The sequence below is a fragment of the Aliagarivorans taiwanensis DSM 22990 genome (assembly GCF_000429505.1).
Taxonomy (GTDB): Bacteria; Pseudomonadota; Gammaproteobacteria; order Enterobacterales; family Celerinatantimonadaceae; genus Aliagarivorans; species Aliagarivorans taiwanensis.
This window is the reverse complement of the sequence record NZ_AUBZ01000003.1, coordinates 1-113,275: the sequence shown is the minus strand read 5'-3', so window position 1 is coordinate 113,275 and position 113,275 is coordinate 1. Positions and strand designations below refer to the sequence as shown.

Annotated in this window: 110 protein-coding genes and 1 pseudogene (1 of these 111 cut by a window edge); 69 read left to right on the top strand and 42 right to left on the bottom strand. The window is 54.2% G+C overall.

What is annotated here, in order from left to right:
• Positions 1–488: the 3' portion of a TatD family hydrolase gene (locus G462_RS0103425; RefSeq protein WP_026957744.1), read on the top strand. 325 nt of this gene lie to the left of the window's left edge; 488 of the gene's 813 nt are visible here — the last part of the coding sequence; its start codon lies off the left edge, out of view; it ends in the stop codon at positions 486–488.
• Between the two features lie 162 nt (positions 489–650).
• Entirely contained in the window at positions 651–1,490 is an 840-nt protein-coding gene (locus G462_RS0103420) for a nucleoside-specific channel-forming Tsx family protein (RefSeq protein WP_026957743.1), read from the top strand.
• Between the two features lie 32 nt (positions 1,491–1,522).
• Here the strand turns inward: G462_RS0103420 and G462_RS23755 are convergent, their stop codons facing one another.
• Positions 1,523–2,914, bottom strand: a complete 1,392-nt coding sequence (locus G462_RS23755; protein WP_051326495.1) for a hypothetical protein — start codon at positions 2,912–2,914, stop codon at positions 1,523–1,525.
• Between the two features lie 169 nt (positions 2,915–3,083).
• Between G462_RS23755 and G462_RS21610 the strand changes: the two genes are divergently transcribed.
• The 8 genes from G462_RS21610 to deoD all read left to right on the top strand — a co-directional run bounded on the left by G462_RS21610 (position 3,084) and on the right by deoD (position 10,883).
• A complete protein-coding gene (locus tag G462_RS21610; RefSeq protein WP_035476629.1) occupies positions 3,084–3,242 on the top strand; it encodes a XapX domain-containing protein in 159 nt (52 codons plus the stop codon).
• A 95-nt stretch (positions 3,243–3,337) separates the two neighbouring features.
• Positions 3,338–4,288, top strand: coding sequence for a transaldolase (gene tal, locus G462_RS0103395; protein WP_026957741.1), 951 nt, complete (start codon positions 3,338–3,340; stop codon positions 4,286–4,288).
• A 164-nt stretch (positions 4,289–4,452) separates the two neighbouring features.
• Positions 4,453–5,694 carry a NupC/NupG family nucleoside CNT transporter gene (locus tag G462_RS0103390; protein ID WP_026957740.1) on the top strand — a complete coding sequence of 414 codons (1,242 nt, stop codon included), beginning with the start codon at positions 4,453–4,455 and terminating at the stop codon, positions 5,692–5,694.
• Positions 5,695–5,739: 45 nt separating this feature from the next.
• The gene (add, locus tag G462_RS0103385) at positions 5,740–6,744 is read left to right on the top strand and encodes an adenosine deaminase (protein WP_026957739.1); all 1,005 of its coding nucleotides are present in this window, start codon (positions 5,740–5,742) and stop codon (positions 6,742–6,744) included.
• A 9-nt stretch (positions 6,745–6,753) separates the two neighbouring features.
• Positions 6,754–7,527, top strand: a complete 774-nt coding sequence (deoC, locus tag G462_RS0103380; RefSeq protein WP_026957738.1) for a deoxyribose-phosphate aldolase — start codon at positions 6,754–6,756, stop codon at positions 7,525–7,527.
• A 50-nt stretch (positions 7,528–7,577) separates the two neighbouring features.
• Entirely contained in the window at positions 7,578–8,909 is a 1,332-nt protein-coding gene (deoA, locus tag G462_RS0103375; protein WP_026957737.1) for a thymidine phosphorylase, read from the top strand.
• Between the two features lie 3 nt (positions 8,910–8,912).
• The gene (locus G462_RS0103370; protein WP_026957736.1) at positions 8,913–10,127 is read left to right on the top strand and encodes a phosphopentomutase; all 1,215 of its coding nucleotides are present in this window, start codon (positions 8,913–8,915) and stop codon (positions 10,125–10,127) included.
• 51 nt (positions 10,128–10,178) lie between these two features.
• Positions 10,179–10,883 (top strand): purine-nucleoside phosphorylase, encoded by a 705-nt coding sequence (gene deoD, locus G462_RS0103365; RefSeq protein ID WP_026957735.1) that lies wholly within the window; start codon positions 10,179–10,181, stop codon positions 10,881–10,883.
• A 27-nt stretch (positions 10,884–10,910) separates the two neighbouring features.
• On the opposite strand, the gene G462_RS0103360 is transcribed toward deoD, so the two are convergent.
• Positions 10,911–11,585 carry an AhpA/YtjB family protein gene (locus tag G462_RS0103360; RefSeq protein ID WP_026957734.1) on the bottom strand — a complete coding sequence of 225 codons (675 nt, stop codon included), beginning with the start codon at positions 11,583–11,585 and terminating at the stop codon, positions 10,911–10,913.
• 105 nt (positions 11,586–11,690) lie between these two features.
• On the opposite strand from G462_RS0103360, the gene serB reads away from it, so the two are divergent.
• Entirely contained in the window at positions 11,691–12,695 is a 1,005-nt protein-coding gene (gene serB, locus G462_RS0103355) for a phosphoserine phosphatase SerB (protein WP_026957733.1), read from the top strand.
• A 29-nt stretch (positions 12,696–12,724) separates the two neighbouring features.
• Here serB and G462_RS0103350 read toward each other — a convergent pair whose 3' ends face one another.
• Positions 12,725–15,121: a PilZ domain-containing protein gene (locus tag G462_RS0103350; RefSeq protein WP_026957732.1), complete on the bottom strand. Its 2,397-nt coding sequence runs from the start codon at positions 15,119–15,121 to the stop codon at positions 12,725–12,727.
• Positions 15,122–15,267: 146 nt separating this feature from the next.
• Between G462_RS0103350 and radA the strand changes: the two genes are divergently transcribed.
• A complete protein-coding gene (gene radA, locus G462_RS0103345; RefSeq protein ID WP_026957731.1) occupies positions 15,268–16,632 on the top strand; it encodes a DNA repair protein RadA in 1,365 nt (454 codons plus the stop codon).
• 60 nt (positions 16,633–16,692) lie between these two features.
• Here radA and G462_RS0103340 read toward each other — a convergent pair whose 3' ends face one another.
• Positions 16,693–17,055, bottom strand: coding sequence for a PilZ domain-containing protein (locus G462_RS0103340; RefSeq protein WP_026957730.1), 363 nt, complete (start codon positions 17,053–17,055; stop codon positions 16,693–16,695).
• Positions 17,056–17,232: 177 nt separating this feature from the next.
• Here G462_RS0103340 and G462_RS0103335 point away from each other — a divergent pair, with 177 nt between their 5' ends.
• The 6 genes from G462_RS0103335 (at position 17,233) to G462_RS21605 (ending at position 21,999) form a co-directional block, all read left to right on the top strand.
• Positions 17,233–17,979, top strand: a complete 747-nt coding sequence (locus tag G462_RS0103335) for a type 1 glutamine amidotransferase (protein WP_035476625.1) — start codon at positions 17,233–17,235, stop codon at positions 17,977–17,979.
• Entirely contained in the window at positions 17,963–18,322 is a 360-nt protein-coding gene (locus G462_RS0103330) for a hypothetical protein (RefSeq protein ID WP_157378540.1), read from the top strand. The genes G462_RS0103335 and G462_RS0103330 overlap by 17 nt, the downstream gene beginning before the upstream one ends.
• 220 nt (positions 18,323–18,542) lie before the next feature.
• Positions 18,543–19,898, top strand: a complete 1,356-nt coding sequence (locus G462_RS0103325) for a YjiH family protein (protein WP_035476622.1) — start codon at positions 18,543–18,545, stop codon at positions 19,896–19,898.
• A gap of 7 nt (positions 19,899–19,905) precedes the next feature.
• Positions 19,906–20,559: an HAD family hydrolase gene (locus G462_RS0103320; RefSeq protein ID WP_026957726.1), complete on the top strand. Its 654-nt coding sequence runs from the start codon at positions 19,906–19,908 to the stop codon at positions 20,557–20,559.
• A gap of 120 nt (positions 20,560–20,679) precedes the next feature.
• Positions 20,680–21,234, top strand: a complete 555-nt coding sequence (locus tag G462_RS0103315; RefSeq protein ID WP_026957725.1) for a DUF6933 domain-containing protein — start codon at positions 20,680–20,682, stop codon at positions 21,232–21,234.
• 393 nt (positions 21,235–21,627) lie between these two features.
• On the top strand, positions 21,628–21,999 hold the full coding sequence (locus G462_RS21605; RefSeq protein ID WP_035476618.1) for a hypothetical protein: 372 nt from the start codon (positions 21,628–21,630) through the stop codon (positions 21,997–21,999).
• A gap of 21 nt (positions 22,000–22,020) precedes the next feature.
• Here the strand turns inward: G462_RS21605 and G462_RS23750 are convergent, their stop codons facing one another.
• Positions 22,021–23,037, bottom strand: coding sequence for a GGDEF domain-containing protein (locus G462_RS23750; protein ID WP_051326494.1), 1,017 nt, complete (start codon positions 23,035–23,037; stop codon positions 22,021–22,023).
• 147 nt (positions 23,038–23,184) lie between these two features.
• Between G462_RS23750 and G462_RS0103300 the strand changes: the two genes are divergently transcribed.
• From G462_RS0103300 to def, 4 genes are all read left to right on the top strand, one after another.
• On the top strand, positions 23,185–24,708 hold the full coding sequence (locus tag G462_RS0103300; RefSeq protein ID WP_026957724.1) for an MATE family efflux transporter: 1,524 nt from the start codon (positions 23,185–23,187) through the stop codon (positions 24,706–24,708).
• An 84-nt stretch (positions 24,709–24,792) separates the two neighbouring features.
• Positions 24,793–25,482, top strand: a complete 690-nt coding sequence (locus tag G462_RS0103295) for an HAD family hydrolase (protein ID WP_026957723.1) — start codon at positions 24,793–24,795, stop codon at positions 25,480–25,482.
• A 50-nt stretch (positions 25,483–25,532) separates the two neighbouring features.
• Positions 25,533–26,207, top strand: coding sequence for a hypothetical protein (locus tag G462_RS0103290; RefSeq protein WP_026957722.1), 675 nt, complete (start codon positions 25,533–25,535; stop codon positions 26,205–26,207).
• Entirely contained in the window at positions 26,204–26,746 is a 543-nt protein-coding gene (gene def, locus G462_RS0103285; protein WP_051326493.1) for a peptide deformylase, read from the top strand. Before G462_RS0103290 ends, def begins: the two co-directional genes overlap by 4 nt.
• A gap of 7 nt (positions 26,747–26,753) precedes the next feature.
• On the opposite strand, the gene G462_RS0103280 is transcribed toward def, so the two are convergent.
• The 5 genes from G462_RS0103280 to G462_RS0103260 form a co-directional block, all read right to left on the bottom strand.
• Complete coding sequence (locus G462_RS0103280; RefSeq protein ID WP_026957720.1) at positions 26,754–27,641, bottom strand: AEC family transporter; 888 nt, start codon at positions 27,639–27,641, stop codon at positions 26,754–26,756.
• Between the two features lie 155 nt (positions 27,642–27,796).
• On the bottom strand, positions 27,797–28,069 hold the full coding sequence (locus G462_RS0103275; RefSeq protein ID WP_026957719.1) for an oxidative damage protection protein: 273 nt from the start codon (positions 28,067–28,069) through the stop codon (positions 27,797–27,799).
• Between the two features lie 9 nt (positions 28,070–28,078).
• Positions 28,079–29,137, bottom strand: coding sequence for an A/G-specific adenine glycosylase (gene mutY / locus G462_RS0103270; protein WP_026957718.1), 1,059 nt, complete (start codon positions 29,135–29,137; stop codon positions 28,079–28,081).
• An 89-nt stretch (positions 29,138–29,226) separates the two neighbouring features.
• Complete coding sequence (locus G462_RS0103265; RefSeq protein WP_026957717.1) at positions 29,227–29,688, bottom strand: Lrp/AsnC family transcriptional regulator; 462 nt, start codon at positions 29,686–29,688, stop codon at positions 29,227–29,229.
• Between the two features lie 136 nt (positions 29,689–29,824).
• Positions 29,825–31,078 carry an outer membrane protein transport protein gene (locus tag G462_RS0103260; RefSeq protein ID WP_026957716.1) on the bottom strand — a complete coding sequence of 418 codons (1,254 nt, stop codon included), beginning with the start codon at positions 31,076–31,078 and terminating at the stop codon, positions 29,825–29,827.
• Between the two features lie 341 nt (positions 31,079–31,419).
• Between G462_RS0103260 and trmB the strand changes: the two genes are divergently transcribed.
• Positions 31,420–32,133 carry a tRNA (guanosine(46)-N7)-methyltransferase TrmB gene (trmB, locus tag G462_RS0103255; RefSeq protein WP_026957715.1) on the top strand — a complete coding sequence of 238 codons (714 nt, stop codon included), beginning with the start codon at positions 31,420–31,422 and terminating at the stop codon, positions 32,131–32,133.
• A gap of 59 nt (positions 32,134–32,192) precedes the next feature.
• Here trmB and G462_RS0103250 read toward each other — a convergent pair whose 3' ends face one another.
• The 8 genes from G462_RS0103250 to G462_RS0103215 form a co-directional block, all read right to left on the bottom strand.
• Positions 32,193–32,477 carry a VF530 family protein gene (locus G462_RS0103250; protein WP_026957714.1) on the bottom strand — a complete coding sequence of 95 codons (285 nt, stop codon included), beginning with the start codon at positions 32,475–32,477 and terminating at the stop codon, positions 32,193–32,195.
• Complete coding sequence (hemW, locus tag G462_RS0103245) at positions 32,470–33,615, bottom strand: radical SAM family heme chaperone HemW (protein ID WP_211234182.1); 1,146 nt, start codon at positions 33,613–33,615, stop codon at positions 32,470–32,472. Before hemW ends, G462_RS0103250 begins: the two co-directional genes overlap by 8 nt.
• A gap of 5 nt (positions 33,616–33,620) precedes the next feature.
• Positions 33,621–34,211, bottom strand: coding sequence for an XTP/dITP diphosphatase (locus G462_RS0103240; RefSeq protein WP_026957712.1), 591 nt, complete (start codon positions 34,209–34,211; stop codon positions 33,621–33,623).
• 50 nt (positions 34,212–34,261) lie between these two features.
• A complete protein-coding gene (locus G462_RS0103235) occupies positions 34,262–34,690 on the bottom strand; it encodes a DUF4426 domain-containing protein (RefSeq protein ID WP_026957711.1) in 429 nt (142 codons plus the stop codon).
• A 111-nt stretch (positions 34,691–34,801) separates the two neighbouring features.
• A complete protein-coding gene (yggU, locus tag G462_RS0103230) occupies positions 34,802–35,098 on the bottom strand; it encodes a DUF167 family protein YggU (protein ID WP_026957710.1) in 297 nt (98 codons plus the stop codon).
• A gap of 3 nt (positions 35,099–35,101) precedes the next feature.
• Positions 35,102–35,653: a YggT family protein gene (locus tag G462_RS0103225; protein WP_026957709.1), complete on the bottom strand. Its 552-nt coding sequence runs from the start codon at positions 35,651–35,653 to the stop codon at positions 35,102–35,104.
• A gap of 15 nt (positions 35,654–35,668) precedes the next feature.
• Entirely contained in the window at positions 35,669–36,490 is an 822-nt protein-coding gene (proC, locus tag G462_RS0103220; protein WP_026957708.1) for a pyrroline-5-carboxylate reductase, read from the bottom strand.
• A gap of 10 nt (positions 36,491–36,500) precedes the next feature.
• Complete coding sequence (locus G462_RS0103215; protein ID WP_026957707.1) at positions 36,501–37,196, bottom strand: YggS family pyridoxal phosphate-dependent enzyme; 696 nt, start codon at positions 37,194–37,196, stop codon at positions 36,501–36,503.
• Positions 37,197–37,229: 33 nt separating this feature from the next.
• Here G462_RS0103215 and G462_RS0103210 point away from each other — a divergent pair, with 33 nt between their 5' ends.
• From G462_RS0103210 to G462_RS0103195, 4 genes are all read left to right on the top strand, one after another.
• A complete protein-coding gene (locus G462_RS0103210; protein WP_026957706.1) occupies positions 37,230–38,264 on the top strand; it encodes a type IV pilus twitching motility protein PilT in 1,035 nt (344 codons plus the stop codon).
• Between the two features lie 16 nt (positions 38,265–38,280).
• Entirely contained in the window at positions 38,281–39,396 is a 1,116-nt protein-coding gene (locus G462_RS0103205; protein ID WP_026957705.1) for a PilT/PilU family type 4a pilus ATPase, read from the top strand.
• A gap of 101 nt (positions 39,397–39,497) precedes the next feature.
• Positions 39,498–40,277, top strand: a complete 780-nt coding sequence (gene yaaA, locus G462_RS0103200) for a peroxide stress protein YaaA (RefSeq protein ID WP_026957704.1) — start codon at positions 39,498–39,500, stop codon at positions 40,275–40,277.
• 200 nt (positions 40,278–40,477) lie between these two features.
• Positions 40,478–40,831, top strand: a complete 354-nt coding sequence (locus G462_RS0103195) for a hypothetical protein (protein WP_026957703.1) — start codon at positions 40,478–40,480, stop codon at positions 40,829–40,831.
• Positions 40,832–40,883: 52 nt separating this feature from the next.
• Here G462_RS0103195 and srmB read toward each other — a convergent pair whose 3' ends face one another.
• Complete coding sequence (gene srmB, locus G462_RS0103190; protein ID WP_026957702.1) at positions 40,884–42,146, bottom strand: ATP-dependent RNA helicase SrmB; 1,263 nt, start codon at positions 42,144–42,146, stop codon at positions 40,884–40,886.
• Positions 42,147–42,234: 88 nt separating this feature from the next.
• Between srmB and G462_RS0103185 the strand changes: the two genes are divergently transcribed.
• The 3 genes from G462_RS0103185 (at position 42,235) to brnQ (ending at position 45,251) form a co-directional block, all read left to right on the top strand.
• Entirely contained in the window at positions 42,235–42,957 is a 723-nt protein-coding gene (locus G462_RS0103185; RefSeq protein ID WP_026957701.1) for a tRNA1(Val) (adenine(37)-N6)-methyltransferase, read from the top strand.
• 94 nt (positions 42,958–43,051) lie between these two features.
• A complete protein-coding gene (locus tag G462_RS0103180; protein WP_026957700.1) occupies positions 43,052–43,732 on the top strand; it encodes a DUF3313 domain-containing protein in 681 nt (226 codons plus the stop codon).
• Between the two features lie 211 nt (positions 43,733–43,943).
• A complete protein-coding gene (brnQ, locus tag G462_RS0103175) occupies positions 43,944–45,251 on the top strand; it encodes a branched-chain amino acid transport system II carrier protein (RefSeq protein WP_026957699.1) in 1,308 nt (435 codons plus the stop codon).
• A gap of 77 nt (positions 45,252–45,328) precedes the next feature.
• Here brnQ and fldB read toward each other — a convergent pair whose 3' ends face one another.
• Positions 45,329–45,856, bottom strand: coding sequence for a flavodoxin FldB (gene fldB / locus G462_RS0103170; RefSeq protein ID WP_026957698.1), 528 nt, complete (start codon positions 45,854–45,856; stop codon positions 45,329–45,331).
• Positions 45,857–45,927: 71 nt separating this feature from the next.
• On the opposite strand from fldB, the gene xerD reads away from it, so the two are divergent.
• The 4 genes from xerD to G462_RS0103150 all read left to right on the top strand — a co-directional run bounded on the left by xerD (position 45,928) and on the right by G462_RS0103150 (position 50,656).
• Positions 45,928–46,839 carry a site-specific tyrosine recombinase XerD gene (gene xerD / locus G462_RS0103165; RefSeq protein ID WP_026957697.1) on the top strand — a complete coding sequence of 304 codons (912 nt, stop codon included), beginning with the start codon at positions 45,928–45,930 and terminating at the stop codon, positions 46,837–46,839.
• 187 nt (positions 46,840–47,026) lie between these two features.
• Positions 47,027–47,800, top strand: a complete 774-nt coding sequence (locus tag G462_RS0103160; protein ID WP_026957696.1) for a thioredoxin fold domain-containing protein — start codon at positions 47,027–47,029, stop codon at positions 47,798–47,800.
• 122 nt (positions 47,801–47,922) lie between these two features.
• Positions 47,923–49,647, top strand: coding sequence for a single-stranded-DNA-specific exonuclease RecJ (gene recJ, locus G462_RS0103155; protein ID WP_035476613.1), 1,725 nt, complete (start codon positions 47,923–47,925; stop codon positions 49,645–49,647).
• Positions 49,648–49,762: 115 nt separating this feature from the next.
• Positions 49,763–50,656 (top strand): DMT family transporter, encoded by an 894-nt coding sequence (locus tag G462_RS0103150; protein WP_026957694.1) that lies wholly within the window; start codon positions 49,763–49,765, stop codon positions 50,654–50,656.
• Here the strand turns inward: G462_RS0103150 and G462_RS0103145 are convergent.
• Entirely contained in the window at positions 50,653–51,216 is a 564-nt protein-coding gene (locus tag G462_RS0103145) for a chalcone isomerase family protein (RefSeq protein ID WP_026957693.1), read from the bottom strand. The genes G462_RS0103150 and G462_RS0103145 overlap by 4 nt on opposite strands.
• A 237-nt stretch (positions 51,217–51,453) precedes the next feature.
• Positions 51,454–51,732, bottom strand: coding sequence for a hypothetical protein (locus tag G462_RS0103140; RefSeq protein WP_026957692.1), 279 nt, complete (start codon positions 51,730–51,732; stop codon positions 51,454–51,456).
• A 197-nt stretch (positions 51,733–51,929) separates the two neighbouring features.
• Here G462_RS0103140 and G462_RS0103135 point away from each other — a divergent pair, with 197 nt between their 5' ends.
• The 3 genes from G462_RS0103135 to G462_RS0103125 all read left to right on the top strand — a co-directional run bounded on the left by G462_RS0103135 (position 51,930) and on the right by G462_RS0103125 (position 53,278).
• Positions 51,930–52,160, top strand: coding sequence for a DUF3820 family protein (locus G462_RS0103135; protein WP_026957691.1), 231 nt, complete (start codon positions 51,930–51,932; stop codon positions 52,158–52,160).
• A gap of 299 nt (positions 52,161–52,459) precedes the next feature.
• Positions 52,460–52,675, top strand: coding sequence for a cold-shock protein (locus G462_RS0103130; RefSeq protein WP_026957690.1), 216 nt, complete (start codon positions 52,460–52,462; stop codon positions 52,673–52,675).
• A gap of 126 nt (positions 52,676–52,801) precedes the next feature.
• Complete coding sequence (locus G462_RS0103125) at positions 52,802–53,278, top strand: DUF2390 domain-containing protein (RefSeq protein ID WP_169720130.1); 477 nt, start codon at positions 52,802–52,804, stop codon at positions 53,276–53,278.
• On the opposite strand, the gene G462_RS0103120 is transcribed toward G462_RS0103125, so the two are convergent.
• The 3 genes from G462_RS0103120 to G462_RS0103110 all read right to left on the bottom strand — a co-directional run bounded on the left by G462_RS0103120 (position 53,261) and on the right by G462_RS0103110 (position 57,821).
• Positions 53,261–55,039, bottom strand: a complete 1,779-nt coding sequence (locus G462_RS0103120; RefSeq protein ID WP_026957688.1) for an ABC transporter ATP-binding protein — start codon at positions 55,037–55,039, stop codon at positions 53,261–53,263. The genes G462_RS0103125 and G462_RS0103120 overlap by 18 nt on opposite strands.
• A gap of 105 nt (positions 55,040–55,144) precedes the next feature.
• The gene (locus G462_RS0103115; protein ID WP_026957687.1) at positions 55,145–56,479 is read right to left on the bottom strand and encodes a DEAD/DEAH box helicase; all 1,335 of its coding nucleotides are present in this window, start codon (positions 56,477–56,479) and stop codon (positions 55,145–55,147) included.
• Positions 56,480–56,576: 97 nt separating this feature from the next.
• The gene (locus tag G462_RS0103110) at positions 56,577–57,821 is read right to left on the bottom strand and encodes a diguanylate cyclase (RefSeq protein ID WP_026957686.1); all 1,245 of its coding nucleotides are present in this window, start codon (positions 57,819–57,821) and stop codon (positions 56,577–56,579) included.
• Positions 57,822–58,044: 223 nt separating this feature from the next.
• On the opposite strand from G462_RS0103110, the gene G462_RS0103105 reads away from it, so the two are divergent.
• Positions 58,045–58,671: a LysE family translocator gene (locus G462_RS0103105; protein ID WP_026957685.1), complete on the top strand. Its 627-nt coding sequence runs from the start codon at positions 58,045–58,047 to the stop codon at positions 58,669–58,671.
• A gap of 38 nt (positions 58,672–58,709) precedes the next feature.
• Positions 58,710–61,700, top strand: coding sequence for a DUF748 domain-containing protein (locus tag G462_RS0103100; protein WP_026957684.1), 2,991 nt, complete (start codon positions 58,710–58,712; stop codon positions 61,698–61,700).
• Between the two features lie 74 nt (positions 61,701–61,774).
• Here the strand turns inward: G462_RS0103100 and G462_RS0103095 are convergent, their stop codons facing one another.
• The 5 genes from G462_RS0103095 to G462_RS0103075 all read right to left on the bottom strand — a co-directional run bounded on the left by G462_RS0103095 (position 61,775) and on the right by G462_RS0103075 (position 70,363).
• On the bottom strand, positions 61,775–64,519 hold the full coding sequence (locus tag G462_RS0103095; RefSeq protein WP_026957683.1) for a DUF2339 domain-containing protein: 2,745 nt from the start codon (positions 64,517–64,519) through the stop codon (positions 61,775–61,777).
• 154 nt (positions 64,520–64,673) lie between these two features.
• Positions 64,674–66,143 (bottom strand): carbon starvation CstA family protein, encoded by a 1,470-nt coding sequence (locus G462_RS0103090; protein WP_026957682.1) that lies wholly within the window; start codon positions 66,141–66,143, stop codon positions 64,674–64,676.
• A gap of 305 nt (positions 66,144–66,448) precedes the next feature.
• Positions 66,449–67,711 (bottom strand): dicarboxylate/amino acid:cation symporter, encoded by a 1,263-nt coding sequence (locus G462_RS0103085; RefSeq protein ID WP_026957681.1) that lies wholly within the window; start codon positions 67,709–67,711, stop codon positions 66,449–66,451.
• A 232-nt stretch (positions 67,712–67,943) separates the two neighbouring features.
• Positions 67,944–68,663, bottom strand: a complete 720-nt coding sequence (btsR, locus tag G462_RS0103080; RefSeq protein WP_026957680.1) for a two-component system response regulator BtsR — start codon at positions 68,661–68,663, stop codon at positions 67,944–67,946.
• A complete protein-coding gene (locus G462_RS0103075) occupies positions 68,663–70,363 on the bottom strand; it encodes a sensor histidine kinase (RefSeq protein WP_026957679.1) in 1,701 nt (566 codons plus the stop codon). The genes btsR and G462_RS0103075 overlap by 1 nt, the downstream gene beginning before the upstream one ends.
• A 134-nt stretch (positions 70,364–70,497) precedes the next feature.
• Between G462_RS0103075 and G462_RS0103070 the strand changes: the two genes are divergently transcribed.
• Positions 70,498–71,172 carry a TIGR01621 family pseudouridine synthase gene (locus G462_RS0103070; protein WP_026957678.1) on the top strand — a complete coding sequence of 225 codons (675 nt, stop codon included), beginning with the start codon at positions 70,498–70,500 and terminating at the stop codon, positions 71,170–71,172.
• Here G462_RS0103070 and G462_RS0103065 read toward each other — a convergent pair.
• The 3 genes from G462_RS0103065 to G462_RS0103055 form a co-directional block, all read right to left on the bottom strand.
• Positions 71,169–72,740 (bottom strand): GMC family oxidoreductase, encoded by a 1,572-nt coding sequence (locus tag G462_RS0103065; protein WP_026957677.1) that lies wholly within the window; start codon positions 72,738–72,740, stop codon positions 71,169–71,171. The genes G462_RS0103070 and G462_RS0103065 overlap by 4 nt on opposite strands.
• Positions 72,730–73,278, bottom strand: a complete 549-nt coding sequence (locus G462_RS21595; protein WP_051326492.1) for a hypothetical protein — start codon at positions 73,276–73,278, stop codon at positions 72,730–72,732. Before G462_RS21595 ends, G462_RS0103065 begins: the two co-directional genes overlap by 11 nt.
• 127 nt (positions 73,279–73,405) lie before the next feature.
• Complete coding sequence (locus G462_RS0103055) at positions 73,406–74,644, bottom strand: threonine/serine exporter family protein (RefSeq protein ID WP_026957676.1); 1,239 nt, start codon at positions 74,642–74,644, stop codon at positions 73,406–73,408.
• Between the two features lie 310 nt (positions 74,645–74,954).
• Between G462_RS0103055 and G462_RS0103050 the strand changes: the two genes are divergently transcribed.
• Positions 74,955–76,028, top strand: a complete 1,074-nt coding sequence (locus tag G462_RS0103050; protein WP_026957675.1) for a 3-deoxy-7-phosphoheptulonate synthase — start codon at positions 74,955–74,957, stop codon at positions 76,026–76,028.
• Between the two features lie 9 nt (positions 76,029–76,037).
• Positions 76,038–77,162, top strand: a complete 1,125-nt coding sequence (gene tyrA, locus G462_RS0103045) for a bifunctional chorismate mutase/prephenate dehydrogenase (RefSeq protein ID WP_026957674.1) — start codon at positions 76,038–76,040, stop codon at positions 77,160–77,162.
• Here the strand turns inward: tyrA and G462_RS0103040 are convergent.
• Positions 77,159–79,066: a sensor histidine kinase gene (locus G462_RS0103040; RefSeq protein ID WP_026957673.1), complete on the bottom strand. Its 1,908-nt coding sequence runs from the start codon at positions 79,064–79,066 to the stop codon at positions 77,159–77,161. The genes tyrA and G462_RS0103040 overlap by 4 nt on opposite strands.
• The gene (locus G462_RS0103035) at positions 79,063–80,253 is read right to left on the bottom strand and encodes a sugar ABC transporter substrate-binding protein (protein ID WP_026957672.1); all 1,191 of its coding nucleotides are present in this window, start codon (positions 80,251–80,253) and stop codon (positions 79,063–79,065) included. The genes G462_RS0103040 and G462_RS0103035 overlap by 4 nt, the downstream gene beginning before the upstream one ends.
• Positions 80,254–80,420: 167 nt before the next feature.
• Here G462_RS0103035 and G462_RS0103030 point away from each other — a divergent pair, with 167 nt between their 5' ends.
• The gene (locus G462_RS0103030) at positions 80,421–80,951 is read left to right on the top strand and encodes a retropepsin-like aspartic protease family protein (protein ID WP_026957671.1); all 531 of its coding nucleotides are present in this window, start codon (positions 80,421–80,423) and stop codon (positions 80,949–80,951) included.
• 12 nt (positions 80,952–80,963) lie between these two features.
• On the opposite strand, the gene G462_RS21590 is transcribed toward G462_RS0103030, so the two are convergent.
• Positions 80,964–81,833, bottom strand: a complete 870-nt coding sequence (locus G462_RS21590; protein ID WP_051326491.1) for a family 16 glycosylhydrolase — start codon at positions 81,831–81,833, stop codon at positions 80,964–80,966.
• Positions 81,834–82,181: 348 nt separating this feature from the next.
• Here G462_RS21590 and rpsP point away from each other — a divergent pair, with 348 nt between their 5' ends.
• The 4 genes from rpsP to rplS are packed head-to-tail and all read left to right on the top strand — an operon-like array spanning position 82,182 to position 84,134.
• Positions 82,182–82,421, top strand: coding sequence for a 30S ribosomal protein S16 (gene rpsP, locus G462_RS0103020; RefSeq protein WP_026957670.1), 240 nt, complete (start codon positions 82,182–82,184; stop codon positions 82,419–82,421).
• Positions 82,422–82,445: 24 nt separating this feature from the next.
• The gene (rimM, locus tag G462_RS0103015; RefSeq protein WP_026957669.1) at positions 82,446–82,976 is read left to right on the top strand and encodes a ribosome maturation factor RimM; all 531 of its coding nucleotides are present in this window, start codon (positions 82,446–82,448) and stop codon (positions 82,974–82,976) included.
• A 27-nt stretch (positions 82,977–83,003) separates the two neighbouring features.
• Complete coding sequence (gene trmD, locus G462_RS0103010) at positions 83,004–83,753, top strand: tRNA (guanosine(37)-N1)-methyltransferase TrmD (RefSeq protein ID WP_026957668.1); 750 nt, start codon at positions 83,004–83,006, stop codon at positions 83,751–83,753.
• Positions 83,754–83,783: 30 nt separating this feature from the next.
• The gene (rplS, locus tag G462_RS0103005) at positions 83,784–84,134 is read left to right on the top strand and encodes a 50S ribosomal protein L19 (protein WP_026957667.1); all 351 of its coding nucleotides are present in this window, start codon (positions 83,784–83,786) and stop codon (positions 84,132–84,134) included.
• A 45-nt stretch (positions 84,135–84,179) separates the two neighbouring features.
• Here rplS and G462_RS0103000 read toward each other — a convergent pair whose 3' ends face one another.
• Both G462_RS0103000 and mutH read right to left on the bottom strand, forming a co-directional pair.
• Positions 84,180–84,503 (bottom strand): isoamylase early set domain-containing protein, encoded by a 324-nt coding sequence (locus G462_RS0103000; RefSeq protein WP_026957666.1) that lies wholly within the window; start codon positions 84,501–84,503, stop codon positions 84,180–84,182.
• A gap of 101 nt (positions 84,504–84,604) precedes the next feature.
• Positions 84,605–85,288: a DNA mismatch repair endonuclease MutH gene (mutH, locus tag G462_RS0102995; RefSeq protein WP_026957665.1), complete on the bottom strand. Its 684-nt coding sequence runs from the start codon at positions 85,286–85,288 to the stop codon at positions 84,605–84,607.
• 606 nt (positions 85,289–85,894) lie between these two features.
• Here mutH and rppH point away from each other — a divergent pair.
• From rppH to G462_RS0102970, 5 genes and pseudogenes are all read left to right on the top strand, one after another.
• Positions 85,895–86,428: an RNA pyrophosphohydrolase gene (gene rppH / locus G462_RS0102990; protein ID WP_026957664.1), complete on the top strand. Its 534-nt coding sequence runs from the start codon at positions 85,895–85,897 to the stop codon at positions 86,426–86,428.
• Between the two features lie 19 nt (positions 86,429–86,447).
• Positions 86,448–88,710, top strand: a pseudogene (gene ptsP / locus G462_RS21585) (phosphoenolpyruvate--protein phosphotransferase).
• A 75-nt stretch (positions 88,711–88,785) separates the two neighbouring features.
• Positions 88,786–89,586: a prolipoprotein diacylglyceryl transferase gene (gene lgt, locus G462_RS0102980; RefSeq protein WP_026957663.1), complete on the top strand. Its 801-nt coding sequence runs from the start codon at positions 88,786–88,788 to the stop codon at positions 89,584–89,586.
• Positions 89,583–90,377, top strand: a complete 795-nt coding sequence (thyA, locus tag G462_RS0102975) for a thymidylate synthase (protein ID WP_026957662.1) — start codon at positions 89,583–89,585, stop codon at positions 90,375–90,377. The genes lgt and thyA overlap by 4 nt, the downstream gene beginning before the upstream one ends.
• Positions 90,378–90,419: 42 nt before the next feature.
• On the top strand, positions 90,420–90,713 hold the full coding sequence (locus G462_RS0102970) for an ArsR/SmtB family transcription factor (protein WP_026957661.1): 294 nt from the start codon (positions 90,420–90,422) through the stop codon (positions 90,711–90,713).
• 96 nt (positions 90,714–90,809) lie between these two features.
• Here G462_RS0102970 and rpsT read toward each other — a convergent pair whose 3' ends face one another.
• On the bottom strand, positions 90,810–91,070 hold the full coding sequence (gene rpsT, locus G462_RS0102965; RefSeq protein ID WP_026957660.1) for a 30S ribosomal protein S20: 261 nt from the start codon (positions 91,068–91,070) through the stop codon (positions 90,810–90,812).
• Positions 91,071–91,331: 261 nt separating this feature from the next.
• On the opposite strand from rpsT, the gene murJ reads away from it, so the two are divergent.
• The 12 genes from murJ (at position 91,332) to G462_RS0102905 (ending at position 105,259) form a co-directional block, all read left to right on the top strand.
• The gene (murJ, locus tag G462_RS0102960) at positions 91,332–92,909 is read left to right on the top strand and encodes a murein biosynthesis integral membrane protein MurJ (RefSeq protein ID WP_026957659.1); all 1,578 of its coding nucleotides are present in this window, start codon (positions 91,332–91,334) and stop codon (positions 92,907–92,909) included.
• A 40-nt stretch (positions 92,910–92,949) separates the two neighbouring features.
• Positions 92,950–93,882, top strand: coding sequence for a bifunctional riboflavin kinase/FAD synthetase (gene ribF, locus G462_RS0102955; protein WP_026957658.1), 933 nt, complete (start codon positions 92,950–92,952; stop codon positions 93,880–93,882).
• Between the two features lie 22 nt (positions 93,883–93,904).
• On the top strand, positions 93,905–96,736 hold the full coding sequence (ileS, locus tag G462_RS0102950) for an isoleucine--tRNA ligase (RefSeq protein ID WP_026957657.1): 2,832 nt from the start codon (positions 93,905–93,907) through the stop codon (positions 96,734–96,736).
• Positions 96,729–97,250 carry a signal peptidase II gene (lspA, locus tag G462_RS0102945; RefSeq protein WP_026957656.1) on the top strand — a complete coding sequence of 174 codons (522 nt, stop codon included), beginning with the start codon at positions 96,729–96,731 and terminating at the stop codon, positions 97,248–97,250. The genes ileS and lspA overlap by 8 nt, the downstream gene beginning before the upstream one ends.
• Positions 97,222–97,650, top strand: coding sequence for an FKBP-type peptidyl-prolyl cis-trans isomerase (gene fkpB, locus G462_RS0102940; RefSeq protein ID WP_026957655.1), 429 nt, complete (start codon positions 97,222–97,224; stop codon positions 97,648–97,650). The genes lspA and fkpB overlap by 29 nt, the downstream gene beginning before the upstream one ends.
• Positions 97,651–97,667: 17 nt before the next feature.
• Positions 97,668–98,603, top strand: a complete 936-nt coding sequence (gene ispH / locus G462_RS0102935) for a 4-hydroxy-3-methylbut-2-enyl diphosphate reductase (protein ID WP_026957654.1) — start codon at positions 97,668–97,670, stop codon at positions 98,601–98,603.
• A 135-nt stretch (positions 98,604–98,738) separates the two neighbouring features.
• Positions 98,739–99,302: a type IV pilus modification protein PilV gene (gene pilV, locus G462_RS21580; RefSeq protein ID WP_051326490.1), complete on the top strand. Its 564-nt coding sequence runs from the start codon at positions 98,739–98,741 to the stop codon at positions 99,300–99,302.
• Entirely contained in the window at positions 99,287–100,345 is a 1,059-nt protein-coding gene (locus G462_RS0102925) for a PilW family protein (protein ID WP_051326489.1), read from the top strand. The genes pilV and G462_RS0102925 overlap by 16 nt, the downstream gene beginning before the upstream one ends.
• Positions 100,345–100,776, top strand: coding sequence for a hypothetical protein (locus G462_RS0102920; protein ID WP_026957652.1), 432 nt, complete (start codon positions 100,345–100,347; stop codon positions 100,774–100,776). Before G462_RS0102925 ends, G462_RS0102920 begins: the two co-directional genes overlap by 1 nt.
• Positions 100,777–100,798: 22 nt before the next feature.
• Entirely contained in the window at positions 100,799–104,527 is a 3,729-nt protein-coding gene (locus G462_RS0102915; RefSeq protein ID WP_084404904.1) for a pilus assembly protein, read from the top strand.
• Positions 104,527–104,952 carry a type IV pilin protein gene (locus G462_RS0102910; protein ID WP_026957650.1) on the top strand — a complete coding sequence of 142 codons (426 nt, stop codon included), beginning with the start codon at positions 104,527–104,529 and terminating at the stop codon, positions 104,950–104,952. Before G462_RS0102915 ends, G462_RS0102910 begins: the two co-directional genes overlap by 1 nt.
• Positions 104,939–105,259 carry a hypothetical protein gene (locus G462_RS0102905; RefSeq protein ID WP_026957649.1) on the top strand — a complete coding sequence of 107 codons (321 nt, stop codon included), beginning with the start codon at positions 104,939–104,941 and terminating at the stop codon, positions 105,257–105,259. Before G462_RS0102910 ends, G462_RS0102905 begins: the two co-directional genes overlap by 14 nt.
• 5 nt (positions 105,260–105,264) lie before the next feature.
• Here the strand turns inward: G462_RS0102905 and G462_RS23745 are convergent, their stop codons facing one another.
• Positions 105,265–105,780 (bottom strand): GspH/FimT family pseudopilin, encoded by a 516-nt coding sequence (locus tag G462_RS23745; protein WP_157378538.1) that lies wholly within the window; start codon positions 105,778–105,780, stop codon positions 105,265–105,267.
• Positions 105,781–105,876: 96 nt separating this feature from the next.
• Between G462_RS23745 and G462_RS0102895 the strand changes: the two genes are divergently transcribed.
• On the top strand, positions 105,877–106,215 hold the full coding sequence (locus G462_RS0102895; RefSeq protein WP_026957648.1) for a P-II family nitrogen regulator: 339 nt from the start codon (positions 105,877–105,879) through the stop codon (positions 106,213–106,215).
• A 71-nt stretch (positions 106,216–106,286) separates the two neighbouring features.
• Here G462_RS0102895 and G462_RS0102890 read toward each other — a convergent pair whose 3' ends face one another.
• Positions 106,287–107,021, bottom strand: coding sequence for an outer membrane protein assembly factor BamD (locus G462_RS0102890; RefSeq protein WP_035476603.1), 735 nt, complete (start codon positions 107,019–107,021; stop codon positions 106,287–106,289).
• A gap of 265 nt (positions 107,022–107,286) precedes the next feature.
• On the opposite strand from G462_RS0102890, the gene rluD reads away from it, so the two are divergent.
• The 3 genes from rluD to clpB all read left to right on the top strand — a co-directional run bounded on the left by rluD (position 107,287) and on the right by clpB (position 111,654).
• A complete protein-coding gene (gene rluD, locus G462_RS0102885; RefSeq protein ID WP_026957646.1) occupies positions 107,287–108,252 on the top strand; it encodes a 23S rRNA pseudouridine(1911/1915/1917) synthase RluD in 966 nt (321 codons plus the stop codon).
• Positions 108,253–108,254: 2 nt separating this feature from the next.
• Positions 108,255–108,986, top strand: a complete 732-nt coding sequence (pgeF, locus tag G462_RS0102880; RefSeq protein ID WP_026957645.1) for a peptidoglycan editing factor PgeF — start codon at positions 108,255–108,257, stop codon at positions 108,984–108,986.
• 88 nt (positions 108,987–109,074) lie between these two features.
• Positions 109,075–111,654 (top strand): ATP-dependent chaperone ClpB, encoded by a 2,580-nt coding sequence (gene clpB, locus G462_RS0102875; RefSeq protein WP_026957644.1) that lies wholly within the window; start codon positions 109,075–109,077, stop codon positions 111,652–111,654.
• Here clpB and G462_RS0102870 read toward each other — a convergent pair.
• Complete coding sequence (locus G462_RS0102870; RefSeq protein ID WP_026957643.1) at positions 111,651–111,923, bottom strand: hypothetical protein; 273 nt, start codon at positions 111,921–111,923, stop codon at positions 111,651–111,653. The genes clpB and G462_RS0102870 overlap by 4 nt on opposite strands.
• Before the next feature lie 145 nt (positions 111,924–112,068).
• Here G462_RS0102870 and pssA point away from each other — a divergent pair, with 145 nt between their 5' ends.
• On the top strand, positions 112,069–112,944 hold the full coding sequence (gene pssA, locus G462_RS0102865) for a CDP-diacylglycerol--serine O-phosphatidyltransferase (protein WP_026957642.1): 876 nt from the start codon (positions 112,069–112,071) through the stop codon (positions 112,942–112,944).
• The last annotated feature ends 331 nt before the right edge of the window (positions 112,945–113,275 follow it).

Genomic DNA, 113,275 nt, shown 5'->3' with positions numbered 1-113,275 from the left:
ATGGGCGCTTTAAAGAGAGCCTGGATTTTCAAGAGTTGGCCTTTCGCCGCCAAGTTTCACTGGCCAATACCCATCAGCTTCCGATAATTGTTCACTCGGTGCGCGAACATGACCGCTGCGCAAAGGTGCTTAGGCAGCAGCAAGCGGCCTATGGCGGCATCATCCACGCCTTTAGTGGCAGCTATCAGCAAGCGGCGCGTTTCGTCGACCTAGGTTTTAAGCTGGGGATTGGCGGCACTATCACCTGGCCGCGCTCCGAGAAGACCCGCAAGGCGATCAAGCGTCTGCCATTGGATGCCTTGGTGCTGGAAACCGATGCGCCGGATATGCCGCTGTATCAAATGGAAACCGACCACAATACCCCGCTCAATCTGCCGCAGATCTTCCAGATACTGTGCGAGTTGCGCGATGAGCCTGCCGAGCAGCTAAAAGAGGCGCTATGGTGCAACACGCAAAACGCGCTGCGTCTGGTTGGTGCAAGCGATTAAATTCTCTCCACACATCTGGTTAACTTTTAATTTTTTTTTACAAATATAAAAACTTTCTGTGATCGACCTCATATTCGAGTTCTTGCCTATGCTTAGACTGTGCTGCACGTGACAGCAAATGTTGCGTTGAGTTCCATTAAAATAACCACAGGGAATACACGGATGAATAAGTTAGGTTTAATTGCAGCTGGCGCGCTAACCTTAGGCGCGTTTAGCGTAAACGCGGCAGAAGTGCCCGAAGACGGAATCCACGCGAACGACTACAAGTGGTTCCAGTTCAACATCATGCATACCATCGATCAGAAGCCAACCTTTGATGGTCAGGATTACAAAGACACCTACCTAGAAATGGAGTTTGGCGGCCGCTCCGGCTTGTTCGATCTGTACGGCTACGTCGATGTGTTTGATATCACCGACAGCAGCAGCAGTAGCAAACATGAAACAGGCGGTCTGTTCATGAAGTTTGCTCCGCGTATGTCTCTGGATTACTTGTTTAATAAGGACCTGTCAGTAGGCCCAGTTCAAGAGTGGTACATCTCTAGCCTCAACAACTTTGACTCCAACTTGCAAGAGCACTTTATCGGTGTCGGTGCTGATGTAAACGTACCGTGGCTGGGTAAAACTGGTATGAACCTGTTTGCTCGTTATAGCGCGAAGAACTTCGGCAACCCCGATGAAGGCAAGTTCAATGGTTATCAATTTTCGATGAACTGGTTTAAGCCATTCTACTTCCTAGAGAATGGTAGCTTCGTGTCATTCCAAGGATACTGGGACCACTTGTTTGGTGCGAGTGATTACAGCGATCAAGCTGGTCGTGTATCTTCTGGTGGCGCTGCGTTCTTCGGTCTCTACTGGCACTCAGATCGCTTTGCTTTGGGTTACGGCGCGAAATACTTTTACGATGTATATGGCCAAGAAGATGGAGCTGCTTCTTTCGTTCCCGGACAACAGGTTGATGCAACTGGCCTCGGCCACTACTTCTCAGCGACCTACAAGTTCTAAGCAATTGGCTTAGTAAACTTCAAGGGCGACATTTAGTCGCCCTTTTTTGATCCCGCTTCTTCGCCTGCAAGTGCTGCGGCCACTGTGTTAAGCAGCTGCTCTGGCGTAAGGCACTCACTCACCAAGCCAGCGCGCATCGCTGGGCTCTGCCCAAGGTTATCGCTATGGCAGTAGTTAAACAGGCAGCGCGCCACTTCAAACAGTGACTCCAGCGGTGCCAGACTTTTAAGTTGGGTGGGCACCTGTTGGCGAACATAGGAGAAGAAGTCCTCACAGGCTCTGGCAGCGGCAAGTTTAAACGGATGGGTGTAATGGTGGCGTGAGGTAATCGGGCAGTAGGCGCCAAACTCGTCCGGATACCAGCGATCGTTCCACCAGCCGACATTATGCCCCTCCGGCGGTATCGCCGTTTCCCCCTGCTGATGGCGGATAATGTAGAACACCTCGGCAAGCTTGGTGTGAATGCGCTCAGCGCAGCCCATCAGAGCCGCTCCTCGGATACAGCTCTCTTGCTCGAGGTAGTGATGGATATGCTGGTGGCTATCGCTAAATACTCGCAGTGCCTGAAAGTGGGCGTAGGCGAGCAGGGCCGGCTTGGCCAGATAGCCGCAGCGCAGCGATTGCAACTCGCCGAGGTTGAGTTCTTCGAAATGGCTGCGCTGCATGGTCTGATCATAACGCTGCCGGAGTGCTTGCAAGATAGACAGCTCATCAAACTGAGCCAAGCGCGAGTCTGGCTTGCTCTGATAAACACCTTCAACCGACATTGGCTGATGGCTGGCGTTGTGGCTATGCAGCAAGATATAGCCGCTGTCGGCGTCGGCGCTGGCCAGCGTCCACAGCCCGCGGTTACCGCAGAATTTGAGCACTTGGCTTTCACTGAGTAGCCGCTGCACCGGCCGCTGTTTGAGCTTCAACTCCTGCTCGCGGCTCCAGCTGCGCAGGCCCTGCGCGAGACGGTTGAGCAGTTGATAGTAGATCTTGGGAGCAATCTCCAGCTGCTGCATGGTCTGCAGCGGCGGTGTGGCGGAGGCTAACGCGAGCAAAATCGCTGGCATATGCTCATTCACCGTCCACCGGCCGAGGGTGTAGACCTTGTGGCAGCTTTTGCAGCGCACCCGGGGATTACCCGCACCAGTGCGGCCGTAGTGCTGGAAATCGGGATTTTGGTCTATCAGCAGGCGTGGGGCGCAGTTGGGGCAAGTATTTACGCGCGGCTGAAAGTGCTGATTTAGCAATTGGCTAAGTAGCTGGCTAACGCTGGCATCGTCGACCCATGGCGGGTAGCTACCGCAGCGTTGGCAATGCAAGGCGCGAAAGCCTAGATGGTAGCTGTCGTGGGTGTAATCGGGGCTATTTACCCGTCCGAGGTTGCTGCAGCCGAAGGACTTACAGCAGTTAAAACTGCGTCTAAATTCCAACATCCGTGTTCTGGAAGAATCCCTTTTCAACATATTAGGTAAATTGCCTATATTTGCAGCGCTACTCTACCGAAATGCGTGATCAAGATCACCTGTTGGTGACGCTGGCATTCCTAGAATCCCCTCATCTCGCGCGAAGACGGATTTTAATCTCAATAGAAGGACCATCGTAATGGGTGAAATAGCAACAGCAACAGCAGCAGGTTTAGTGGTAGGCGCGCTGTTTAGCGCATTGAAATTGCCGCTTCCTGCGCCACCAGTATTGTCGGGAATTATGGGCATCGTAGGGGTTTATTTAGGCGGTATCTTGTTTAAAACCCTGGTCTCGTAACACACCGACTATATTCAATAGGCTGGGCCCTACACGGCTTGGCCAACCACCAGCCAAAGACGCAAAGTAATTCGTCTGGTTAGAAGGAATTTGCCATGACAAGCCTGTTAGAGCAGTTAAAACAACACACCGTAGTGGTTGCCGATAGCGGCGATTTCAACGCCATCGCCGACTACCAAGCCGAAGACGCCACCACCAACCCCTCACTGATTCTCAACGCCCTGCAAAGCGAGCAAGGTGCTGCAATGATTGAGCAGGCCGCTAGCTGGGCCAAGCAGCAATCATCTGATCGTCAGCAGCAATTACTCGACGCCGCCGATTATCTGGCGGTAGCGATTGGTCAAAAGCTACTGGCTATCGTTCCGGGTCGGGTATCCAGCGAAGTGGATGCACGCCTCTCTTACGACACCGAGGCCAGCGTGGCGCGAGCCCGTAAGCTGATTGCGATGTATCAACAGCAAGGCATCGATAAGCAGCGCATTCTGATCAAGTTGGCATCGACTTGGCAGGGAATCCGAGCCGCTGAGCAGCTGGAGAAGGAAGGCATCAACTGTAACCTGACCCTGTTGTTCTCGTTCGCTCAGGCGCGCGCTTGTGCAGAGGCCGGCGTATTTCTGATTTCACCGTTCGTGGGCCGGATCCTCGATTGGTACAACAAGAACCAGCCTGCAGACTACTCCGGTGATAACGACCCGGGCGTACAGTCGGTGAAAGGCATCTATGACTTCTACAAAAAGCACGGTTACAGCACTGTGGTGATGGGCGCGAGCTTCCGCAACAGCGGTGAGATCCTCTCCTTAGCTGGCTGTGACCGCCTGACCATCAGCCCGGCACTACTCGATGAGCTAGCGAACACCGAGGGCACCCTTGAGGTCGCTCTTAAGCCTGCCAGCGAGGTGCAAGCAGCGCCTACCGCGCTGTCAGAATCTGAGTTTTTGTGGCAGCACAACCAAGATGCCATGGCGGTGGAGAAGTTGGCCGAAGGTATTCGCAACTTTGCCATCGACCAAGAAAAACTGGAGCAGCAGATCGCTGCTCACCTGTAACCACCAACATAATTGGTAAATAACAAAAAGTGGCAGCTAAAAAGTTGGAAAAAACGTGATGTAGGGCAGTTTGTGCAGCCTTGTGATGACCAACAATTAGCCCACTCCATGGATGGGTCATGGATAGAGATTAACTCTGCCACGTATATTAAGTAAGGAGTGTTATGAGTGTTTTAATGAGTTTGGTTGGTATCGCCAGCCTGTTGGCAATAGCCCTGCTATTGTCGGATAACAAGGGTGCCATCAAGCCTCGCACTGTAGTCGGTGCTTTTTTGATTCAGGCCGGTTTTGGTGCCTTTGTACTGTACCTGCCCTTCGGCCAAGCGGTGCTTGAAGCGGTATCCGGTGCAGTTCAGTCGGTGATCGACAGTGCACAGGCTGGTTTGGCCTTCCTGTTTGGCCCGCTGGTACATGGTCAGATGTTTGAAGTGTTCGGCAACAACGGCTTTGTGTTTGCCCTGCGAGTGTTGCCGATTATCGTATTCTTCTCGTCGCTGATTGCAGTGCTTTACTATCTGGGTATTATGCAGTGGATCATCAAAATCATCGGTGGCGCACTGCAAAAAGCCTTGCAAACTCACCGCCCTGAGTCGATGTCTGCAACAGCCAACATCTTCGTGGGTCAAACTGAAGCGCCGCTGGTGGTTCGCCCCTTTATCCCTAAGATGACTCAATCTGAGCTGTTCGCCATTATGGTGGGTGGTCTGGCATCGGTTGCCGGTTCCGTTCTAGCTGGCTATGCCGGTCTGGGCGTAGAGCTGAAGTACCTGATTGCTGCGTCTTTCATGGCGGCGCCAGGTGGTCTGTTGATGGCGAAAATCATCAAGCCTGAGACCGACTTTAACGAGCAAAACATCGACCACGTACTGGACGACGAAGACAAGCCGGCCAACGTTATCGATGCCGCCGCATCGGGTGCAAGCTCGGGTATGCAGCTAGCGATGAACGTAGGTGCCATGCTGCTGGCCTTTATCGGTCTGATTGCGTTGATGAACAACTTTGTGGGTTGGGCCGGTGGTCTGTTCGGTCAGCCTGATCTCACTATCCAAATCATCTTGGGTTACATCTTTGCACCGCTGGCATGGCTGATTGGTGTGCCATGGGCAGAAGCGGTACAAGCGGGTAGCTTTATTGGTCAGAAACTGATCGTTAACGAGTTCGTGGCCTACATCGATTTCGTACAAGTGAAAGAAACCCTGAGCACCCAGACTCAGGTGATCGTGACTTTCGCACTGTGTGGCTTTGCCAACCTGTCATCTATCGCCATCTTGTTGGGCGGCCTAGGTGGTATGGCACCGAGTCGTCGTAGCGATATCGCGAAAATGGGCCTGAAAGCAGTAGTGGCTGCATCTCTGGCCAACCTGATGAGCGCGGCTCTGGCTGGCTTCTTCATCGGTCTACAGTAAAACGGATAAGGGAGGTTCGCCTCCCTTTGGATAGAGGAATACCACGTGTTTGATAAACAACTGCCGGTGCTGGATTTACACCGACACTTAGATGGAAATGTCCGGGTTGAAACGGTGTGGGAGCTGGCTCAGCAGTTTGCTATGCCGCTGCCTGCTGAGAGCATCGACAAGATGCGCCCACTGGTTCAGATTCAAGGCAAAGAGAATGACCTATTGGGTTTTCTTGCCAAGCTGGACTGGATGGTGAAAGTGCTCGGCGACTTGGATGCTGTTAAACGCGTGGCGATTGAAAATGTTGAAGATGCCGCTCGCTCCGGCCTGGACTACACCGAACTGCGCTTTAGCCCTTACTACATGGCAGAAACCCATAACCTGCCGATGGAAGGTGTGATTGAAGCGGTGGCTGACGGGGTGCGTAGCGCCTGCCAAAGCCAGGATGTTCAGGTCAAGCTGATCGGCATTATGTCGCGCTCCTACGGGGTGGAAAACTGCACCCGCGAGCTCGACGCCATTTTGGCGCAACGCAAGCACTTTACCGCTGTCGACTTGGCCGGTAACGAAGCGGGCTTCCCCGGCGAGTTGTTTGTTGAACACTTCAAGCGGGTGCGTGATGCGTCACTTAATGTAACCATTCACGCCGGTGAGGCCTTAGGCCCACAAAGCATCTGGCAAGCGATTGAGCACCTCGGTGCCCAGCGTATCGGCCATGGGGTGAATGCTATCCAAGACTTGGCTTTGATGGACACTCTGGCCCAGCGCCAGATCGGCATTGAGTCCTGCCCAAGCAGCAACCTGCACACCTCCACGGTGGCAACGATTGAAGAACATCCGCTTCCACGCTTTTTGGATGCGGGTATTTGTGCCGGTTTGAATACCGACGATCCCGGTGTCAGCAATATCGACATCGGCCACGAATACCGGGTCGTCCGCGAGCAAATGGGGCTCGACGACGAGGCGATCCAAACCCTACAACGCAATGGTCTGGCCATGGCGTTTATGTCTGATGATGAGCGTCGCCAGCTGTTGGCCCGCAAGCAATCAACTAACTAAGGACGAAACATGTCTGCACAATTGAAACAAATCGCCCAACAAGCCCTGAGCTTGATGGACCTGACTACCCTGAACGAAGACGACACCCGCGAGCGCGTAGCTGCCTTGTGCGATCAGGCCAAAACCGAGGTCGGTCAGGTTGCTGCAATTTGTATCTATCCGCGCTTTATTCCCTTCGCCCGTCGCTATCTCAAAGAGATCGGCGCCAGTGAAGTGAAGATTGCCACTGTGACCAACTTCCCGCTGGGTGAAGCCGATATCGAATTGGCGGTAGCGGAAACCCGCGCAGCAGTGGCCTACGGCGCAGACGAAGTTGACGTGGTGTTCCCATGGCGTGCCCTGCAAGGTGGCGACGAGCAGGTTGGCTTTGAGCTGGTAAAAGCTTGTAAAGCCGCCTGTGGCGACGTGCTGCTGAAGGTGATCATTGAAAGTGGTGAGCTATCTGAGCCTGCCCTGATTAGCAAAGCCAGCGAACTGTCGATTAAGGCCGGTGCAGACTTTATTAAAACCTCGACCGGTAAGGTGCCGGTTAACGCCACCCCAGAAGCGGCCGAGCTGATGCTACAAGCGATTGCCGATCACAATCCGGCGTGTGGCTTTAAAGCTGCGGGTGGTGTGAAGAGCGCCGAGCAAGCCGATGTCTACCTGAGCAAGGCGCGCACCATTTTGGGTGAAGATTGGGTGAGCGAGCGTCACTTCCGCTTTGGCGCATCAAGCCTGTTGGCGGCGCTGAAAGCGACCATCGAAGGCGACGACAACGCCTCTGCTGGTGAAGGCTACTAAGCCCCCGGCTGATACAAGCAGTAACAGAACGAACAGAGCAGGAACGCACGATGTTGTTACCACAGGAAATTATTCAGACCAAGCGCGACGGCGGCGAGCTCACTGGTGAGCAGATCCGCAGCTTTGTCGCGGGGATTGCCGATGACAGCCTAAGTGATGGCCAAATCGCCGCTTTTGCCATGGCCACCTTCTTTCAAGGCATGAGCGCTGATGAGCGCGCCGAGCTTACCATGGCCATGCGCGACTCGGGCGAGGTGCTCAACTGGCAAGCCGCTGGCGTCACCGGGCCATTGCTCGATAAGCACTCCACCGGTGGTGTAGGCGATCTGACCTCGCTATTGCTGGGGCCAATGCTGGCTGCCTGTGGGGCACATGTGCCGATGATCTCCGGTCGTGGCCTTGGCCATACCGGAGGCACACTGGATAAGCTTGAAGCGATCCCCGGCTATTCGGTCACCCCAAGCCCTGAGGTATTCGAGCAAGCGGTTAAAGCGCCGGGCATTGCCATCGTCGGCCAAAGCGGCCAGCTGGCACCGGCCGATAAGCGTTTTTACGCAGTGCGTGATGTGACCGCCACGGTGGACTCGCTACCGCTGATCACCGCTTCTATTCTCAGCAAAAAGCTGGCCGAAGGGCTGGATGCCTTGGTGATGGATGTAAAAGTCGGTAACGGCGCGTTTATGCCCTCCTATGAGCAGAGCAAAGAGCTGGCCGAAGCGATCGTTCAGGTCTGTGAAGCCGCTGGCGTACGCTGCCGGGCTTGGCTGACCGATATGAATCAGCCACTGGCCTCGGCCGCGGGTAATGCGCTGGAAATTGTTGAGGTGATCAAGTATTTACAAGGCGATACCAGTAACGCACGCCTGCATGAAGTGACCATGGCCTTGGCCGAAGACATGCTGCTGCTGGGCAAGCTTGCCGACAGTCGCGAGCAAGCGCGTGAGCAGCTAATGGCTAGCATTGAAAATGGCGAAGCGCTACGTCGCTTCGGTGCGATGGTTGAGCAGTTAGGTGGCCCCAGCGACTTCTGTGCACGCTACCAAGAGTACCTACCTAAGGCGGCGGTGATTAAACCTGTACTGGCCGAGCAGGCTGGCTTTGTCAGCGAGGTGGACAGCAAAGCCTTAGGCATGGCGGTGGTCGCCATGGGTGGTGGTCGCCAGCATCCTAAAGACCAGCTGGATTACAGCGTTGGCCTATCTCAGATCGTGAGTTTAGGTGATTATGTCGACGTGGATCAGCCTCTGATGGTGATCCACGCCAGCAGCGAGCAACAATGGCAGCACGCTGCCGCATTGGTACGAGAGGCTCTGGTTCAGAGCGAAGCCGCACCTCAGCTACCTGAGTCTGCGCTCTACCAATGCATTGTGAAAGAGGACTAGAAGATGAAACGTGCAATTATTCTGGTGATGGACTCGTTTGGGATTGGCGCAACCGCCGATGCCGACCAGTTCGGAGATGTTGGTTCTAACACCTTGCTGCATATCGCAGAAGCCTGCGCTGAAGGGCGCGCCGATATTGGGCGCAAGGGCCCGCTTAACATCCCCAACCTAAACCGTTTGGGCTTGGGTCAGGCCTGCTTTGAAAGCGGCGGTGTATACCCACCGGGGATGGACCCAGATGTGAAACCCATTGGTTACTATGGCTACGCCAAAGAGCTGAGCAGCGGTAAAGACACGCCATCGGGTCACTGGGAGATCGCCGGTGTACCGGTGTTGTTTGACTGGGGCTACTTCGACAAGCCCACCAACAGCTTCCCACAAGAGCTGCTGGATGCATTGGTAGAGCAGGGCAACCTACCGGGCTATCTGGGTAACTGCCACTCATCCGGTACCACGATTTTGGAGCAGCTGGGCGAAGAGCATATGGCCAGTGGCAAGCCGATCTTCTACACCTCGGCTGACAGTGTATTCCAGATCGCTGCCCATGAAGAAACCTTCGGTTTAGAGCGCTTACTTGAGCTGTGCGAGCTGGCGCGTAAGCTGGTCGATCCCTACAACATTGGCCGGGTGATTGCCCGTCCATTTGTTGGTAGCAATGCCAGCGATTTCCAGCGCACCGGTAATCGCCGTGATTACTCGGTACTGCCGCCAGCGCCAACCCTACTGGACAAGATGGCCGATGCCGGCGGTGAAGTGGTGAGTATCGGTAAGATTGCCGATATCTACGCCCACCAAGGCATTACTCGCAAGGTGAAGGCAACCGGTCTGGAAGGGCTGTTTGATCTGACCCTGAGCGAGATGGCGCGCGGTGTCGATAACAGTATTATCTTCACCAACTTCGTCGATTTCGACTCCTCCTATGGTCACCGTCGTAATGTGGCTGGCTATGCCGCCGCGCTAGAGTACTTCGACAAGCGCTTGCCGGAGCTGCTCGAGCAATTGGGCGACGATGACGTGGTACTGCTTACCGCCGACCATGGCTGTGACCCGACTTGGGAAGGCACAGACCACACCCGCGAGCACGTACCGGTACTGGTTTATGGCAAGAAGTTGGGCGCCAAGAATCTTGGTTTGCGTAATAGCTTTGCCGATATGGGACAGTCTCTGGCCAGTTACTTGGGGCTACCTGCTCTGGGCTACGGCGACGCGTTCCTGTAAATCTTTTTAATTTTTGACCGGGGGCGTTGGCCCCCAAAATAAGGACTGACAATGACAACTCCTCACATTAGTGCAAACCCTGGTGATTTTGCTGAAACCGTACTGTTCCCTGGCGACCCGCTGCGTGCCAAGTACATCGCTGAAACCTTCCTGGAAGATGTGGTTCAGGTAACTGGCGTGCGCAACATGTTTGGTTTTACCGGTACGTACAAAGGCAAAAAGGTATCGGTAATGGGTTCTGGCATGGGTATTCCTAGTGCTTCTATCTACGCCCACGAGCTGTACACCCAATACGGTGTAGAGAAGATCATTCGCGTGGGGTCTGCTGGTGCCATCAGCCAAGACGTTCAGCTGCGTGACGTGGTTATCGGCATGGGGGCATGTACCGACTCGAACGTGAACCGCCAGCGCTTTAAAGGCTTTGATTTTGCCGCTATCGCTAACTACGAGCTGCTACGCAACGCGGTCGACAGCGCCGAGAAAGCCGGCATTAAAGCTAAAGTGGGTAACGTATTCTCTGCCGACCTGTTCTACGGCCCAGACCCAGAGATGTTCGACGTGATGGAAAAACACGGCGTTTTGGCCGTTGAGATGGAAGCGGCTGGCCTTTACGGCGTAGCAGCCGAGTGTGGCAAAGCCGCGCTGTGTGTAGTAACCATTTCTGACCACATCCGCACCGGCGAGCAAACCACCGCTGAAGAGCGTCAACTAACCTTCAACGATATGATCGTTCTGACTCTAGACTCTCTGATCTAAGTTACTCTCTGATCTAAGTTACTTAGGTTACTTGTCGGGGCTATCTGGCGACTCGGTGCGAGTTGCCACATCCTCGATTAACGCACGGGCCCGTCGGGCTCGTGCTGCTCTTGCCCGCAGGGCAATCGCCGCTAGGGTCGCCGAATAACGTTTGCGTGACAGCACCCGAGTGAGCAGAAAGCCAATCGCCATCGATACCAACATAATCAGCATCATCTGACTTTGTCCCTGTTCGATATAGCGCTCCGCTTTAGACAGGATCGACTGGTAGTTAAGTTGGATCTTCAGATAAGCGCGCAGCCCTTGCTCGCTGTCACTGACCTCGGTAATAAATGGTCGTTCCAGCGCATTGAATAGGCGCATGGGGGAATCTTGCTCGCTATGGTCGCTACGGACCAATAACTTGCCTTGGCGATCGAACACCGCCGCCAATGATACGTAGCGTTGCTGCTGCAACTCATCGACCAGGCTTTGCAGCTGTTCGCTGTGCAGCTCTTCGGGTTGGCTTAGGGTGTTGTGGATATTGAGTGTTGCAACGCTGCTCAGCGAGCGCGCCAGTTGCTCACTTTGGTAATGGATCAGGCCTTGCCCGCTGGTTTTTAGCTGCAGCAGGGATTGAAAGATCCAGATACAGCAACCGATAGCAATCAGTAGCTGTAGGAACTGTACAACGCGGTATCGGGTTATGGCTTTCTTATCCATTATTTATGTCTTTAGCCTCCACACAGCTACCATCTTAGGGACTTGCCAAAGCAAAATCCAATAGCTATCTTGAAGCGCCTAGGGTTTCATTAGCAAGGATGTAATTTGCACCATTCCCATCGACTCTCTCAACTTCCCCCGCTGGTGGCAGATTGGCCATCGGTATTGGATGATTTCCCCTATCAGCTCAGTGGCGAAGACTTGGCTCCTCATGTCAGCATTGCCTGCCACTGCCAGCTGTTGATTTGGGCGCCAGCGCTTAGTGCTGAGCAGCTCAACCAACTAAGCCTTACCGTGCAGGCTGATGGCCGCCAGTTAGTGTTACAAGGAGCCCGGGTGATGCTGGGCGCCACCACGGTGCTACTGAGCGCAGAGTGCACCGAGCAAGAGCTCAAGGCCTTGTTGGAGGCACAAGACTGGGAGTTTGACTGGGTGGTGATGAGCCGCTTACCAAACCTTCATCTGCCGGGCCTTATCCTGATGGATATGGATTCGACCACCATTCAGATTGAGTGTATCGATGAGATTGCCACCCTTGCTGGGGTTGGTGAAGAGGTCAGCGCAGTGACCGCCGCGGCAATGCGCGGCGAGCTGGATTTCGAGCAGAGCCTGCGCGCCCGAGTTGGCAAGCTGGCCGATGCACCTGAGGCGATACTTCAGCAAGTGGCCGATAGCATGCCGTTGATGCCGGGCCTAAAAGATCTGTTGTCGTTTGTTAAGCAGATTGACTGGAAGGTAGCGATCGCCTCTGGTGGCTTCACCTACTTTGCCGAGCGCTTACAGCAAGACTTAGGTTTTGATCGGGTAGTAGCCAACCAGCTTGAGATCGTCGATGGCAAGCTGACCGGGCAAGTACTCGGCGGGGTGGTGGATGCGCAGGTTAAGGCCGATACCCTGAAGGCCTTGGCGCAAGAGTTCGGCGCTACCCAAACCATGGCGATTGGCGATGGTGCGAATGATTTGCTGATGCTGGCCGAATCGGACTTTGGTGTGGCCATTCACGCCAAGCCACTGGTACAGGCGAAAGCGCAGATGGCAATCCGCCACAGCGACTTGGATGGGGTAGTGCGCATCCTGTCGGCCTCAGAGCTGCTGAGCGGCTGCGCTTAAGCGAACGTGATAAGGCTACAGAGCGCTGGCTAAGCGCTCTGTAGCTGCATAAACTCCGGCATCTTCAAGCGATGCATCAGCTCGGCTGTGGTATCAGTGACCACCGCCACACCCACCACACTCCACAGCTCATCTTCTAACCGCTTGGCCTTATGAATGGCGTAGTGGCTGATGTAATCCAGCTCGCGCTGAATAAACTCGGTATCTGGTCGTCCGACCCGCGAGATATGCAGGCTAAACGACAGCACTCGGCCTTTGCCACTGGCAAACTTCACGTACTCTGCCAGCCGACCTGACTCTTCCAGCTCGGCCACATCGCGCAGACTGATTAAGCGGCGGGTATTGTTGTTCACCAGGGCCAGTAGCTCGATGACTTCCGGGGCGTGCTCGGCATCGAGGTTACGCACGGTATCTAGCAGCTTGCTGTGCAGCTCACCCTGATTGAACAGATCGCTTAGCTCAGCGACGTGCTCGCCATCACCAACCCCGGTGAAGCTGTCAAAGCTATGTGGATGGCTGCCATAACCCAGACAACTGATATCAAAGCGGCCGGGGCGTTTTTCGATGTACAGCGCGCGGCAGAACAGCGGTTCACAGAATAGCTGACGCAAGGTCTCAGAGAGGCCATTCATCGAGGGGCGCTCTGGCACCTGATTAAGCTTGTCGAGGTTGTTGGCAATCAACTGCTCAAAGAAGCGCATGCCATCGTGTAACTGGTGCTCGATGACTGCGGCCTGCAGGTTAAACACGTTGCCTTGCCGATTGTGATTGACCACTCGGTAGGGCAGCAGCTTGAGGTCGTAGCTTTTCACCAGCTTTTGGAACTGCGGCAGGCTTAGGTAGAGGGTGTCGCCCTTGGCGACAGTAATGTCTCCCTCCACCTCGATTTGCATGCCATGTACCGAGAAATCGCGGCACCAGGCCACCAGTTTCTCGCCATGCTTGGTTTCAACCTCCACCAACGAGCGATACATGTAGCGATCTTCGCGGCGCAGCTGTAGGTACTTGTAGGCCACCACTTCGAAGCTTGGGCTGACCATCTTGCTCTGGTTGAAGATGGCTAATTGATTCGGATTGAGCTTGACCGGGTAGTTATCGTGGTAGAGCTCGCCGGCAAACTGCGCGGTGACGTCGCTGAGCAAGCCCACCGTTCTAAGGTTCCCCACCGCAGAGTTGATTCGCTCCAGATCTACCGCCCCCATCTTGCGCGACAGCGATGAGGCACTAACGTGGGGGGCTTCGTCGATATGCTGCCATTGATACTTCATCACCCGCCAGCTTGGCTTACGCGAGCCGAAGCCGATGAATAGCTCGCGCAACTGCGGATGCTCTTCCAGCTCTTCGCGGGTGGCGGTATAGAAGAACAGACGATCTCTGGCGGTATGGGTGAAGCAGAAGATCAGCGTCTCACCTTCAATCTGACTTTGGTAGCGCAGCATCCGCGGCTTATGGAACAGCTGCGACAGGTGGCTGTGGTTGCTCTCATCGCGCCAGTAAGCCAGCAGTTCTTGGTTGTTCGGGGTGGAGAGGGCAAAGCGCAGCGTGGGCGGCTCTCCCTTGTCGAAGTAAACCGGGATACCGTGCAGACGCGGCATCAAGTATTGCTGATAGCCCTTGGTGACCACCGCCGAGCTGACGCTGTCAACGTCTACCCGATAACGCCCTTTATAAGAGCGCAAATAGGTTTCGAAGAAGGTTTTGAACTCTTCGTCGGGGTTGACCACAATCATGCGCAGCGACTGACCTTTGTCGCTGTGGTTGATGCCCACGATTTGGTACTCGGTACCGGCGCCCAGTACCTTGTTGGCAAACTCTTTCTCTAATCCGGTGAAATAGACGATTAAGCGCTGACCCACTTCAAACTGACGGTCTTTGTCGACTTTCACTTTGATACCCGACACCGACATGTTTGACGACATGGCCTCGAACTCTTCCCCGTCACTACCTGCAAGTTTCAGCGGCGCGGCAAGATGCATGCGTTCCTCATTCCTCGAGATAAACTGGCCGAGTTTGACCGCTCTCGCCTGATATTGCTTAGGGCGTTGCTTAGCGGCTTCCTGCGGGTCGATGTTGCGTTGTTGCATGACCCGAAAGTTGTTTTCGGTCTGCTGTAGCGCTTCATACACTCCCATGGTGTAGGTGCCGGCAAAGCGGGATAACTGGGCCTTGAATTCGTTTACGGCGATCTCGTCGAGAAAGTGGGTGAGTCCGTTATGCTCAAAGGCTTGGCACTCTCCGTCCACTTTACCTCGGAGATCGATAATCCGCTGGCAGGGTTTAGCCAGACGGTTAATTTCCATTTTCAGCAGGAAGCGTTGGTTACTGCTCATATCCTGCGTGGCGCTATTGAAGACATCACTAAAATCACCGCTATTGGCCAGAGGCAATAGCTGCTCGATCAGCGCCTGATTAAAAGCCGCGTTCATGTTCTAAGAATCCGAAACCGTACCACTGTCAAATTATTGGTGAAGTCACTACAATGTGATGTTTTTCCAGCAAAGTTTGTGCCCATTAGTGATTAAGCACAAGTCAATAATTACTGAAACGCGCACTCAAACAAGTTAGGTTTTCCATGGCAAAAACTAAAACCGCTTATGTCTGCAACGACTGTGGCGCAGACTTTCCCCGATGGCAGGGGCAGTGCTCCGAGTGTAAAGCCTGGAACACCATAAGTGAGGTCCGACTAGCTGCCAAGCCCTCCAATCGTAGCGACCGCTTTAGCGGCTATGCGGGCGATACCCAAGCCAAGGTGCAAACCTTGGAAAACATCGATCTCACCGAGCTGCCGCGCTTCTCCAGCGGTTTTAAAGAGTTTGACCGGGTGCTTGGCGGCGGTATTGTGCCCGGCAGTGCCATCTTGATTGGTGGTTCACCGGGGGCCGGTAAGAGTACCTTGCTGCTGCAAACCATGTGTGGGCTGGCCCAGCAGATGCCCACCTTGTATGTTACCGGTGAGGAATCGTTGCAGCAGGTTGCGATGCGCGCCCAGCGCTTGGGGCTGCCAAAAGACAAGCTCAAGCTCCTCTCGGAAACCAGCGTTGAGCAGATCGGCGCGCTGGCCCTGCAAGAGAAGCCCAAGCTGATGGTGATCGACTCGATTCAGGTGATGCACATGGCGGACATTCAGTCGGCGCCGGGTGGGGTGAGCCAGGTACGCGAGAGCGCGGCGTGGCTGACCCGTTTTGCCAAGCAACACAACATTGCCATGCTGATGGTGGGCCATGTGACTAAAGATGGCACCCTGGCTGGCCCGAAGGTATTGGAGCACTGTATTGACTGCTCCATTATGCTGGAAGGCGAATCGGACGGGCGCTTCCGCACCCTACGTGGCCACAAAAACCGCTTTGGCGCGGTCAATGAGCTGGGCGTGTTTGCCATGACTGGGCAGGGGCTTCGCGAGGTGTCGAACCCCTCGGCCATCTTCCTGTCGCGCGCCCAAGAGCCAGCGCCGGGCTCGGTGGTGATGGTGGTATGGGAAGGCACCCGACCATTGCTGGTGGAGATCCAAGCCTTGGTGGATTACAGCGCATTGGCCAATCCGCGCCGAGTTGCAGTGGGGCTGGAGCAGAATCGCATGGCCATGCTGCTGGCGGTGTTGCATCGTCATGCCGGGGTACAGATGTCTGACCAAGACGTGTTCGCCAACGTGGTCGGCGGCGTGCGAGTTGCCGAAACCAGCGCCGATTTGGCCTTGCTGGTGGCGATGGTGTCGAGCTTCCGCAATCAGGTGCTTCCGCAGGAGCTGGTGGTATTTGGCGAGGTGGGTCTATCTGGCGAGATCCGTCCGGTGGGCAATGGCATCGAGCGACTCAATGAAGCGGCTAAACATGGCTTTAAACGCGCCATCGTGCCGATTGGCAACAAGCCCAAACAGGCCATTCCGGGCATTGAAGTGGTTGGGGTAGCTAATTTGTCTGAGGCGATAGAAGCGCTCTAGAGCAGGGCAAGAGCAAGAGAAAGAGAAAGAGAAAGGGGCTGAATCTAGCCCCTTTTCTTTCTAGAAGATTAGCTGTTCCAGCTGGCGGTGCAGGGCTTCGTCGTCACCGAGATTAAGTTCAATCAGCCGCTTGAGGTGGCTGGCGCTATCCAAGTCTAAGTGGGTGATGTGTAAACCGATGTGCTCTTCGGTGGTGTGGCGCACCTCGGCATCCATGGTAATGCCAATGGCGTCTTCCGCCAGCTCTGTGAGGTTAAAACTCAGGGTCAACTGGGTGACCTCACTGTCCCAATCGTTCGGTACCGTCACCAGCGCTCCCTGCAGGGACAGGTCCAGCAACTCACAAGACCAACTCTGATCGGCATGGTTGAGATAGGCTGGGCGGTTAAACAGCACCCTGAGAAATTTTCGTCGTTCATCCATAGCGCATTCCTGCTTGCTGTCGATTCCTTTAGCCTAGCTTAACAGCTAGTTACATGCTCTGAGCAGGCTCTCTTTTTTGAAGCCCATGGCATTCAGTATTGGCTGTGGATTGTGTACATTGAAGGCAGACGAGCCGCGCACTATGCTGCGGTCGATAGAGCTTCAGGGAAGAGATTAATGCCGAGCAAGCAACAACTTAAACTACTACTGATTCAAATCCGCGATGACGAGCAAACCCGCCAGGAAGAGCTCAGCAGCTTCGCCCAGTTCTGTGAGGTGGCCGAGTCGCAGTTCGATATCTGGAACGTGTTCGATCAGCCCCATTATGATCACCAGCGGCTCGCTGACTACCATGCGGTACTGGTGGGCGGCTCCAGCGAGGCGAGTGTTCTTGAACCCGAGCGTTATCCCTTTGTGGAAGATATTCAGGCGCTGCTGCGTGAGTGCCTGCAGCGTAAGTTACCGGTATTTGCCTCTTGCTTTGGTTTTCAGTTGGCCGTACTGGCGCTGGGCGGCGAGATCTTCCACCATGACCAAGATTTTGAGATGGGAACCCTGCCGATCCGTTTAACCGAGGCCGCCCAGACAGACCCCTTGTTTTCCACCATGCCCGACCCGTTTGTTGCGGTATCGGTACATCGCGATAGTGCCTACCAGTTGCCCGCCGACTGTATCAACCTGGCGGAAACCGACCACTGTGTGCACGCTCTAAAAGTTGAAGGCGCGCCGTTTTGGGCGACCCAGTTCCACCCGGAGGTGGACCGGGCAATCTTGGTACAGCGCTTGTCACTATTTGCGGATAAATACACCGAGGGGGCCGACCAGCTTAGAGCGGTATTAGACGGCGCGGTGGAAACCCCTGAGAGCAATGCCCTGCTTGGGCAGTTTGTAGAGAGGATCTTGCTGGATGAACAGTCTACTTAGGTGTGTTGTTGCGAGTTTGCTGCTGGTGAGCACCCCGCTCATCGCTTCACCCTCAGACAATGAAATCTGCCGCTATGCGGTTGCCAGCTTGGTTAGTGCCCAGCCGCAGCAAGTGCGCGATTATCGCCAAGGCGCCGATGGCGTTGAGCTGCGCTGGTCTAACGGTGCCAGCACCGAGCTGTTTATCTGTGCCATTGACGGAGACAGCATCCAGTGGCGACGCGCCCAAGACAGTCAGTGGCAACAATCCCCCAGCCTTGGCTATTCTGAACAAGGCGCAGAGCTGATTATCGAGCATCGCTTGGGTAGCGCGGTGTTGCGTCAAGATCGCTACCGGCGCTAACTGAAAATCCATTAACTTCAGCATATTGCCAGTCACTTGAGTGACGATTCGCATATTCTGCGAGTTTATTCACTATTCGCTGCGAATAAAACGCTATTTATGCATTGATATGCGACTTTGCTTGCTATATTATCTCGCTAAATTATTCAGCCGCAGTGAATATAACAATAGAATACGCTGTGGCGGCTGACTGAATATGCAGAGTTAAGAGGTTGCAAACATGACATCCACCACCACCGAAGGAAACGCCAAGGGCAGTGCGTTTTTGGGGCCATCGCTGTTAGGCATTTTCCTGTTTATGACGCCGGTGCCTTATGACGGCTCGCTTACTATTCCTGTGGCGATCTTGGCCAAGCTGTTTACCGGCGGCTTGGGTGATTTCGCGGTGCCGTTGATCACCACTCTGATTACCGCCAGCGCCCTGATAAGCTGTTATTTCTTCTTTGTCAAGCCCGCTTGGCTTAAGGACCAACCGCTGCTGAGCGCTTTGTTCCAGCTCTCGCCGGGCTGGTTTGTAGTGAGAGTGCTTGGTGCCATCTTTGTGTTGGCCACCGCGTTGGAGATTGGTCCGAGTGAGGTGTGGTCTGGCGATACCGGCGGCCTTATTCTGTTCGACTTGCTACCGACCTTGCTTGGCGTATTCCTGTTCGCCGGGGTGCTGCTGCCACTGTTGCTTAACTTTGGCCTGCTGGAGTTTGTAGGCACCTTACTTAGCAAGGTGATGCGTCCACTATTCACCTTGCCCGGCCGCGGGGCGGTTGACTCGATGGCTTCTTGGCTTGGCGATGGTAGCGTGGGCATCATGCTAACCAGCAAGCAGTATGAGCAGGGCTACTACACCCAGCGTGAAGGCATTGTGGTGGCGACTACCTTCTCAACCGTATCGATTACCTTCTCATTGGTGGTGCTGGCGCAGGTACAGTTGGAGCATATGTTCCTGCCTTTCTACGCCGCCGTGTGTGCTGCCGGCTTTGTGGCGGCAGTGATCACCCCGCGCATTCCACCGCTGTCGCTATTCGCCGATAAGTTTATCGACGGCAAGCAGCGCGGCGGCAACGAAGACCTGATCCCACAAGGGCATAGCGCCTTTAGCTGGGGCTGGAGCTTAGCTGTACAACAAGCACAGCGCGCCAGTAAGCCGCGTCAGCTGCTGCAACAAGGTCTGCACAATGTGGCTGACTTATGGATTGGTGTACTGCCAGTGATTATGGCAGTGGGCACCGTTGCTCTGGTGATTGCTGAGACGACCCCGGTGTTTACTTGGCTGGGCATGCCGTTTATTCCTCTGCTCGAGCTACTGCAAGTACCTGAGGCGGCAGCGGCTTCCGAGACCTTGGTAGTGGGCTTTGCCGATATGTTCGTGCCATCTATTTTGGCGGCCTCTATTGAACCTGAGATTACTCGCTTTATCATTGCTGCAGTTTCGGTTACCCAGCTAATCTATCTGTCTGAAGTGGGCGCGCTTATCTTGGGCAGCAAGCTTCCGGTGAAGCTGTGGCAACTGTTTGTCATCTTTATTGTGCGCACCTTGGTTACCCTTCCGGTAGTAGCGGGCATGGCGCACCTGTTTTTCTAGGGACTCCATGAGTAAACCCATTCACGCGGCCATCTTTGATATGGATGGCCTGCTACTGGATAGCGAGCGACTTTGTCGCTCGTATTTTTTGGACGCTTGCAGCGAACTGCAGCTGAGCGTGCCAGAGAGCGTCTATCTGCAAATCATCGGCTGCAATGCCCAGCGTATCGAGCAGATTTTTGCCGAGCAGCTCGGTCCAGACTTCCCCTATCACCCCTTAAGAGAACGCTGGATGGCGCTCTATCAAGGACATGTACACAACCGCGCGGTGGCGTTGCGCGAAGGCGTACGAGAGCTGTTAGAGCTGCTTGCAGGCTTGCCGATTCAGCTCGCGGTTGCCACCTCCACTGCCAAAGAGCTGGCCGAGACCAAACTGCGCCTAGCCGGACTGCGCGATTACTTCTCGCTGATCACCTGTGGCTGTGAAGTTGCTCATAGCAAGCCCGACCCCGAGATCTACCTGCTGGCCGCTTCGCGTCTTGGAGTCGCTCCCGAGCACTGTATCGCCTTTGAAGACTCCGCCAATGGGGTGCGCGCTGCCCATGCCGCTAATATGCAAGTGGTTCAAGTGCCTGATTTGGTGGTGCCGGATGAGTCGCTGCTGGCCTTGCAACATCGGGTTATCCCTAGCTTGAATGAAGCGCGGCAACTGTTTATTTAGACCTGTTTTAGCGCCTGTTATTGAGGCCTGTTTTAAGGTGTTGTTTTTTTGACGCTCTAAGCTGGCACTGAACTTGCCATTGCTGGGTAAAGCCAGTAATTACGCGCGGAGTTCAGTCAGATGCTAGAGATTCAAGTCAATGCCAGTTTGGTTCCCCACCTACCTGCCCAGCTGCCCAGCCTTAAGCAGGGGTTAAGCCTGAACCGCTGGCAGGCCCACCGCTTTGACATCGACCAGCATCACTGTGTTATCTTGCGCGAGGCACAAACCGGCTACGCCATGTTGTTCTTTAACCTCAAGCACGATGACTACCAAGCTCTAAGCGAAGTCTGCCGCTTCCGCCTACTCAGTGAAGCGCTCACCGTGGCCGATCTTGATGAGCTGGGCAACCAGCGATTGCAGAAAAACCTGCTGGAGCAGTGCCAGTCGGTGCTGCTCACTCAACCGTCTTCGTGCTCCCAGCAACAACTACAACACCTAGAAGCATTAGTGAAAGCATTGGTTGTTCGCCACCAAGGTATCCCAGGTAATCAGGTGGAAGAGTTCCGCTGGGGGGTTATCTTGAACGACTACGTGGAAGCCGGGTTGGGTGAAACACCCTACCAGCAGATGCAGCAATACTGGCAAGGTTTGGCTGAGTGGCAGTCGCAAGCCAGTGCTCCGCTCTACCACTAAGCGCTTCAACGCTGCGTTTTTATGAGTGAACGGAGACTTATTTCATTTCATGGATTGCTTGCTTAGTTTCATAGATTCTTCGACGCGGCTCGCATCTGTGCTGCCGCTTTTGTCGTGTAAAGTCTTGTGGACCTGCGCTTTTCAAAAATAATTTCGAGACTCGCCTCTCGGCCACAAAAGCTTCATTTAGCAGACCCCGTCCAAACTTTTCTACTGATAACACCAGCTTGGCAGTGCAAACTTTTTATACCTTCAGTTGAGTGTTTTCTGCACAGTGCAAAATAATTATTTTTTTGCAATTGAGTAATCGGTTATCTGAGGAGTGTGACCTATACTGTGCTCTAGTCAAAATGTGATCTATATAACATCAATCTAATATAAAACGAATTAATCATGACTGGCATCAACACAGTAAAAACGATCAGTGGCTTGAGCCTGTCCAGCGACCAAACGCCTTCCCCTCTTGTAAAAGGCGGTCGCTTGGCCCAGTGGATATCGCCCCGCTACAGGGAATGGCAGCGCTGGATGCAGCTTCCCACCCTTTCTCAGTATCGTCACCAACCGGGCACCAGCAAAGGTGAGCAGTTGTGCTGCTCCCATTGTGGCAGCACCCAGCTTTGGGAGTATGGAAGTCATAGTTTGGCGGATGCCTGTCGCGAGCACGTTTGCTTGTGTTGTGGCGAGCGCTTATGGCGAAGTGAAGCGCTATCGGTTGAGCAATCGTCATCACTGACCAGCGATCTTGAGGCGACGGTTAAGCCTTAGTGCAGACCTCCGTTTCTAAAACTAAATATCGAAGCCTGCGGGAGTGCTGGGTGCTAGCCAGGTTTGGTTGCGACCGGCATGTTTGGCGTGATACAAGCCATTGTCGGCGCGGGTAATCCAGGTATCGATATCTTCACCGGGTTTAATTTCCGCCAGACCAGCACTGAAGGTGATAAAGCTGCCGTGTGGAGTGCTCTCGTCATTGGCGATGCTGTGGCGAAGCTTCTCACTGACCGAGTAAGCTTGCTCCATTGAAGTACCGCCCAGCAAGATCAGAAATTCCTCTCCACCGTAACGAAATACCCGATCATTAGCGCGGGTGTCGTGTTGAAGTTTTTGCACAAACCAACACAGCACTTCATCACCGACCGGATGGCCGTACTGGTCGTTAACCTGCTTAAAGTTATCTAAATCGAGCATGATGATGGTGGCGGTTTGGCGACTGCGCTGGTAATGCTTTTGCGCCTTGAACAGCTCATCAAACAGAGCACGCCGGTTGTAGGCCTTGGTAAGCGAATCACGAAAGGCTAGCTCATGCAGTTCATTGTTTTGCTGCACTACAATGCGAGCGACCCCCCAAGCGAAGATATGCAGGGCAATCAGGCCGATAGCAAAACGCAGTCCCTCTTGATCGCCAAAGCGCCAAAAACCAATCCCAACAGCAATCAGCGTGACTGCCATAACGAAGCGCTCTGCCAGCATCGTGGGGAGGTTGAGGAAACAGGCCAGTATCAGCGCTTGCACGAAATACTCTCCGTGCAAGTCATGGTCGAGCATGGCGGCTAGCACAGGAACGCAGGCCAGCATCAGAAACAGGCGGTCAAACAGCTTATAGCGCTGATCGTTTTGATCGGTGCAAATAAAGTAGAGGGACACCAGCAACATGCTGGCACAAGGAACCACCGTTAACCCGAACCAAAGCTCTCCATAGCTGATGTGATAGATACAGAAAAAAAGACTGGGAACCAAGCCTGCAAGGTGCATCACCAGGCTCATCTTTCGCTCTGCCGCCTCCAATGGCGACCAATCTGATTGCATAACCGTCCTTGCGTTAAATTCAGTAATAGTATTGACAGTAAATTTTTGTTTTTCCTGTTTAATTGAAAAAAAGTCACCGAAACATTTGTAGTTAGCCCGTGTTTGGGTTGGACTACACTTTAGTTTTTTGCAAACGCTAGTCGAGCCATGCCCCAGGCAAAATTTACCAAGGGAGCCATCTTCCCGCATATCTTCGTTATGTCAGCAACCAACGCGATTGGTCTAACCGCGCTGTTCTTGGTGGACCTGGCTGACCTTTACTTTATCAGCTTGCTGGGTGAGTCGGAGTTGGCGGCCGCTGTGGGCTATGCTGGTACCGTGGCCTTTTTCACTACCTCGGTAGGCATTGGTTTGTCGATAGCGATGAGCGCGTTGGTATCCAAGGCGATTGGCGAGCGTGATCGTGAGCAGGCCAAACGCCTGGCGATCAATGTGTTAGTCACCGGCTTTATGATTAGCAGCGCCATCTCGGCGGTGGTGTGGTGGCTGGCGCCAGATCTGCTCGAGTGGTTGGGCGCCGAAAACCGGACCTTAGAACTCGCCACCCATTACCTGCGGATTATGTTGCCCTCACTGCCGGTGCTAGGCATTGCCATGAGCGCCGGTGCCGCGCTGCGCTCGGTGGGGGACGCCCGGCGCGCGATGTGGTCAACTCTGTTGGGCGGTGGCGTGAATGCTCTGCTCGACCCCTTATTTATCTTTGTGTTCGACTGGGGGCTGACCGGTGCGGCCTTAGCCTCGGTGGTTGCGCGATTTACCGTGGCTGGCGTTGCGCTGGGGGCGGTGGTGTATCGGCATCAGCTGCTCACCACGTTTCGTTTCAACCTGTGGCTTGAAGATCTTAAGCGGATCTTTAATGTTGCCGGTCCGGCGATGATGACCAATGTCGCCACCCCCATTGGTAATGCCTATGTGACGGCGGCCATCGCCCAGTATGGCGACTCCTATGTAGCGGGCTGGGCAGTGGTTGGGCGGATGATCCCGGTGGCCTTTGGTATGGTGTTCTCGCTATCAGGCGCGGTGGGGCCGATTATCGGGCAAAACTATGGCGCGCATCTGTTCTCGCGCTTGCAACAGACGCTCAGGTATTCATTGGGCTTTGCCAGCGCCTATGTGCTGCTGATATCGCTGGTGATGTGGTTGGCGCAGCCTTGGCTGATCGGCGCGTTTGGCCTTGATGGCGATGCGGCCTCATTGGTGGCCTTCTTCTGTACCTGGATAAGCTTTAGCTTCTTGTTTAACGGGGCGCTGTTTATCGCCAATGCTGCCTTTAACAACCTTGGCTACCCGGCGATGTCGACCATGCTTAACTTCTCCAAGGCAACCATTGGCACCATTCCGTTTGTATTTATCGGTTCGCAATGGATGGGAGCTGAAGGGGTGTTAGCCGGACAAGCATTGGGCGCGGTGGTGTTTGGCGTGTTGGGAAGCATATTGGCGTTTCGCCGGGTGCAGCAGATCCAGCGCAGCCATGAGCAAGAGTCGCTTGAGCAAGTGCAAGCTGATAGCGCGACAGTCAGTGAGGCTGAAGGTGAGGAAGAGACGGTGTTGGAGCCGGCTATTCCGCTTACCCCGTTCTGCTCCAGCCGCAGCTATATGTGCGCCGATCACGACGATAGCGATGGGCCCGATAAGCTAGAGGAACTGGCTGCGGATAACCGCAGAGCTTAGCGAAAAACGGTAACCTAAATAGGGTTGACAGCCTTTAATGCTGTAGCTCAACATGGACCCATCTGAATTTGACCGTGATGCAGCATGCCAGCATACCAAGCCGTGGTGTTCGACCTTGATGACACCCTATTAGATGATGCCCAAGCCACCCGCTTGGGTGTACAAGCCCTATTTGAACACTATGCCCCGGCGCGTGCCGCTGAGGCTGGTCAGCATTGGCAGGAAGCGCTCAGCCGCTACTACCCCGATTTTCTCGATGGCCAGCTAAGCGCCGCGCAGATGCGTCAGGCGCGTATCCGCCACGCCTTGGCCAGTCCTGAGCTGAGCGATCAGCAATCCGAACAAGCCTTTGAATACTTTATGCAGGCCTATGTGGCCGCCTGTGCTGAGGGGCTGTTTGGTGATGCCCTGCCGTGTTTAAGCGAGCTGCAGCAACGCGGCTATGTGTTGGCGCTAGTCTCCAATGGCCCAGATACCATGCAGCTGCGCAAGGTGGCAGCCTGCCAATTGGAGCCATTTATGGCCTTCACCTTGACCGCGGAGGCGGCCGGGGTGGCTAAGCCCAAACCTGAGATTTTTCACCAAGCTGCTGAACGCTTAGGCCTTGAAGCTAAAGATTGCCTCTACGTGGGGGACAATCTAGAGAAGGATGCGCGCGCTGCCAAACAGGCGGGTTGGGATAGCGTGTGGTTGAACCGTAAAGGGCACCAGTCTCCTGCCGATGTAGTTTCTGTCGGCTCGCTCAATGAGCTGCTAACACAGGTTCTAGGCTAAAGTCGGTCGCCAAAGATGGTAAGAGTTCGTTAGGGAGGAGAGTAAAGCGGATGTATCGCGGCAGTTTGAGTGAGTTGTTAAGTGAGAGTTGGCGGTTTTACCTACGCCACCTAAAAGCGATCGCTTGTATTATTCTGCCGATTGCGCTGCCCTTTATCGCGCTGCAGAACGGCTTTTTAGGCGAGGATGGAAAGCTTAGCCAAGATAATTACCTGCTGCTTACCCTAGTGGGGATTGGGCTGGAGCCAATCTATATTGCCGCAGTGGTACTGTATATCCGCGCCCAGCTGCTTGGCGAGCCGTGGTCGGTGGGGACTTGTTTGCGGGCCGGCCTTAAGGTCTGGCCCCAGCTAACCTTGGTGGTGGCCTTCACGCTGGCGATGACTCTGTTAGGTCTTGGCTTTTTTATCCTGCCCGGTTTAGTGATTGCCAGCCGCTTAATGTTCGCCAGCCTCAATTGCACCTTGTTGCGTCTTCCTGCGTGGCGCGCTATCCAGCTTAGTTGGAAGCAAACCGCTCCCTATGCAGGCATGTTGCTTAAGGCGGTGATCGTGATGATGGCCTTGGTGATGCTGCCATTCTGGCTGATTCACCAACATCTGCTGACCAGTCAGGCTGCATCCATTTGGTTCTACCTCAATCGCGCGGCGGGCACACTGCTTGAAGTCTACCCCTTGGTGTTCGCCTACCGCTGCTACAGTGCAATGGTGGAGGAGGCTGCATGAGCATCCTTAGTGTGCCGGACCCGCGCCTTAAACAAGTCGCAGTAGCTGTGGCGTTTCCACTGGATAACACTGCTCAGGACGCCCTTAGTGAACTCAATACACTAATGCTTGACGCCGATGGGGTGGGCATCGCGGCACCACAAATCGGTTTGCCGCTACGGATAGTGATTGTGGCCAGCGGACCCAACTCCCGCTACCCCGACGCGCCTACTATGCCGATAACCGAGATGCTCAATCCGCAGATTCTCCACGCCAGCGAGGCCATGCTGTGGGGCTGGGAAGGCTGCCTCAGTGTGCCGGGAAAACGGGGGCGTATTGCTCGTGCCGAGACCATTGATGTGAGCTATTGCGATCGCCATGGAGAGCGTATTGAGCACCAGTTCAGTGGCTTTGTCGCACGGGTGATTCAGCACGAGCTGGATCACCTTGATGGCATCTGCATCACAGAGCGGGTCAGCTCGCCTGAGCAGCTTATCGATGAGCGTCGCTACTTTGAGCTGGCAGAACAAGGTTTATTGGACGTAGGCCTGCTGGATTAAGGCTTGCTCACGAGCCATTAGCTATCCACACAAAAAATAGCATAAGCGGCATCACTAGCAGGCTTCCCAAGTTACCGATCAACACGATAGACGCCACCCGCTTGGGAGCCACTTGATACTGCTCTGCCACAATAAAGTTCAAAACCGCCGGGGGCAGGCTAGCAAACAGCAGCAAACAGGCCTGCTCCAGCGGAGACAGTGGTAGTAGCCACAGCATCGGTAGCGCGCACACGATGCCGCTAAGTGGGCAGGCTATCGCACCCAGTACCCCAAGCTTCCAATCGCTCAAATCCACCTCGGTTAGCCGAACCCCTAAGGTAAACAGCATCAGTGGAATCGAGATCTGTCCCAACATCTCCAGTGGGATGGCCACTACCTCTGGCAACGACCACCCCATGGTGCTCCATGCTACCCCGAGGATGGTCGCTTGGATAATCGGCATGGTGAGGATCTGCTTGAGATCGAAGCGGCCGGTTAGCAGCACGATGCCTACGGTAAAGTGCAGCAGCATCTCGATAATCAGCAGGCATACCGCCAAGGGCATGGCTTGCTCACCGAAGGCCAGCACCAGCAAGGGAAGGCCCAAGTTGCCGGCGTTATTGAACATCATTGGCGGTAGGAAGCTGCGTAAATCAATCTTGAGCAGCCATACCAAGGGCAGCAGCACCAAGCCCGAGCCAAGGACCACAAAGCCACCCGCCAAGGTAATGTTAAGGTAGTTCTGAATCGCACTGTCGGTGCTGGCCAGCACCGAGAAGATCAGCGCTGGAGCAAAGATGGCGGTGTTCATATGGTTGGCGGCGCTGATATCAGGCTTGTGGCGGCGCCCGTAGAGCAGCCCGATGGCGACAACAGCCACAATGGGCACCATGATCTGTAGAATTTCAACCAGCAAGTCACTTTCCTTGTGCGAGGTTAGAAGCCTAAAGCTAGCCCGCGTAGGCCAATGAAACTACTAGCCTTTAGTGGTAGATGCGGGATGTTCGTGTGGCCTTGGCAATCAAAAAAGCCAAGCGAAATGCTTGGCTTATCGAATGCGCTAATACCCGCTTACTCGCTGGGCGGGGTGTAGCCCTCGATCTCGACATCGCCGTCTTCGAATAGGTATTTCACCATTTCGTCTTGCAGCAGTTCACGGTCGGGCTGATTCATCAGGTTGAGCTTTTTCTCGTTGATCAGCATGGTTTGCTTCTTCTGCCACTCGCCCCAAGCCTCTTTGGAGATGTTATCAAACACCCGCTTGCCCAAGTCTCCGGGGATAAGTTGGAAGTCCAAGCCTTCGGCCTCTTTTTTCAGGCGCTGACAGTATACGATTCGAGCCATGGTAACCTTCTAAATGTCGCGTGATTGATGAAGCTGTTTGAGCAGGGTCTTGGTGACTGCCGCCAAACCGACTTCGTCGGGATTGGCCAAGTTATACCAAAGATGCTGGTCTTGTTCCATCACCGCCAGCGCGGGCTGTTCGGCAAGCTCGATCAACAGCGGCTGGATATCCAGATGAAAATGGCTGAAGGTATGGCGCAGTTCAGACAGCTCATAGATCCCCTCCCACTCTAGCTGGTGCTTGGCCAGCCAATCTTGCGCCAACTGTTCTGTGCCGATCTCGGGAAAGCAGTACAGACCGCCCCATAAGCCCTGCGGAGGACGACGCTGCAGCCATACCTTACCCTCAAAACTTACCAGCAACATGGTGGTCGATTTCACTGGCAGGGCCTTCTTGGGCTTTTTGCCGGGGTAGGCACTGGGGTTGCCCTCTTTATACGCCATACAGTCTTGATTCACCGGGCAGCGCTCACAGGCGGGCTTGCTGCGGGTACACAGGGTGGCACCTAGGTCCATCATCGCCTGGGTGTAGCTGGCGCAATCTTGCTCTGGGGTTAGCGATTCGGCCAACGCCCACAGCTGGTTTTCGACCGGCTTCTTACCCGGCCAGCCTGCGATAGCTTGGTGGCGGGCCAGTACCCGCTTTACGTTGCCATCGAGGATGGCGGCACGTTGCCCCATCGAGAGTGACAAAATCGCAGCGGCGGTGGAGCGGCCAATACCGGGCAGGGCGTTAAGCTGTTCTAGCGTTTGCGGAAACGCGCCTTGATGCAGCTCGACCACCTGCTGAGCGGCCTTGTGTAGGTTGCGGGCGCGGGCGTAGTAACCCAGCCCAGTCCACAGGTGCAGTACCTCGTCTTGCTCCGCTTCGGCCAGAGCCTGCACATTGGGGAAGCGCTGGATAAAGCGCTCGAAGTAGGGGATTACCGTGGCCACCTGGGTTTGCTGCAGCATAATCTCAGACAGCCATACGGTGTAGGGCGTCTTGTTTTGCTGCCAAGGCAGGTCCTTGCGGCCGTGCTGCTCGAACCAAGCGAGCACGCGTTGGGAAAAGGGTATTGTTGTCATAGCTGGTGAATACGTTGAGCTGGTCGCTTTGGCTTACAGGCTTTGGATTATAGACTTTTGCTTACAGGCTTTGATTTACAGGCCTTTGCTTACAGGTAATGGGTCGGAAGCGAGGTGGTGCTTTTCATCACTTCCATGGAGAAGGCGGAGCTGATGTCATTGAACGGCAGCTTCTCGATCAAGTCTTGGTAGACCCGATCATAGTCATCAATGCTCGGCACCACCACCTGCAGCAGGTAGTCGATGCTACCACTCATACGGTGCGCCTCGATAATCTCCGGGATATCGGCAATCGCCTTCTTGAATTGGGCCAGCCACTGCTGGTTATGCTGGGCGGTGCGCACGCTAACAAACACGGTCACCCCAAGGTTGAGCTTGGCGCGATCAAGTAGCGCTACCCGTGCCTGAATAAAGCCTTGCTGCTCAAGCCTTTGGATCCGCCGCCAACAGGGGGTAGAGGACAGGCCAACCCGCTCGGCAATGTCGTTGAGCGGCATACTGGCGTCGCGCTGGAGCAAGTCCAGTATCAGCTTATCTTTGCTATCGAGCATGGCTTGCTCACTATTGCTTGATTGAGAGAGTAGTTTTCTATGATGTGGTGAGGCTGCAGAAAATTCAAGTTGATGCAGGAGCGGCAGATACAAAAAACGGAGGCGAAAGCCTCCGTTTTAGCACTAGATCAGCTCTTTAGAAACGGTAGTTGTACTGAAGAGAGTAGTAGATCGCGTTAGAGTTAGTTGTTGCACTCAGTGCACCAGTGCTAACTGGGCCACCACCAAGGTCAACAGTAGCGCCTTGCTCAACGACGTTTACATCTTTACCGCGAACGACTGCTAGGCCAAAGTCAACGGTAGAGTTTTTGCTAAAGTGCCAGCTTGCACCTGCGGTGTACCAGTTACGGTCTGAGTCAGGAATCGAGATTGAAGGCTCTGAGTTGCCGCCAACTACGCCTTGGTCATGCATGTAACCGACACGAAGTTCCCATTGAGGGTTCAAGTAGTATGTTGCGCCAACCGAGAACAACCAAGAATCATCCCAATTGTATACCTTGATCTCTTCACCACCATTTGAAGAAATTCGGTCGAATTCACTCCAACCGGTCCACTGAGCCGTGTAGTGAAGAGCAACCTGACTTGCTACCTTGTGGTAACCAGCGATTTGGAAGATATCAGGCACAGGAACATCAATTTCATCTAGCCCCGCTGCGCCAAACTTCTTAACATCACCGGATGCGTTCACGGTTGGGCTGAAGCGGTAGCTCAAACCAAAGCGGTGATCTTTGTTCAGTTCGTAGGTTGCGCCTACGATACCGCCAATACCAATTCCATCTGCATCAACGTCAAGTAGTGAGCCCGTTGTAGGGATAGCTTCCCCGCGATGAATTTCACCTGCGCCATGAATAATGTCTATGCCTGCGCCCAAGCTTAGTTGCTCATTGATACGGTAAGAGACACTCGCATTGAAGTTGATGGTTGTTAGCTCGGTGTTTCCTAGGAATTGATTTTGGAAACCTGGAGAATTAGCTGAGTTCAAGCCAGAAGTATCAGTACCCGTACCGAAGTTAGAAAACGCTGCAACACCAACTGCCCATTTGTTATTGATGGGGTGAATGTAATAGATGTTTGGAATGACTTTCGTTGAACCTGCATCATCAATGGAGCCAAGGTTACTATCTATCAAACCATGGTAAACCGCATCCGAAACTTTGATTTTGACGTCCGCGATTGCTGCGCCAACAGATAGCTCAGGACGATCAAACATCGCCATCGCCGCTGGGTTACGTGACAGCACTGAGGCGTTGTCGGCAATCACTGCATCACCTGCGAAGGCGCGACCGATACCGGTGGCTGACTGGCTGTTAAGTTGGAATCCTGCTGCGTGGGCTTGGCTGGTGGCAGCAGCGATGGCAAGTGCAATCAGAGTCTTGCTGGTATGCTTCATGGACTACTCGACTATGTCATTATTATTACGATTGAATTGGCCGCGATTCTAGAGTGCTTACTCCAATCCACATATCCGACCACGCTGTTTTTATAAGTGGTCGGAGGTTTTTATGCGACGTGAAGCGCAATATTTGCTGTAAAAATCGGCAGGAAGGGGAGAAAAAAGACGATGATAAATATTGCTCTATCATTAGCGAGTAAGCGCTTGTCTGGGCCCAGGTAGCGGCGAAGTCACGGGAAATTGAGCTGTGAACTTGCTAAAACAGGGGAAGTTTGGATAATGCCTGCCCTTGGCGCAATTTTGCGCGTATTTTTCTGTTCAGTACCAATGAGAGCATCATGAGCGACGACACCAACAAGATTGAGTTACCTGAAGGCAAAGTTATGCGTCGGATCCGCAGCTTTGTTAAGCGTGAGGGACGTCTAACCAAGCGCCAGGAACAGGCCCTAAGCCAACAGTGGCAAAACATGGGCTTGGATCATCAAAGTGAGAACTTCGATCTTGCTGAGGTGTTTGGTCGCGAAGCGAAAACCGTGCTGGAGATTGGCTTCGGAATGGGCGCGTCCTTGCTGGAGATGGCGGAGCGCAACCCTGAGGTCAACTTTATCGGTATCGAGGTGCACCGTCCCGGCGTAGGCGCCTGTTTGGCCGATGCGGCAGAGCGCGGCATTACCAACCTGCGGGTGTTTGAGCACGACGCGGTAGAAGTGCTGGCCGACAGCATCGCCGATAACTCACTGGATACCGTACAGCTATTCTTCCCAGACCCGTGGCACAAGAAGCGCCACCATAAGCGCCGTATCGTGCAACCTGAGTTTGTGCAGCAGATCCGCGCCAAGCTCAAAGTCGGTGGCGTGTTCCACATGGCTACTGACTGGGAGAACTATGCCGAGCATATGCTGGAAGTGATGTCGGCCGCGCCGGGTTACCGCAACCAGTCTGAAGCTGGCGACTACGTACCGCGCCCGGACTTCCGCCCACTGACCAAATTCGAAAACCGTGGCCACCGCTTAGGCCATGGTGTGTGGGATCTGATGTTCGAAAAAGTATAAATCGATTGCGGCGTGACTAAAAAAAGGGCTTCGGCCCTTTTTTTGATCCTGTGTACGGCTTAGTCGCGGCGCTTGCGTGCCTGTGCCCATGGATCATCATCACGGCCCTGCTGCAATTCGTTTTCACCTTCATCCAACGAATCGACATAGAGCTGCTCTACTTTCTCGCGGGCCCACGGGGTGCGCCGCAGAAAATGCAGGCTGGACTTAATACTCGGGTCATGGCTAAAACAGCGAATATTGATTCGCTTAGCCAGACCTTCCCAGCCGTAGCGCTGCTCCAGCTCGGTGACGATCTGCTTTAGGGTGACCCCATGCAAGGGGTTATTGGCTTGATTATTCATCGACAAACAGGTCCAGCAAAGAGTTCAGGAACAAGCGGCCCTGTTGGGTCACCTTCCAATGGGTATCAGTTTCAGTTAACAGCCCTTGTGTTTTGGCGCGCGTCAAGGCTGCCTCAATGCTAGTTAGCGCAAGGCCAGTGCGAGCACCAAACTCCGCCTTGGGGATAGCTTCGAACAGACGCAAGCGATTGAGCATGTACTCAAAGGGTAAGTCGTCTGCTTCCACCTGCCAGCGGCGGTTTACATAGCCGCGCAAATCTTCCAGATAGCCTTTGGGGTGCTTGATGCGCTCGCTCCGCTCGATGCCGCCCGGCAGGGTCAGCTTGCCGTGGGCGCCACAACCGATGCCGATATAGTCACCGAAGCGCCAGTAGTTGAGGTTATGGCGGGCGCGATCCTGCTCGCGGCAATAGGCCGAGACTTCATATTGTTGGTAGCCAGCCTCCGCCAATTTGGTCTGACCCTGCTGGTAGATATCCCACAGCAGATCTTCATCGGGCAGCTTGGGCGGGCGTGAGGCAAACGCGGTGTTCGCTTCAATGGTGAGCTGATACCAGCTTAGATGACTTGGGCCAAGGTCAAAGGCTTGCTCTAGATCGCTCATCGCCTGCTCCAAGCTCTGGCCGGGGAGGCCATGCATCAGGTCCAGATTGATGCGACTGAAGCCCGCTTGCTCTGCGTAAGCGAAGGCCTGCTTGGCCTCCTGTGGGTTGTGGATCCGCCCGAGCGCCTTTAAAAGTGGCGCCTGAAAGCTTTGCACCCCAATCGACAGGCGGTTCACCCCTGCCGAGTAATAGTCTTTAAATCGCTGCGCCTCGGCGGTGCCGGGGTTGGCCTCCATGGTGATCTCGATATCCCGCTCCATGGGGAGCTGGTGCGCAACACCATCTAACAGTTGAGTAATCGCCGCTGGGCTAAACAAGCTCGGCGTACCGCCACCGATAAAGATGCTATGCAAAGGGCGTCGATGCTCCGCCGGCAAGCGCTGACACTCTTGCTCGAGATCGCTTAGCAAGGCCTGCACATAGGCCTGCTCAGGCAGCTCGCCCTTTTGCCCGTGGGAGTTAAAGTCGCAATAGGGGCACTTTTGCACACACCATGGGATATGCACATACAGGCTTAGCGGTGGCAAGCTCAGCGCGCTCACGCGGAAACCTGCTCCAGTAGCTGGCGCAGGGCTTGCCCGCGGTGACTCAGTTGGTTTTTGCGTTCCTTGGTCAGCTCTGCCGAGGTGCAGCCCTCGCTCTCTAACCAAAACACCGGGTCGTAGCCGAAGCCGCCTTGGCCGGCGGCTTGCTCGGTGATCTGTCCTTGCCAGCGGCCGTGGCAGATAATTGGGGCTGGGTCGTCGGCATGGCGCAGATAAACCAGTACACAGTGGAACTGAGCAGTGCGCTGCTCGGGAGCGACACCTTGCAACGCGTCGAGCAGTTTATTGAGGTTGTCTTGGTCACTGGCACCTTTGCCGGCATAACGGGCGGAATAGAGGCCCGGTGCGCCATTAAGGGCGTCTACAGCCAGGCCGGAGTCGTCGGCGATCGCCGGAAGGCCGGTGAGCTTGGCTGCCTGGCGGGCCTTGATAATGGCGTTTTCGACAAAGGTGGTGCCGGTTTCTTCGGCATCTGGCACGTCGAAAGCGCTCTGTGGAAGGACTTCAAAGTTGTGCGGGGCAAGGAGTTCGCCCAGCTCTTTTACTTTACCGGGGTTGCCGGTGGCCAGAACCAGTTTCTGCATGATCTTCTCGAGACGACAATTTGGCCGCCATGATAAAGCCTCGACCCACGCTAGTCGACGTATAGTTGCTGGGAGAACTGCAGTCGTTGGGTTTGGTTGCCCTGAGTCAGGGTGATATCAAAGTTGAAGGTCTCTTCGTTACTAAAGGTCAGTTGCGACAGGTAGTAGACCGACTCGCCTTCGCGCACTTCCTTAAAGCTCAGTTGCTTCTTGTTGCCCAGCAGGTTTTGCGCGCTGCCCTCAACACTCAACCGCTGAGCGATTTTGTCATCGCCTTCGGCTTTGAGTACCGAGATATTGATTAGCGCGTTACGGCCGTTACGTTTGAGGCCATAAGCGGTGGCGACTTCGGGCGGGATAAAGGTGGAGTTAAACACCACGTAGTGTACTTCCCAAGGCCCCAAGTCGACCTTCTGCTCGGCGTGGACGGGCAATGCCAGAGCGCTAATCAGGCTGAAGATGGCAATTAAGATACGCATGGTGTTCTCTCCTTGTTCCGTAATCAGTCAGCTCTTGTGTTACCCAACAGCATAGACAAACGATCAGATTTCCTTATATAGACCGGATCTGTCTTGTGATGCTTGCAGCGACTATTTTGCGGTAAGCAATTTGGCTATCACATCGGGCAGCTGCTGTGGTGCCTGCACTTGAATGGTTTTGTGCCTGCCCAACTCGCCGCGCAAGATGCTGACTTGAGACTTAGCGACCTTACACTGTTTAGCAAGGTACTTGGTGAGGTGCTGGTTGGCTTTACCATCGACCGGTGGCGCGGTGATGGCAATCTTGAGCTCTTCGCCATGCAATCCGACAATGCTGTCGCGACTGGCTTTAGGCTGGACGTAAACCTGCAATAGCAGGTTTACGTCGTCGAAGCTGACTGCTGGCACGGCTTACAAGTAAGGCCAGATCAGTGGGAACCAGCCGCTAATCAAGATGTTGAGGAAGTTCAGGGCGATAAACAGCACCAATACCGACAGGTCTAAGCCGCCCATTACTGGAACGACACGGCGAATAGGCGCTAGCAGCGGTTCGCTTAGCTGATGCAGCACATACTCGATAGGGCTGCGGCCTTGGCTTACCCAAGACAGAATGGCCCTTAGTAGCAATACCCAAAAGACCATGGTACCGGCTTCTTTCACCACGTTAAGTGCGGCAATGATGGGAATACCCTGCCAGTCGGTCACGCCTGCTCGGATCTGGAACAGCAGCGCCCATTTGGCGGCCGCTACCACAAAGGCAAACAACAATGAGGCCCAATCGATGCCACCGACGCCGGGAATAATGCGACGCAGAGGTGCAACAACGGGGTTAGTGGCCTTCACCACAAACTGACTCAGTGGGTTGTAGAAATCGGCACGGGCCAGTTGCAGCCAAACCCGCAGCAACACCACCATCAGGTAGAGGTCAAAAACAGTACCGATCAAAAAATTCAAGGCTTGCATGGCGTCCTCAATGAATTAAAACAGTGATTCCATCTCGAGTGCGCGCGCAATGGCGGCATCCATGGCGTTAGCAACGATCTGCTCGAGCTGTTGCTCTTGGAATACTCGGATAGCTTCGGCGGTGGTTCCGCCCTTGGAAGTAACATTGGCCCGAAGGGTCGCTAAATCAAGGTCTGGATTAGCAGCTACCAGTTGAGTGCTGCCCAAGGCGGCTTGTTGAACCACTTCGCGTGCTTGCTCTGGGGTGAAGCCGAGTTTCTCGGCCTGCTTTTGCATCGCTTCCATAAACAGGAAGAAATAGGCCGGCGCGCTGCCCGCTGCGGCGATGATATGGTTGATTTCGTGCTCTTGCTCGACCCAGCAGGTCTTGCCCACGGCTTGCATCAGGCTGTCTGCCAGCTCGCGCTGTTGCTCGGTGACATCTTCCGGTGCGTATAAGCCGGTCATCCCTTGTCCCACTAGCGCTGGGGTGTTGGGCATGGTGCGAACCACTTGAGTTTCGTTGCCGAGCATCTCTTTAAGGCGCGCCACGCTGATCCCGGCGGCAATCGAGATAAATAAGCGGCCGTGCAGGTTGGTGCCGGCGTCGACAAAGCCTTTACACACATCTGCCATAATCTGCGGTTTGACCGCCAGCACGACTACGTCGCTAGCCAAGATAGCGTAGGCGTTGTAGGCTGTGACCTTCACGCCAAACTCTTCACGTAGCGCTTCGGTTTGCTCAAAGCTTGGATCGGCCACGGTGATCCGGTTGGCCGAGGTGCCATTGTTAATTAAGCCACCAATCAAGGCTTTAGCCATATTGCCGCCGCCAATGAATGCAATTTTTGCAGTCATGTGTACTCCCTTAATTTCTTGCACCAAAGATTGCTGTACCGATCCGCACCATGGTGCTTCCGGCGTTAATGGCCGCTTGCATGTCGCCGCTCATGCCGATGGATAAGGTATCAACTCCCGGGAAGCGTGTCTGTAACGCTCGGTAACAACGCTGCATTTCAGCAAACTGTTGTTCTAGTTGCTCATCCTGAGTGGCTTGTGGGATGGCCATTAGTCCTTTTAATTCCAGTTTGTCTAGCTTAACGATCTCTTCCGCCAGAGGTAATACTTGTTCGATATTCAGCCCCGATTTTGTGCTCTCGCCACTGATATTGACCTGCAGGCACACTTTTAGTGGGGCCAAGTCGGTGGGGCGCTGCTGGTTTAGGCGCTCGGCGATCTTGAGGCGATCCACCGTTTGCATCCAATCAAAGTGCTCCGCCACCAGGCGGGTTTTGTTGGATTGCAGTGGGCCGATAAAGTGCCACTCGATGGGGTCTTGCAGCCAGTCTTGCTGCTGGGCTGTCAGGATCTTATCCACCCCTTCCTGCACATAGTTCTCGCCAAAGGCTCGCTGACCTGCGGCGTAAGCCTGTTCGATGGCGCTAAAGGGTTTGGTTTTGCTGACTGCCAGCAAAGTCACAGATTGTGGATCTCGCTGGGCTTGCTCACAGGCTTGTCGAATTTGTTGGTTAACAAACTCCAGACCTTGGGTAATACTCGTCATAATACAGTTAGCTAAAAATAAAGGGCTAAAGAAATGGATGTGACTGAATTGCTGGCGTTTAGTGTAAATCATAATGCCTCAGATCTACACCTCTCGGCGGGCCTGCCGCCACTGATCCGAGTTGATGGCGAAGTTCGCAAGCTCAATGTGGATCCCTTCGATCACAAAGATGTCCATCGTCGTATCTACGACATCATGAACGACAAGCAGCGCAAAGACTATGAAGAGCACCTCGAGGTGGACTTCTCCTTCGAGTTGCCCGGGGTGGCGCGCTTTAGGGTGAATGCCTTCCAGCAAAACCGTGGTGCGGCTGCGGTGTTTCGGACCATTCCTTCAGAAGTGCTGACCTTGGAGCAGCTCTCGGCGCCGCCAATCTTCCGCGATATCGCAGAAAACCCGCGCGGCTTGGTGCTGGTAACCGGCCCAACCGGTTCCGGTAAGTCGACCACCCTGGCGGGGATGATCGATTACATCAATACCAACCGTCGCGAGCACATCCTGACCATTGAAGACCCCATCGAATTTGTACATCAAAACAAGCAATGTCTGATCAACCAACGGGAAGTGCATCGCGACACCCATAGCTTTAACGCGGCCCTGCGCTCGGCGCTGCGGGAAGACCCCGATATTATCTTGGTGGGTGAGATGCGGGATCTGGAAACCATTCGTTTAGCGCTGACCGCGGCCGAAACCGGCCACTTGGTGTTTGGCACCTTGCACACCACCTCGGCGGCAAAAACCATCGACCGAGTGATTGATGTGTTCCCGGCTGCCGAGAAAGACATGGTGCGCTCGATGTTGTCGGAGTCATTGCGGGCGGTGATCTCGCAAACCCTGCTCAAGCGTATGGGCGGTGGGCGTGTGGCCGCGCACGAGATTATGATCGGTATTCCTGCTATTCGTAACCTGATTCGCGAAGACAAGGTGGCCCAGATGTATTCAGTGATCCAAACCGGTATGGCGCATGGCATGCAAACCCTCGATCAGTGTCTGAAAGAGTTGGTTAACCAAGGCATGGTGACCTACGAGGATGCGCGCAATAAGTCTGCGGATCCGAACAACTTCTAAACGCTAAGGAATCGCCATGGACCTGGATAGCATTCTTAACAAGATGGTGGAGCAAGAGGCCTCGGATCTCTATTTATCCATTGGCATGCCACCTAGTGCTAAGGTAACTGGGCAGCTCAAAGCGCTGTTGCCGGAGAAGCTGATGGTGGATGACCTAATGTCGCTGGTTGAGAGCATGCGCAGCCCCGAGCAGATGGTGGAGTTTCGCAAAACCCGCGAAGCCAACTTTGCCATCTCCCGCCGTGGCCTTGGGCGGTTTAGGGTCAGTGCCTTTTGGCAGCGCGAGCAGCCCAGTGTGGTGATCCGCCGGATTGCCACCGAGATCCCCACCTTTGAGGAGCTGCACTTGCCGGAGATCCTCAAAGAGCTGGGCATGGCTAAACGTGGCTTGATCCTGTTTGTGGGGGCCACCGGGGCGGGTAAGTCCACCTCGCAGGCGACCATGATCGATTATCGCAATCGCAACTCCACCGGGCATATTCTCACCATCGAAGATCCGGTGGAGTATCTGCACCGCCATCGCGGCTGTATCGTCAATCAGCGTGAAGTGGGGGTGGATACCCTGTCCTTTGACGAGGCCTTGAAGAACTCCTTGCGACAAGCGCCGGATGTGATCCTAATTGGCGAGATCCGCACCCGTGAGACCATGGAGATCGCCTTGCAGTTCTCCGAAACCGGTCATTTGTGTATGGCCACCTTGCATGCCAACAACGCCAACCAAGCGATCGAGCGGATCATGCACTTGGTGCCCGAAGAGCGCCACCGCCAGCTATGTTTCGATCTGGCCTACAACCTACGAGCAATCATTGCCCAGCAACTGGTGCCAACCAAAGATGGAAGGTCGCGACGCGGGGTATTTGAGATACTGCTGAATAGCCCCTTGGTTGCAGATCATATCCGTAAAGGCGATATGCATAAGTTAAAAGAGCTAATGGCTAAGAGTCGTGAGCTTGGCATGGTAACCTTTGACCAAAGCCTATTTGAGCTCTACGACGAAGGGCATATCGGTTACGAGGAAGCCCTTGCCCATGCCGACTCTGCCAATGACTTGCGCTTGATGATAAAACTAAACAGTAAACGTAACCCATCGGCAGGTAGTAGTGGGCTGGATGGGGTTACCATCGATTATTAGATGCCGTCCCGAAGCGGCCAACTAAGCGGCCCACTGGGCAATGTTACGCAACTCTGAGATTTAACTTCGCCTGTGTTAGGCGGGAAACGAAAGGAACAGCCATGCTAGCAGTGATCTCTCCTGCCAAAACCCTCGACTATCAAACCCCGGTACCTACCGAGCAGTTCGGTCAGCCTGCGCTGCTTGACCATAGCGCAGAGCTTATCGAAATCGCCCGGCAAATGAGCCCGTCGGATATCGCCAGCCAGATGAAGATCAGCGACAAGCTGGCCGGGCTAAATGCGGCGCGTTTTGCCGAGTGGCAGCCGGAGTTTGATTTGGAGAATGCGCGTCAGGCGCTGTTTGCGTTTAAGGGCGATGTCTATGCCGGTTTGGATGCGTTTAGCCTGGAGCAGCCGCAACTGGTTTTTGCCGAGCAACATCTGCGCATCCTAAGTGGCCTTTACGGGGTGCTGCGTCCGCTCGATTTGATGATGGCCTACCGCTTGGAGATGGGTATTAAGCTGGCTAACCCGCGCGGTGCTAACCTGTATGCGTTTTGGGGCGAGCTGATTACCGAGCAGCTCAACCAAGCACTGGCGGCCCAGGGCGATAACGTGCTGGTGAATCTGGCATCCAACGAATACTTCAAAGCGGTGAAGGCTAACAAGCTCGATGGCAAGATCATCACCCCGGTGTTCAAAGACTGTAAGAATGGCCAATACAAGATCATCAGCTTCTACGCCAAGAAAGCCCGTGGTCTGATGGTCCGTTATATGCTGAATAAGCAAGTGAGCGAACCCGCTCAGTTGTGTGAGTTTGACTATCAGGGCTACCGCTTCGATGAGGCCAGTTCCAGCGATAGTGAGCTGGTATTCCTGCGCGAAGAGAACGCGGCCTAGTCTCCCAGTGATAGCTGTTCGTTTTGTTGCTTAACCCAGTGCCCGGCGGTTCTGGGTTAAGTTCTAACACTTAACCACCTACCAACATTTTCTACCACTCTTTCACCGATATCCCTGCAAAGTACCTACTTTTTGACCAAATAGACAAATGACCCGTGCTAGTTTGGGATGGCGACATTTCAATAAAAGGAGGGAATGGGATGTTGAGTAAACTGATGCCATCGTTACTGATGATGGGGGCTTTGTCTGCCCCGGCGTTAGCATTTCACGAACAGCTAGCATTTTACGAACAGATAGAGGAGCTACCCAGCCTGCCATCTTGTGAGCAGAATGTTGAGGACTGTTATCAGACCATGAAGCAGCAACTGGCCATGCAGCAGTTTGAGATTGCCCAGCTCAAGCTTGAGCGGGAAGATTACTATATGCGCTTGTGGGAGCTGAGTATCAGCATTAATTCGCTAAACAGTCTGTTGGATCGGGACGACCATCAGGCCTTGTGGGATAGCTTGGATAAGACGGTGATCCGCCGCGCGCTGATAGACCCAATCGACTAGCTGTCATTCATCAGGAGTTGGCTGGCTGGGGCTAGCGCCCCAGCCAAGCGGTTTAACCTTTGGCTTTTTTCGCTGCCTTTTTAGCGCGGCCTTTCGCACGCTTCTTGGCGACTCGGCGCTCGGCGGTGGTTTTCGGCTTTTTCTTCTTAACCGACGCTTTGGCGACGCGATGCTGCGGGCGCAGGCTGTCGATCACTCGGCGCTTGATGGGCTCATCGGTGTAGCGCTCAATCTTGCCCAGCAGGTTGATATCGTGGGCTTCCACCAGGTTGATTGCCCAACCTTTGCGGCCGCCACGGGCGGTACGGCCAATGCGGTGCACGTACACGTCTGGCGTGCGCGGCAGATCGTAGTTAAACACGTGGCTGATCTCAGGCACATCAAGACCGCGCGCCGCCACATCGGTGGCCACTAATACCTTTACTTCGCCATCGCGGAAGCGTTGCAGCGCTTCGTTTCGCTTTTCTTGCGCCATTTCGCCACGCAGGTAGGCGGCATGGATCTCATCACCCTGAAGCTGTTCGACCAGCTCAAACAGGCGCTCGCGGGTTTTAACGAATACGATGCAGCGCTCAATGCCGGCGTCTTCATCTTGAAGGTAGTGGCGTAGCAGTTGGTACTTGTGCTTGGCATCGTCACAGAAGTGCAGGGTTTGCATGATCTTGCCGCGCTCACGGCGTGGTGGATCCACTTCGATCTCATCTGGCTCTTCCATTACCTGAGCGGCGAAGCGCTGCAGGCCCTTGCCTTCTAGGGTGGCAGAGAACAGTGCGGTTTGGCTGCGCTCACTGGTCTTGTCGCTGATCGCTTCCATATCACCGATAAAGCCCATATCCAGCATGCGGTCGGCTTCGTCGAGGATCAGCCATTCAATCGCTTGGCAGTCAAATACCTTGTACTTGATGTACTCCATCAAACGGCCGGGGGTAGCGATCACGATATCGACATTGCCTTTAAGCTGCTCGGCATGTTCTTCGTAGCTCATGCCGCCAGTGATATCGATGGTGGTGATATGGGTGTATTGGGTGGCCAGACGCGCCTGTTCAGCAACCTGTACTGCCAACTCGCGGGTCGGGGTTAGCACCAGAATGCGGCCCGGTCCGGCCTTGCGGCGTGGGAAATCGATTAAGTGCTGAATTGCCGGCAGCAGAAAGGCCAGTGTTTTACCGGTACCGGTGGGAGCAGATGCCAGAACATCCCGCCCGTCCAACAGGCTGGGAATGCAGCGTTGCTGGATAGTGGTCGCCTTGGTGAGTTGCATTTCTTCAAGGGCTTGCAAGAGGGCAGGTTCGAGATCGAGTTCTTCAAAGGTCATGGTCATCTACTCGCGCTGACTTGCAGCGCCGATATTAGTCAATTAAATTCGCCGGGATAGTATAGCTGTAGTTAGGTACAAGCAAGTAATGACCAAACATTCTACACGTAAAGGTTTCACCTTTAAGCAGTTCCACGTCGCCCATGACCGCTGCGCCATGAAAGTGGGCACCGATGGGGTGTTGCTTGGCGCTTGGGCACAGCCGGGTGATGCTAAGCGAATATTGGATGTGGGCTGTGGCAGTGGCTTGGTAGCGCTGATGCTGGCTCAGCGTAGTGGGCTGGGCGTGCATATCGATGCGCTGGACATTGAGGCGGACGCCTGCCAACAAGCGCGTGAGAATGTGGCGCATAGCCCGTGGCCCAATCGAGTGGCTGTGCATCACTGTGCTTTGCAGCAGCATCAGGCGGTCGAGGACTATGACTTAGTGGTCTCCAACCCGCCATATTTCCCGGCCGGCCAGCAGTTTGATGCTAAACGCATGTTGGCGCGCCACAGCAACCAATTATCGGCTGCTAGTTTTTTTGACAGCTTGAGCGCACTCACCCATAAAGGCTCGCGAGTGTGTCTGGTGCTGCCAAGTGATGTGGCGCGGCTATGGCTGGCACAAGCTCAGCAGCACGGTTGGTGGCTCGGTCTGCGCCTCAATGTTGTGACCAAAGCCGGTAAACCCGCAACCCGCAGTTTACTGGAGTTGTTGCCCCGGCCTGTCGAACAAGCGCTCGCGCAAACATTACTGGTGCATGGTGATGAAGGGGCCTACAGCGAGCAGTTCAGGAATTTGACCAAAGATTATTATCTAAACTTTTAATCTGTATTTTTATCATATGGCCAAGTTTTGGCCTGTGATTTGCTTTAAGCGAGGTGATTCATTTTTTTGACGTGCTAGCTTAAAGGAAATACTGATGTTCTGTCGCCTGATTACGTTGTTAGTGGCGCTATCCTTCCCGCTGTTGTTCACTGGCTGTAGTACTACCTCAAGCGTTGATGCAAGCGTGCGCAGTGCTACCCCGATGTTAAACCCACACACCACCGCTACCGGCGCGAAAGCGTGGCGCTGGGTAGACCAAGAGCTGCAACTGAAAAACTACCATGCGCTTAAGTTACATCCGCTGCGCACTGTACCGTTGTTTGAGTATCAAGATCCGGTGCTACCGGTACTGCTCGATGAAATGGGTCGGCGAGTTGATCAGCTGTTACAAGCTGGTGCCATGCATGCAGATATTCCCTTACTAGCACCTGAGCAACATCAAAAGCAGGCTGGGGTGTTGGAGGTGTATACCTCGCTCTCATTGATCGAGCTGGAAGATCTCGGCACTAGCGGTGAAGCCGAGATGCTTGAGAACTGGTTTGCTGAAGATGCCTTGGATGGCGAGCCGCGAGAGCCGGAATTTTTGCTAGTGCTGGAATATCAGGTGCTGGATGCCCAGCGCGGTGAGCTGGTCAGCAGCGGTTTGCGTCAGATGGTGCACTATCACAGCGATAATCAAGCAGACGATGCCAGCCAGTTGGAGCAGGCCCTTAGCATCTATGCTGTTGATTTGTTTAGCGAGTTTGAAAGACTATCGGCTGCATTCAGCTCTTGATGATGTAAAGATGATGTAAAGATGATGGTAGGGCGTCGTTAGATCCCCACCATCAGCCTCTCTGGATATTGATCTTTCAATAGACATAAAAACTGCTATACACCCCTCAAATAGGCATCTGTCCGGGTTCTAATTGCATATTGCTTGTTATATAGTCACGCCTCTCAAATTTTAAGAAAATAACACTGAGCAAACACTGCGAGGATTTATCGTGACCAAACAACTCGGTCTATGGAATACCATCAGCTTAGGCTTGATGGTTTTATGCTTTTTTTTAGGGGCGGGTAACCTGATTTTCCCACCCATTGCGGGCCTGATGGCTGGCGATAACTTGGCGCTGGCCGTTATCGGCTTCCTGGTTACCGCAGTGGGTCTGCCATTGGCGGGTCTGCTGGCGCTGGCAAAGACCGGCGGTGGTTTGATGGATCTGGGTCGTCACCTGCCTAAATGGGCATCGAAGGCGATCGCGATGGCGATCTACCTGGTGCTGGTTCCCCTATTCGGTATTCCTCGTACCTGCTTGGTGGCCTATGAGCTAGGCTTCGCGCCTTACTTTGACGAACCCGGCCAGCTGATCTTGTTTGCCTACTCACTGTTCTACTTCCTGGCGGCGATGTTCTTTGTACTGCGTCCGGGCAAGCTGATTGATTCCATGGGTAAGGTGCTGATGCCGACTCTGGCTATCTGTATTGCCTTCCTGGGCTTTCAGGTATTCCAAACGCCATTTGCTGAGATTGCGGTAGCCCAAGGCGACTACGCCAGCATGCCGTTCGGCGTTGGCTTTATCGAAGGCTACAACACCATGGATGCGCTGGCAGCGTTGATGTTCGGTATCTTGATGGTGGATGCGCTAAAAGCTAAGGGCGTAACTGACCGTAACGATCAGTTTAAGTACATGGCCAAGGCCAGCTTGGTGGCAGCCACCGGTTTGACCTTGTTCTACCTCGTGCTGTTCTACCTGGGCGCAACCGCAACCGGCGTGGCGTCAGAAGGTGCTAGCGGAGGTCAGATTTTTGTGGCTTATATTGCAGCGCTGTTCGGTAAAGAAGGCCAGTACCTATTAACCGCTATCGTAACTTTGGCCTGTTTCAGTACTGCGGTGGGCGGTATCTCTTCGTTCACTGCCTACATCAGCTCAACCTTTAAGACCAGCTACAACGCTGTGGCATGGGGCTGTGCAGTGTTCTGTATTGCAGTTGCTAATATCGGTCTGGATAACCTGCTGACGGTATCGATTCCGGTGCTGGTGGGTATCTACCCAGTAGCCATGGCGCTAATTGCCTACAACCTGATTGCTGAGCGCTTTAATCGTCCAGAGCAGGCAGCTGGCATGATCATCGGCGTGGCGGCGCTGTTCGGTCTGTTCGATGGACTGCGTGCTGCGGGCTTGGACCTGAAGGTGCTGAACTTCCTTCCGGGCTTTGAGCAAGGCTTTGCTTGGGTATTGCCTACTCTGGCGGCGATGGTGGTAAGCCTGTTGGCTCGTCCAGCCAAAGCGCTGGCTGAGGAAGCGGCATAAGCGCTTGCTTGACGATTGATTGAAATGAACAAAGACGGCCTAGGCCGCCTTTGTTGTATCTGCAGAGTAACTATTGCTTAACTGGCGCTGCTCAGCTCGGTCAGCTCCTGTTTTAGCTGATCACACCAATCGGCGATGCGCTGGTCGCTGCGCTCGTATTGGTTCTCATCGTCCAGCGCTAGACCATAGAAGAATTGACCGTCTTCGGTGAGCGCCTTTGAGGCTTCAAACTCATAGCCTTGGTTGGGCCAAAAGCCGATAAAATTCGCCCCCGACGGCGCCAGCTTTTCGAACAGCATACCCAGCGCATCGAGGAACCACTCGGTGTAGCCTACCTGATCGCCAAGGCCAAATAAGGCAATGGTTTTATTGCTGAAATCGAGCTGTTCCAGATTCTCCCAAACCGCTTCCCAATCTTCCTGGAGTTCGCCATAATCCCAGGTAGAGATCCCCAGAATCAAGACTGGATAGTGTTGCATCTGCTCTGGCTCGACCTCCTTAATGTTATGGATGCTGACAAGATCGTCGCCAAACTGAGCCTGGATCTTTTCTGCTGCCATCTCGGTGTAGCAGGTGGATGAGCCGTAAAACAGACCAATAGACACTGATTGTCCCTCGTATCGAAGTTGCGAGCGGGCAGTGTAACATTATCTCTGTCCCTACAACGAGATTGGACATGAGCCAACAACCTAAGTTTGCAACCAACCTGCGTGCCATCGACCTGTTTATCGAACAGCTTTGGCTGGAACGCGGCTTGGCTGAAAATACCCTCAGTAGCTACCGCAACGACCTTAACGCACTAGCGTTGTTTTTAGAGAAACGGCGGGTTGAGCTGGTGGCCGCCAGCTTTGAAGACCTGCAAGATTTTGTCGAATGGCGCTATCAACAGCAGCAAAAGCCGAGCAGCGCCGCTCGCCAGCTCTCCTCGATGCGTCGCTTCTATCAATCGCTGATTGCCGCGAAAAAGCGCGATGACGATCCTACCGCCTTACTCGCCCAGCCCAAACAAGCCAAGCGCCTGCCCAAGACCTTAAGCGAGCAGCAGGTCGAGCAGCTACTCAGTGAGCCGGACCTGGAACTGCCCATCGAGCACCGCGATCGCGCCATGCTGGAGGTGCTGTACGCCACTGGCCTGCGGGTGAGCGAGCTGGTGGGGCTGCAACTGGAGCAGCTAAACCTGCGCCAAGGCTTGGTGCGGGTAGTGGGGAAAGGCGGCAAAGAGCGGCTGGTGCCACTGGGCGAGCATGCACTTGATTGTGTTGAACGCTACTATCGGCAGGCGCGGCCGCTGCTGCTAAAAGGCGAGAGTGATGTGGTCTTCCCCAGCAGTCGCGGGCGGCAAATGACCCGCCAGACCTTCTGGCACCGTATCAAGCACTATGCCCAGCGGGTGGGGATCCCCGGTGACGATCTCTCGCCCCACACCTTGCGCCATGCCTTTGCCACTCACTTGCTCAGCCATGGGGCCGACCTGCGGGTGGTACAGCTGTTGTTGGGTCATAGCGACCTGAGCACCACTCAGATCTATACCCATATTGCCAAGGAGCGTATGCAAGAGGTGTATATGCAGCATCACCCTCGTGCTTAAGCCTATGATTTGGGAGCGTTTCACAAACTTGAAGCGTGAAGGGTAGGCAAGACAACGACAGTGATTGCATTTGTTTGGCGCTAAGAGTAAGTTTTTCCCAAGTTCCCCGGTCGGTAGTAAGGCCTGATGAACTATCGGTTCATACAGGACTCTATGATTGGGTCCCCTTCTATACGCTGGAGTTAGAATGAAAATGATTAAAGGCTTGCTAGCCGTGCTCGCCCTGAGCGTCACCGTTGGCACCGCTAATGCTGCCGATGCTGCCGATGATGCCGAGCTCGAGGCGCTGAGAACCACACTGGAAGCGCGCTTGGGCGGGCAGGTAGATGAACTGAGTCCATCGCCCATCGACGGGCTTTATCAGATCAAGGCGGGCGCCATGGTGCTTTACGTTAGCGCCGATGGTAACTATCTGGTGCAAGGGCAAATGTTTGACTTGGTTAATCAAGTGAATCTGACCGAGCAAGCCATGAATGGCGACCGCGCCGCCCTGCTGGCGCCCTTCGCCGATGATGTTATCGAATACAAAGCCGATGATGAGAAATACGTGATTACGGTGTTTACCGACACCACCTGCGGCTACTGCCAGTTGCTGCACAGTCAGCTGCGTGAATACGAGCATGTTGACCAGGAAACCAAGGTGAAGTCGATGCAAAAAGGCTACAATGACCTTGGTATTACCGTGCGTTACTTGGCCTTCCCGCGCCATGGCCTGAACTCGCCATCACACAAAACCCTGAGCAATATCTGGTGTGCTGAAGACCCATTGGATGCCATGACTCGCGCCAAGAACCGCCAGTCAGTGCCGAATGCCAGCTGCGACGACAACGTTGCCGCCCAGTACGAGCTAGGACAGCAGCTGGGAATTCGTGGTACGCCTGCAATGATCCTGGAAGATGGCACCATGCTGCCGGGCTATCGCGCGCCAGCAGATCTACTGAAGATGCTGCAGCAAGGTTAGGCACTGCCCACTCCCTAGCTTGTGACACAATCAAGTAGCCCGCGCTGTTGACCTGCACCGCGGGCTGCTGCTATTAATCCCTGCTGAAAGACCCTGTTCGCCCATTCCTGACTGAGATTGCTATGCCTGAAATATGCCGCCGCCCGATGGCCGATGTATCCCATCTCCCTGCCGATATGCCCGATTTGCTCAAGCAGATCTATGCCCGTAGGGGAGTGAGTGACCTGGCGCAGCTGGAACGGGGCGCTCAAGCCATGCTGCCCTACAACCAGTTGAGTGGGGTCGAAGGGGCGGTGGAGCTGCTGCTGGATGCGCTTGCCAAGCAGCTTAAGATCTTGATCGTTGGCGACTTCGATGCCGACGGTGCCACCTCTAGTGCACTGCTTACCTCTGGTCTGCCGCAGTTTGGCTTCCAGCAGGTGGAGTTTCTGGTACCGAACCGCTTCGAGTATGGCTATGGCCTAAGCCCAGAGATTGTCGAGTTAGCTGCCGCCAAAGGGGCGCAGCTGATTATCACGGTAGACAATGGGATCTCCAGTATCAGTGGGGTGGAGCGGGCCACTGCGCTGGGCATTCCAGTGCTGGTCACCGACCACCACTTACCGGGTGAACAGCTACCCAAAGCAGCCGCCATCGTTAACCCCAACCTCAATGACTGTGGCTTCCCTAGCAAGAACCTGGCAGGCGTAGGGGTGGCCTTTTACTTGTTGGTGGCGCTGCGTGCTGAGATGCGTAAACGTAATCTGTTCGCTCAGCTACAACAGGCCGAACCCAACCTTGGCAACCTCTTGGATTTAGTGGCACTGGGGACGGTGGCCGATGTGGTGCCATTGGATAGCAACAACCGCATTCTGGTGCATCAGGGGCTACAGCGGATCCGCGCCGGTGCCTGTCGCCCCGGTATTCAAGCGTTGATTGAGGTGGCTAAGCGCCAGCAGTCGCGAATGGTGGCCAGTGACCTTGGCTTCGCCATCGGCCCGCGTCTGAATGCTGTGGGTCGCCTCGATGATATGAGTCTGGGGATCGAGTGCCTGATTACCCAAGATATCAACCATGCCCGTCGCTTGGCCTCGGAGATGGATGCGCTGAATGTTGAGCGTAAAGAGATTGAGCTGAGCATGCAGCAAGAAGCAGAAGCGGCGGTTGAAGCGCTCAGCCTCGACCAACAAAGCCTGCCACTGGCCTTGAGCCTATATCGACCTGATTGGCACCAAGGGGTGGTGGGCTTGGTAGCCTCGCGTATTAAAGAGCGCTTCTATCGTCCGGTGTTCGCTTTTGCCCAAGCCGACAATGGCGAGCTAAAGGGCTCGGGGCGCTCCATTCCCGGGGTGCACCTGCGCGATATGCTGGAGCGCCTTGACACCACCCATCCGGGGCTATTGCTGAAGTATGGCGGTCACGCCATGGCCGCAGGCTTGTCGATCCCCGAGGCGCGCTTTGACGAGTTTAAAGAGAAGCTATCGGCCTTGGCAGAGCAGTGGATCGAACAAGAGCAGCTAACCCACACCCTACTAAGCGACGGCGAGCTGGACGAGCAATACCTTAACCTCGACTTCGCCCAACTGCTGAGAGAGGCAGGTCCTTGGGGGCAGGCCTTCCCCGAGCCGCTGTTCGATGGGGTGTTTGAGTTGTGCTCGCAGCGAGTGGTGGGAGAGCGCCACCTTAAGCTAAGCCTACGGCCGCAAACCGGTGGGCCAGAGCTGGATGCGATTGCCTTTAATGTCGATCGGGCCCGCTGGCCGGATGCTTCAATTCGCTGGGTACATATCGCCTACAAGCTGGATGTGAATGAGTTCCGTGGTCGTCGCAGTGTCCAGCTGATGGTGGAGAATCTGGAGCCTCGCTAACACTGTGTCCTCACTAGCACTGGGGCCGGCTCTGCAAACACTTCGCAAGTTTCGGGTCGATGCTGCCCTTTTATGCCTCTAGGATGAGGGCAAATGATAGGTTAATGGAAGTAATATGGAACTAGCTAGTGCACTGCGCCTGCTGCTGTTAGCGGCAATTTGGGGCTCTTCGTTTATGTTTATGCGCATCGCCGCTCCGGTGATGGGCGCGGTGTGGCTGTTCGAGTTTCGAGTACTGTTTGCTGCTCTGTTTCTGGCGGTTGTGAGTAGCCTACTGAAAGGACGGCTAGAGTTAGCCAAGCACTGGCGCGCCTATCTCACCTTGGGCGCAATGAACACGGCTTTCCCCTTCGTGTTGCTGGCCTACGCTGCGCTCACCTTGCCAGCATCAATTCTGTCCATTCTCAATGCCAGCGCGCCGCTGTGGGGCGCGTTGATCGCCGCTGTATTCTTGGGGCAGCGCTTGAGCGCCCGCGCATTGCTGGGTATGTTGCTGGGGGTGACTGGCGTCTCCATCTTAGTCGGCGGCGAGTTTCAACAGGCTAGTCATGAGCAGTGGCTGGCCATTGCCGCCAGTTTAGCGGCGGCCTGTTGCTATGGCATCGCCAGTAATTACGCTAAGCGCCTGAGCGGTATCGCGCCGCTGGCCAATGCCCATGGCAGCATGTGGGGCGCCACCGTAATCTTATTGCCGCTGCTACTACTGTTTCCGATGCCCGAAGTGAGCTCACCGGGGATCTGGACCTCTGTGGTGGTATTGGGAGCGGTTTGTAGTGGCGTGGCTTACCTGTTGTATTTTCGCCTGATTGAGCAGGTGGGCGCTGCCTCGGCGCTTACCGTGACCTTTTTGATTCCGGTGTTCGGGGGGCTGTGGGGCAGCGTGTTCCTGGGTGAGGATCTATCTTGGTATAGTCTAGTGGGCAGCGTAGTAGTATTGCTGGGAACGGCTTTGGTGACGGGCTTCTCACCGCGTAAGCTGTGGCAAGCCCGTCGTAAGGCGTCGATTTAGTTACCTAGCATTTTGCTTTTCAGCTTGTCATCGGCCGGCTGCTCACCCAGCCAGATGGCGAACAGGGTTTGTGCAAAGTCGGCGCCTTCTACAGTGGTGAGCAGCTGTTGGTTTTTGTAGGCCAGCAGTTGGCCTTGGTCATTGGCGAACATCAGGAACTGATCGCCAATCTCAATCTTCTCATCGAACACGGCAACAAAGCTGTCGAGGCGTTCGCGTAGTGGCGCCATATTACCTGCAGAGGCCTTCTCAAAGCCCTCTTCGATGGTGTCGCGCATCCGCTCTGACGTAATTTTATTAGAAATGATATCCAGGCTGACTGCGACATTGTGTTCGCCAGAAAGCAGTTGGGTGGCGTTTAGCCCCGCCTGTTCTGCGTACAAAGAGCCGACGTATAGCTTGAAGAAAAACTTGCTGCGGATACCGCTACCGTAGTGCTGCAGCGAGTGTGATTCCACATCGAGTTGGGATTCCACCTGGACACCACCAACGGTAGTTTGGGCGCTCGCGGTAAAGCTCAGCAGCAATGAGAGTAGGGTAGCCTGAAGTAATCTTGTCATTGTTTTAGTCCATATTTTTAGGTGTTATTGCGTTACGCGTAGCGCCAATGGCAGCCTATTTGGCTGCGCCTTGGGCGGCATAGTTTGAGCCAACTGGATAGTTATTCTCAATGACAAACAGGATAGACCAGTTCCTAACATGCTGCTAAATGTGGAGATTTGGTGAAATAATCGCCAGTAAAGCAGGCTGAGAGCCAGCCTGCCAGTAATAGCAATACTTGGTGCATCGCTCGAGGATTAGCTGCGTTTGATACGCACCACCTTCATGATTTCGAAGCCGAGGCCGCCAACCTGTTCTTCGCTGGGGTAGTAGCTTAGGTTGACCCGTTGGCCAGTTAGATTGCGGTAAGCATCGCGGCGCTTAAACACAAAGGGGACATCCACTCCCTCAATCATTAAACTGTGCCGAATCCACTCACCTTGCTGGCGCTGCTGATGAGAGACAACCTTGAGATTGTCACTATGACAAAGCTTAGCGTGTTTACTGAGTAGCTTGTCTGGGGTGGTTTTTACCATAGAACATAAACTCTAATACTTAGGGTTTTCTTGGTTAGATTGTAATTTAATTACATTTTTTTATTAAGCACTGCTTGCCAGTTTCAGCATGATATTTGGCAAATCGGTATTATCAGTTTCATTGCCGGGGCGATGTGCTAATGCTAATTCTGTAGGTGCTCGGCCTACTTGATTCGCATATTAACGAGGGTAACTAGATGGCTGAGGAGCTATTTGATAAACGGCTGTTACTAAAAATAGCGCGGCAGCAGATGCCGTTTGGTAAGTACGCAGGTAAGCAGTTGATTCTACTGCCCGAAGAGTACCTGCTTTGGTTTGCCAATGGCGATGGATTTCCGCCTGGAGAACTGGGGGAATTAATGGCGTTTACCCTTGAAATCAAAGTCGCTGGCCTGGAAAAATTGATTTATCCGCTGATGTCTAATTAATAAGATTAACAGTAATAGAACATAAATACTTTGCCTTTGCGCTCGGATTATGTAAGCTGTGGCCTGAGAGCTATATGTTAGCTTAAACAATTTGTCATGAAGACACATTAAGCTGCACTTGCTCTTGGGGCGACTAGGTTTTCACAACTAGGTCCAAGGAAAATTGCTTATGCACTGCTGTGGTACAGCATAGCTAAACTCTCGACGGGTAGTTGTTTTTGGCTAGATGTATGGAGTGTTGCCGAGCATACAAGGTTATAGATGCCATTAAGGCACCGGAATGAGATGAGAGGAAGCTGATGTCTGATCAGTTATTAAACGGAACCGTTAAGTGGTTTAACGACGAAAAAGGATTTGGTTTTATTGCGCAAGAGTCTGGTCCAGACGTGTTTGTACATTTTCGTGCAATCAACGGCACTGGGCGCCGCACCCTAGTTGAAGGGCAAGCGGTGACTTTCGAAGTCGTACAAGGCCAGAAAGGTCCTCAGGCTGACAATGTTAACATTGTTGCCTAATAGATAAGTTGCCAAACTTAGCGAAGCGCCGCCCTTTAGGGCGGCGTTTGCGTTTTCTAAGCTAGCATAACCTTGAAAGGATAGGTTTGAGAGCATGGGTTGAAACATGAGTTTGGAAAAATGGCTTTGAGCCCTTCGCATTATTGCGCTCTGCTGCCTCCAAGCTTGCACCGGCATCAGCAGCAGGCTTGGCAGTTTGCTGGGCGCGTCTACCGCGCCCCGGGTATCGAGCCCTGCTTGTTAGCCTTGCAGGACCAACACGGTCTGAGCGTTAATCTCACTCTGTGTCTGCTGTATAGCTGGTGGGTCGGGCGCGCCGTTGATCTTATCGCAGGGCGGTATTGTCTTGAGCAGCATGGCGAGGAGCTGGCGCGCTTTCGCGCTATGCGACGTGGCTGTAAGGAGCAACTAAGCCAATTGGCGTATCTGGGCTTATTAGCGCAGGAGCTGCAGCTTGAGCAAGCGCTGCAGGGGCACCTGCTCAGCGCGCTGCTAAGTGGTGAGCATAAGGTCGCGGCAGACGATGCGCTGGCGGAGTACTTAAGCGTGCACCGCGCTCAGCTCGAGCAACTAAAAAATGCAGCCCTAATGACCGCTGTATAGGGTTTGGTATAGGCCGGGCTGAGCTAATAACTGCTGGTGCTCACCACTTTGGCTGACCCTACCGTCATCCAGCACATAGATGATATCGGCCTGACGAATTGCGCTCAGGCGATGGGCGATAATCAAGGTGGTGCGCTGTTTGAGGAACTGCCGTAGATTATAGTGTAGCCGGGCCTCGGTTTGGGTATCCAGCGCAGAGGTAGCCTCATCGAGGATCACCACCTTGGGATTGCTCAAAACCATACGGGCAATTGCCATTCGTTGCTTCTGCCCGCCGGAGAGGCGGATGCCATTGCGCCCCACCTGCGCCTCCAGCCCTTGCTCTAGCTCGCGCACTGTGTCGCCAAGCTCGGCCATGTCTAACGCTTGCCATATCTCTTGGTCATCATGGTTGGCACCAAGGCAAAGATTGTCGCGCACTGAGGCATTGAACAGTATCGGTTGCTGTAACACCGTGGCGACGTTGCTGCGAATACAGCCATAACCGATCTTCTCAATGGGCTCGCCGTTGAACCTTATGCTGCCGCGATCGGCCTGATACAGCCCTAACAGTAAGTTCACCATGGTGGACTTGCCACCGCCACTGACCGCTACCAAGGCAACCCGCCTGCCTGCGGGCACCTCCAAGTTAACCTGCTGCAGCACTGGTGATTCAGGGTTGTAGGAGAAGTCGACATCGCGCAGGCTGATTGCCACATCGCCTTCACTAGCGAAGGGGTTGACCTGATTAGGGTAGTGGGGCTCGGGCTGCATGGCGAACAGCTGATTGAGGCGAGTCAATGCGGCATTGGCTGCAAAATAGCTGTACTGCATGTTCAGTAGCTCTTGCACCGGCCCCATCATAAACCACAGGTAGCCAAACACTGCGAAGATCTGCCCTACGGTCAGATCGGAGAACACCACCATCAGCATGGCGATGGCGCGGAAGGCCTCGAATCCGACTAAGAACACGGTAAAGCTAAGTCGGTTGGCGGCGTCGGTCTTCCATTGTGAGTCGATAGCGCGCTGTTTAAGCTCGTTGGCTGCGCTTACCACCTCTTTAAAGTAGTGCTTCTCGCGCTGAGCGCTACGCAGTTGCTGGATGTTATCCAGAGTTTCGATCAGCGCCAATTGAAAGGCTTCAAAGGCGGCATTTTCTTTGCGCTTGAGCTCTTTCACCCGCTTGCCAAAGCTTTGGGAGAAGTACACCACCGCTGGATTCAGCAGTAAAATCACCAGCCCCAGTTGCCAGTTAAGCCACAGCAAGATGGCCGCGGTGCCAATCACCGTGAGGATCGCCACCACAAACTTGGAGATACTCTCACTGATAAACTTATCCAAGGTTTCCACATCAGTGATACAGCGAGCGCTGATCCCACCCGAGCCTTGGGTCTCATATTCGCGCAGTTGTACCTTGGGGAGGTAGTCGACCAGATCGCGGCGGATCTCAAAACAGATCTGTTTGCCGATAATGGTGAACTGACGGTTTTGCAGCACCCCCAGCACTGTGCTGGCCAAGCGCAGCAGAAAGACCAAGAACAGTACCGACAGAATGTAGCCGGTGGGGCCATGCCATGCGCTGGGTAAGATCTTATCAAGGGCTGCCAGTGCGGGGCCGGGTTGCTCGAGCAACACTTCATCGACCAACAGTGGCATCAGTAGCGGCGTGGGAACACTGGCCAAGGTGGCGAAAATCGCAATCACCTGCGCCAGTAACAAGGGACGTTTATTGGAGAAGATCAGCTGGCGGATCTTCTGCCAGCTGTATGCTTGTGGCGTCATGCCGGTGATTCCTCCTGGACTGCCAAGCGAGATAGCAACGCTGAATTCCTAAGCTACCATACATTCCGCATACGGGGTGGCTTAGGGGATGGCGCAGTTGCGTGACTACTCCTGATCGAGGTCTTCTGGCTTGACCTTCATACGGCGAATTGGCGCTTCACCCATATCGGTGCCAGCAGCGAAGGTTTTATTGCGCTTGGCGGGTTTAGCTGCGCCTGCTTTCTTCGGCCCTTGCTTGGCCTTCTTCCAAGGCTGAGGCTTGCTCTTGTTGGCCTTACGCTTTGGTGCCAGACCTTTAAAACTGGCAGCCAGACCTTCAATCTCAGAAAACTCGGGTTTGCCTTCGAGCATGCTTTCCAGCGTTTTGAAGCTGTACCAGTCTTTAGGGCCAACCAAGGAGAAGGCCTGCCCCTGATTGCCGGCGCGTCCGGTACGGCCGATACGATGCACGTACTCTTCCACATGTTTTGGCATATCGAAGTTGATAACGTGGGAAACCTGCACAATGTCCAATCCGCGCGAGGCCAAGTCGGTGGTAAACAGCACCTTGGACTGGCCGCGGGCAAAGCCATCCATAATCTGATTGCGCTGACCTTGGTTCAGATCGGCGTTGAGTGCGGCGCTGTCGATGCCTTGCTGGTTAAACAACTCAGCCAGACGCTGGGTGTCGGCGCGGGTGGCGGTGAACACGATGGCCTGGTTAAGCTCAGGCTGCTTGAGCAGCTCAGCGAGTTGCTTCTCTTTGTGCTCAACATTATCGCTTAGGTAGAAGCGCTGGCTAATGTCTTGGTGCACTGCGAAGCCAAAGCCCACCGCGATACGCTCGGGTGCTTGCAGCAGACCCTGTGCGATATCCTGCACTTGCGGGTCGTCCATGGTCGCGGAGAACATCATGGTTTGGCGCTTGCGGTGACTGGCTGCGCGGTTGATATGGTTGATTTGCGCGGCAAAGCCCAAATCCAGCATACGGTCTGCTTCATCCAGAATCAGCAGCTCCAGCCCTTCCAGATACAAGTGGCGCTTGCTCAGATGATCGGCCAAACGACCCGGAGTGGCCACCACAACATGGGGATCTTTGGCCAGCGCTTTGCGTTGGTCGTTAAAGTTCTCACCGCCGGTGATCAGGGTAGCTTTAAACGAGGTATTCGCCAGCAGGGTGCGTACCTGAGCAAATACCTGCTTGGCCAGCTCGCGGGTTGGCGCCAGCACTACACAGCGTGGATCTCGCTTGGACAGGGCGCGCTGTTTAAGCAGGCGCTGCACTGCCGGTAGCAGGTAGGCCAGGGTCTTGCCTGAGCCAGTCTTAGAGGAAGCCATTAGGTCTTTGCCAGCCATCGCTGCCGGAATGGCAAGGCGCTGGATTTCAGTCGCGTTATCAAACCCTAGGTGGCCGAGGGTGGAAAGTAGGCGTCGATCAAGTCCGAATTGGCTAAATGGCAAGGTGCTTCTCTCTTGTAGCTGATAGTTAACAGGCGGCGATTATACTCAGACCTGCTGCAATAGCGAGCAATTCCGGTGCTGGCCGCGGTTTAACGCGCTAATCACCCACCACCAAGTTTCGCCCGGCTTCCTTGGCATTGTAGAGCAGCTCATCAGCATGGTGAAGCTGCCCTTCCAGGTGCTCGCTCAAGTCGTTGGTCACCCCGATGCTCACGGTGATGGTGAGCTGTTGGCCGTTGTAGTCACAGTGGCTATCGGCGATCTGATTACGGAAGGCATCGAGCAGTTGGTAGGCTTGGTCGTTGCTTAGCCCAGCCATCGCGACACTGAACTCTTCGCCGCCGGTGCGACCAAACACAAACTTGCCCAAACAGCGCTTCAGGATTTGCGCAAAGTGTTTTAGCACCGCATCGCCGGCCTCATGGCCGTGTTGGTCGTTGAATAGTTTGAACTTGTCGATATCCATGACCGCCACTGCCAGTTGGGTTTGCTTACTTTCGGCTTGCTCGTAAAGTTCACGGGCCCGTTCGATAAAGAAGCGGCGGTTGGGGATCTCGGTCAGGTAGTCTTGATAGGCGGCTTTTTCCAGCTCTTCTAGCATACTCAGGGTATTCAGGTTGTGGCTGACCCGGCACTGAAACTCTTCCACCGAGAAGGGCTTGTGCAGGAAGTCGTCGGCGCCGTTTTTAATGAACTTGCTGGAGACGATGACATTGTCGGCTGAAGAGAGCCCAAGGATCGACAGGCGCCGCGTGGCCATCTCGTGGCGAATGGTTTGCACCAGTTGATAGCCATCCATCTCCGGCATCTGATAGTCGGTAATTAACAGCTTGATCTCCGGGTCATCGCGCAGGGCTTGCAGTGCTATCGCGCCGTTCTCGGCCTCGATCACTTGGTAGAGGTGGCGGTTGAGTTGGCCAACGATATATTTGCGGGCGCTACGCGAGTCTTCGGCGACCAGCACCTTTACATTGCGGTTTTGATAGAGCTGGTTGAGTAGGTCCATTGCCAGCTCGTAAGAGTAGCGCCCCTCCTTGAGCACATAGTCGACCACGCCCTTGAGGATGAGCTCACCCTGATTTTTTTCATTGAACGAACCCGAAAGCACCACGGTGGGTAGGCCTTGTTCGAGCAAGAAGTCGATAAGCTCGCCGTTGGGTGAATCCGGCAGGCTGTAATCGGACAAGGCGGCAAAGTACTGATCTGGCGCACTCAAATACAGCTGCTTGGCTTGTTCAAAGCTGGAAGCAAACACGGGCTTTAGGTGGGTGAGGCGGCCACTGACGTGGCGAATGATCTTCAGAACGGTGGCGCTGTCATCGACTATCAGCACTTGGAGCATAACGTATTCCTTCTACTGCACTTGGCTAAGTGTAGAGCATCCTTGCAAACTCAAATGGTGAAGATAGACGGCTGGGGGCAAAACGCAAACGTGGATGATACTGCTCCAAATCCCTACATATTTTGTGGGCATCTTCTCTGCCACGATGGCTAAGCGCTACCTGCCACTTGGCTGGCTTTCGGTATAGTATGTTGGAATTACTCAGAATTTTTGTGGGATGAGCATGTATTGGACAGAGTTTGCCACCGTGGCCTTGGTGCACTTGTTGGCGGTGGCCTCGCCCGGGCCTGATTTCGCGGTGGTGCTGCGAAACGGCGTTACTCAAGGGCGGCAAGCCGCGATGCTAACTTCCATCGGCGTCGGCTGCGCCATCTTTATCCATGTGCTGTACTCGGTGCTGGGGATCGGCCTTATCGTAGCCAACTCCTTATGGCTGTTTAATCTGGTGAAGCTGGTGGGGGCGGGGTATCTGATTTACATCGGGATTATGTCGCTCAGAGCCGGGGCGCGTAGTCAGCAGGATATTGAGCTCGATGGCGGCAATGCCATGACCCCTCGGCAAGCCTTTATCAACGGTTTTCTGACCAATGGTACCAATCCAAAGGCCCTGCTGTTCTTCCTTTCACTGTTCTCGGTGGTGATCAGCCACGACACGCCGATCGCGGTGCAGTTCGCCTATGGTGTGTACATGATGGTGGCAACCGCACTGTGGTTTATGCTGTTGTCTTACCTGCTGACAACGCAGCGGGTGCGCAGGCAATTTTTGAAGGTGGGTCACTGGTTTGAACGCACCATGGGGCTCGCCTTGCTAGGCTTGGGAATTCGTCTGCTATTTAGCGGTCATAAGTAATGCCTAAACGTTAGGTGGCCTTCACAGGAGTGGATGAGATGACACAGCCAGCAACAGAGGTAAGCAATACCAAGCGGTGGGCATGGTGGAAAACCGTATTGCTGGTGGTGGTCGGCCTGCTCGCTGTCTATTTGCTGCTTGCCTTAGTCGCTGTGCCTACCCTTGGCCGCTCGCAGGCAGAGAAGCAGCTGAGTGCGCAACTCGGAACACCTGCCCGTCTTGGATCGCTATCCTTTCATCCTTTTAAACTCAGTGCCCAGTTAAGCGAGCTGGAGCTGGGCAGCGCAGAGGACCCATTGCTCTCGTTGCAGGCCGCCAGAGTCGACCTAGCGCTATCGTCAGTATTCGAGCGTGCATGGCTGGTCACCGCGATAGAGCTTGAACGCCTGCATGTGCATGTGAGCGTAGACGAGCAAGGGCTACTTAATTGGCAAAAGCTCGCCCCGTTTCAAGCGCCTGCGGATTCATCGCCAAACGAGGCTGAGCAGCCTGCCGATAGCGGGCTACCGCGCTTTACCCTCAGCAATACTCGCCTGATTGATGCCCAAGTAGACTATCGCGACGCGCGCAGTGATAAGTCGCTGAGCCTGGATCCGATCAATCTCGAGATCAGCGAGCTGAGTAGCTACCTGGCTGCCGAAGACCAGCAGCATCGGTTGGATATGAGTTTTAGCAGTGGTGGAGAGTTGCATTGGCTGGGGCGCTTAGACCTGATCGATAGCCACTTAGAAGGCGCGCTGAGCCTCAAGCAGATCACTCTGAGCCCGTTGGTACAGTTGGTCGAACTGCCGGTGGATATCCAGTTGCAGCAAGGCAAGTTGGATCTGGACTTGGCGCTGGAGCTCGATTTTGCCGAGGAGGTTGCGCTTAAACTCGCCGGTGAGCAACTGACGCTTGCCGATCTGCAGTTAGCCATTGAGCAGCAGCCATGGCTAAGTCAGGAGCGACTCAGCGTTAGCGGCTTGGCATTCGATTTAGCGCAGCAACAGCTCTCCGTTTCCTCTATCGACTCCGAGGGCTTATCACTATGGCTAGCTCTGGATGGCGAGCAGCAGCTATTGCCGCTTGCGACGCTTCAGCCGGAATCATCGGTACAGCAACCCTCTCCAGAACCGGAACCTGCTGAGTCAGCTTGGCGCTGGAGCATTGAGCAAGTAGCTATCGCCAATGCAAAGCTGCGCTTTGATGAGCAGTTCTCTGGCGAGCCAGTTCAACACCAGCTGCTGCTAGAATCCCTGCAAGCTGGCGCGATTGACTCTCAGTTGCAGGCCTTCGATAGCCGGCTAAGTCTCTCTATTGCAAGCGGTGGACGCTTAGACTTTGCCGGACAAGTTGACCCTTCCGGCCAATCCTTGGCCTTGGCTGGCGAGATTGATCAGCTCAATCTGGGCCTGCTTAACCGCTACCTCAGCCCCTATCTGGAGATATCGCTCCAGTCGGCGCTGTTCTCGGCCACCCCTGAGCTAACGCTGAGCTGGGCGGAGCCGCTCAGCTATCAGTTAGCTGGTGGTTATCAGTTGGGGCAGCTGAAGATTATTGACCAGCGTGACCAAAGTGAATTGCTAGCTTGGAACAGCTTAGATGTGCCTTCTCTGGAGGTGGACTCGCAAACTCGGCTTATTCGCATCGCCAGTAGCCAGCTGGATGCGCCCGCCATGCAGATAGAGATCCGCCCCGATTTCAGCACCAACTTGCAAGGTCTTGTGAAGCCCTCCAGTAGCGCTGGCGATAGCTCAGCCAACAGCGAGCAGCAGGCGAGCCAAGGTGAAGATAGCGAGTCCGCGCCTTGGACCATTGAGCTGGCGGGCTTGAGCCTGAAGGATGGTCAGGTGGACTTTGCTGACTACACCCTTGAGCCGAACTTTCAAACCGAAATCCAACGGGTTAATGGACAACTTGGCGCCTTGAGTAACCGCCCGGATAGCTCGGCCGAGCTGCAGCTTAGCGGGCAGGTGGATGGCTACGCGCCGGTTGCCTTCCAAGGCACAGCCGCGCCGTTTGCCGAGCAGTTGCAGTTTGATAGTGCGCTTAGCTTTGAACACCTGGAGCTGACCCGACTGAATGCCTACTCCGGCACCTACGCGGGCTATGTGATTGAGCGGGGCCAGTTGTCGTTGGACCTGGGCTATCAGGTGGAGCAAGGCCAGCTTAATGGCGACAATCGCATCGTCATCGAGCAGCTTAAGCTGGGCAAGCGCATTCAAAGCGAGAAGGCCACCAGTTTGCCGCTGGAGCTGGCGGTAGCCCTGCTCGAGGATGACCAAGGGGTGATTGACCTCGGCCTGCAGGTCAATGGCGATATCAACGACCCTAGCTTCGATGTCAGCGCGCTGATCGGCAAGGCCATTGGCAGCGCCATTACCAAGCTGATTACCTCGCCCTTTTCCATTATTGCCAGCTTGGTGGGAACCGACGACAATCTCAGCCAAGTAAGCTTTGCCCCGGGCAGCAGCGAGCTAACAGCTGCGCAGAGCCAGCGCATAGCCTCGCTAGCGAAAGGCATCCAGCAGCGCCCGTCAGTCAAGCTAGGCCTGCAAGGCTATGTTGACCCGGTCGGCGAGGCTGAGGCGATCAAGCTGCAACTGCTTAGCGAACAACTGCTTAGCGATCAAAAGCTTAGTGATCAACAGCAAGGTGCTGGCGAATCTGAGCCCGCAGTGGCATTAATCGGCTTGGATGAGATCCTCGCCGAGCCCTCGCTGCAAACCGCGCTCGAACAAGCCTACCTCGAGGCGGTCCCCGCGGAGCAAGCCACTGAAGCTTACCAACAATTGCGCCAACAGCTGCAGGCTGAGGATCGCTTAGCCGCGCTGGACGAGGAGTTACTGGGTTTGCGCTACCAAACGCTGATGGACATCCAGCAAGTGGATGAGCCGCGCTATAAGGCGCTGGCAGAGGCGCGCGCCGATGCGGTGAAGCAGGCCTTGCTGGAGCAGGGGATCGAGTTGGAGCGGGTGTTTGTTGAACGGGTCGACCGGCAGAGCGCCCAAGGCGAGCCGTCGGTGGAGCTATCGATACTCGCGAATTAGCTCTTTTGCCTTTTCGCAAGAGCGCGTCAATTAATATGCGGTGGCACAGGTTGTTGGCCACCGCATCTACTGAGCTAGTCCAACTCTTGTTTAGCGCTGCCCACCAACTGTTTATGCAGGTAAGAAAGGCCTAGCAGGCTCAGGCCCATGCCCAAGAACGACGCCACCCGCAGCAGCCCGGTGAGCCCTTCCATATCGACTAAGAACAACTTGCCGATGGTCAGCAGTAGCTGTGCCAGACCAAACTGATACACCGCCTTCAGCTGATAGCGATGTCCCAGCAAGATGGCGGCAATGGCCAGCAGCAACCACATCAGCGAGAAGCTATACACCTCAGCGCTGGAAATCGGCAGATCCCAGCGTACGCTGCCCTGCCATAGATGATGCAATGCGATGTTCAGCCACAGCCAGATTGTTGCTGCTGCCGCATACCAACAGTAGTTGCGCCATGGGCGGTGGAGCTGTCCACCAAGCGCTAACAACAGGGCCGGCGCGGCAAAGCTTAGGGTGCTTAGGTTAAACAGCGGCCAGCTGCCCACGTTCTGCCACAGCCAAGGTAAGTTATAGGTCAGCGCCATCAGCAACAGCGTGTAGTTGGCGGCAGCAGCGACCAACAGCACCACGGCATAGCCTTGGTAGTAGCGGCGCAGTTTGCCCGCCAGATGGCTACGGTATTGATAAACCAGCGCCAGTGCGCCAAACAGCAGCATGTTCAAGCTGGCCTCGGTGGCGCTGTAGCTGGGTTGGAACAGATCGCCGCTGTGCAACAGATAGCGCAGCGCAGCCCACAGGCTGAGCGTGAGCAGGTGGATCATCGCTCCTTCGCTCCAAGCCTTAAGCTGCTGATAACGAGTCAGCTGTCTGCCCGCCAACACGCATAGCGCGGTAGCGGCAAAGCCATTGAGTAGCAGCCATAGCGATTGCTTATCGAGTTCAAACAGCAGTGGGTGCAAGCTTAGGCGGCCAACCACCAGCGTTAGCAGCACTTTATAGGCCCGGGCCAATTGCGGCAGACGGAAGCGTTTGATGGTGGCGGCCAGCGCCCATAGCTGCAAGCTCAGGGCGAAGGTGAGGCCGGTGCTATCTAGCAGCCAGCTCACGCTCAGCGCATAACAAAAATGCCCGGCCAGCGACACGCTGATCGCCAGACTGCGCCACTCGCGCCGCCCGGCAACCCGAGAGAGCAAGGCGAAGTTTAGCAAGCCAACCAGCAAGGTGATCACCACCCACGGCATATTGCCAGCCCACAGTGACGTGCTGAGATTGGGCCGCAGCAGGTAACCGCTTAGCAGTAACAGCGGAGTACTGAAAAACGCCAAGCTGGCCCACAAGGCTTTGGCGCGGCAGTGCTTGAGGCTGTAGCCCGCCGCGGCAAACACTAAGGCTGCCAAGGCCAAGCCGCTGTAATGCCAGGCACTTAACCCCGCTTGTTTCAGCGGTAGCATGCTTAGGCTATCCACATCAAACTGACGCGCCAGCAATACCGCCAATAGACCCAACAGGTACAGCCATGGGTAGTAGCTGAGCCGCTCTTGGCGGCTGCTAGCCCACAACAGCAGCGCCATTAATGGTAACCAGCTCCAGCTGGCGGGGCCGCTTAGGCTGACCGTAAGCAGGCTTAGGCATTGGGCTAGCACCAACAAGCCAAAGGAGAAGGCTTGGATCTCACGCGGCTCGCGACCCGGTTTTACCAGCCTGAGCAGCGCCGCTTTGTAGGGGAAGCGCTTGTCTGGATAGCACAGCACTTGGCCAAGTGTCCAATCGCCGCTGGGGAAGGCCAGCAGCAGATAGCCAAGCACCGCCAGGTAGGTGGATTGCAGCAGCACCAGCGTCGGTGTGTTAGCCGCATCAACAATGCTCAGGCCAAACCACAGTAATGCGCCCGCTAGCGCACCGTACCAGAGCCAATCGCGGAACACATAGCGCAGCACGCCCAAGGCGCTGATGCTTACCAGCAGGCTGTAGCCAAAGGCCATCGGCCAGTTAGACTCGCTGGCACCCAGCACGAGCGGCACCAGATAGGCCCCAAGTATGCCCAGCCCGGCCAGTGGCGGACCGTAGAACAGTGCCAGCCACATGGTGGCGACGGCGGTTACCGCCAAAAGCGCGAAGCTTAGCCATTCGGGAATTAAGTGATAGAGGTGTTGGGCGGAGAGAACACTGGCGAAGATACACAGGCTAGCCCCGCCGGCTAAAGCGCCAAGGGCGACCGGTACATCAGGTAGCGTGCGCTGACGCAACTTGATGGCAACGCCATGCAGCAACAAGCCCATTGCTGCGCCTATGCTCACGCGAGCGGCAGGGGAGAGTAAGCCCTCTTCGATGGAATAGCGCACCATAAAAATCCCCGCCAAGGCCACGCACAGGCCACCACTCCAGGCCATCCAGAAACGCTTTAGGTGCTGGATAATCGGGGATTCGGTAGGCGCTGCCCACGCGCTTGCGGGCTCCGACTGCGGCGTGTCATCGGCAGTGGTCACGCTCGCCGGTTGGGCCGGCGCTGCGTTATCGGAAGAAGGCTCGCTGGTAGTCACGGACTCGATTTTCTCGCTTGCCCTTTCTGCCGCGGGCGCTATCTGTGCAGTTACAGTGTCCGTAGGCGCTGGCACCGCTTCAGGCTCAGACTGGGAATCGCTTTGCTCTGCTACAGGGGCTGTGCGCTGTTGCGAGATTTGACGCTGCAGGGCTTCGACTTGCTGCTCCAGCTGCACTTGCCGCTGTTTAAGGCTGCGGATTGACGAGCCAGCGTTGCTGGCCATCACGATGGCAATTATCGGCAGTACCAGCACCGCCAAACCTATCATCACCACAATTTCCACGATAAGGTCCTTTTAGAATTCAGTGCGTTGACTATAACGGAGCTAAGCCGCTGTTTACAGAGACCTTTTGAATTACTAAGACGATTAACAAAAAGAGAGCAACAAAAAAAGGCACCCGAAGGTGCCTCAAAAGCAAGAGAGCTAAGGAATAGTTTTAGGCTTGCTCAAGCTCTGACGCTTCTGCGTCATCTTCACCACGACCTTTCATGGTGCTGATCATCAGGCCAGTGATAACCAAGGTGGTAACGATGCCGGCGATGGTTGATACGTTCATCGGCAGACCGAAGCCTTGTGAGCTTGAGTTCAGGATGAAGGTCACCACTACTGTGCTCATAAACATCGCTGGCAGGGTAGTAATCCAGTGCAGCTTGTTGTGGCGCAGCAGGTAGGCTGAGGCAGTCCACAGCATCATTACCGCAGTCAGCTGGTTCGCAAAGCCGAAGTAGCGCCAGATAATCCCGAAGTCTACCTGAGTCAGGATGGCACCTACGGTGAATACCGGTACTGCGATGGCCAGACGGTTCTTCACTTTGGTCTGCTTCATGTTGAAGTATTCAGCCAGAATCAGACGGGTTGAACGGAACGCGGTGTCGCCAGAGGTGATTGGCAGGATAACCACACCCAAGAAGGCGATGATGCCACCGAATACACCCAGCAGGCCGAATGACGCGTCGTATACCACTTTACCCGGGCCACCGTCAGCAACCGCAGCAGCCAGAGAGTCAACGCTGCCGAAGAAAGACAGAGCGATGGCACACCAAATCAGGGCGATAACACCTTCACCGATCATTGCACCGTAGAACACGAAGCGACCGTTCTTCTCGTTTTCCATGCAGCGCGCCATCAGTGGAGACTGAGTCGCGTGGAAACCAGAGATAGCACCACAAGCGATGGTGATGAACAGAGCAGGCCATAGTGGCATGTCGTTCGGGTTCATGTTGCTAAACATTTGGCTTGGCTCGAAGCCGGCCAGTACTTGGTGATCCGCCGAGAAGGCAATCGCAGTGATCAGGCCAACCGACATAAAGATAAGCAGCGCGCCGAAGAACGGATAGAAGCGGCCAATCACTTTATCGATAGGTACGATGGTGGCAACCACGTAGTAGGCGAAGATAATGGTTACCATGCTACCCAAGGCAACAGTCAGCTCGGTTTGCGAGTTGATCAGGTTAGTAATCATGCCCGCTGGCGCCGACACAAACACCACACCCACCAACAACAATAGAACGACAGCAAACACATTCATAAAGTGGCGAGCAGCTGGGCCGAGGTAACGACCAGCCAGTGCCGGAACAGACGCACCGCCGTTACGCACTGACAGCATGCCAGAGAAGTAGTCGTGGGTTGCGCCGGCGAAGATACAACCGATTACAATCCACAGCATCGCCGCTGGGCCGTACAAGGCACCCATGATTGGGCCGAAGATCGGGCCAACACCAGCGATGTTAAGAAGTTGAATAAGGTAAACACGTTTTTGCGACATTGGCAGGTAGTCAACACCGTCTTGCTTAGCGTAAGCCGGGGTTTGACGGTTTTCGTTGATGCCAAAGACTTTCTCGACGAACGCGCCGTAGATGAAGTAGCCACCAATCAAGGCTGCTACGCAAGTTAGGAACCAGATCATGTTGCTGTCTCTCTGTTTTTGGTAGGGGTACTTAAATCTGGGGGCGATTGTAACGAGCTCAGCACTTGCTCTCATTTGATCACTCGCTGAGCGGTGCTATCGAGACCTAAGTGGTCGAAATAGCCAGTAAGTGGTAGTGATTTATTTGTTACTAAAATTTAAGGATTTGAGCGGGATCACAAAGCAGCGAGTGACAGCGATAGACCGGTGTTGCGGGGCGTGTTTGAGGTAGTTGGGAAATGTGTTCAAAGATTCAGGGCAGCCCGCTGGTGGCTGCCCTGTTTAAAGCGAAACTTAGGCGAGATCTAGGCGCGCTCAGCGCGCAGGCTTACCGGCTCGGTAATGCTCACTTCTTCTTCAACCAAGTTGTCGACGATAACCGCGCAGGCCGCATCACCGGTAATGTTCAGAGCGGTGCGGATCATGTCAAACACACGGTCCAAAGCGAACAGTAGCGGCAGGCCTTCGATAGGAATACCGGCTGCCAGCAGTACTGCAACCACCAAGAAGGACGGGCCCGGTACACCGGCCTGACCGACAGCGCCTAAGGTCGAGGTGAGAATGATGGCAATGTAGGCGCCCATACTCAGATCCACGTTAAACATCTGGGCGAAGAATACTGCAACCAGACCGTAGTAGATAGCGTTACCGGCCATGTTGATGGTGGCACCCAGTGGTAGCACGAACGAGGCAGTCGAGTTGCGCACTTTTAGCTCGTTCTCCACAGTGTCCATGGTCACTGGCAGGGTAGCCATCGACGAGGCGGTAGACAGTGCCACCACCTGAGGCTTCTTCATCATCGAGATAAACTGGCGAGCGCTGACTTTAGAGAAGGCTTGAACCATCAGTGGGAAGCCGATAAAGCCAAAGATCAGAATGGCGGCCACATAAACAAAGAACAGCTTGGCCACCACGGTCAGCGCACTAAAACCGAAGGTACCTACCGCTTCAGCCATCAGGCCAAATACACCGAGAGGGGCAATCAGCATTACTTTGTTGATCATCCATACCATCGCTTCAACAATCGAGTTTACCCCGTTGATCAGCGGCTCGCGGCGGCTGCGCTCCAGGCGTGAGATCGCGATGCCGAAGAACATGCAGAACACCAAAATTTGCAGGATGTTACCGCCAGTTAGCGATTCAAACACGTTGGTTGGGATCATCCCGGTGATGGTTTCCCAGAAGGTCGGCAGCTCACCTTGCGCGGCGTATTCTGTCGAGAACATGCCTTGTACCGCGCTCATGTTTACGCCAGAGCCAGGCTTAAACACGATACCCATCAGCAATGCCAAGGCAACCGCCAACGCTGAGGTTATGCCGAAGAAGCCCAGTGTGGTCATGCCCACTTTGCCGGCGTTTTGGCTGTTGCCCAGACCCGCGGCGCCGGAGATCAACGCCACTGCCACCAGTGGGATCACCAACATTCTGATTAGGTTAATAAAGATTGTTCCGAGCGGGGCGAACACCGCTGCTGACTCGCCCATCATGGCACCGATTGCGGTACCCAGGACCATTGCGATTACCACCTGAACACCGATATTGCCCAGATACCCTTTTGCTTTATCCACGTTTTACTCTCCACCATGAGATTGTTGAAATTTGGCGATATCTATTAACCTTTTTCAAAAGGCTAACGAAAAACTCCAAAGGTCTTTTATTATTTGTTCTATTAATCTGCAACATCTGGGTGGGATAACTGCCGCTAAGATCAGGGTTTTACACTGAGCTGTTAGCAAAACTGAGAGTTTTGCCCTCTAGGGAGAGGGCAAGGTGGTTGAAGAACGTGATCTGAGGCGTTAGTTACAGACCAAAGTGCTGTTTGATGGACTTAAAGTAGCGGCGGCTCACTGGCAGTTGGGCACCGTGGTGGGTAAACAAGATGGCACCACCGTTGTCTTCGATGGCGATCTCCTTGATGGCCTCGACGTTGACCAGGTACTGACGATGGCAGCGCAGGAGCGGCGTTTTGTCCTCCAGCGCCTTCAAAGTGATCTGAGTGTGGTTGGTGCCCTCGGCGGTTACTACATGCACGCCACTGAGGTCGGAGTAGGCATACTCGATATCCTGCTGGCGCAGCAGTTTCACCCGATTATTAAAGTAGCAAGGGATCAGCTTCAGTGGCTCATCCTGCAGCATGCTTTGATAGCTGTTGGGTGTCGGCTCGGGTTGGCGGGCTTGCAGCCGCACCAAGGATTTTTTTAAGCGCTCCGGTACTACCGGTTTTAGCAAGTAGTCCACCGCGTTACGCTCGAACGCGGCAAGGGCAAACTCGTCGTAGGCGGTGACAAAGATAATCTCTGGGGCGTGCTCGCCTTCGAGCATATTAGCCAGCTCTAGCCCGGTGATCTGCGGCATCTCGATATCGAGAAAGATCACATCGGGCTTGTGGGTCGAGAGCGCCTTAAGGCACTCCAAGGCATTGCCATAACTGCCGACAACCTCGATATCACTGTGCTGCTTGAGTAGCTCAATCAGCTCCTCGCGGGCCAGTGGCTCATCATCCACCACAAAGGCTTTCATTAGTGTTGCTCCTTATTCGGCAGGCTGATCACCATCCGAGTAAATTGCTGCGGCTCGCTTTCAACCTTCAGGCAGTATTCGCCACCAAACTCATGACGCAGGCGCATGTCTACGATATGCATGCCTAAGCCTTCTTCGCTGGGTGCCTCTGGGCGTTGATAGAGGCCGGCATTGTCTTCCACCACAATCTGCTGGATACCACTATGTTCGCGGCTATAGATCTTCAGCTTGCCGGTTTCCAGCAACTTCGAGGTACCGTGTTTAATGGCATTTTCTACCAGCGGTTGCAGACTAAAGCTGGGCAGCACCTGCTGCATCAGATCATCGTGAATATCTACGTCCACCTCTAAGCGGTCAGCAAAGCGCACCTGCTCAATATGCAGGTAGGCCATGGTGTGCTCCAGCTCGCTGGCCACGCTGTTGAGCTGCTGATTGCTCTTGAGGTTGTTGCGCAGAAACAGCGCCAAGTCGGCAATCAAGCTACGCGAGGCATCGGCATCGCGGCGCACCACTGCGCTGATGGTATTCAGGGCATTGAACAAAAAGTGCGGACTGATCTGCGCCTTGGCGGCTTTCAGCTCCGCTTCGGTGAGCAACTGTTTCTGCTGGAGATAACGGCTCACAGTGAGCTGCTCGGTGAGTACGCTGGCAATACCCTCGCCTAAGGCGCGGTTAATATTGAGAAACAGCCGACGCTTCGACTCGTACAGTTTTACCGTACCAATCACCTCATTCTCGGCGCCGCGGATCGGCACCACCAAGGCACTCCCCAGTGGGCAGTTATCGCGTATCGAGCATTGGTACTGGTCTTCTAGGCCGTTGGCAAACACCACCCGGTTTTCCTGAATGGCTAGGGTGGTTTGACCGGTGGAGATGGGCATGCCCGCTTTATGGTGGTCGCTGCCCATTCCAGTGAAAGCCAATACTTCCTTGGTGTTGGTGATTGCTACCGCCGATACGCCGATCTCTTGGTAGATCACCTTGGCGATCTTCTCGGCGCTCTTGTTGTTAAAGCCCTCGCGGAATACCCCAACCATTCGTTGGGCGAGGCGCAATGCCTTGGTGGAGGAGTAACTGGTGTACTTGTCGTAGATCCGGCGGCGGTCACGGATCATCATCATAAACAGTGCCGCGCCACAGGAGTTGGCGATAAGCATCGGCAGGGCAATCTGTTTTACCAGCTCCAGCGCTTGGTCGTAGGGCTTAGCGATGAGTAGGATCAGGCCCATCTGCATCGCCTCGGCCACCAAGGTGACAGTAAAGGCCAACAGCGGTGAGAACAAGTCTTCGCTGCGATGGCTGCGGCGGCGCACATAGTAGTGGACCAAGCCGCCCAGCAGGCCCTCGGCGGTGGTCGATACCGCGCATGCTAAATCGGTAAAGCCGCCCATATAGTAGCGATGCAGACCGCCGGTTAGGCCGACCATATAGCCGATGGTGGGGCCGCCAAACAGGCCGCCTAACACAGCACCAATGGCGCGGGTATTGGCAATGGCATCGCCCACCAGCACCCCAAAGTAGGAGCCCAGTGCACAAAATGCCGAGAACAGCAGATAGATGGTAACGGTGTTAGGTAGGCGCGGACTTAGGTTGGTCAGCGGCAAGAAGATGGGGGTTTTACTGAGTAAGTAGGCCACCACCAAAAACACACTCATCTGCTGGGCCAGCGCCAGCAACAGGGTAAAATCGTTAATCGGCATCGCTTGTTTCGTTAGGATGTAGGTATCATAGCGCCTATTTTCTGAGCGGGAGTTCCGGCTGCCCGAAAATGCGAGCTTATACCTAAGTTGTTGTCTTTAGGTATATACTGCGACCCGTTCAAGTGAGAGGCGTTATGAATAGTTTGACCAAGGTGTTAGAGCACCGTGATTTTATCGTGATTTCCAAGCCAAGTGGACTGAATTTTCACAGCGAGGATGGCGAGCTGGGTGTGGTTGAACGGGCGCGCCAGCAGTTTGAGTGCGAACTGTGGCCAGTGCATCGCCTTGACAAGCTCACCTCCGGCTTACTAATTTTGGCCACCAACAAAGCGGCCGCCGCGCACTTTCAGGAACTGTTCTCCCAAGGCCTTATCAACAAGTATTATCTGGCGCTGGCTTCGGCCAAACCCAAAAAGAAGCAGGGCTTGGTTAAGGGCGATATGCAAAAAGGCCGCAACGGCAGTTGGCTGTTGGCGCGTAGTCAGGATAACCCGGCGATTACCCAGTTCTTTAGCTACTCGCTTGCGCCGCAGCGCCGGCTGTTTTTACTCAAGCCCCACACCGGTCGAACTCATCAGCTGCGGGTCGCCATGAAAAGTGTCGGCGCGCCGATCTTAGGCGATAAGCGTTATAGCGGTGAGGACTTCCTGCGTGGCTGCCTGCATGCCTATGCCTTGGACTTCGACTGGCAGGGCGAGCAGATCCAACTAGCGAGTGCCGCCGAGCTCTTCGAGTGTGAGGGCTTAAGCGAGCAGCTGACGGTGCTGAGTGAGCCTTGGCAGGTTAGCTTTCCCAAGCTCAAAGGCTAGCTAAGCTGCTGGGCGAGCGCCTTCGATGCCCGCAGTGCCAGCGCATAAATGGTGAGTTGAGGGTTCGCGCCCAAGCTGGTGGGCAGTATCGAGCCGTCGATTACCGACAGGTTCTCCAAGTGGCGATAGCGACCTAGGTCATCCACCAAAGAGCGCTGGATATCGCCGCCCATTGGACACCCGCCCATCACATGGGCCGACACCACCTTGGTTTGCAGGGCCTTCATCGGCAACGTCTCAATCAAGGCCTTCGCCTCGGGCCAGCTAAAGCATAACCCGGCTTGCTCATGCAGCGGATAGACCGCCTCGGCCCCGGCAGCAAACTGCAGCTCGGCCATGCTCAGCAGCGCCCGCCTTGCTCCATCCCAGAAGTAATCGTTAAACGGATAATCGAGCAGCGCACTACCATCGTCGCGCAACTCTACCTGTCCGCCTTGGCTGTGCGCATCAAAGCCGTCGCTTAGCAGCGCCAGACACACCTGCAGTTGGTTAAACTGCTGCATCAATTGCTGATGCAGCTCGCCGAAGCCACATAGCTTGGTTGCCACCAAGATAGGATGCAGTGGCGGTACCTCCAGTTTGTAGCCCAAACCTTGGCGCGGCCACAGGTGCTGGTCAGAATAGACCGACTGGGGCGCGCCTTTGTGGCCCTCCACCTTAAAGGGCATCAACGCGCCGCTGATGAGCACCGGGTGTAAGAAGGTGCGCTTGCCAATAAACTGGTGGGGATCGGGCAGCTTGGAGCGCAGCATCAAGGCCGGACCATTGATGCTGCCGGCCGCTAGTACCACATGCTTTGCCGACAGCGAGAACGAAGGCGGATTGTTGCTGGCGCTGGCAAGGGTGGGTTTCAGAGATAGCCCGGTTACTCGCCCTTGCTTATGTTCCAGCGTCCACACTTGATAGCCCGACAGCAGCCAGGCATTGTGCTCCAGCGCCTGCGGAATACATGTGGTTAGCATCGACTGCTTGGCATTGGTCGGGCAGCCCATACCGCAGTAGCCCAAGTCCCAGCAGCCTTTGACGTTGCGCGAGATAACTTGATGGGACCAGCCAAGCTGCTCACAGCCTTGCTGCAGGGCGCGGTTATTGGCGTTCGGCGGTACCTGCCAAGGGCTGATGTTGAGTAGCTGCTCGGCCTCTTCAAAGTAGGGCTGCAAGTGCTGCTCGCTAAGTGCGCTTAAACCATGCTCATCTTGCCAGTGCTGCAAGGTGGCGTTGGGCGTGCGGATCGAGGTGGTCCAGTTCACTGTGGTAGAGCCACCGACACAATGCCCTTGCAGAATGCCGATCCCCTTGTCTTTGGTTTTGCGGGAGGCCGCCTCTTGGTAGAGATCGGGATAGGCCTGCGCCTCTTGCAGGTTAAAATCGCGACTGGAGCGAAGCAGCCCCGACTCGATAATCAGTACCGATAGCCCCGCTTCACTGAGGATCTTGGCGCTGATCCCCCCTCCGGCGCCGGAGCCAATAATCACCACATCGAACTCGGGCCAGCGCTCTGGCAGCGACTCGGGGGAGTAATGCTGCCAGCCAGCTGCCAAGCCCTTGGCGATAGGGTCATCCAGCATGCGGCGTACTCCTCTCGAGGGCGAAGCTTTTGAAGGGCTCGGGCAGCTGATAGTCGAGGGCAGGCCAGTTGGCAGAATCGCCATACCACGAGGCCATGACCAGCTCATGGAGCCCTTGGTAGGCTTGATTGAGCAGCGCCAGGCTGTGGAAACGCCAGTAGTTGAGTAGCTGTATGCGCTGGTTTATCGAGAACTTGGAGAGATCGCTCATCCCGGCGCTAAGCAGTAGAAAGCTGCCCCGGCGATGTAGCAAATCGAGTAGCTGAGAGAGCTCTTGCTGGGTGCTAGCGGGGAGATAGCCGTAGGCTTGGTCGATGGCTTGCAGCAGATTGTGCAGCTGCTGGGCGTCGGGCCTTATCGGATAGAGAAGGCTGGGGGCCATCATTGCCAGCACCTCCAGCTGCGTCGCGCTGAGATGCCGGGCCTTAACCCGTTGCTGGGGTAAGTCCTGCGGGCGACTAAGATACCAGCCCAGCAGTCCGCCTGCGCCAGCTAAGCTGGCCAGTAAGAACTGACGGCGAGTGAAGCGTTGTGACATTGTTGAAGCGTCCCTGGTCCAACCTGTTTGCTTCAGTGTGTCGCAGAGTGGCTAACGTCGCCAATCGGCGCTGCAAAAACTTGCGCTGACGCAAGCTGTTGCAGCAAGTTGATAAAGAGAGTTGGTATTACAGGTCGTTGCGCGGCTCAACCAGCACGTCGGCAAATACCAGACCGGCGACCAACGACATAAATATCAGAAAGGTTTGCGAGCCCAGATCCGGCTGATTGATGATCGACTCGCCCATGATCATGCTGTTTAGGCTGATATAGGTTTTACTGCCGGGAACCAGCAGTACGATGCCGGGAAGCAGCACCACTGAGGCTGGGGCCTTCATCACGCGGGCATACAGATTGCCGTACAGTCCAACCAGCAGTGCGCCGACAAACGGGCCCAAACCATCGCCGAGAACCTCGCTGGCGGCGATGCTGCTGACATAGGCGAGCACTCCCGACATGACACACCACAGAGCGTCGCGCACCCTCACCTTAAATACCACCACCAGTGATAGCGATAGTACTAGTGCGGCCAACGCGATCAGTTCCGCCGATAAGAAGGTCTCTTCCGGGAAGATGGCCTTGCCCCATAATTTGGCGCCAATGGCCATGCCCAGCACCGTGCCGAAGTAGAGCTTAAACATCACCATAAAGGCGTCCACCAATCGGGCGGTGCCCGAGAGCAGTTCACGGGCGGAGACTTCCTTGAGGGCGAGGGTAATCGACAGCCCGGGGATAAAGATAATGATGGCCGAGAGTACCGCCACCGACACATTCAGCTCCGGCATAAAGCGAGTCATCGCCATCGCGCCGATCGCACAAAACATCGCCGAGGCAGGCTCAAGCGCCTTGGCGATACGTTGCGAGCGCGCCGCGCCATGCACCAGTGCGTAACTGATCAGGCTGAGAATGGTGGAGCCGATGGTGGTTTGCCAGTTGCTGGAGATCAGCATGGCAAAGGCGCCACCACTGATACAAAACGCCAGCGCCATCAGCCACTCGGGATAAGGACTATTGTCGGCTTCAATCTCACGCAGTTTTAACAGCGCTTGGCTGGGGCTGGTTTCACCGCTGAGCACCCGGTCAACCAAGCGATTCACTCTTGCCAGTGCGCCGAGGTTGATATCACCCGGTTGGGTGCGCGCAATATGGGCCATTTCCAGCGGCATATGCTCGGGATCGTCCGAGGGTTCCCACATCACGAAGGTCAGATTGGTCGGTTGGACCAAAAAGGTGCCGTCAATATGCAGGGTGCGGGCCACGCGGGTTAGTAGCGATTCCAAGCGTGCTGCCGGTGTGCCCAGTTGATGTAGTGCCTTCCCTAGCCGGATAACAAAGCGACGTTTTATATCGAAGTTTACCGAACTCATTGTTAATGGCTTTTTAGCAAGGTGATTAAGGTGGCGCGATTATAGAGACAGTCAGGCCGGGAAAGAAGCAAAAAATAGTCGCATTTTTGCTTCATGTATGACAATAAGCGAGGGGTCATTTGTCTGACAAAAATAGGAAAAAACACTGGTTTAAGGCTGATTTCGTCCGAAAAGTCGGTTTTTACACTGTTGCTGGCGGTTTTTTGCGCCGAAGATTGCAAATGGCTGTTGCCTTGGTATCGTTTTTATTCGTGGCCACACAACCAAAACAGCAAGGCCACCGTGCAAGCCAAGAAGGAGTTAGCTGTCAATGCAACAAGATCGCGTCAACAATATTCATATTGAGTCTCAACAGATTCTGATTACCCCCGAGCAACTTCGGGAGAAGCTTCCAGCCAGTGATAACGCGCTGGAGTTCGTGCGCCGCTCGCGCAAGACCATTGCCAATATCTGCCATCATAAAGACCCGCGCCTGCTGGTGATCACCGGCCCGTGTTCAGTGCACGATGTTGAGCAAGCCAAAGAGTACGCCAAAAAGCTTAAAGTACTACACGACAAGTACCAAGATACTCTGTTCATTGTGATGCGCGTTTACTTTGAAAAGCCACGTACCACGGTAGGCTGGAAAGGTCTGATTAACGATCCGCACATGGATAACAGCTTTGACGTGGAAGAAGGTCTGCACCAAGCCCGTGAGCTGCTGACCTGGATTGCCGAGCTCGGCCTGCCAACCGCCACCGAAGCGCTCGACCCGATGAGCCCGCAGTACATCTCTGAGCTGATCTCTTGGGCAGCGATTGGTGCTCGTACCACTGAGTCGCAGACTCACCGCGAACTGGCCAGTGGTCTGTCGATGCCGGTGGGCTTTAAAAACGGTACCGATGGCAGCTTGAGTACTGCGATTAACGGTATGCAGTCAGCCTCTTCACCACACCGCTTTATCGGTATGAGCCCGCAAGGCCAGGTGGCTATCATGCAAACTGCCGGTAACCCGGACTGCCATGTGATTCTGCGCGGTGGCAAGCAGCCAAACTACGATTCGGTAAATGTGGCTCTGGCAGAAAAAGCCATGCAGGATGCCAATCTACCTGCCAGTTTGGTGGTAGACTGTAGCCACGCAAACTCAAGCAAAAACCACGAACTACAGCCGTTGGTTGCAGAGAATGTGATTCACCAGATCCAGGAAGGTAACCAGTCAATTATCGGCATCATGCTCGAAAGTAACCTCAACGCTGGCAATCAGCCAAGCTCCCTGCCTAAGCACGAGCTGGCCTACGGCGTGTCGGTCACCGATGCCTGTATCGATTGGGAAAGCACTGCCAAGGTGTTGGATAAAGCCAATCAGGATCTGGCTCAGGCTCTGCGTCAGCGCTTTAAAGATTAAGGACTACACATGGTAGAGGCTCTCAACCAGCTGCGTGACCAGATTGACTCGGTCGATCAGCAGCTTCTCTCGCTGCTGCAGCAGCGTATCAACCTGGTGCATAAGGTCGGTGAAGTAAAAACCGAACACGGTTTACCGATCTATGACCCAAGTCGTGAGGCCGCTATGCTGGCCAAGCGCCGTGGCGAAGCGGAAAGCAAGGGTGTACCGCCCCAGCTTATCGAAGATGTGCTGCGCCGGGTGATGCGAGAGTCGTATACCAGTGAAAAAGACGCCGGTTTCAAAACCATCAAACCCGATCTGGGTGACGTAGTAGTCATCGGTGGCCACGGCGCGCTGGGTAAGGTGTTCGTTAATATGTTCCAGCTTTCCGGCTACAACGTGAAGGTAATGGGACGTAACGACTGGGAGCGCGCCGATGAGTTCTTCGCCGGTGCCGGTTTAGTGGTGGTCTCGGTACCTATTAAGACTACTGAGCAGATCATTCGCCAGCTAAGTAAACTGCCGGAAGACTGCGTGTTGTGTGATTTAACCAGTGTCAAAGCTCGTCCACTCAAAGCGATGCTCGATACGCATAAGGGGCCCGTGGTTGGCTTGCACCCGATGTTTGGCCCCGACGTGCCGAGTTTGGCAAAACAGGCCATTGTGTATGTGGATGGTCGTGGCGAACAGCACTACCAGTGGCTACTCGAGCAGATGGCCATCTGGGGCGCGCGGATCTTCCCGGTTAGCGCTGAGAAGCACGATGAGGCAATGACGCTGATTCAATCGCTACGCCACTTCACCTCGTTTGCTTATGGTCGTCACTTGGCTGAGCTGGATGCCGACTTAAAACTGCTGCTGGACCTTAGCTCACCGATCTACCGCTTGGAGCTTGCGATGGTGGGACGCTTGTTCGCGCAAAATGCCGAGCTGTATGCCGACATCATCATGGCATCTAACGACAGCGTGGGCATGATCGAGCGTTACTACCAGCACTTTGGCCAGCTGGTAGAGCTGATTAAGGCCGGCGATCGCGAGGGCTTTATCAATAACTTTGCTGAGGTGAGCGACTGGTTCGGCGAGTACTCGCAAACCTTCTTGGCAGAGAGTCGCAGCTTGCTACAGCAGGCCAACGATAACCGCCAAGCTTAGCCTTCCTCATTGACGCCTGGCTCTGTGGCCAGGCGTATCTTTATGCCTAATCCTTGTGGTTTTACCTGAAACGCGCTGACCTCTCCATGTAGGTGCAGGCTTACCAAATTGAACACCTGATTGAGCCCTAAACCGATATTGCCCTCGCCGCGGCGAGTGGTGAAGAATGGGTTGAAGATCTGGGTTAATTCCTCTTCATCTACCCCCTGACCATTGTCGCGATACTCCAGGTATACCTCTTCAGTACCTTTGGTCACCTTGATGGCGATTTCCGGTGCGACTTGGTCGGTAAAACCGTGCTGTAGCGAGTTTTCAAGCAAACTATGTAGGATCTGTTCCAGCGCACTGGCGTTAAAACGGATAGTGGGGTTGTCCCCAGCAAAGCGCAGCGCTGGGAGGGCGCGGTTGCGGGTGGTTAACTCCATTTCTAGCCGTTGTTGGCACCAGCTTAGCAGCGGGAAGGACTGTTGAGTGCTATCGATGTCAGCGCCCGCGATTGCCTTAAAGCTTTTAACCAGCGCGGCGGCGCGCTTCATACTGCTTTCCATCAACTGAGCTGCTTGTTGGTTTTGCTCCATGGTGTTGATTAACGCGTGCTTGGAGAGCTGGCCTTGTTCCAGTTGAGTCAACACTTGTGACGCGTTGTCGGCGATTTGTGAAGACGCCGAGATGCCTACGCCCAACGGCGTATTGAGTTCATGGGCAACACCCGATACCAGCCCGCCCAAGGCGGCCAGCTTCTCTTTTTCGACCAGCTGCTGTTGGGCGTCTCCAAGCTCTTTTAAGGTGGCTTCCAGCTCGGAGTTGGCATTTTGCAGCTCAAGGGTGCGTTGTTCAACCCGCTGCTCAAGTAGCTCTTGGTCAACCATCACCTTGTTGGCCATGGAGCTGAGTAGCTCAGATACTTGCTCGAATTCGCCATAACGCAGAGGTGGAGGCTTATATAGGTAATCGCCCATGGAGAAACGCCCGACTACCTGAGTCAGGCTGGTCAGCGGCTGCTGAATGTGTCGGGTTAAAAACAGCGCCAGCGCAATCACCAGTGCGGTATTTAGGCCAACCACCAGTACAACGTTGGCCCGGCGCTCCAACAGGAGTTGCCAAATGGAGCGGGTATCTGAACTTAGCGTAACGTCTACCGGGGGGGATAAAGACAGCCACCCAGCGGTGATGGTTGTCTTAAGCTGTGGCTGTGAAGGCGATAAGGGCGCTGATGCAAATAGCTCATTCCCACCTTGGCTCAGGGAGATGCGCTGGCTTTGCTCTAGCGCTATACCGGTGTCGTGCCACAGGTAGGCAAAGGGAATAAACACCAAGATAGCACCGGTGACTCGGTAGCCAGAGGCTGAGTTAAAGCTTTGCTGCAGCAGTGGTTGCGCGAACACGAGCCCATGATGGCGGTTACCACGCGGCGGCTCGCCACGCCGATGGAAGCGCTCATCGTTGTAAATCTCGGTGACTAAAGCCGGTGGTGAGGCGTTACTGCCAGAATCCCAAGTAAGGAGGTGATGGTAGTCCTTCAGGTCGACGAGTTGAGAAAACAGCGGCGCGCCCTCCATGACCTGCCCTTGAAGATTCACAATATAGGCGGCGCTCACCCAAGGGTTGTGCTGCACCAGTTCGCTGAGTAACAGATTGGCTTGGTAGCTGAAAATAGCCGAATTGGGGGTCATCTGAATATCAGACACTTGGGATAGCGATAGTGCTTCGCGCGCGCTTTGCTGCAAGCGCTGGGTTAGCTGCCGGGTGATATCTTCGGTTTTGAGATAAACAGCATGGCTGACGTTTTGCTGATCCAGCTCGGAGATTTGCTTGAGCAGGTAGCTACCGATGGTTAGCGTAGGCGCTAACGCGATGAGTAACAGGCTGAGCCATAAAACACTGCGTAGTTGCTTGATTCTCAAGGTGCGTTTTCCCGTTGCTGGCGGTGGTCCCGCTCGGCGTATTGCTGCATAAACTGGCTAGCTTGCTGCTCATCTACCAGTCCTTGAATGTAGAGCTCAAAGCCTTTTCGCATACCGGTCCAGGCACTGTTTTGCACCGACTCAGCGGACATCGGAATAGCATCAGCCAGTTGCAGCAGGCTGCCTTGCAGCACGGAGTTGTTAGCCTCCTGCTTGGTCAGCTCACTAAATAGTTGCTGGTGGACAGGCAAGAATCGGGTCTGTTGATAGATCTTTAGCTGGGTATCGTAGCGCTGAAAAAACTGACTGAGCGCTGCTAAGGCCTCACCATTTGGGCCGTTCAAGGAGTCATTGGGAAACATCAGCACCAAGGATGAAGAAAACGGTACAAAATGCTGGTCACCTATTGCCGGGATTTTGGTTACGCCCAGTTGCGCGCCCAGTTGCTGTTGCAGTTCGGCCAGAGCCCACTCTCCATTGATGGCGTAGGCCACCTCGCCGTCAATAAGGGCTTGTAGCCCGCAGGCGTAGTCGCAGCTCGGATCAATCAAGCCACTATTCGATAGGTCGCGATAGAAGCGCAGTGCTTGTTGCATGGCGGGGCTATCCAGAGTCAGCGACTGGCCTTGCGTCATGCGACCGCCGAAGCCATGAACGAATCCTGCAAACCAATACATGTCGGAGTAGGGCCAGCCGATGGTGCGCACGCCTTGCTTGGCTAAGGCGGGCTGTTGGGCACGCAGCGCTTGCCAAGTTTGTGCAGGTTGCGAGACCTGCGCCTTGTTGTAGAACAGCATTAAATGATTGCCCTGGAGTATTGGGATCCCGCGCACTACGCCTTCGCTCATGGCGGTTGCGAGTTGCTCTGAGGGGATATGCTCAGATAGCAATGCATCGGGCACTGCTGACAAGTGGATGATATTGGCAATGCTGATAGCGTCTGACGGAGCAAACACCACATCGACGGTCTGTCCTGACATCGCAGCTTTGACTAGCGCAGGCTGAAGGTCGGAGGAAAGCACTTGATGGAGGGCGACCTGGTGGCCAGTTTCTTGTGAGAACTGCTCAAGCAGGGTTTGGAAGACCTGCTTGCCTTGCTCGCGGTAATAAAAGAAGGACAACTCAGCAGCAACACTGCTGGCTGTAAAGAGACTAGCAAACAAGGTAATGAACAGGCCGTATCTCATAGCGGGAATCGGTAAGTTTTTAGCTAGTGTAGACCATGAATGACGAGGTCATTTGCAGGGAAACGCTGGTTTGCGAGCTGCATTTTGCTCACCGCAAAGAGCAAATCTGCCGGGGAAAGCGTTCTATTATGATAAGTTGTTAGGCGAGAGAAGTAGCAGGAGCCGCTATGGATGATTTTACCGACCCCGAAACCGATAACAGCCGACGAACCGGTCGCTGGATGTACGTGGTTGCCTGGCTACTGCTGCTAGCGCTGTTCTACAGTTTCTTCAGTGACCGCATCGAACGCCTCTACAACCCTAATCAACAGCTGCTGGGCCAAGTCGTGAATGGTGTGCCTGAGGTGCAATTGAAACGTAATCGCCAAGGCCACTATCTGACTCAAGCGCAGATCAACGGCCATCCGGTGGTGATGCTGGTGGATACCGGCGCCACCGAGATCTCCATACCCAGCTCAGTGGCAGAGCGCCTGGAGCTCCCGGTAGGTGGCAGGGTGCTGGTTAACACCGCGAACGGCCGCGTCACCGTTCGGCAAACCCGCATCAACCAGCTGGATATCGGCCCGCTGCGCTGGCGCGACCTATCGGCGCATATCAATCCCGGCTATCAAGGCGAAGAGATCTTGCTTGGGATGAACGCGCTGAAGCACCTTGAGTTGATTCAGCGCGATGGAGTGTTGACCTTACGACAATATTAATTGCCGCGAAGGTTAATCTTCCAGCGTATCTGCCAGAGTATCTGGTTTTATACCCGCTTCCCCCAAGGTTAAGGCTAACACCACCTTACCATCGATCACTTGCAGGTTGTCTGGGGAGAATAGGGCGATATTGCTATCAAAGCCCCAATCACCTTTGCCCCAGCGCTTATCATCAAAGTGCTCAAAGTCATCTCGCCAGGCGGGAACAAATTCGCCATCGATGTATTCCGCGTAGCTAATCGAGTCGATCACCTGATACATCGGTAGCTGGCTCTCATCGAAGCGGCCGACCCATTCAATCACCTCAGATACCCATATGTTAGCGCGGTAGCTTTGCGGCTCTGAGCGCATATCGACCACTTGTTGGGAGTCATCGGCCAAGTCTTGGCGGATCACTTCGCCATTGACCATCCAAGTGATCTCATCAGGCGTCCAGATCAGGGTGTAATCATGGAACTGCTCCAAGTCGACGATCTCGGCATTGTGCTCTGAGTGAATGCGCTTGGCCGCGGTGCCGGTAATTAAATTGGTTTGCAGTTGGCCCTGCTGCTTGCCGATGGCTTCAAAGTCGATCTCGCGCCAAGGACGGCCTTCGCCCTGCCAAGACTCGTTGTCGTAGGTAAAGAACGAAGATACTACCCCCGGCTGATTGACCAGCTTCATACGGATATCAAAGCGGCCAAAATGAACTTTATCCTGGCTGTACAGCTCGGCGCCGTAGAGTTGAGCACTGGTCTGATTGCGCTGAGCATTGCTGGTGATCGCCTGCGCGCGGGTGTCTTGATTTGCTTGGCCATCAGCGGGGCCGTCGTTCGCGACATTCGCGCAGGCAACAAGGCCCAGTAATGGTAAGCAGGCAAGGGGGTATTTAAAGCTTGTCATAGTATTCTCAATAAAACGTGTTCGGGGAAACGAGGTGTTTAGCAATGCCACAACTAGCGAGACTCAGGTAGAGCCTTCACTCTGGATTGGGAACCGTTTCGCGAACAAAAAAGGTTTCTTTGACAAGCGCTTGCCGTAGTTTCACAAAACGCTGCCGCAATAGGGATTGAGCGCAAAATTTGCCGGTGGAGGAAGGGCCCGAAAATCGCTGACGTGGTGTGGCGAAAATAAACACAGCAGAGGGTGGCTATTTCTTGCATTTAACCTTGAAAAGAGTACAATCTTGCGGCTTCAATTAGCGGGGGGCCATTTTGTGGACCATAACTTTTTTAACTAAATGAGGACGATATGGTTACCATTCGTTTGCAACGCGGCGGCGCTAAAAAGCGTCCTTTCTACCACGTAGTAGTGACCGACAGCCGTAACTCACGTGACGGTCGTTTTATCGAGAAGCTAGGCTTCTTCAACCCAATCGCTCAGGGTCAAGAAGAGCGCATTCGTTTGGAAATGGACCGCATTAACCACTGGGTTGGTGAAGGCGCTGCTATTTCTAACCGTGTAGCTAAGCTGATCAAAGACGCAGCTTAATTCAGTCAGTTGAGTGGAGTTAGGATGAGCGAAAGCGAAAAGCCCGTCATTGTTGGTCGCCTAGGTGCCGTATACGGGATCAAGGGGTGGCTGAAAGTGAACTCCTTCACTCAAGATGCTGAAGCACTGTTTGATTACCAACCTTGGTTGGTAGGTCGTTCTGAGAAGTTCACTGCGGTGAAAGTGTCAGAATGGCGGCGTCACAACAAATCGTACATTGTGAAGCTCGAGGGCTTCGATGTTCGAGAAGAGTCCCAGGCGCTTACCGGTATGGATATCGCAGTTAATGCTGATAGCCTGCCTGAGCTTGCCGAAGATGAGTTCTACTGGCGTGACCTGATGGGCATGAAAGTAGTTAACCTCAAGGGCTACGACATGGGTGTGGTGACCGATTTAATGGAAACCGGCTCCAATGACGTACTGGTTGTGAAGGCCAATTTGAAAGATGCCTTTGGCAAAAAGGAACGGTTAATCCCGTTCGTAGAGTCACAGACTATTGATAACATCGATGTCGAGACTCAAGTAATTACCGTTGACTGGGAAGCGGATTTTTAAGCTCCCATGGCTGAGAACTCTCCGAAGTTGTGGGTTGGCGTAGTCACGCTATTCCCCGAGATGATCAAGGCAGTCAGCGAGTTCGGTGTGACCGGGCGAGCAGTGAAAAACGGCTTGCTACATATCGAGTGCTGGAATCCCCGAGATTTCACTCACGATAGACACCGGACAGTGGACGATCGCCCTTACGGCGGTGGCCCAGGAATGCTCATGATGGTGCAGCCTCTGCGCGATGCCATCCACGCAGCCAAGGCCGCAGCTGGCGAAGGGGTTAAGGTGATTTACATGTCACCGCAAGGTCGCCCGCTAAAGCAAGACGGGGTAAAAGAACTGTCGGCAAACCAAAAGTTGATTCTGGTTGCTGGTCGCTATGAAGGCATTGACGAACGCATTATTCAGGCGGAAGTTGATGAAGAATGGTCGATGGGCGATTACGTATTAAGTGGCGGTGAGCTACCAGCGATGACCTTGATTGATGCAGTATCGCGGCTAGTGCCGGGGGTACTGGGCGATCAAGCCTCTGCTGAGCAGGACTCCTTTACCGACGGGTTGTTGGATTGTCCGCACTATACCCGCCCAGAAGTTCTGGATGGGGAAGCAGTACCTTCGGTATTGCTGAGCGGCAACCACGCTAAGATCCGTCAGTGGCGGCACAAGCAAAGCTTGGGTCGTACTTACTTGAGAAGACCAGAGTTATTAGAAGATCTAGCTCTGACTGACGAGCAAGAAAAACTTCTTGCTGAGTTCGTTCAAGAGCAACAGCTCTTGGATAATTAAATTAGTTTCAGTTAATTCTAGGAAAATACGATGAGCAACATCATTAAACAGCTCGAAGAAGAGCAAATGAAAAAAGACCTGCCAGAATTTGCACCAGGTGACACTGTTGTAGTTCAGGTAAAAGTTAAAGAAGGTAACCGTGAGCGTCTGCAGGCGTTTGAAGGTGTGGTAATCGCTAAGCGTAACCGCGGCCTGCACTCTGCATTCACCGTTCGTAAGATCTCTAGCGGTGAAGGCGTTGAGCGCTGCTTCCAGACTCACAGCCCACTAGTTGATAGCATTACCGTTAAGCGTCGTGGTGACGTACGTCGTAGCAAGCTTTACTACTTGCGCGAACTTTCTGGTAAGAAAGCGCGTATTAAAGAGAAGCTGGCTAAGTAAGACGACTTCTTCGAGATTGAAAGCCCGCAGTATTGCGGGCTTTTTTTATGCGCTCACTTCAAGCACTGAGTTGTCGCCACCCATATCGCTAGCGATGTAGGCATCGGCGGCCCAGTCGTTGTCGAAGCTCTCGCTGCCTGCGGCATCCAACAGCTTGTACTTGAACTGATAGCTCTCTTGTTGATCGGTGGGGACATTGACCACCACCTTGAACTTGCCGCTTTTCAGCTTGCTTAGCTCCAGGGGTTGCCAGTCATTAAATTCGGCCAAGAGAAAGATCTGGGCTGCATCACCAGCCGCTTCCTTTTCTACTTCAAAAGTCACTTTCATCTCGGGTTTGGATTTCAGGTATTGCTTTTTCAGTGGCATCGCGCACTCCTTGCTGACCGTTTGGGTAGTGAAACTGTGATGTCGTTCAAATCTTGCGCAAAAAATTTTGCTGGGTCAACTATATTCCACAATACAAATGGCTACAAATCATACAGTTCAAAGTGTTCACTGATGATTTTGCGGGTGAATTCTGTGCGCAGGTAGTAGCCGCGCGGCAGGGTCTCTATCTCCAAACCTTTCGGTCCAATCGCTTTGGTACGGGCCTTGGCATTGGCCGCCTTTGGCCGCAATTGCATGACTTCTCCATGGTGGGCAGTGATCTGCTCCACCTGACCTAAGGCAATCATCTCGGTGAGCTCTTCCCAATCGGTACGCAGCAGCTGTTCCTGTTGCGGGCTAGGGCTCCAGATAAAGGCCTGGCCGACCATGCGCTCGGCAGGAGGGGTGCCACGATCGGCAATCAGTGGTACCCACAATACCCGGGATAGCTTGTTTCTCACATTGCTGTTCTCCCAGCAATGCCCGGCTAAATCCAGTAGGGGTGTGATACACACATAGGTGCTTTCCAGCGGGCGAGCTTGTAAATCGAGTGGGATGGTCTTGAGCTCAATACCGAGCTCGGGAAAATCTTGGGTCGGTTTACTGCCGGCGGTTGCGCCTAGGTGCCACTCCAGCAGTTGGCCACTCCAACCTTTTTCTCGTTTGAAGTCCTTGGGCACTTCAACGCCCGCCGCGTTGGCGAGATCGCCCAGAGTCTGGCCTGCAATGTGCTGACAGCGGGCGATCAACTGCTGTTCTGAGCTGGGTGGTGAGGGTTGTAACATGTGAGCTGGGTCCGGATTGGATAGCGATTGAACAGTTTGTGCATGCCTTGGCAGGCTCGTCAATACTAACGTTAAGTTGTTGATATAAAAAGATTTAAATCTCTTTACTTTCGTCCTTTTAAAGAGAACTGTTGATTATAACAGCATTAGCAGCATTCATTCACAGACTTATGCACAGATTGACTGAATAACTCTAACTTAATGTTATTAAGTCATCCAATATCCACCAATATGATCTAAGTAATCCACTGAAAGCCTGTTTGAAGTGTCGAAAATGCGCGCAAGTAGGCGCTTGGTTGATAATTAAACAGCAATAGTTATGCACATGCCAAGACAAACTTGAGAGTATGAGGTGTTGTTTTAAGTTTCTGTATTACAAGTATATATATGGTTTTTGGGGGTTAGGCTTGGTGCTTGGTACCGCAACTTTTAATCCCCTTTTGGGGATTTCTTCAATTTATCCACAGGGTTGGGCACAGTATCAGCGGATAACTTGAAGTGGGAGAGGAATCGCTGATTTTGCCTTGATATGAGTACATTAATTGCCGACAGATCAGAGATATGAAAGAATCAAGCTATCGAAGACTTAAGCTGAAGGTTGATTCAGTGATTGATGGGGATGGTTACCGTCCCAACGTAGGCATCGTCATTTGTAACCAGCGTGGCCAAGTGCTTTGGGCACGACGTTATGGCCAACATTCCTGGCAATTTCCACAAGGAGGCGTGGATGAAGGGGAGACTGCTGAACAAGCCATGTATCGTGAACTGCACGAGGAGGTCGGATTAGAGCCGAAGGATGTAAAAATTCTGGCATCTACCCGTCATTGGCTGCGTTACAAATTGCCGAAGCGACTAGTTCGTTGGGACAGCCCGCCGGTATGTATCGGACAAAAACAGAAATGGTTCTTACTCCGCTTAGTGGGAAGTGAGGACAATATACGCTTTGATCGGAGTGGACACCCAGAGTTTGACGACTGGCGCTGGGTGAGCTTTTGGTATCCGGTCAGGCAAGTGGTGTCTTTCAAACGTGAGGTGTACCGCAAGGCATTGAAGGAGTTTGCGGCGGCAGCGATGATGCCAACGCGGCCTGAGCGCTCTGGTCGACCTGACAAACGGCGCAGGAGAAAGAAACGTAGTTGACGTTTGAGGAGAAGGATGGGTGCTATCTCAACTACGCAACATCGTTGAGCATGTTAGTCAGGCCGGCAATGCCAGTGACGCGCTAAGCGTTCTGGTTACCGAAACCCGCCAGGCGATGAATGCAGATTGTTGCTCGGTCTATCTCACCGATACCGAGCACGGGCGCTACCGCCTGTGTGCCAGTGATGGCCTTGCCGATTCCTCCATCGGCAAAGTCAGCATGGGCTTTGACGAAGGGATCGTTGGCTTGGTTGGTCAGCGCGAAGAGCCCATCAACCTGGCTGACGCCCCCAGTCACCCCAGCTTTAAATACTTTCCTGAAACCGCTGAAGAAACCTTCAAGGCACTGCTAGGCACCCCGATTACCCATCGCGGCGATGTGCTGGGGGTGTTGGTGGTCCAGCAAATCCTACCGCGCAGCTTTGATCAGGGCGAAGAGTCGTTTCTGGTTACCTTGGCCACTCACTTGGCCGGCGTACTGGCGCACAGTGAGGTTAAAGACAAGCTACAAAGTGCTCAGCTTCAGTCTTGGCAAGAACCCATCGAAGCGGTGTCGGCATCTAGCGGTATTGCCATTGCCAAAGCCTGGCTAAACCGCCCGCGCCACTCACTCAACAGCGTGAAGATTGCCAAGAGCAAAGACCGCGACAAAGAGCTGGCCAAATTTGAGCAGGCGCTAGAGCGCACCCGCGAAGAGCTGTCGGGCTTGTCTATTCGACTCAACGAGCAACTGCCAAAAGACGTGGCGGCCATCTTCGAGCTTTACAAACATATGCTGGCCGACGCCAGTTTGGCCGGGGATATCCGCAGCAAGTTAAGTCAGGGCTATCGCTGTGATTCGGCGATCCGCTTAGTGGTAGAGCACTACGTCAGCCAGTTTGAGGCGATGAGCGATAGCTATCTGCGCGAGCGCGCGCTAGACGTGCGCGATTTAGGACAGCGGCTACTGCAGGCGCTTTATCAAGGTAAGAAGGGCATGTCGTTGCCTGATAAAGCGATTATCTTGGTGGCCGAAGAGGTCACCGCATCGATGTTCGCCGAGCTGCCGCGTGAGCTGATTGCTGGGGTAGTCTCCCAGCGCGGTGCCGCCAACTCCCACGCAGCGATTTTAGCCCGGGCGATGGGGATACCCGCTTTACTCGGCTTCAGTCTGGATGTGCTCCAGTTAGACAATCTGCAGCTGATTGTGGACGGCTACACCGGCAAGCTGTTTGTTGAGCCCGATGCACTGCTCCAGCAAGAATATGCCGAGCTGCTAGTGCAGCAAAACGAAATCGACAGCCTGATGGCCACCGAGCTGGAACAGCCTTCGGTGAGCCTTAACGGTATCGAGATTGAGCTGTTGATCAACGCCGGCCTGAACTCCGAGGGCGACAAAGCAGCCAAGCTGGGCTCCGGCGGCGTTGGCCTTTATCGCACCGAAGTTCCGTTTTTGCTGCGCGACCGCTTCCCCTCTGAGCAAGAGCAATATCGAGTCTATCGCGATATCCTGCAGGCCTACGACGGCAAGAACGTGTGCATGCGTACCTTGGACGTGGGCGGTGATAAACAGCTTCCCTATTTCCCCATCGTTGAAGAGAATCCAGCACTGGGCTGGCGTGGTATTCGCCTGACCTTGGACCATCCTGAGATTTTCCTGTTGCAGGTGCGGGCGATGTTCCGGGCGGCCATTGAACAGGGCAATATGTCGCTGCTGCTGCCCATGGTAAGCAGCCTGCATGAGGTGGATGTATCGCTTCGGCTGATTGATCAGGCTTGGTATGAGCTGCGCGAAGAGCTAAACCGGCCAGACCTGCCACGGCCTAAGATCGGCGCCATGTTAGAGGTGCCTTCAACCCTGTTCCTCCTGCCAGAGCTGGCCAAGCGGGTCGATTTTTGGTCGGTGGGCAGCAATGACCTCACCCAATATATGCTGGCGGTGGATCGCAACAACCCAAGGGTTGCAGGGCTATTCGACACCCTCCATCCAGCGGTGTTACGCGCCTTAGCCCAAGTGGTCGAGCAGGGACACCAGCACAACGTTCCGGTGTGTGTGCGGTGAGCTAGCAGGCGATCCAGTCGGTGCGCTGGTGCTGCTCGCCTTGGGCTATCGTAGCCTGAGTATGAGCTCGTATTGTCTGGCGAAGGTGAAGTACATCATTCGCCGTATCGACCTCGAACAGCTCGAGCAACTGCGCTCCACCTTGCTGGCAGGGCAGACTGGCCAGCAGAATTTCGACATTATCTACGGCTTTCTTAGCGAGCGTGAATTGGCACACTTGGTTAGGGTGGCTAATCCTTGAGTTAGCAGGAGTTTCCCTGCACAATGCCTTCTTTCTATTTCTAGATAAAGTGGAATCACAGAAGTGGCAAGCGGCATGCAGTTTCCCCAGATCGATCCTATCGCTTTTAGCCTCGGTCCCTTGGAAGTGCGCTGGTACGGCTTGATGTATCTGTTCGGTTTTCTATTCGCGCTATGGATGGGAAATCGACTGGCAGACAAGCCCAACAGTGGATGGACCCGTAACGAAGTCAGTGACTTGATGTTCTATAGCTTTATCGGCGTCATTCTGGGCGGCCGTATTGGCTATGTGGTGTTTTACCAGACCGCTTATTGGCTGGAAAACCCGCTATACATCTTCCAGATCTGGCAGGGCGGTATGGCTTTCCACGGTGGCTTACTTGGGGTCATCACCGCGATGTACTGGTTTGCCCGTAAAACCGGTCGTCACTTCTTCACCGTTGCTGATTTTATTGCGCCCCTGGTGCCCTTTGGTTTAGGCGCGGGCCGCTTGGGTAACTTCATCAATGGCGAACTATGGGGCCGGGTTGCCGAGTCCGATGTGCCATGGGCGATGGTGTTCCCTGGTGGTGGATCGCTGCCGCGTCATCCATCGCAGCTCTATCAGTTTGCCCTGGAAGGGGTGGCCTTGCTGCTGATCCTGCTAGTGTTCTCGAGCCGTAAGCCACCGCGTGGCGCCGTGTCGGGAATGTTCTTGCTAGGCTATGGCTGTTTCCGCTTTATCGTTGAGTATTTCCGTCAGCCCGATGCTCATTTAGGCTTACTCACCTTGGGTATGAGCATGGGGCAGTTGTTGTCGCTACCGATGATTATTATTGGTGCCGGGTTTATCGCCTGGGCCTACCGTCGACAGCGTGTGGTAGAGAGTAAAGTATGAAGAACTATTTAGCGTTAATGCAGCACATTATGGATAACGGTGCCGAGAAAGCCGATCGCACAGGAACCGGCACCCTATCCGTATTTGGCCATCAAATGCGCTTCGACCTAAGTGAAGGATTCCCGCTGGTCACCACCAAAAAGTGTCACCTGCGTTCAATCATTCACGAGCTGTTGTGGTTCTTGCAAGGCGATACCAACACCCAGTACCTGAAAGACAACGGGGTATCTATCTGGGACGAGTGGGCCGACGAAAACGGCAATCTTGGCCCGGTGTACGGCGCCCAGTGGCGCTCATGGCCGAGCCCGGATGGTCAGCACATCGACCAGATCTCGCAGATTATCGATCAGATTAAAAACGACCCTGATTCGCGCCGCATTATTGTATCGGCGTGGAATGTCTCTGAGCTGTCGAAGATGGCGCTGGCACCTTGTCATGCCTTCTTCCAGTTCTACGTGGCCGATGGCAAGCTCTCTTGTCAGCTGTATCAGCGTAGCTGTGACGTGTTCTTGGGCCTTCCGTTCAACATCGCCAGCTATGCGCTGTTGACCCACATGGTTGCCCAGCAATGTGATCTGGAAGTTGGTGAGTTTGTTTGGACTGGTGGTGATACTCACCTGTACTCGAACCATCTGGAGCAAACCAAGCTGCAGCTGAGTCGTGAGCCGCGCGCCTTGCCTACGCTTAAGATCAAGCGCAAGCCTGAGTCTATCTTCGACTATCGCTTCGACGACTTCGAGATTGAAGGCTACGATCCTCATCCTCATATCAAAGCGCCGGTTGCGATTTAATCGCAGCCGCTAGCGAGTCTCTCATTGAATAAGGCGGAGTCTATGGATATTGAACAGATGCAAAATAACGCTGGTGATGCGTTAAAGCTGTTGAAAGCCTTGGCCAATGAGAGCCGTTTGTTTATTTTGTGTCACCTGGTGGAAGGTGAGCTGACGGTCAGCCAGTTAAACGAACGGGTACCTTTGAGCCAATCGGCGCTGTCCCAGCATTTGGCGTGGTTGCGTAAAGACAATCTAGTGACCACTCGCAAACAGGCGCAGACTATCTATTACTCCTTGGCGAGCGATGAAGCGAAGGCGGTATTGGAAACCTTACACGGTCTGTATTGTAAGTGAGGGGCTAGTGCGAAAGCGGCTTTGAAGCCGATTCACAAATCGCAGATAACAAAAAACCGGCCTAAGCCGGTTTTTTTCAATGCAATGTAACGTGAATTACAGCGCGTTGATTTTAGCAACAAGGCGGCTCTTATGACGAGCTGCTTTGTTTTTGCTGATCAGGCCTTTGGTCGCGTAGCGATCAAGAACTGGCTGAGCAGCTTGGAAAGCGGCAGTTGCTGCTTCTTTATCGCCAGCTTCAATAGCAGCGATAACTTTCTTAATGTTGGTGCGCATCATGGAGCGACGGCTAGCGTTATGCTTACGACGCTTTTCAGCTTGAACCGCACGTTTTTTAGCTGACTTAATATTAGCCAAGGGTAACTCCTGAACTCTGTCTGGGAATTATGATTTTAAAGGCCGTGGAATATGCCTGTTTTTCACGCTTCTGTCAAACAAAATTTAACCAAGCGAGCATATCCGGCCAAGTTGCTCGGTTTCCCCTTCCAAGCAATGGCGTACTTCGGCTCAGGCGGGTAAACTGTGGCGCGATTCTAGCAGCAATTACCTCCCGATACCACCGCAGAACGCATGCTGATTTTTGGCTCGGGCAGACTCTTTATCGGAGCAGTAGTTACATTGAGTAAATCCTTGTTAAAGTCTGGTGCGATTGTCAGCACCATGACCCTGATTTCGCGCATTCTCGGTTTGGTTCGCGATGTGGTGATCGCCAACCTCATGGGCGCGGGCGCTGCCGCCGATGTGTTCTTCTTTGCCAACAAGATCCCCAACTTCTTACGCCGCCTGTTTGCCGAAGGCGCCTTCTCCCAAGCCTTTGTCCCGGTACTGACCGAATACAAGCAAACCAAAGAGCAAGCCGAAGTACGCCAGTTGATCGCCTCGGTGAGCGGTACGCTGGGCGCGATAGTGACCCTAGTGACCTTGTTTGGGGTGCTGGCCTCGCCGGTGATTGCTGCCTTGTTTGGTACCGGCTGGTTTATCTCTTGGCTCAATGACGGCCCGGACGCTCATAAGTTCGAGCTGGCCAGTGTGATGCTGAAGATCACCTTTCCTTATTTATGGTTCATTACCTTTACCGGGCTCTCTGGTGCCATCCTTAATGCCTTTGGCCGCTTTGCGGTGGCGGCATTCACCCCAGTGTTTTTGAACATTGCCATTATCAGTGCAGCTATCTACTTGGGGCCGAAGCTGGCGCAACCGGAGCTGGCGCTAGCTTGGGGAGTATTCTTTGGTGGCTTGATTCAGCTGCTGTTCCAGATCCCCTTTATCTTCCGCTTGAAGCTGCTCACCCGTCCGCGCTGGGCATGGAGCCACCCCGGAGTGACTAAGATCCGCAAGCTGATGATCCCGGCCTTGTTCGGGGTGTCGGTTAGCCAGATTAACCTGCTACTCGATACCTTTATTGCCAGCTTTCTGGCGACTGGCTCGATCTCATGGCTGTATTACTCCGATCGTTTGTTGGAGTTCCCGCTTGGTCTGTTCGGTATCGCCATTGCCACGGTGATCCTGCCTAACCTGTCGCGGCGACATGTGGACAATGATCCTAAGGCCTTCCAGCAAACCATGGACTGGGGGGTACGGATGGTGTGCTTTTTGGGGATCCCGGCATTAGTCGGCATGATCACCCTCGCCAAACCGATGCTGCAGGTGCTGTTTATGCGTGGCGCCTTTGCCGAAAGCGATGTAATTAAGGCCTCGTTCAGTTTGATTGCCTACTCCTCGGGGCTGCTGTTTTTTATGTTGGTGAAGGTATTGGCCCCGGGCTATTACTCACGCCAAGACACCAAGACCCCGGTGCGCTTTGGGATTATCGCGATGACCAGTAACATGCTGTTCAACGTTATCTTCGCCATTCCCTTTGGCTATGTGGGTTTGGCGATTGCTACCTCACTCTCGGCCTTGGTCAATGCCGGCTTGCTCTATCGCGGTCTGCATCAGCAAAAGGTCTATCGCTTAAGCGCGGTCAGTGGCGGATTTATTGCTCGGGTGGTGTTGTCGGCATTGGTGATGGGCGTGGTGATTTACTACTTCTCAACACCTGCCGCCGAGTGGTTTGCCTACTCGTGGCAGCAAAGCGTTTGGCAGCTATCGATTTTGATTGTTGCGGGTATCAGCGTGTACTTTTTAAGCGCCTTGCTATTGGGGCTGCGCCCGAGGCAGTTCAAAAGCAGCTACGGGGCTGTAACTGATGACTAAACAGGCTATAATCCGTCGGTTTTAAACAGTAGTAGGCGCTATGGAGCTAATTCGCGGCATCCACAACATCAGACAGCAGCATCATGGCTGTGCGCTCACCATCGGTAACTTCGATGGGGTGCACTTGGGCCATCAACATGTGCTGGAAAAATTGTTGGAGCAGGCGCGGCTGCGCAAGCTGCCCGCTACGGTGATGGTGTTCGAACCTCAGCCGCTGGAGGTGTTTGCCAAACAGCAAGCACCCGCCCGCCTGACTCGCTTCCGCGAAAAGTATCAGGCGCTTAAAGCGTTGGGCGTTGATCGCATGTTATGCGTCAACTTCAATCCCCAATTTGCCGAGCAAACTGCCGATTACTTTATCGAAGATTTGCTGGTTAAGGGCCTTGGGGTTGAATACCTGGCGGTGGGCGATGATTTTCGCTTTGGCAGAGGACGCAGTGGCGATTTTGCCGCGCTGCAACAAGCTGGTGAGCGTTTCGGATTTACCGTGACCAATAGCCATTCGTTTTGCGTAGAGCAGCGCCGGGTGAGCAGTACCGCGATCCGCGAGCTACTTGCCCATGGCCATTTTGAGGACGCCAAGCAGATGCTGGGGCGTGCCTTTCATTTTAGTGGCCGGGTGGTGCACGGCCAAAAGCTTGGCCGCCAGTTGGGCTTTGCCACCGCCAACCTTAGGTTGGACAGAAAGGTGCCGCCCTTAACCGGTGTTTACGCTGTAAAGGCCGAGCTGCCCGATGGACGAACGTTTCCCGGGGTAGCTAACGTAGGCAAGCGGCCTACCGCAGGGGGAGAACAGCTGCTGCTGGAAACCCACCTGTTCGGTTTCAGTGAGAATTTGTACGGACAATTCCTGCGGGTAGAGCCCCAGCTGAAACTGAGAGATGAAGTTAAATTTCCTTCGCTTGAGGCCTTGAAGGCGCAAGTGGAGCTCGATATCAAACAGGCTAAGTCCTTCTATGGCTTAGCTGAGTGAAACCAAGTGGAATGTTAAATCAATGAGCGACTATAAAGATACTCTGAACTTGCCGGAAACCGCGTTCCCGATGCGCGGTAACCTGGCTCAGCGTGAGCCAGCCATGTTGAAACGTTGGAAGGAAGCTGATCTGTACCAACGAATTCGCGAGGCCAAGCGTGGCAAGAAGAGCTTTATTTTGCACGACGGCCCTCCGTATGCGAACGGCAACATTCACTTGGGCCACGCGGTAAACAAAGTACTCAAAGACATCATCGTTAAATCGAAGACTCTGTCTGACTACGACTCGCCATATATCCCGGGTTGGGACTGTCACGGTCTGCCCATCGAGCTGATGGTTGAGAAAAAGGTCGGTAAGCCCGGTCACAAGGTGACTCCGGCTGAGTTTCGCCAGAAGTGCCGTGATTACGCGACCAAGCAGATCAACGGCCAGCGTGAAGACTTCAAACGTCTGGGCATTCTGGGCGACTGGGAAAATCCCTACCTGACCATGAACTTCGATACCGAAGCCAACATCATTCGCTCATTGGCTAAGATCATCGACAACGGTCACTTGCAGCAAGGCTCTAAGCCGGTTCACTGGTGTACCGACTGTGGTAGCGCCCTGGCAGAAGCCGAGGTGGAGTACGAAGATAAGACCTCTCCGGCCATCGATGTGCGCTTTACTGCCGTCGACGAAGACGCGGTTCTGAGCAAGTTTGAGCACCCAGAAGGCGTGGCTGGTGAAGGCCCAATCTCTGCGGTTATCTGGACGACCACCCCATGGACGCTACCCGCCAACCGTGCGGTCGCCTTTAACGCGCATCTGGAATATGTGCTGGTGCAGATCGAGACCGAAGCAGGTAAAGAGCGCCTGATTCTGGCCCGTGAACTGATGGAAGAGTGTGTAGAGCGCTTTGGCGCAACTCACCATCATGTACTGGGTGATTGCTTGGGCGAAGCACTTGAGAACCTGCGTTTCGCGCACCCGTTCTACAGCTTTGACGTACCGGCTATCTTGGGCGATCACGTAACCACCGATTCAGGTACCGGTGCGGTGCACACTGCCCCGGGCCACGGTCAGGAAGATTTCGCGGTAGGTCAGAAATACGGTCTGGAAGTGGCTAACCCTGTTGGCGACAACGGCGTATACCTGCCTGATACCGAGTTCTTTGCCGGTCAGCACGTGTTCAAAGCCAATGACGCAGTGGTTGAGAAGCTAAAAGAATGCGGCAAGCTGCTGCATCATCACGCTTACCGCCACAGCTACCCACACTGCTGGCGCCACAAAACCCCGATTATCTTCCGTGCTACTCCTCAGTGGTTTGTAAGCATGGAGCAAAACGGTTTGCGCGAGCAAGCACTGGGCGAGATCAAGCAAACCCAGTGGATCCCAGATTGGGGTCAAAGCCGTATCGAAAGCATGGTGGAGAACCGCCCTGACTGGTGTATCTCACGCCAGCGTACTTGGGGTGTGCCGATTGCCCTGTTCGTTGACCGCCAAACCAATGCCTTGCACCCACGCAGCGTAGAGCTGATGGAAGAGGTTGCCAAGCGCGTCGAGAAAGCAGGTATTCAAGCCTGGTTTGATCTGGATGCCAGCGAGCTGCTGGGCGATGAAGCCGAGCAATACCGTAAGGTAGAAGACACGCTGGACGTATGGTTCGACTCTGGCTCGACCCACGCATCGGTTGTGAAAGCCCGTGAAGAGTTCAACGGCAATAGCGCCGATATGTACCTGGAAGGCTCTGACCAACACCGTGGTTGGTTCCAATCGTCGTTGATGATCTCGACTGCGATGACCGGTAAAGCGCCATATAGCCAGGTGCTGACCCACGGCTTCACCGTGGATGCCAACGGTCATAAGTTCTCGAAGTCGCTGGGTAACGGTATTGCGCCACAAGATGTGTGGAACAAGCTGGGCTCTGACATCCTGCGCCTGTGGATTGCCTCGACCAACTACAGCGCTGAGATGACCGTATCGGATGAGATCTTCAAGCGTAGTGCCGATGCCTACCGCCGTATCCGTAACACCTCGCGCTTCTTGCTGGCCAACTTGGCAGGCTTTGACCCAGCAACTGACTTGGTTGAAGCCAGCGATATGGTTGAGCTGGACCGCTGGGTTGTTGGCCGTGCCGCTAGCGTACAGCAAGAGATTGTTGAAGCCTACGAGAGCTACCAGTTCCACGTGGTCTATCAGAAGCTAATGCACTTCTGCTCCATCGAGTTGGGCAGCTTCTACTTGGATATCATTAAAGATCGCCAGTACACCGCTAAAGCCGATGGCCATGCCCGTCGTTCATGTCAGACTGCGCTGTTCCACATCGCTGAAGCGCTGACCCGCTGGATGGCGCCAATCCTGAGCTTTACTGCTGATGAAATCTGGCAGGCTCTGCCGGGTGAGCGTGATGACTTTGTGTTCACCGGTGAGTGGTACCAAGGTCTACAGGCGCTGCCGCAAGATGGCGCGTTTAATGACGAGTTCTGGGCTGACATTATTGCTGTTCGCGATGAAGTGAACAAGCTGCTGGAAGCCGCGCGTAACGATAAGAAGATCGGTAAGGCGCTGGAAGCAGACGTAACTCTGTATCTGGACGAGCAGAAACTGGCTCGCCTAAGTCAGCTTGAAGACGAGCTGCGCTTTGTGCTGCTGACCTCTGAAGCGCGCGTTGCCCCACTAAGTGAAGCGGGCGACGATGCGGTTGCCACCGAGCTGGAAAGCGTGAAGCTGCTAGTTAGTGTTGCCAAAGGCGAGAAGTGTGACCGCTGCTGGCACCACCGCGAAGATGTGGGCTCACATGCGGGTCACGAAGCTATCTGTGGTCGTTGTGTGAGCAACGTAGATGGAGAGGGTGAAGAGCGCCGCTATGCATAACAAGCAGGAAGCATCATCGAGTTTGATTTGGCTTTGGTTGAGCGCGGCTCTGTTCGTGCTCGATCAAGCGACCAAATGGATTGTGGTCGAGAACTTTGCGCTGTACGAGCGCAAAGCCATCACCTCGTTTTTTAATCTGGTCTATGTGCGCAACTACGGCGCCGCGTTTAGCTTTCTCGGTGATGCCGGGGGCTGGCAGCGTTGGCTATTCACCGGTATTGCGCTGGTAGTAAGTGCACTGCTGGTATGGTGGCTGTCGAAAACCCCACGCCAGCAAACCGCGTTGGGGCTTGGCTATGCGCTGATCCTTAGCGGTGCGCTAGGTAACGTGTTGGACCGTATGATGTTTGGATACGTGGTGGATTTCCTCGATTTTTACTGGGGTAGCTACCACTGGCCAGCATTCAACGTGGCCGACTCTGCTATCTGTGTCGGTGCCGGTTTGCTGATTGTTGATGCACTATTTTTGGAGAAGCGACGCAAGGATGAAGATCGCGCAGGGCAGCACGGTTGAGCTGCATTTTGTCATCCGATTAGAAGATGGCTCCATCGCCGAAAACACCCGTAACTATCCAGCACCAGCGAGCCTGGTGCTGGGAGACGGCAGCCTAACAGAAGGCTTTGAAGCCTGCCTCATTGGATTGGAAGCGGGTAACAAGCAAAGCTTTACCTTGCCGCCTGAGCAAGCCTTTGGCAGCGCCAATCCCGATAATGTTCACTACTTTGAGCGTTCCTGGTTTAACGATGGCGCGCCTGCCGAAGTCGGCGCTATCATCGCCTTTAGCCAACCTAATGGGCAAGAGATCCCCGGCATTGTGCGCAGTGTTGAGGGCGATTCGGTCACGGTGGATTTTAATCATCCGCTGGCCGGTCAAACCATCAATTTTGATGTCGAAATTTTGAAAGTGAGTTAACCCCTAAGGAGTGTCCTGTGGAAATCATTCTGGCCAACCCTCGCGGTTTTTGCGCTGGCGTTGATCGTGCCATTTCTATTGTGGAGCGGGCACTGGAGCTATTTGGCGCGCCGATCTACGTACGCCATGAAGTGGTACACAACCGCTATGTGGTCGATGGCCTGCGCGAGCGCGGTGCAGTATTCGTTGATGAGCTCGACGAAGTCCCGGAAAACAGCATCTGCATCTTTAGCGCCCACGGTGTTTCTCAAGCGGTTCGCCAAGAAGCCAAGGCCCGTGAGCTGAAGGTGTTTGACGCCACCTGCCCATTGGTTACCAAAGTACATATGGAAGTGACCCGCGCCAGCCGCAAGGGGATCGAGTGTGTGCTGATTGGCCATCATGGCCATCCAGAAGTCATCGGTACCATGGGCCAGTACGCCAGTGAAGAGGGCGGCATCTACTTGGTGGAGACGGTCGATGACGTGGCCGCCTTACAGGTGAAGAACCCCAGCCAGCTGTTCTATTGCACTCAGACCACCCTCTCAGTGGATGACACCTCGTCGATCATCGATGCCTTGCGAGAGAAGTTCTCCGAGATCCAAGGACCACGTAAAGACGATATCTGCTATGCCACCCAGAACCGCCAAGATGCAGTTAAAGATCTGGCGGAAAAAAGTGATGTGGTGTTGGTGGTGGGCTCGAAGAACTCGTCCAACTCCAACCGCTTGCGCGAGAAAGCTGAGAAGTCTGGCGCTGCGGCATTCTTGGTGGATGGTGCCGACGATATCCAAGCGGATTGGTTCAATGAGCCGTGCCGGGTAGGTGTGACTGCCGGTGCCTCTGCACCAGAAGTACTGGTGCAAGAAGTGGTGTCACAACTGCAGCATATGGGCGGCGTTCGGGTAATCGAAAACCCCGGGCGTGAAGAGAACACTACCTTCGAAGTACCTGCTGAGTTACGCATCAAATAGACGATGCGCGGTAGCACAGATAACCGACAAAGGGGAGCATTGCTCCCCTTTTTGCGCTATAAAAAAAAGATAATGGATTAGTTAGCTCGGGAAAACTATAGCGATATAGTTCGGAATAAGGCTGGGTTGGTAGGGATGCTTATTGTTCGACGTACTCATTCAGCGGGTTTTTCGCTGATTGAGGTGATAGTCACGACCTTTATTGTAGCCGTGGGCTTGCTGGCGATTGTTGCGATGCAAACCATGGCTAAACGTACATCTGTTGAATCTCAGCAGCGCACCGCTGCTTACATCACTGCCAAAGAGATGCTGGAACGGGTTCGCAGCAACAGCATAGCCTGGCAAGCGAACAATCCCGGTATCGTCAAAATCGGCCAAGGCCAAATCGCGCGAACTCGCCCCAACTGCGCCGAGGACAGCGGCCTGATGAGCGCCTGCAGCGCCGCCGACTTGGTCTATGCCGATCTCTACTATTGGGAGTGGGCGCTTAAGTCCAAATCCAGCGCGGGCCAAAGTGCACTGCTCAATGCTACCGCCTGTATACAGCTGCTAAACACCGGCGAGCTAAGCGTGGTGGTTAGCTGGTTATCAAGGCAAGCTTTTACGCAAACCACCCCGACTAATTCCCTTGCCACTAGCTGCGGTAGCAGCTCCGATAAACGTCGTCTGTTGGTACTTGAAACATGGCTAAGTACCTGAGTCAACGCTCACAGACAGGCGCGGTACTGCTTGAATGGATCATCTCCCTGTCCATCGGCCTTTTCATTATCGGTGGCATCACCGGTTTTTTGGCCGCCTCTAAACGTACCACCGAGTCAGGCTTTCATATTGAACAGATGCTGGAGAGCGGCCGTATCGCCACTGAGCTGATTGGCCGCGATCTGCAACTGGCGGGCTTCTTTGGCGAATACACCGGCAACACCATGGTCAGAGGGGCCAGTGTAGATGTGATGGTGGCCGATTTAGCCGCTGATGACGATTGCATTATCGATTGGCTAGGCACGGGTGACGAAGGGTCATTCCCGACAGTATCTGGTCGCTTCAGTGCCTTGTTTGTCGGAACGGTTCGAGAGAACAACTCGCTTAATGGTCAGTATGACTGTGTGGCCGATCGCAGCAATTTGGTTATGGACTCTGATGTTATAGGGATTAAGAGGGTAATTGGTTCTCCAGTGGCAGCGGCAGCAGATATAGAAGGCAATCGCTTTTATTTTGCCGGAAACAGCGTGGTTGCTAGGATATTTGATAGTACAAACAGCGTTGCGAACTGGCCAAGCGAAGCTGCCATGCCGGGCAGGCAAGTCTGGGAGTACCAACATATCGCGTACTACTTGGATGTAAGTCAGCAGTCTGGGCTACCAGTGCTACGTCGCTATCATTTAATTCGGAATGATAGCGGGGTAGGAAAGATTGCGATTGAAGGCAATGGCCCTTTGGTTGAAGGCGTGGAGCGTATCCGGGTGCTGCTGGGCGTGGATACCGATCTGGTGGTCGATGGCATTGTCGATGATTACCTAAGCCCCGATGAGGTAACCCCGCAGCAATGGAGCGAGAACCGAGTGCTGGCGGCCAAGTTGTTTGTGCTGGTGCGCTCATTGACCGAAGACAGCAGCTACGTGAATAACAACAGCTATGAGCTGGGCGATGTCACGGTGGACAGCGGTGGTGATCATTACCGTCGAATGCTGTTTCAGTCGGTGGTATCGCTGCGCAATATGGTGATTCATGGAGGAAGTAGCTAATGAGGCATCGCCAAACTGGAGCCGCACTGTTTGTGGCTTTGATGTTGCTGATGATTCTTTCCGTGCTGGGTGGTGTGATGCTCAGTACGTCAGGCCAGGGCGCCAAGGTGACGGTGGCCATGGGCGAGCGGATCCAATCTGAGCAACGGGTAGAAGGGCAGTTCAATCAACTGGTCGCCCATGGTGATCTGCAGAGCTCGATTGGCTCGATGGCCAGTGGAGATTCTATGGCGGTGTCTGGCTTTGTTGCGGATGCCCAAGGTGACTTGACCCATTCCGTGGACGGTACTTGCTCGCGAAGCTATACCGCCAGCAGTGGCAACGCGATATCAAATTGTCGTTATGTGCGAAGCCAAATTACCGAAAGCTATGGAAAGAACGCCAGCGGTAGTACCTCGTTGGCGGGGGGCATAGAGCAGCCCTTGCTTTAGATGACAAATCCTGAGGTGAGTGATGAGACATTTTAATCTACGAACCGTCGCCGTCAGTACGGTACTGAGTGCAATGACCACATGGTCAGTTCTGGCTGACGATACGGAGTTGTTCATTCTCGATTTTTCAGCCGGTGGCGCTTCAGCGGGAAAAGTCCTGCTGATAATGGATACCTCTGGAAGCATGGGTTGGAACATCACCACCAAGGAAGGCTATAACCAAGACGCTGATGGTAACGTTGACTATCAAAACTATGAAGAGTCGATTAGCTCGCAAAATGCGCTAGATAACGATTTTATTTACTTTGTGGTTGATGGGGTTGATGGTCCCGGCTACGTACCATCGGGAAACAACGAAGACCGGCGTTTTCTCTGGGACATTAATAACTGTGCCGCTTCCTATGAAGCCTTGTCCAAAAATGGGGTCTTTACCGGCTATTTCCGAGAACACCGCTATCATGGCAACACCGGCTCGTGGGATGACGTACGACTTAATAATGGCGCTAACTATACGGTTATTGATTGCATCAATGACTACGACTTGGAGACTGACGCAGACGGCAATTTATTGAAAGATGGCCTGCCATACTCGTTCACAGTGAAGCTGCAAAACGACGCCGGTGAATTTTACGACAAGTTGGTTGATACGATTAATCCCGGCCGATATCGCGTTAACAACAATAACTACGCTGACGCTGAACAGGGCTTTCCTATCAACGGTGCGAGTAAAAATGCCGATGACTTCTATACCCTAGACAAAGATCTAGCTGAATCTACGACCCGTGATAGCTTCGATGATGGCTATCTGATAACCATGTACACCGCCAACTACTTGCGTTGGTACCACTACTCGGAAGATACCGTGGTGCGCAGTCGTATGGAGGTGGCCAGAGAGGCGCTGGCGAATGCCTTGAGCACTATTAGTGGCGTCGACTTTGGCATGATGATGTTTAACAACAATAGCTCGAATGGCAGCAACGACGGCGGGCGAGTCATTCAGGCCTTGAGTTCCGATACTACCTCGGCAGATATGATTACCACTGCCAATTCGCTCCCCACCGATGGCTGGACGCCATTATCTGAGACACTGTTAGAGGCCAAGCGCTACTTGGGTGGCGAGGCCATTGTTTATGGCAACAACGACACTTCTAGCAACCCCAAAGCGGATAAGGATGCAGAGTCGGGTAACGATTATTTGTCGCCTTTTGGAAATACCTGCGATGATGTGGTTAACATCATCTATGTCACTGATGGAACGCCGACCCGCGATACCCATGCCGACTCCACCATTAAGGCCTTGCCGATTAACACAGACGGCGTGAGTGGTTGCGCGGCCGACGCTAGCACCGTTAGCGATTGTAGCTGGGGCGGCTCGACCAGTTTTGGTGGCGGCTCAACCTACCTTCCGGCGCTCACCAGTTGGATGTATACCAATGATGTGAATGCGAACTTGGCAGGCAGGCAATACGCTAAGACCTCCACCATTGGCTTTGGTGAAGACGTGCTCAGCGGCGGTTCTGCCATGCTGACTACCGCGGCGACCCAAGGTGGGGGAAGCTTCTACGCTGCGGAAGATGGTGTTCAGCTAGAGCAAGCGATCAGACAGGCGTTGATTGCGGTGTATGAAGAAACCTCCTCTTTGGTATCGCCCGCGGTAACCAGTAATAACTTCGATCGAACACAAACCCTTAATCGTGTTTACTACGCGATGTTCAAACCTAGCCTCAACCAGCGTTGGTCGGGGAACCTGAAAAAGCTTGAGCTATCACCCAATGGATACATGGCCGATCAGTTTGGAAAACCGGCGATCTCCGATGATGGCTCAATTATTGGGGAAGCCACCACCTTTTGGTCATCGACCAAGGATGGCAATGATGTCGAGCTGGGGGGGGTAAGAGAAATGCTCTCAGCGAAAAGTAGTCGCAATGTGCTGTTTGATCTGAATGCTAGTGGCTTGCTGAGTGAGTTCACCCAGTCAAACCTGGAAAGCAAGGCCGGTTCAACGGCTCTTTTGGCTGATCACTTAGGCGTGTCTGAGTCTGATTTAAGTGATCACCTGGACTGGATTGTCGGCAGTGACGTTGATGATGATGATAGTGACGATAGCACCACTATTCGTCCCGATATCATGGGTGACCCGCTGCATTCTCGTCCTCTTGTGATCAACTTTGGCCTGAAGAGCGGTGCGGCTAGCGATAGCACCGACCCCGATGACATGGACATTCGTATCTTGGTTGGGACCAATGGCGGAGCTATGCACATGTTCGCCGATAACGGCGATACGGTGGATGAAAGCTGGGCGTTTATGCCATATAGCTTGTTGGCCCGACAACAGCAGCGGCGCAGAAATGAGCAGAGCACTAACCATATCTACACTGTCGATGGTACGCCCACCGTGTTCTTACTCGATAAAGATGGTGATGGTAAATACTTGAGTGCCGGTGACAAAGTGCTGGTGTTTTTCGGGTTGCGGCGGGGTGGTGATGCCTACTACGGCTTGGACATTACCACCCCGGACTCTCCGAAGCTGCTCTGGAAGATTGATAGCAGTAGCACCGGGTTCAGTGAACTAGGCCAAACCTGGTCCATGCCTGTCACAGGGTATGTTCCCGGGTATGCCGATCCGGTAGTGATCTTTGCCGCTGGCTATGACATCAATCAGGATGCGACAACTCCGAATGCCGCTGATAGCAGAGGAAGGGGCGTGTTTATTGTCAATGCCTACACAGGTGCATTGGTTTGGTCGTTAACTAACAACGATGACACGCGTTTGACGCACTCTATTCCTGCGGCAGTGGCCACCCTAGATAGCAACAGCGATGGTGCCATTGACCGTTTGTACTTTGGCGATACCGGAGGCCGAGCCTGGCGCGTAGACCTCTACTCTTCCGATAAAGAAAAGTGGGCGCTATCGGCATTAGCTGATATTAGCGATGCTACTCAGGTTACCGAACGGCGCAAATTCTTCACGCAGCCAGTGGTGGTGAGAACCTTCCTAAGGAAGCTCTCAGAGGTAACGACTGGTAGCGGAGAGAGTCAGGTTACAGTGGTTGACTCCCAACAGGTGCCTTTTGATGCGGTGCTTATGGGAACTGGCGATCGCAGTAAGCCGGTCACCGACAAAGGCAGTGATGGTGTGAATAACTACTTCTTTATGTTCCGTGACTACAACGTTTCTTCGATGGATGTCGCTAGCTTGAGTAATGCGCCACAGGCGATCACCATCGATGAGCTCTACGATATCACCAACGACCCGATTGGCTCAGCCTCCACCGAAGCTGCCCAGCAGACTCAGCTAATCGCGCTCGGTGCGGCGAAAGGCTGGGTACATGGATTGGCGGGCGATGGTGAGAAATCCTTGGGCTCTGCGCTGGTATTGGCAGGCGATGTGTACTTTACTTCTTTCCTTCCCGGCGCGGTTGATTCGGCCAACTGCTCAATCCCCAGTATTGGTACTGGGCGAACCTATCTGGTGAACATGCACACCGGTACCAGCATTCATCAGCAACGCTACTTTGAGGTGCTCAACAAGGTGCCTGATGATTTGATTATTCACTCGGGCGAGGATGCTAGCGGCGAGTCGGTGATCCGTGTATTTGGCGGTGACCCGGGTGAAGACTTAGTCTACGACGATGAAGACCCCGACCAAGAGCATGGCTGTGAGCAGCAAGGGGAATGCAAGGAAGGCTCGCGAGTTGATGATATGAACATGCGTCCGCAGCAGATCTATTTTTACTTTGAGGAGGGCTAGTGAAGCCAGCAGTAACGGGCTTTAGCCTGATTGAGTTAATGATTAGCGTGGCGATAGTGGCCATCTTAGCCACCGTCGCCTATCCGTCCTACACCAGCTATGTGCTGGAGTCGCGGAGGGGAGAGTCGTGGGAGGCGCTGGCTGAGGTGAGTTTGCTTCAAGAGCAGTACTATTTAGATAACGGCAGCTACGCTACCACATTGGTTGCGTTGGGGCTGGCGGCCAGTGGCGAGACCTCGTTTAGCACCGACAATGGCCATTACAGTGTGACTTTGAGCGCCGCCTCTGCCGATGCATTTACCGTTACTGCTACCGCGCAAGGCGTGCAGCTCAACGACAAGTCCTGTAAATCGATCAGTTACAGCAGTATCGGGGCTAAAACCGCAGTGGATTCAGAGGGGAGTAGCAGCAATGAATGCTGGTAGCAAAATGATGATCGTTGTCGGGCCGTTTCTATTTGCCTCGGTAAGCGTTGCACAGCAGCAAGATATCGCCTGTCATCTAAGTTGGTCTGACGCGAGTGAGAATGTGGTGTTGGCAGCGCCAGAGTTGCAGTTACGCAGTGGCGAGGACTATCTCGATGTGGCGACAGCATTAATGCGAGAGCGATACAGCGTAGCGAGTAGCTGGACAGAGCAACACGGTGCGCTCGTCGACTTGGAGTGTGTTCGCTATGGACAACGCTTTAGTTCTGCTGAGGGGCGGGCCTTGTTCGATGAGCTGGCGCATTAGCTAGCCTAAATTGGGCAGCTCGTAGTTTCACTATCTAAAGCAAAGCGAACACTGCCCCCTCTGGACACAATGATGCCACTTACATAATTGCTATCGTTTGAGCAAAAATAGAGGCTGCCATTTTGACCTGTGATCATCCCTTCGGGTGTGAAGCGGAAAGCGGTGGTATTAAGTTTAACTTTTCCGGTCCCGTAGCTCTCAGCGACTTGCAATACTTCTTCGCCTACATCCAGAGCTTGATTATTGTTGCTATCGATAAAGATCGTGAGACCGTCTGTAGCACTGCCGCCACACTTGTTGTCGCTGTCTAGCGCGCATATCACCACGGTTTGGCTCAAGTCTATCGCTTGGCTGCGGGCAAAGCGCACTTCACGCATCAGGCGGTTGCGGGTGGCTTCAGCAGAGATTGAGGCATGGAACTGTGTCATCGCAGGGACACCAATCCCGAGCAGGATGGCGGCGAGGGCAACGGTGATCAATAGCTCCATTAAGGTGAAGCCTGCGTTTTCTACTCTTTTCACAACAACTCACATAAGTGTTTGTTTCGCAACTATGCTTAGCTTACAGTATTAGTATTTTCAGAATCAGCGATTTAAGCAAGTACGAGGGATCAAGTCATGAAACAAGTAACCGCAATTATCAAGCCGTTCAAGATGGATGATGTGCGAGAGGCCTTGGCTGAAATCGGTATTACAGGTATGACAGTTACCGAGGTCAAGGGATTTGGTCGTCAGAAAGGTCATACTGAGCTGTACCGCGGCGCAGAGTATAAGGTGGATTTTCTGCCTAAGATGAAGCTTGAGTTGGTTGTGCAGGCCGACGACTTGGAGCGCTGCATCGATGCTATCGTCCAGACCGCGCAAACCGGCAAGATTGGCGATGGTAAAATCTTTGTTCGCGATGTCGACCGTGTGATTCGTATCCGCACCGGCGAAGAGAACGAAGACGCGATATAATCGATATCTGATAAGTAAAAAAGCGAGCTTTGAGCTCGCTTTTTTTGTCAGTCTAGTTGCCGTTTCTTAGATTAATTTACCGCTTCAACCCGGGCTGCCTGCTCGGCTAAATCATCAACACCTAAAGCGGTGTAGCCTTGCTGCATGACAACCAGTGCATCACGGGCTGCTTGCGTGTCGGGGAAGCGCTCAACAATGTATTTCGCACGGTTAACGGCACCGATATAGGCTTCTCGCTTGATGTAGTAGCGGGCTACTGCCAGTTCATGGCGGGCCAGGTTATTTTTCAGGAATACCATGCGTGCACGAGCGTCTGCTGCGTAGTCGCTGTTCGGGTAGCGCTTAAGCAGGGTGCCGAAATCGCGAAAAGCTTGCTGGCTAAAGCTTGGGTCACGGTCGTAGCGATCTACGCGAACGACGCTTTGGAATAGGTTGTAATCGGCCGCCATATTGGCAAGACCGCGCATGTAGTACACATAATCCAAATCGCTATGGGTTGGATTGTTACGCAGGAAGCGATCAATATTTGCTAGTGCTTTGGGCGTCTCATTCAGTTTGTAGTAAACGTAAATAAGGTCGAGCTGCACTTGAGTGGTGTAAGGGCCGAAGGGGAAGCGGGTATCCAATGCTTCCAAAAGCTCAGAGGCTTCGCCGAAGTTACCCAAATTGATAGCGGTTTGGCTTTCTGAATAAAGCTCAGAAGCTGGCTTGTCTGGAACCGTGGGTTTATCCGCCTTGTTTGACGAGCAGCCAAAAATAAATGCACTGGTAAACAACACCAATAGGGCTCGCTTCAATACTTGCATGTTGGGGTAAGCTTCTCTTGTAATGTTAAATCGAAGAATAAGTCTGCAAAGAGTCGCCAGCGTGAGCTGTATCTTCCTGATTACGGACTCCGTTAAATTGACGCCACAGTATCCTTCAAGGAGCCGCACAGGTCAATTGTATGCCTCGCCAGCGTCTAAAAACGCCGACTCGCTAACTGTGACCACAATTCCTTAGCAAAATTCACTATGCTTTGAGCGAAGAAGGTATAAAATACCCGGTTTTTTCCAGCCCGAAGGTATAAACATGAGCCAAGCCCTAGAATTACAAGCCGTGGTCGATGAGCAACTCACCGGTTGTCGCTTAGATCAGGCGTTGGCCAATCTGTTTCCTGACTACTCCCGCTCACGTATTAAAGAGTGGATCTTGGAAGGTCAGGTGAAACTCGATGGCGAAGTGGTCACCAAACCCCGCGAAAAGGTGTCCGAAGGTGCCGAAGTGGAAGTATCCACCGTGCTGGAAGACGTGGTCGAAGCCCAAGGTGAAGACATCGAGCTGGATATTGTTTATGAAGACGACGATATCTTGGTGATCAACAAGCCTGCAGAGCTGGTGGTTCATCCCGGTGCGGGTAACCCGAGCGGTACCGTGCTTAATGCCTTGCTGCATCGCTATCCTGAGATTGCCGAAGTGCCACGCGCCGGTATTGTTCACCGCCTCGATAAAGACACCACCGGTCTGATGGTAATCGCCAAGACGGTACCTGCACAGACTCATCTGGTCGAAGCGCTGCAAGCGCGCGAGATTACCCGTGAGTACGAAGCCTTAGTCACCGGGATTATGACCGCCGGCGGTTTGGTTGATCAGCCGATTGGCCGTCATCCGCAAAAACGCACCCACATGGCGGTGATCGAAACAGGCCGTCCTTCAGTGACCCACTACCGCGTTGCCGAAAAGTTCCGTCAGCACACCCGTATCCGTCTGCGTCTGGAAAGTGGTCGTACCCACCAGATCCGCGTGCACATGGCGCACATTGGCCACTCGCTGATTGGCGATCAGACATATGGTCGTCTGCGTCTGCCAAAAGCGGCCAGCCCAGATTTTGTAGCGGCGCTACGTGGCTTTAGACGCCAAGCACTGCATGCGGTGATGCTACGTTTGCAGCATCCGATTAGCGGTGAGATGATGGAGTGGAGCGCGCCGGTGCCTGACGATATGCAGGCTATGACCAAACAGCTGCGCAAAGACCTGGAACTCAACGGACCGGAATAGCCATGGCGGTACTTATCCCCGACTGGCCAGCACCCGCTGGCGTAACCGCGATCTATAGCGATCGCCTGCAAGGCAATAGCAAAGGTGTCTACCACAGCTATAACCTTGGCGACCATGTTGGGGATTCGACTGCTGACGTTGCATCAAATCGCGAGCACTTCTCCTCGCACCTTCCCGCTTCACCGTGCTGGCTCAATCAGGTGCATAGCACGGTAGTGGTCAATGCCGCTGAGCAATCAGCTATCCCTGATGCCGATGCAAGCATTGATCGAAGCGGCCAACGCAGCTGTGTCGTCATGACCGCCGATTGCCTGCCCGTGCTGCTGTGCGATCGACATGCTACTGTGGTTGCTGCTGCTCACGCGGGCTGGCGCGGACTGGTGAATGGGGTATTGGAGAACACGGTGGCTGCAATGCGCTGCCAACCGGAAGAGCTGTTGGTATGGCTAGGCCCAGCGATTGGCCCCGAGGCCTTCGAAGTGGGCGCTGAGGTCAGAGAACAGTTCGTTAATCATAGTGCGGATGCTGCTGAAGCCTTCACCGCTGGCGAGCCAGGAAAGTACTTCGCCAATATCCAGCTACTGGCTCGGCAACGCCTGCAAGCATTAGGCATCACCGCAATCTACGCCAATCAAGAATGTACCGTCCGTCACAGCGAAGAATACTTCTCCTATCGACGCGACGGTCAAACCGGCCGGATGGCGGCCGCGATCTCTCTCACAGCTATTCGTTAGGTTGAAGTTGGCATTGCGATAATGCCTTGAAATTAGCCGCCAATGCTCCCATCTATGTATCAACACAATGCGTTATGGGAGTCGAATCATGCGACTGGACAGATTCACTACAAAATTCCAACTGGCAATCTCTGACGCCCAGTCTTTAGCGCTGGGGCGAGACCATCAATATATCGAGCCCGCCCACCTGATGACCTCCATGCTCAATCAGGATGCAGGGTCACTGCGCCCACTATTGCTTGACGTCGGCGTCGAAGTCAGCGCGCTGCGCTCGCAGTTATCACAGGCGCTGGAGAGTATTCCGCGGGTCGAAGGCACTGGCGGCGATGTTCAACTATCCAATCAACTGGTCGTGCTGCTCAACCTCTGCGACAAGCTCGCGCAAAAGCGCAAAGACAAGTTCATCTCGTCTGAGATCTTCTTGCTGGCCGCGCTTGAAGACAAAGGTGCGCTCGGCGATATCCTGCGCTCCATGGGCGTAGATAAAGGCAAGCTAGAGAAAGCCATCGACAAGGTACGTGGTGGCCAGAACGTGGATGAGCAAAACGCCGAAGATCAGCGCCAAGCGCTGGAGAAGTTCACCATCGATCTGACTGAGCGTGCCGAGCAAGGTAAGCTCGATCCGGTCATCGGCCGTGATGACGAGATCCGCCGCACCGTGCAAGTGTTGCAGCGCCGTACCAAGAACAACCCGGTGTTAATCGGTGAACCCGGTGTCGGTAAAACCGCCATCGCCGAGGGCTTGGCCCAGCGGATTATCAACCACGAAGTACCGGAAGGGTTAAAGAACAAACGGGTATTATCGCTGGATATGGGCGCACTGGTTGCCGGCGCTAAGTACCGCGGTGAGTTTGAAGAGCGCCTTAAAGCGGTACTGAACGAGCTGGCTAAAGAAGAAGGCCAGGTCATCTTGTTTATCGATGAGCTGCATACCATGGTCGGCGCCGGTAAAGGTGAAGGCGCGATGGATGCAGGCAATATGCTTAAACCCGCTCTCGCGCGTGGTGAGCTGCATTGCGTTGGCGCGACCACCTTGGATGAATACCGACAGTTCATTGAGAAAGATGCTGCGCTAGAGCGCCGCTTCCAAAAAGTGCTGGTGGAAGAGCCCAATGTGGAAGATACCATTGCGATCTTACGTGGCCTTAAAGAGCGTTATGAGCTGCACCACTCGGTAGAGATCACCGATCCCGCCATTGTAGCCGCTGCCGGATTGTCGCATCGCTACATCTCCGATAGGCAGCTGCCTGATAAAGCTATCGACCTTATCGACGAGGCCGCGTCGAGCATTCGTCTACAGATTGACTCCAAACCCGAGGCCTTAGATAAGCTCGAGCGCCGCATCATTCAGCTCAAGCTGGAGCAGCAAGCGATGCAAAAAGAGTCGGACGAGGCCAGCCGCAAGCGCTTGGAGCTACTGGAAGACGAACTGGGCGACAAAGAACGCCAGTTCTCCGAGCTGGAAGAGGTTTGGAAAGCCGAAAAGGCTGCGCTTTCTGGCACCCAGCATATTAAGGCCGACTTAGAGCAGGCTCGCTTAGATATGGATGTAGCCCGCCGCGCGGGCGATCTCAACCGGATGTCAGAGCTGCAATATGGCCGTATCCCCGAGTTAGAGCGCCAGCTCGATTTGGCTAGCCAGGCTGAAATGCAGGACATGAGTCTGCTGCGTAACAAAGTCACCGACAGCGAGATTGCCGAAGTGTTGTCGCGTTGGACCGGTATTCCGGTAAATCGCATGCTCGAAGGTGAGCGCGATAAACTACTACGAATGGAGCAGCAGCTGCACGATCGGGTTATCGGCCAAAGCGAAGCCGTGGAAGCGGTATCCAATGCGATTCGCCGCAGCCGTGCTGGGCTGTCCGATCCGAACCGTCCGATTGGCTCGTTTCTGTTCCTTGGTCCAACTGGCGTAGGTAAAACCGAGCTATGTAAAGCACTGGCAGAGTTTATGTTCGACAGTGACGACGCCATGGTGCGCATCGATATGTCGGAATTTATGGAGAAGCACTCGGTCGCGCGCTTGGTCGGGGCACCTCCCGGCTATGTGGGCTATGAGGAAGGCGGCTATCTGACCGAAGCGGTACGGCGCAAACCTTACTCGGTGATCCTGCTCGACGAAGTCGAAAAAGCCCATCCCGACGTGTTTAACATCCTGCTGCAGGTACTTGATGACGGTAGACTGACCGATGGCCAAGGGCGGACCGTGGATTTTCGCAATAGCGTGATCATCATGACCTCTAACCTCGGCTCTGATGTGATCCAAGAGGGGCATGGCGAGATGGAGTATGATTCCATCAAAGCGACCTTGATGGGGATCCTCTCTACCCAATTCCGCCCGGAATTTATCAACCGTATCGATGAAACGGTGGTGTTCCATCCGCTGGCCCAGCAGCATATCTGCAAGATTGCGGAGATACAGATCCAACGCCTGGTGCCAAGGCTGGAAGAGAAGGGCTATCGCCTCAAGGTTGACCAAGCTGCGCTAGAGAAGTTGGCAGAAGCTGGCTTTGATCCAGTGTTTGGCGCGCGTCCGCTCAAACGGACGATTCAGCAGGAGTTGGAGAATCCTCTTGCCCACGCCATCTTGGCGGGTAAGGTGCAGCCGGGTATGGGGATATCTGTTAGTGCAGAGCGTGGCCGATTGATCTTCAACCCGATGAACTAATGGTGCCTATCACCTGATTGCTTGCGCTGCAGTTGCTGTTGCTGACGTAACGCACTGTAGCGCTGCTGTTGTTCTTCGTTCAAACAAGCACGGATCTGCGACTCTTTATCGCGTACCAGTGCTCGCATCGCCTTCCACATAGACTTCCGGTCTTGCTCTGAGGCAAACAGTTCATCCATTTGTTGCTCGTAGTTGGCATCGAGGTTTTGTAGCTTGCGGTACTGCTCGGGATTCAATTGCAGGTACTGCAGCAGCGCTTCCGTATCCATGTTCACTCCATTGTGCTGCAGGCGGTGTCTTGCTGTATTTAAGCTATAGTCTATTTCCATCTACTTGCCATTCCATCAGCTACCAAGCCTTTGGGGCTTGTGATATGTTGTGCGGCTAAGTTGTAACTATAGGTTCAGGTATATCATGACCGAGCAAAAAGTGAGTGATGGCGCGAAACAGAAGGGGATTTACTTCCTTCCTAATCTGTTTACTACCGCCGGACTATTTTCAGGATTCTATGCAGTAGTGGCCTCAATGAACGGACAGTTCGAAGCGGCGGCAATTGCTATCTTCGTCGCGATGGTTTTCGACGGCGTCGATGGGAGAGTGGCTCGTTTAACTGGAACCGAGAGTGCCTTTGGTGCCGAGTATGACTCCATGGCCGATATGGTCAGCTTCGGTATTGCACCGGCGCTGGTGGTATACAACTGGGCGCTCAGCGACTTCGGTAAGATTGGCTGGTTGGCTGCCTTTATCTATACCGTAGGTGCAGCGCTGCGTTTAGCGCGCTTCAACACCCAGGTGGGTATTGCTGATAAACGTTTCTTCCAAGGCCTGGCGAGCCCGGCCGCAGCGGCGGTAGTTGCGGGTATGGTGTGGTTTGCGCAAGACCTGGATGTTGCCGGTAACAACTTCAACGTTGTGGCTTGGGTGGTCACCGTGCTTGCCGGTCTGCTGATGGTGTCTAACTTCCGTTACTACAGCTTTAAAGGTATCGACCTTAAAGGCAAGGTACCGTTTATCGTGGTACTGCTGATGGTCGTGGTGTTTGTCATCATTGCGCTTAAGCCACCGCTGGTCCTGTTTACTCTGTTCTTGGTATACACCCTATCGGGTCCTATCTACACCATCCGCACCGTCAACAAGCTCAAATTCGAGCATGTGATGGGTGACGAGCCTGAAGATATGGAAGATCTCGATAGCTGTGCCAAAGGTGCCAGCAAAGCGCCTGTTTCAAGCGATGAATCAGCGCAAACCGCCACCACCGAGAGCAAAGCAGAAGAAAATAAGCCTGAATAGGCTTATTTCTGTACTATTTGGACGTATATTTCATTTATTTAAAATTATTTGAAATTTACTGTTGACGAAACAAACCCACGCCCTATAATGCGCCACCACTGACACGGCACGGCGCAACAGGGTTTGCGGTGAAAGCGGGTCAGGGTTGAGAGGCTGGAAACAGCACTCGCAACCACCGGTCAAAAACTTCAAAAAAGGGCTTGACTGGGAATGAGGAAAGCGTAGAATGCGCACCTCGCTTCGGTAACGAAGCAACGTTCTTTAACAAGTTATCAAGCAATCTGTGTGGGCACTCACGAGATGTGAAGCGACAAAAAATTCGCTTCAAATT

What these genes read in the sequence shown, in the direction of transcription:
- G462_RS0103420 (WP_026957743.1), top strand. Translation starts at nt 651, where the DNA reads ATGAATAAGTTAGGTTTAATTGCAGCTGGCGCGCTAACCTTAGGCGCG.
- G462_RS23755 (WP_051326495.1), bottom strand. Translation starts at nt 2,914, where the DNA reads ATGTTGGAATTTAGACGCAGTTTTAACTGCTGTAAGTCCTTCGGCTGC.
- G462_RS21610 (WP_035476629.1), top strand. Translation starts at nt 3,084, where the DNA reads ATGGGTGAAATAGCAACAGCAACAGCAGCAGGTTTAGTGGTAGGCGCG.
- tal (WP_026957741.1), top strand. Translation starts at nt 3,338, where the DNA reads ATGACAAGCCTGTTAGAGCAGTTAAAACAACACACCGTAGTGGTTGCC.
- G462_RS0103390 (WP_026957740.1), top strand. Translation starts at nt 4,453, where the DNA reads ATGAGTGTTTTAATGAGTTTGGTTGGTATCGCCAGCCTGTTGGCAATA.
- deoC (WP_026957738.1), top strand. Translation starts at nt 6,754, where the DNA reads ATGTCTGCACAATTGAAACAAATCGCCCAACAAGCCCTGAGCTTGATG.
- deoA (WP_026957737.1), top strand. Translation starts at nt 7,578, where the DNA reads ATGTTGTTACCACAGGAAATTATTCAGACCAAGCGCGACGGCGGCGAG.
- G462_RS0103370 (WP_026957736.1), top strand. Translation starts at nt 8,913, where the DNA reads ATGAAACGTGCAATTATTCTGGTGATGGACTCGTTTGGGATTGGCGCA.
- deoD (WP_026957735.1), top strand. Translation starts at nt 10,179, where the DNA reads ATGACAACTCCTCACATTAGTGCAAACCCTGGTGATTTTGCTGAAACC.
- G462_RS0103360 (WP_026957734.1), bottom strand. Translation starts at nt 11,585, where the DNA reads ATGGATAAGAAAGCCATAACCCGATACCGCGTTGTACAGTTCCTACAG.
- G462_RS0103350 (WP_026957732.1), bottom strand. Translation starts at nt 15,121, where the DNA reads ATGAACGCGGCTTTTAATCAGGCGCTGATCGAGCAGCTATTGCCTCTG.
- radA (WP_026957731.1), top strand. Translation starts at nt 15,268, where the DNA reads ATGGCAAAAACTAAAACCGCTTATGTCTGCAACGACTGTGGCGCAGAC.
- G462_RS0103340 (WP_026957730.1), bottom strand. Translation starts at nt 17,055, where the DNA reads ATGGATGAACGACGAAAATTTCTCAGGGTGCTGTTTAACCGCCCAGCC.
- G462_RS0103335 (WP_035476625.1), top strand. Translation starts at nt 17,233, where the DNA reads ATGCCGAGCAAGCAACAACTTAAACTACTACTGATTCAAATCCGCGAT.
- G462_RS0103330 (WP_157378540.1), top strand. Translation starts at nt 17,963, where the DNA reads ATGAACAGTCTACTTAGGTGTGTTGTTGCGAGTTTGCTGCTGGTGAGC.
- G462_RS0103325 (WP_035476622.1), top strand. Translation starts at nt 18,543, where the DNA reads ATGACATCCACCACCACCGAAGGAAACGCCAAGGGCAGTGCGTTTTTG.
- G462_RS0103320 (WP_026957726.1), top strand. Translation starts at nt 19,906, where the DNA reads ATGAGTAAACCCATTCACGCGGCCATCTTTGATATGGATGGCCTGCTA.
- G462_RS0103315 (WP_026957725.1), top strand. Translation starts at nt 20,680, where the DNA reads ATGCTAGAGATTCAAGTCAATGCCAGTTTGGTTCCCCACCTACCTGCC.
- G462_RS21605 (WP_035476618.1), top strand. Translation starts at nt 21,628, where the DNA reads ATGACTGGCATCAACACAGTAAAAACGATCAGTGGCTTGAGCCTGTCC.
- G462_RS23750 (WP_051326494.1), bottom strand. Translation starts at nt 23,037, where the DNA reads ATGCAATCAGATTGGTCGCCATTGGAGGCGGCAGAGCGAAAGATGAGC.
- G462_RS0103300 (WP_026957724.1), top strand. Translation starts at nt 23,185, where the DNA reads ATGCCCCAGGCAAAATTTACCAAGGGAGCCATCTTCCCGCATATCTTC.
- G462_RS0103295 (WP_026957723.1), top strand. Translation starts at nt 24,793, where the DNA reads ATGCCAGCATACCAAGCCGTGGTGTTCGACCTTGATGACACCCTATTA.
- G462_RS0103290 (WP_026957722.1), top strand. Translation starts at nt 25,533, where the DNA reads ATGTATCGCGGCAGTTTGAGTGAGTTGTTAAGTGAGAGTTGGCGGTTT.
- def (WP_051326493.1), top strand. Translation starts at nt 26,204, where the DNA reads ATGAGCATCCTTAGTGTGCCGGACCCGCGCCTTAAACAAGTCGCAGTA.
- G462_RS0103275 (WP_026957719.1), bottom strand. Translation starts at nt 28,069, where the DNA reads ATGGCTCGAATCGTATACTGTCAGCGCCTGAAAAAAGAGGCCGAAGGC.
- mutY (WP_026957718.1), bottom strand. Translation starts at nt 29,137, where the DNA reads ATGACAACAATACCCTTTTCCCAACGCGTGCTCGCTTGGTTCGAGCAG.
- G462_RS0103265 (WP_026957717.1), bottom strand. Translation starts at nt 29,688, where the DNA reads ATGCTCGATAGCAAAGATAAGCTGATACTGGACTTGCTCCAGCGCGAC.
- G462_RS0103260 (WP_026957716.1), bottom strand. Translation starts at nt 31,078, where the DNA reads ATGAAGCATACCAGCAAGACTCTGATTGCACTTGCCATCGCTGCTGCC.
- trmB (WP_026957715.1), top strand. Translation starts at nt 31,420, where the DNA reads ATGAGCGACGACACCAACAAGATTGAGTTACCTGAAGGCAAAGTTATG.
- G462_RS0103250 (WP_026957714.1), bottom strand. Translation starts at nt 32,477, where the DNA reads ATGAATAATCAAGCCAATAACCCCTTGCATGGGGTCACCCTAAAGCAG.
- G462_RS0103240 (WP_026957712.1), bottom strand. Translation starts at nt 34,211, where the DNA reads ATGCAGAAACTGGTTCTGGCCACCGGCAACCCCGGTAAAGTAAAAGAG.
- G462_RS0103235 (WP_026957711.1), bottom strand. Translation starts at nt 34,690, where the DNA reads ATGCGTATCTTAATTGCCATCTTCAGCCTGATTAGCGCTCTGGCATTG.
- G462_RS0103225 (WP_026957709.1), bottom strand. Translation starts at nt 35,653, where the DNA reads ATGCAAGCCTTGAATTTTTTGATCGGTACTGTTTTTGACCTCTACCTG.
- proC (WP_026957708.1), bottom strand. Translation starts at nt 36,490, where the DNA reads ATGACTGCAAAAATTGCATTCATTGGCGGCGGCAATATGGCTAAAGCC.
- G462_RS0103215 (WP_026957707.1), bottom strand. Translation starts at nt 37,196, where the DNA reads ATGACGAGTATTACCCAAGGTCTGGAGTTTGTTAACCAACAAATTCGA.
- G462_RS0103210 (WP_026957706.1), top strand. Translation starts at nt 37,230, where the DNA reads ATGGATGTGACTGAATTGCTGGCGTTTAGTGTAAATCATAATGCCTCA.
- G462_RS0103205 (WP_026957705.1), top strand. Translation starts at nt 38,281, where the DNA reads ATGGACCTGGATAGCATTCTTAACAAGATGGTGGAGCAAGAGGCCTCG.
- yaaA (WP_026957704.1), top strand. Translation starts at nt 39,498, where the DNA reads ATGCTAGCAGTGATCTCTCCTGCCAAAACCCTCGACTATCAAACCCCG.
- G462_RS0103195 (WP_026957703.1), top strand. Translation starts at nt 40,478, where the DNA reads ATGTTGAGTAAACTGATGCCATCGTTACTGATGATGGGGGCTTTGTCT.
- srmB (WP_026957702.1), bottom strand. Translation starts at nt 42,146, where the DNA reads ATGACCTTTGAAGAACTCGATCTCGAACCTGCCCTCTTGCAAGCCCTT.
- G462_RS0103185 (WP_026957701.1), top strand. Translation starts at nt 42,235, where the DNA reads ATGACCAAACATTCTACACGTAAAGGTTTCACCTTTAAGCAGTTCCAC.
- G462_RS0103180 (WP_026957700.1), top strand. Translation starts at nt 43,052, where the DNA reads ATGTTCTGTCGCCTGATTACGTTGTTAGTGGCGCTATCCTTCCCGCTG.
- xerD (WP_026957697.1), top strand. Translation starts at nt 45,928, where the DNA reads ATGAGCCAACAACCTAAGTTTGCAACCAACCTGCGTGCCATCGACCTG.
- G462_RS0103160 (WP_026957696.1), top strand. Translation starts at nt 47,027, where the DNA reads ATGAAAATGATTAAAGGCTTGCTAGCCGTGCTCGCCCTGAGCGTCACC.
- recJ (WP_035476613.1), top strand. Translation starts at nt 47,923, where the DNA reads ATGCCTGAAATATGCCGCCGCCCGATGGCCGATGTATCCCATCTCCCT.
- G462_RS0103150 (WP_026957694.1), top strand. Translation starts at nt 49,763, where the DNA reads ATGGAACTAGCTAGTGCACTGCGCCTGCTGCTGTTAGCGGCAATTTGG.
- G462_RS0103145 (WP_026957693.1), bottom strand. Translation starts at nt 51,216, where the DNA reads ATGACAAGATTACTTCAGGCTACCCTACTCTCATTGCTGCTGAGCTTT.
- G462_RS0103140 (WP_026957692.1), bottom strand. Translation starts at nt 51,732, where the DNA reads ATGGTAAAAACCACCCCAGACAAGCTACTCAGTAAACACGCTAAGCTT.
- G462_RS0103135 (WP_026957691.1), top strand. Translation starts at nt 51,930, where the DNA reads ATGGCTGAGGAGCTATTTGATAAACGGCTGTTACTAAAAATAGCGCGG.
- G462_RS0103130 (WP_026957690.1), top strand. Translation starts at nt 52,460, where the DNA reads ATGTCTGATCAGTTATTAAACGGAACCGTTAAGTGGTTTAACGACGAA.
- G462_RS0103120 (WP_026957688.1), bottom strand. Translation starts at nt 55,039, where the DNA reads ATGACGCCACAAGCATACAGCTGGCAGAAGATCCGCCAGCTGATCTTC.
- G462_RS0103110 (WP_026957686.1), bottom strand. Translation starts at nt 57,821, where the DNA reads ATGCTCCAAGTGCTGATAGTCGATGACAGCGCCACCGTTCTGAAGATC.
- G462_RS0103105 (WP_026957685.1), top strand. Translation starts at nt 58,045, where the DNA reads ATGTATTGGACAGAGTTTGCCACCGTGGCCTTGGTGCACTTGTTGGCG.
- G462_RS0103100 (WP_026957684.1), top strand. Translation starts at nt 58,710, where the DNA reads ATGACACAGCCAGCAACAGAGGTAAGCAATACCAAGCGGTGGGCATGG.
- G462_RS0103090 (WP_026957682.1), bottom strand. Translation starts at nt 66,143, where the DNA reads ATGATCTGGTTCCTAACTTGCGTAGCAGCCTTGATTGGTGGCTACTTC.
- btsR (WP_026957680.1), bottom strand. Translation starts at nt 68,663, where the DNA reads ATGAAAGCCTTTGTGGTGGATGATGAGCCACTGGCCCGCGAGGAGCTG.
- G462_RS0103075 (WP_026957679.1), bottom strand. Translation starts at nt 70,363, where the DNA reads ATGCCGATTAACGATTTTACCCTGTTGCTGGCGCTGGCCCAGCAGATG.
- G462_RS0103070 (WP_026957678.1), top strand. Translation starts at nt 70,498, where the DNA reads ATGAATAGTTTGACCAAGGTGTTAGAGCACCGTGATTTTATCGTGATT.
- G462_RS0103065 (WP_026957677.1), bottom strand. Translation starts at nt 72,740, where the DNA reads ATGCTGGATGACCCTATCGCCAAGGGCTTGGCAGCTGGCTGGCAGCAT.
- G462_RS21595 (WP_051326492.1), bottom strand. Translation starts at nt 73,278, where the DNA reads ATGTCACAACGCTTCACTCGCCGTCAGTTCTTACTGGCCAGCTTAGCT.
- G462_RS0103055 (WP_026957676.1), bottom strand. Translation starts at nt 74,644, where the DNA reads ATGAGTTCGGTAAACTTCGATATAAAACGTCGCTTTGTTATCCGGCTA.
- G462_RS0103050 (WP_026957675.1), top strand. Translation starts at nt 74,955, where the DNA reads ATGCAACAAGATCGCGTCAACAATATTCATATTGAGTCTCAACAGATT.
- tyrA (WP_026957674.1), top strand. Translation starts at nt 76,038, where the DNA reads ATGGTAGAGGCTCTCAACCAGCTGCGTGACCAGATTGACTCGGTCGAT.
- G462_RS0103035 (WP_026957672.1), bottom strand. Translation starts at nt 80,253, where the DNA reads ATGAGATACGGCCTGTTCATTACCTTGTTTGCTAGTCTCTTTACAGCC.
- G462_RS0103030 (WP_026957671.1), top strand. Translation starts at nt 80,421, where the DNA reads ATGGATGATTTTACCGACCCCGAAACCGATAACAGCCGACGAACCGGT.
- G462_RS21590 (WP_051326491.1), bottom strand. Translation starts at nt 81,833, where the DNA reads ATGACAAGCTTTAAATACCCCCTTGCCTGCTTACCATTACTGGGCCTT.
- rpsP (WP_026957670.1), top strand. Translation starts at nt 82,182, where the DNA reads ATGGTTACCATTCGTTTGCAACGCGGCGGCGCTAAAAAGCGTCCTTTC.
- rimM (WP_026957669.1), top strand. Translation starts at nt 82,446, where the DNA reads ATGAGCGAAAGCGAAAAGCCCGTCATTGTTGGTCGCCTAGGTGCCGTA.
- rplS (WP_026957667.1), top strand. Translation starts at nt 83,784, where the DNA reads ATGAGCAACATCATTAAACAGCTCGAAGAAGAGCAAATGAAAAAAGAC.
- G462_RS0103000 (WP_026957666.1), bottom strand. Translation starts at nt 84,503, where the DNA reads ATGCCACTGAAAAAGCAATACCTGAAATCCAAACCCGAGATGAAAGTG.
- mutH (WP_026957665.1), bottom strand. Translation starts at nt 85,288, where the DNA reads ATGTTACAACCCTCACCACCCAGCTCAGAACAGCAGTTGATCGCCCGC.
- lgt (WP_026957663.1), top strand. Translation starts at nt 88,786, where the DNA reads ATGCAGTTTCCCCAGATCGATCCTATCGCTTTTAGCCTCGGTCCCTTG.
- thyA (WP_026957662.1), top strand. Translation starts at nt 89,583, where the DNA reads ATGAAGAACTATTTAGCGTTAATGCAGCACATTATGGATAACGGTGCC.
- G462_RS0102970 (WP_026957661.1), top strand. Translation starts at nt 90,420, where the DNA reads ATGGATATTGAACAGATGCAAAATAACGCTGGTGATGCGTTAAAGCTG.
- ribF (WP_026957658.1), top strand. Translation starts at nt 92,950, where the DNA reads ATGGAGCTAATTCGCGGCATCCACAACATCAGACAGCAGCATCATGGC.
- ileS (WP_026957657.1), top strand. Translation starts at nt 93,905, where the DNA reads ATGAGCGACTATAAAGATACTCTGAACTTGCCGGAAACCGCGTTCCCG.
- lspA (WP_026957656.1), top strand. Translation starts at nt 96,729, where the DNA reads ATGCATAACAAGCAGGAAGCATCATCGAGTTTGATTTGGCTTTGGTTG.
- fkpB (WP_026957655.1), top strand. Translation starts at nt 97,222, where the DNA reads ATGAAGATCGCGCAGGGCAGCACGGTTGAGCTGCATTTTGTCATCCGA.
- pilV (WP_051326490.1), top strand. Translation starts at nt 98,739, where the DNA reads ATGCTTATTGTTCGACGTACTCATTCAGCGGGTTTTTCGCTGATTGAG.
- G462_RS0102925 (WP_051326489.1), top strand. Translation starts at nt 99,287, where the DNA reads ATGGCTAAGTACCTGAGTCAACGCTCACAGACAGGCGCGGTACTGCTT.
- G462_RS0102920 (WP_026957652.1), top strand. Translation starts at nt 100,345, where the DNA reads ATGAGGCATCGCCAAACTGGAGCCGCACTGTTTGTGGCTTTGATGTTG.
- G462_RS0102915 (WP_084404904.1), top strand. Translation starts at nt 100,799, where the DNA reads ATGAGACATTTTAATCTACGAACCGTCGCCGTCAGTACGGTACTGAGT.
- G462_RS0102905 (WP_026957649.1), top strand. Translation starts at nt 104,939, where the DNA reads ATGAATGCTGGTAGCAAAATGATGATCGTTGTCGGGCCGTTTCTATTT.
- G462_RS0102895 (WP_026957648.1), top strand. Translation starts at nt 105,877, where the DNA reads ATGAAACAAGTAACCGCAATTATCAAGCCGTTCAAGATGGATGATGTG.
- G462_RS0102890 (WP_035476603.1), bottom strand. Translation starts at nt 107,021, where the DNA reads ATGCAAGTATTGAAGCGAGCCCTATTGGTGTTGTTTACCAGTGCATTT.
- rluD (WP_026957646.1), top strand. Translation starts at nt 107,287, where the DNA reads ATGAGCCAAGCCCTAGAATTACAAGCCGTGGTCGATGAGCAACTCACC.
- pgeF (WP_026957645.1), top strand. Translation starts at nt 108,255, where the DNA reads ATGGCGGTACTTATCCCCGACTGGCCAGCACCCGCTGGCGTAACCGCG.
- clpB (WP_026957644.1), top strand. Translation starts at nt 109,075, where the DNA reads ATGCGACTGGACAGATTCACTACAAAATTCCAACTGGCAATCTCTGAC.
- G462_RS0102870 (WP_026957643.1), bottom strand. Translation starts at nt 111,923, where the DNA reads ATGGATACGGAAGCGCTGCTGCAGTACCTGCAATTGAATCCCGAGCAG.
- pssA (WP_026957642.1), top strand. Translation starts at nt 112,069, where the DNA reads ATGACCGAGCAAAAAGTGAGTGATGGCGCGAAACAGAAGGGGATTTAC.